Annotated in this window: 102 protein-coding genes and 2 pseudogenes (2 of these 104 cut by a window edge); 62 read left to right on the top strand and 42 right to left on the bottom strand. The window is 64.0% G+C overall.

What is annotated here, in order from left to right; genetic code table 11:
- The 16 genes from BSY238_RS05405 to BSY238_RS05330 form a co-directional block, all read left to right on the top strand.
- Window positions 1-710 carry the 3' portion of an XrtA/PEP-CTERM system-associated ATPase gene (locus BSY238_RS05405; RefSeq protein WP_069038236.1) on the top strand. The gene continues 406 nt to the left of window position 1, outside the view, so only the last 710 of its 1,116 coding nucleotides appear in the window; its start codon lies off the left edge, out of view; it ends in the stop codon at window positions 708-710.
- The gene (gene wecB / locus BSY238_RS05400; protein WP_069038235.1) at window positions 707-1,861 is read left to right on the top strand and encodes a non-hydrolyzing UDP-N-acetylglucosamine 2-epimerase; all 1,155 of its coding nucleotides are present in this window, start codon (window positions 707-709) and stop codon (window positions 1,859-1,861) included. The genes BSY238_RS05405 and wecB overlap by 4 nt, the downstream gene beginning before the upstream one ends.
- Window positions 1,830-2,717 carry an XrtA system polysaccharide deacetylase gene (locus tag BSY238_RS05395; protein WP_069038234.1) on the top strand — a complete coding sequence of 296 codons (888 nt, stop codon included), beginning with the start codon at window positions 1,830-1,832 and terminating at the stop codon, window positions 2,715-2,717. The genes wecB and BSY238_RS05395 overlap by 32 nt, the downstream gene beginning before the upstream one ends.
- A complete protein-coding gene (locus tag BSY238_RS05390; RefSeq protein WP_069038233.1) occupies window positions 2,707-3,768 on the top strand; it encodes a FemAB family XrtA/PEP-CTERM system-associated protein in 1,062 nt (353 codons plus the stop codon). The genes BSY238_RS05395 and BSY238_RS05390 overlap by 11 nt, the downstream gene beginning before the upstream one ends.
- Window positions 3,769-3,781: 13 nt before the next feature.
- The gene (locus tag BSY238_RS05385) at window positions 3,782-5,056 is read left to right on the top strand and encodes a TIGR03087 family PEP-CTERM/XrtA system glycosyltransferase (protein WP_069038232.1); all 1,275 of its coding nucleotides are present in this window, start codon (window positions 3,782-3,784) and stop codon (window positions 5,054-5,056) included.
- The gene (gene xrtA, locus BSY238_RS05380) at window positions 4,968-6,560 is read left to right on the top strand and encodes an exosortase A (protein WP_223300337.1); all 1,593 of its coding nucleotides are present in this window, start codon (window positions 4,968-4,970) and stop codon (window positions 6,558-6,560) included. Before BSY238_RS05385 ends, xrtA begins: the two co-directional genes overlap by 89 nt.
- A complete protein-coding gene (locus BSY238_RS05375; protein WP_069038230.1) occupies window positions 6,557-7,705 on the top strand; it encodes a TIGR03088 family PEP-CTERM/XrtA system glycosyltransferase in 1,149 nt (382 codons plus the stop codon). The genes xrtA and BSY238_RS05375 overlap by 4 nt, the downstream gene beginning before the upstream one ends.
- Before the next feature lie 14 nt (window positions 7,706-7,719).
- Window positions 7,720-9,633, top strand: coding sequence for an XrtA/PEP-CTERM system amidotransferase (locus BSY238_RS05370; protein ID WP_069038229.1), 1,914 nt, complete (start codon window positions 7,720-7,722; stop codon window positions 9,631-9,633).
- A 13-nt stretch (window positions 9,634-9,646) separates the two neighbouring features.
- Window positions 9,647-10,861 (top strand): TIGR04063 family PEP-CTERM/XrtA system glycosyltransferase, encoded by a 1,215-nt coding sequence (locus tag BSY238_RS05365; RefSeq protein ID WP_069038228.1) that lies wholly within the window; start codon window positions 9,647-9,649, stop codon window positions 10,859-10,861.
- Window positions 10,858-12,102, top strand: a complete 1,245-nt coding sequence (locus BSY238_RS05360) for a glycosyltransferase (RefSeq protein WP_069038227.1) — start codon at window positions 10,858-10,860, stop codon at window positions 12,100-12,102. The genes BSY238_RS05365 and BSY238_RS05360 overlap by 4 nt, the downstream gene beginning before the upstream one ends.
- The gene (locus BSY238_RS05355; RefSeq protein ID WP_069038226.1) at window positions 12,095-12,925 is read left to right on the top strand and encodes a sulfotransferase family protein; all 831 of its coding nucleotides are present in this window, start codon (window positions 12,095-12,097) and stop codon (window positions 12,923-12,925) included. The genes BSY238_RS05360 and BSY238_RS05355 overlap by 8 nt, the downstream gene beginning before the upstream one ends.
- Window positions 12,918-14,270, top strand: a complete 1,353-nt coding sequence (locus BSY238_RS05350) for a phenylacetate--CoA ligase family protein (protein ID WP_069038225.1) — start codon at window positions 12,918-12,920, stop codon at window positions 14,268-14,270. Before BSY238_RS05355 ends, BSY238_RS05350 begins: the two co-directional genes overlap by 8 nt.
- A 15-nt stretch (window positions 14,271-14,285) precedes the next feature.
- Entirely contained in the window at window positions 14,286-15,620 is a 1,335-nt protein-coding gene (locus BSY238_RS05345; RefSeq protein WP_069038224.1) for a putative O-glycosylation ligase, exosortase A system-associated, read from the top strand.
- A gap of 72 nt (window positions 15,621-15,692) precedes the next feature.
- Complete coding sequence (locus tag BSY238_RS05340) at window positions 15,693-16,670, top strand: glycosyltransferase family 2 protein (RefSeq protein ID WP_069038223.1); 978 nt, start codon at window positions 15,693-15,695, stop codon at window positions 16,668-16,670.
- A 28-nt stretch (window positions 16,671-16,698) separates the two neighbouring features.
- Window positions 16,699-17,094, top strand: coding sequence for a GtrA family protein (locus BSY238_RS05335; protein ID WP_190295056.1), 396 nt, complete (start codon window positions 16,699-16,701; stop codon window positions 17,092-17,094).
- A gap of 28 nt (window positions 17,095-17,122) precedes the next feature.
- Window positions 17,123-18,505, top strand: a complete 1,383-nt coding sequence (locus BSY238_RS05330) for a hypothetical protein (RefSeq protein WP_150123884.1) — start codon at window positions 17,123-17,125, stop codon at window positions 18,503-18,505.
- Between the two features lie 427 nt (window positions 18,506-18,932).
- Here BSY238_RS05330 and BSY238_RS18705 read toward each other — a convergent pair.
- A pseudogene (locus BSY238_RS18705) lies at window positions 18,933-19,460 on the bottom strand (transposase); the annotation flags it as partial.
- Window positions 19,461-19,854: 394 nt separating this feature from the next.
- Here BSY238_RS18705 and BSY238_RS05315 point away from each other — a divergent pair.
- The 3 genes and pseudogenes from BSY238_RS05315 to BSY238_RS17990 all read left to right on the top strand — a co-directional run.
- Window positions 19,855-21,402 carry a UbiA family prenyltransferase gene (locus BSY238_RS05315; RefSeq protein WP_069038220.1) on the top strand — a complete coding sequence of 516 codons (1,548 nt, stop codon included), beginning with the start codon at window positions 19,855-19,857 and terminating at the stop codon, window positions 21,400-21,402.
- On the top strand, window positions 21,399-23,042 hold the full coding sequence (locus BSY238_RS05310) for an ArnT family glycosyltransferase (RefSeq protein ID WP_069038219.1): 1,644 nt from the start codon (window positions 21,399-21,401) through the stop codon (window positions 23,040-23,042). Before BSY238_RS05315 ends, BSY238_RS05310 begins: the two co-directional genes overlap by 4 nt.
- 55 nt (window positions 23,043-23,097) lie before the next feature.
- A pseudogene (locus tag BSY238_RS17990) lies at window positions 23,098-24,252 on the top strand (IS3 family transposase); the annotation flags it as partial.
- Window positions 24,253-24,733: 481 nt separating this feature from the next.
- Here BSY238_RS17990 and BSY238_RS05295 read toward each other — a convergent pair.
- From BSY238_RS05295 to BSY238_RS05235, 13 genes are all read right to left on the bottom strand, one after another.
- Window positions 24,734-25,912: a glycosyltransferase family 4 protein gene (locus BSY238_RS05295; RefSeq protein WP_069038217.1), complete on the bottom strand. Its 1,179-nt coding sequence runs from the start codon at window positions 25,910-25,912 to the stop codon at window positions 24,734-24,736.
- A gap of 4 nt (window positions 25,913-25,916) precedes the next feature.
- The gene (locus BSY238_RS05290; RefSeq protein ID WP_069040472.1) at window positions 25,917-27,785 is read right to left on the bottom strand and encodes an asparagine synthase; all 1,869 of its coding nucleotides are present in this window, start codon (window positions 27,783-27,785) and stop codon (window positions 25,917-25,919) included.
- A 54-nt stretch (window positions 27,786-27,839) separates the two neighbouring features.
- Window positions 27,840-29,066 carry a glycosyltransferase family 4 protein gene (locus BSY238_RS05285; protein WP_069038216.1) on the bottom strand — a complete coding sequence of 409 codons (1,227 nt, stop codon included), beginning with the start codon at window positions 29,064-29,066 and terminating at the stop codon, window positions 27,840-27,842.
- Window positions 29,067-29,099: 33 nt separating this feature from the next.
- Window positions 29,100-30,779, bottom strand: a complete 1,680-nt coding sequence (locus tag BSY238_RS05280) for an asparagine synthetase B family protein (RefSeq protein ID WP_083223930.1) — start codon at window positions 30,777-30,779, stop codon at window positions 29,100-29,102.
- Window positions 30,776-31,633 (bottom strand): glycosyltransferase family 2 protein, encoded by an 858-nt coding sequence (locus tag BSY238_RS05275; RefSeq protein WP_223300276.1) that lies wholly within the window; start codon window positions 31,631-31,633, stop codon window positions 30,776-30,778. Before BSY238_RS05275 ends, BSY238_RS05280 begins: the two co-directional genes overlap by 4 nt.
- A gap of 7 nt (window positions 31,634-31,640) precedes the next feature.
- Complete coding sequence (locus tag BSY238_RS05270) at window positions 31,641-32,534, bottom strand: glycosyltransferase family 2 protein (protein ID WP_069038215.1); 894 nt, start codon at window positions 32,532-32,534, stop codon at window positions 31,641-31,643.
- Window positions 32,531-33,481 carry a sulfotransferase family protein gene (locus tag BSY238_RS05265; protein WP_083224126.1) on the bottom strand — a complete coding sequence of 317 codons (951 nt, stop codon included), beginning with the start codon at window positions 33,479-33,481 and terminating at the stop codon, window positions 32,531-32,533. Before BSY238_RS05265 ends, BSY238_RS05270 begins: the two co-directional genes overlap by 4 nt.
- 26 nt (window positions 33,482-33,507) lie before the next feature.
- The gene (locus BSY238_RS05260) at window positions 33,508-34,407 is read right to left on the bottom strand and encodes a glycosyltransferase family 2 protein (protein ID WP_069038213.1); all 900 of its coding nucleotides are present in this window, start codon (window positions 34,405-34,407) and stop codon (window positions 33,508-33,510) included.
- 14 nt (window positions 34,408-34,421) lie between these two features.
- Window positions 34,422-35,381, bottom strand: a complete 960-nt coding sequence (locus tag BSY238_RS05255; RefSeq protein ID WP_069038212.1) for a glycosyltransferase — start codon at window positions 35,379-35,381, stop codon at window positions 34,422-34,424.
- 9 nt (window positions 35,382-35,390) lie between these two features.
- The gene (locus BSY238_RS05250; RefSeq protein WP_083223929.1) at window positions 35,391-36,347 is read right to left on the bottom strand and encodes a glycosyltransferase family 2 protein; all 957 of its coding nucleotides are present in this window, start codon (window positions 36,345-36,347) and stop codon (window positions 35,391-35,393) included.
- 190 nt (window positions 36,348-36,537) lie between these two features.
- On the bottom strand, window positions 36,538-37,518 hold the full coding sequence (locus BSY238_RS05245; protein ID WP_069038210.1) for a glycosyltransferase family 2 protein: 981 nt from the start codon (window positions 37,516-37,518) through the stop codon (window positions 36,538-36,540).
- Window positions 37,515-38,333 carry a polysaccharide deacetylase family protein gene (locus tag BSY238_RS05240; RefSeq protein WP_069038209.1) on the bottom strand — a complete coding sequence of 273 codons (819 nt, stop codon included), beginning with the start codon at window positions 38,331-38,333 and terminating at the stop codon, window positions 37,515-37,517. The genes BSY238_RS05245 and BSY238_RS05240 overlap by 4 nt, the downstream gene beginning before the upstream one ends.
- 22 nt (window positions 38,334-38,355) lie before the next feature.
- Window positions 38,356-39,807, bottom strand: coding sequence for a lipopolysaccharide biosynthesis protein (locus tag BSY238_RS05235; protein WP_236952611.1), 1,452 nt, complete (start codon window positions 39,805-39,807; stop codon window positions 38,356-38,358).
- A gap of 48 nt (window positions 39,808-39,855) precedes the next feature.
- On the opposite strand from BSY238_RS05235, the gene BSY238_RS05230 reads away from it, so the two are divergent.
- Complete coding sequence (locus BSY238_RS05230; protein ID WP_150123883.1) at window positions 39,856-40,254, top strand: hypothetical protein; 399 nt, start codon at window positions 39,856-39,858, stop codon at window positions 40,252-40,254.
- A 146-nt stretch (window positions 40,255-40,400) separates the two neighbouring features.
- On the opposite strand, the gene BSY238_RS05225 is transcribed toward BSY238_RS05230, so the two are convergent.
- From BSY238_RS05225 to BSY238_RS05215, 3 genes are read right to left on the bottom strand one after another with little or no spacing between them, the layout of a single operon-like run.
- Entirely contained in the window at window positions 40,401-41,357 is a 957-nt protein-coding gene (locus BSY238_RS05225) for a glycosyltransferase family 2 protein (RefSeq protein ID WP_069038206.1), read from the bottom strand.
- Complete coding sequence (locus tag BSY238_RS05220; RefSeq protein WP_069038205.1) at window positions 41,354-42,211, bottom strand: glycosyltransferase; 858 nt, start codon at window positions 42,209-42,211, stop codon at window positions 41,354-41,356. The genes BSY238_RS05225 and BSY238_RS05220 overlap by 4 nt, the downstream gene beginning before the upstream one ends.
- Window positions 42,212-42,222: 11 nt before the next feature.
- Window positions 42,223-42,867: a class I SAM-dependent methyltransferase gene (locus BSY238_RS05215; RefSeq protein WP_069038204.1), complete on the bottom strand. Its 645-nt coding sequence runs from the start codon at window positions 42,865-42,867 to the stop codon at window positions 42,223-42,225.
- Between the two features lie 574 nt (window positions 42,868-43,441).
- Here BSY238_RS05215 and BSY238_RS17985 point away from each other — a divergent pair.
- The gene (locus BSY238_RS17985; RefSeq protein ID WP_083223928.1) at window positions 43,442-44,044 is read left to right on the top strand and encodes a tetratricopeptide repeat protein; all 603 of its coding nucleotides are present in this window, start codon (window positions 43,442-43,444) and stop codon (window positions 44,042-44,044) included.
- Window positions 44,045-44,093: 49 nt separating this feature from the next.
- On the opposite strand, the gene BSY238_RS05205 is transcribed toward BSY238_RS17985, so the two are convergent.
- Window positions 44,094-47,537 (bottom strand): VanZ family protein, encoded by a 3,444-nt coding sequence (locus BSY238_RS05205; protein ID WP_069038202.1) that lies wholly within the window; start codon window positions 47,535-47,537, stop codon window positions 44,094-44,096.
- A gap of 212 nt (window positions 47,538-47,749) precedes the next feature.
- Between BSY238_RS05205 and BSY238_RS05200 the strand changes: the two genes are divergently transcribed.
- Window positions 47,750-48,943 (top strand): hypothetical protein, encoded by a 1,194-nt coding sequence (locus tag BSY238_RS05200; RefSeq protein WP_069038201.1) that lies wholly within the window; start codon window positions 47,750-47,752, stop codon window positions 48,941-48,943.
- 9 nt (window positions 48,944-48,952) lie between these two features.
- On the opposite strand, the gene BSY238_RS05195 is transcribed toward BSY238_RS05200, so the two are convergent.
- A complete protein-coding gene (locus tag BSY238_RS05195; RefSeq protein WP_069038200.1) occupies window positions 48,953-49,204 on the bottom strand; it encodes an acyl carrier protein in 252 nt (83 codons plus the stop codon).
- A 122-nt stretch (window positions 49,205-49,326) separates the two neighbouring features.
- Between BSY238_RS05195 and BSY238_RS05190 the strand changes: the two genes are divergently transcribed.
- The 14 genes from BSY238_RS05190 (at window position 49,327) to grxD (ending at window position 68,015) form a co-directional block, all read left to right on the top strand.
- Complete coding sequence (locus BSY238_RS05190; RefSeq protein ID WP_069038199.1) at window positions 49,327-50,916, top strand: acyl-CoA ligase (AMP-forming), exosortase A system-associated; 1,590 nt, start codon at window positions 49,327-49,329, stop codon at window positions 50,914-50,916.
- Between the two features lie 5 nt (window positions 50,917-50,921).
- Window positions 50,922-52,157, top strand: a complete 1,236-nt coding sequence (locus tag BSY238_RS05185; protein ID WP_069038198.1) for a pyridoxal-dependent decarboxylase, exosortase A system-associated — start codon at window positions 50,922-50,924, stop codon at window positions 52,155-52,157.
- Window positions 52,158-52,469: 312 nt separating this feature from the next.
- Window positions 52,470-53,861 carry a TIGR03013 family XrtA/PEP-CTERM system glycosyltransferase gene (locus tag BSY238_RS05180; protein WP_223300275.1) on the top strand — a complete coding sequence of 464 codons (1,392 nt, stop codon included), beginning with the start codon at window positions 52,470-52,472 and terminating at the stop codon, window positions 53,859-53,861.
- Between the two features lie 788 nt (window positions 53,862-54,649).
- Entirely contained in the window at window positions 54,650-56,008 is a 1,359-nt protein-coding gene (gene prsK, locus BSY238_RS05175; RefSeq protein ID WP_236952610.1) for an XrtA/PEP-CTERM system histidine kinase PrsK, read from the top strand.
- A gap of 11 nt (window positions 56,009-56,019) precedes the next feature.
- Entirely contained in the window at window positions 56,020-57,369 is a 1,350-nt protein-coding gene (prsR, locus tag BSY238_RS05170) for a PEP-CTERM-box response regulator transcription factor (protein ID WP_069038197.1), read from the top strand.
- Window positions 57,370-57,389: 20 nt separating this feature from the next.
- A complete protein-coding gene (prsT, locus tag BSY238_RS05165; RefSeq protein ID WP_223300274.1) occupies window positions 57,390-60,185 on the top strand; it encodes an XrtA/PEP-CTERM system TPR-repeat protein PrsT in 2,796 nt (931 codons plus the stop codon).
- A 22-nt stretch (window positions 60,186-60,207) separates the two neighbouring features.
- Window positions 60,208-61,488, top strand: a complete 1,281-nt coding sequence (locus BSY238_RS05160; protein WP_069038196.1) for a nucleotide sugar dehydrogenase — start codon at window positions 60,208-60,210, stop codon at window positions 61,486-61,488.
- 7 nt (window positions 61,489-61,495) lie between these two features.
- A complete protein-coding gene (locus BSY238_RS05155) occupies window positions 61,496-62,551 on the top strand; it encodes an SDR family oxidoreductase (RefSeq protein WP_069040468.1) in 1,056 nt (351 codons plus the stop codon).
- 2 nt (window positions 62,552-62,553) lie between these two features.
- Window positions 62,554-63,450, top strand: coding sequence for a lytic transglycosylase domain-containing protein (locus BSY238_RS05150; protein ID WP_223300273.1), 897 nt, complete (start codon window positions 62,554-62,556; stop codon window positions 63,448-63,450).
- Window positions 63,443-64,204 (top strand): S1 family peptidase, encoded by a 762-nt coding sequence (locus BSY238_RS05145; RefSeq protein ID WP_069038195.1) that lies wholly within the window; start codon window positions 63,443-63,445, stop codon window positions 64,202-64,204. The genes BSY238_RS05150 and BSY238_RS05145 overlap by 8 nt, the downstream gene beginning before the upstream one ends.
- Window positions 64,205-64,321: 117 nt before the next feature.
- Complete coding sequence (hemA, locus tag BSY238_RS05140) at window positions 64,322-65,593, top strand: glutamyl-tRNA reductase (protein ID WP_069038194.1); 1,272 nt, start codon at window positions 64,322-64,324, stop codon at window positions 65,591-65,593.
- Between the two features lie 64 nt (window positions 65,594-65,657).
- Window positions 65,658-66,743, top strand: coding sequence for a peptide chain release factor 1 (gene prfA / locus BSY238_RS05135; RefSeq protein WP_069038193.1), 1,086 nt, complete (start codon window positions 65,658-65,660; stop codon window positions 66,741-66,743).
- 38 nt (window positions 66,744-66,781) lie between these two features.
- Entirely contained in the window at window positions 66,782-67,600 is an 819-nt protein-coding gene (gene prmC, locus BSY238_RS05130) for a peptide chain release factor N(5)-glutamine methyltransferase (RefSeq protein ID WP_069038192.1), read from the top strand.
- Window positions 67,601-67,703: 103 nt separating this feature from the next.
- On the top strand, window positions 67,704-68,015 hold the full coding sequence (gene grxD / locus BSY238_RS05125) for a Grx4 family monothiol glutaredoxin (RefSeq protein ID WP_069038191.1): 312 nt from the start codon (window positions 67,704-67,706) through the stop codon (window positions 68,013-68,015).
- 32 nt (window positions 68,016-68,047) lie between these two features.
- Here the strand turns inward: grxD and BSY238_RS05120 are convergent, their stop codons facing one another.
- Together BSY238_RS05120 and BSY238_RS05115 are read right to left on the bottom strand one after the other, a co-directional pair.
- Window positions 68,048-68,599, bottom strand: a complete 552-nt coding sequence (locus BSY238_RS05120) for an RBBP9/YdeN family alpha/beta hydrolase (RefSeq protein WP_069038190.1) — start codon at window positions 68,597-68,599, stop codon at window positions 68,048-68,050.
- Window positions 68,600-68,648: 49 nt separating this feature from the next.
- Window positions 68,649-70,793 (bottom strand): carboxy terminal-processing peptidase, encoded by a 2,145-nt coding sequence (locus BSY238_RS05115; protein ID WP_069038189.1) that lies wholly within the window; start codon window positions 70,791-70,793, stop codon window positions 68,649-68,651.
- 446 nt (window positions 70,794-71,239) lie between these two features.
- Between BSY238_RS05115 and BSY238_RS05110 the strand changes: the two genes are divergently transcribed.
- Window positions 71,240-73,000, top strand: a complete 1,761-nt coding sequence (locus BSY238_RS05110) for an ABC transporter ATP-binding protein (RefSeq protein WP_069040466.1) — start codon at window positions 71,240-71,242, stop codon at window positions 72,998-73,000.
- Window positions 73,001-73,088: 88 nt separating this feature from the next.
- On the opposite strand, the gene BSY238_RS05105 is transcribed toward BSY238_RS05110, so the two are convergent.
- From BSY238_RS05105 to cysT, 5 genes are all read right to left on the bottom strand, one after another.
- A complete protein-coding gene (locus tag BSY238_RS05105) occupies window positions 73,089-74,096 on the bottom strand; it encodes a sulfate ABC transporter substrate-binding protein (RefSeq protein WP_069038188.1) in 1,008 nt (335 codons plus the stop codon).
- Window positions 74,097-74,314: 218 nt separating this feature from the next.
- Entirely contained in the window at window positions 74,315-75,250 is a 936-nt protein-coding gene (locus BSY238_RS05100; protein WP_069038187.1) for a CysB family HTH-type transcriptional regulator, read from the bottom strand.
- 28 nt (window positions 75,251-75,278) lie between these two features.
- Window positions 75,279-76,343 carry a sulfate/molybdate ABC transporter ATP-binding protein gene (locus BSY238_RS05095; RefSeq protein WP_069038186.1) on the bottom strand — a complete coding sequence of 355 codons (1,065 nt, stop codon included), beginning with the start codon at window positions 76,341-76,343 and terminating at the stop codon, window positions 75,279-75,281.
- Between the two features lie 233 nt (window positions 76,344-76,576).
- On the bottom strand, window positions 76,577-77,452 hold the full coding sequence (gene cysW, locus BSY238_RS05090) for a sulfate ABC transporter permease subunit CysW (protein WP_069038185.1): 876 nt from the start codon (window positions 77,450-77,452) through the stop codon (window positions 76,577-76,579).
- Window positions 77,452-78,288: a sulfate ABC transporter permease subunit CysT gene (gene cysT / locus BSY238_RS05085; protein ID WP_069038184.1), complete on the bottom strand. Its 837-nt coding sequence runs from the start codon at window positions 78,286-78,288 to the stop codon at window positions 77,452-77,454. Before cysT ends, cysW begins: the two co-directional genes overlap by 1 nt.
- A gap of 289 nt (window positions 78,289-78,577) precedes the next feature.
- On the opposite strand from cysT, the gene flhB reads away from it, so the two are divergent.
- From flhB to BSY238_RS05070, 3 genes are all read left to right on the top strand, one after another.
- Window positions 78,578-79,714 carry a flagellar biosynthesis protein FlhB gene (gene flhB / locus BSY238_RS05080; protein ID WP_069038183.1) on the top strand — a complete coding sequence of 379 codons (1,137 nt, stop codon included), beginning with the start codon at window positions 78,578-78,580 and terminating at the stop codon, window positions 79,712-79,714.
- 189 nt (window positions 79,715-79,903) lie between these two features.
- Window positions 79,904-81,541 carry a methyl-accepting chemotaxis protein gene (locus BSY238_RS05075; RefSeq protein WP_069038182.1) on the top strand — a complete coding sequence of 546 codons (1,638 nt, stop codon included), beginning with the start codon at window positions 79,904-79,906 and terminating at the stop codon, window positions 81,539-81,541.
- A gap of 195 nt (window positions 81,542-81,736) precedes the next feature.
- Complete coding sequence (locus tag BSY238_RS05070) at window positions 81,737-83,170, top strand: mannose-1-phosphate guanylyltransferase/mannose-6-phosphate isomerase (protein ID WP_069038181.1); 1,434 nt, start codon at window positions 81,737-81,739, stop codon at window positions 83,168-83,170.
- Between the two features lie 49 nt (window positions 83,171-83,219).
- Here the strand turns inward: BSY238_RS05070 and BSY238_RS18500 are convergent, their stop codons facing one another.
- Entirely contained in the window at window positions 83,220-83,375 is a 156-nt protein-coding gene (locus BSY238_RS18500) for a LiaI-LiaF-like domain-containing protein (protein WP_190295055.1), read from the bottom strand.
- Between the two features lie 148 nt (window positions 83,376-83,523).
- Between BSY238_RS18500 and ettA the strand changes: the two genes are divergently transcribed.
- The 6 genes from ettA (at window position 83,524) to BSY238_RS05040 (ending at window position 91,390) form a co-directional block, all read left to right on the top strand.
- A complete protein-coding gene (gene ettA, locus BSY238_RS05065) occupies window positions 83,524-85,188 on the top strand; it encodes an energy-dependent translational throttle protein EttA (protein ID WP_069038180.1) in 1,665 nt (554 codons plus the stop codon).
- A 97-nt stretch (window positions 85,189-85,285) separates the two neighbouring features.
- Window positions 85,286-86,824, top strand: coding sequence for a sensor domain-containing diguanylate cyclase (locus BSY238_RS05060; RefSeq protein WP_083223927.1), 1,539 nt, complete (start codon window positions 85,286-85,288; stop codon window positions 86,822-86,824).
- A gap of 83 nt (window positions 86,825-86,907) precedes the next feature.
- Window positions 86,908-87,849 carry a PEP-CTERM sorting domain-containing protein gene (locus BSY238_RS05055; RefSeq protein ID WP_083223926.1) on the top strand — a complete coding sequence of 314 codons (942 nt, stop codon included), beginning with the start codon at window positions 86,908-86,910 and terminating at the stop codon, window positions 87,847-87,849.
- A gap of 103 nt (window positions 87,850-87,952) precedes the next feature.
- Window positions 87,953-89,893, top strand: a complete 1,941-nt coding sequence (locus BSY238_RS05050) for a peptidase U32 family protein (RefSeq protein WP_069038179.1) — start codon at window positions 87,953-87,955, stop codon at window positions 89,891-89,893.
- A 97-nt stretch (window positions 89,894-89,990) separates the two neighbouring features.
- Window positions 89,991-90,722: a zf-TFIIB domain-containing protein gene (locus tag BSY238_RS05045; RefSeq protein ID WP_069038178.1), complete on the top strand. Its 732-nt coding sequence runs from the start codon at window positions 89,991-89,993 to the stop codon at window positions 90,720-90,722.
- Window positions 90,719-91,390, top strand: a complete 672-nt coding sequence (locus BSY238_RS05040; RefSeq protein ID WP_069038177.1) for a glutathione S-transferase family protein — start codon at window positions 90,719-90,721, stop codon at window positions 91,388-91,390. Before BSY238_RS05045 ends, BSY238_RS05040 begins: the two co-directional genes overlap by 4 nt.
- On the opposite strand, the gene BSY238_RS17980 is transcribed toward BSY238_RS05040, so the two are convergent.
- On the bottom strand, window positions 91,372-91,536 hold the full coding sequence (locus tag BSY238_RS17980; RefSeq protein WP_083223925.1) for a DUF3149 domain-containing protein: 165 nt from the start codon (window positions 91,534-91,536) through the stop codon (window positions 91,372-91,374). The two genes, BSY238_RS05040 and BSY238_RS17980, sit on opposite strands and share 19 nt — an antisense overlap.
- 67 nt (window positions 91,537-91,603) lie before the next feature.
- A complete protein-coding gene (locus BSY238_RS05035) occupies window positions 91,604-92,200 on the bottom strand; it encodes a DUF4126 domain-containing protein (protein WP_069040463.1) in 597 nt (198 codons plus the stop codon).
- A gap of 148 nt (window positions 92,201-92,348) precedes the next feature.
- Between BSY238_RS05035 and BSY238_RS05030 the strand changes: the two genes are divergently transcribed.
- The 4 genes from BSY238_RS05030 to BSY238_RS05015 all read left to right on the top strand — a co-directional run bounded on the left by BSY238_RS05030 (window position 92,349) and on the right by BSY238_RS05015 (window position 94,858).
- Window positions 92,349-92,852, top strand: a complete 504-nt coding sequence (locus BSY238_RS05030) for a MarR family winged helix-turn-helix transcriptional regulator (protein ID WP_069038176.1) — start codon at window positions 92,349-92,351, stop codon at window positions 92,850-92,852.
- A 76-nt stretch (window positions 92,853-92,928) separates the two neighbouring features.
- Window positions 92,929-93,306, top strand: coding sequence for a YybH family protein (locus tag BSY238_RS05025; protein WP_069038175.1), 378 nt, complete (start codon window positions 92,929-92,931; stop codon window positions 93,304-93,306).
- 46 nt (window positions 93,307-93,352) lie between these two features.
- Window positions 93,353-94,204, top strand: coding sequence for a DMT family transporter (locus BSY238_RS05020; protein WP_069040462.1), 852 nt, complete (start codon window positions 93,353-93,355; stop codon window positions 94,202-94,204).
- A gap of 111 nt (window positions 94,205-94,315) precedes the next feature.
- On the top strand, window positions 94,316-94,858 hold the full coding sequence (locus tag BSY238_RS05015; RefSeq protein ID WP_069038174.1) for a cytochrome P460 family protein: 543 nt from the start codon (window positions 94,316-94,318) through the stop codon (window positions 94,856-94,858).
- An 8-nt stretch (window positions 94,859-94,866) separates the two neighbouring features.
- On the opposite strand, the gene BSY238_RS05010 is transcribed toward BSY238_RS05015, so the two are convergent.
- Complete coding sequence (locus BSY238_RS05010; RefSeq protein WP_069038173.1) at window positions 94,867-95,445, bottom strand: histidine phosphatase family protein; 579 nt, start codon at window positions 95,443-95,445, stop codon at window positions 94,867-94,869.
- Window positions 95,446-95,567: 122 nt separating this feature from the next.
- On the opposite strand from BSY238_RS05010, the gene BSY238_RS05005 reads away from it, so the two are divergent.
- Window positions 95,568-96,113 carry a hypothetical protein gene (locus tag BSY238_RS05005; RefSeq protein ID WP_069038172.1) on the top strand — a complete coding sequence of 182 codons (546 nt, stop codon included), beginning with the start codon at window positions 95,568-95,570 and terminating at the stop codon, window positions 96,111-96,113.
- 6 nt (window positions 96,114-96,119) lie between these two features.
- Here the strand turns inward: BSY238_RS05005 and BSY238_RS05000 are convergent, their stop codons facing one another.
- From BSY238_RS05000 to BSY238_RS04955, 10 genes are all read right to left on the bottom strand, one after another.
- Window positions 96,120-97,622 (bottom strand): CoA-acylating methylmalonate-semialdehyde dehydrogenase, encoded by a 1,503-nt coding sequence (locus BSY238_RS05000; protein ID WP_069038171.1) that lies wholly within the window; start codon window positions 97,620-97,622, stop codon window positions 96,120-96,122.
- Between the two features lie 76 nt (window positions 97,623-97,698).
- Complete coding sequence (locus BSY238_RS04995) at window positions 97,699-98,022, bottom strand: PepSY domain-containing protein (RefSeq protein ID WP_223300272.1); 324 nt, start codon at window positions 98,020-98,022, stop codon at window positions 97,699-97,701.
- Between the two features lies 1 nt (window position 98,023).
- Entirely contained in the window at window positions 98,024-99,397 is a 1,374-nt protein-coding gene (locus BSY238_RS04990) for an ATP-binding protein (protein ID WP_069038169.1), read from the bottom strand.
- Window positions 99,394-100,071: a response regulator transcription factor gene (locus tag BSY238_RS04985; protein ID WP_069038168.1), complete on the bottom strand. Its 678-nt coding sequence runs from the start codon at window positions 100,069-100,071 to the stop codon at window positions 99,394-99,396. The genes BSY238_RS04990 and BSY238_RS04985 overlap by 4 nt, the downstream gene beginning before the upstream one ends.
- 1 nt (window position 100,072) lies before the next feature.
- Window positions 100,073-100,405 (bottom strand): PepSY domain-containing protein, encoded by a 333-nt coding sequence (locus tag BSY238_RS04980; protein ID WP_069038167.1) that lies wholly within the window; start codon window positions 100,403-100,405, stop codon window positions 100,073-100,075.
- A 57-nt stretch (window positions 100,406-100,462) separates the two neighbouring features.
- Window positions 100,463-101,653, bottom strand: a complete 1,191-nt coding sequence (gene clsB, locus BSY238_RS04975; RefSeq protein WP_069038166.1) for a cardiolipin synthase ClsB — start codon at window positions 101,651-101,653, stop codon at window positions 100,463-100,465.
- Between the two features lie 29 nt (window positions 101,654-101,682).
- Window positions 101,683-102,438, bottom strand: coding sequence for an endonuclease/exonuclease/phosphatase family protein (locus BSY238_RS04970; protein ID WP_069038165.1), 756 nt, complete (start codon window positions 102,436-102,438; stop codon window positions 101,683-101,685).
- Window positions 102,435-102,920, bottom strand: a complete 486-nt coding sequence (locus BSY238_RS04965; protein ID WP_069038164.1) for a hypothetical protein — start codon at window positions 102,918-102,920, stop codon at window positions 102,435-102,437. The genes BSY238_RS04970 and BSY238_RS04965 overlap by 4 nt, the downstream gene beginning before the upstream one ends.
- A gap of 13 nt (window positions 102,921-102,933) precedes the next feature.
- Window positions 102,934-104,037: a quinolinate synthase NadA gene (nadA, locus tag BSY238_RS04960; RefSeq protein WP_069038163.1), complete on the bottom strand. Its 1,104-nt coding sequence runs from the start codon at window positions 104,035-104,037 to the stop codon at window positions 102,934-102,936.
- A gap of 10 nt (window positions 104,038-104,047) precedes the next feature.
- A complete protein-coding gene (locus BSY238_RS04955) occupies window positions 104,048-104,497 on the bottom strand; it encodes a rhodanese-like domain-containing protein (protein ID WP_069038162.1) in 450 nt (149 codons plus the stop codon).
- Window positions 104,498-104,821: 324 nt separating this feature from the next.
- On the opposite strand from BSY238_RS04955, the gene glnA reads away from it, so the two are divergent.
- The 10 genes from glnA to BSY238_RS04905 all read left to right on the top strand — a co-directional run bounded on the left by glnA (window position 104,822) and on the right by BSY238_RS04905 (window position 113,475).
- Window positions 104,822-106,234, top strand: coding sequence for a type I glutamate--ammonia ligase (glnA, locus tag BSY238_RS04950; RefSeq protein ID WP_069038161.1), 1,413 nt, complete (start codon window positions 104,822-104,824; stop codon window positions 106,232-106,234).
- A gap of 157 nt (window positions 106,235-106,391) precedes the next feature.
- Window positions 106,392-106,871, top strand: coding sequence for a DUF4124 domain-containing protein (locus BSY238_RS04945; RefSeq protein WP_069038160.1), 480 nt, complete (start codon window positions 106,392-106,394; stop codon window positions 106,869-106,871).
- 72 nt (window positions 106,872-106,943) lie between these two features.
- The gene (gene glnL, locus BSY238_RS04940) at window positions 106,944-108,047 is read left to right on the top strand and encodes a nitrogen regulation protein NR(II) (RefSeq protein WP_069038159.1); all 1,104 of its coding nucleotides are present in this window, start codon (window positions 106,944-106,946) and stop codon (window positions 108,045-108,047) included.
- Window positions 108,044-109,459, top strand: a complete 1,416-nt coding sequence (gene ntrC / locus BSY238_RS04935) for a nitrogen regulation protein NR(I) (RefSeq protein ID WP_069038158.1) — start codon at window positions 108,044-108,046, stop codon at window positions 109,457-109,459. Before glnL ends, ntrC begins: the two co-directional genes overlap by 4 nt.
- Before the next feature lie 56 nt (window positions 109,460-109,515).
- Window positions 109,516-110,319: a biotin--[acetyl-CoA-carboxylase] ligase gene (locus tag BSY238_RS04930; protein ID WP_069038157.1), complete on the top strand. Its 804-nt coding sequence runs from the start codon at window positions 109,516-109,518 to the stop codon at window positions 110,317-110,319.
- 1 nt (window position 110,320) lies between these two features.
- Window positions 110,321-111,103 carry a type III pantothenate kinase gene (locus BSY238_RS04925; RefSeq protein ID WP_069038156.1) on the top strand — a complete coding sequence of 261 codons (783 nt, stop codon included), beginning with the start codon at window positions 110,321-110,323 and terminating at the stop codon, window positions 111,101-111,103.
- A 57-nt stretch (window positions 111,104-111,160) separates the two neighbouring features.
- Entirely contained in the window at window positions 111,161-111,844 is a 684-nt protein-coding gene (locus BSY238_RS04920) for a hypothetical protein (protein ID WP_069038155.1), read from the top strand.
- Complete coding sequence (gene coaE, locus BSY238_RS04915) at window positions 111,841-112,464, top strand: dephospho-CoA kinase (RefSeq protein ID WP_069038154.1); 624 nt, start codon at window positions 111,841-111,843, stop codon at window positions 112,462-112,464. Before BSY238_RS04920 ends, coaE begins: the two co-directional genes overlap by 4 nt.
- A 61-nt stretch (window positions 112,465-112,525) precedes the next feature.
- The gene (gene zapD, locus BSY238_RS04910; RefSeq protein WP_069038153.1) at window positions 112,526-113,281 is read left to right on the top strand and encodes a cell division protein ZapD; all 756 of its coding nucleotides are present in this window, start codon (window positions 112,526-112,528) and stop codon (window positions 113,279-113,281) included.
- A 23-nt stretch (window positions 113,282-113,304) separates the two neighbouring features.
- Window positions 113,305-113,475 (top strand): DNA gyrase inhibitor YacG, encoded by a 171-nt coding sequence (locus BSY238_RS04905; RefSeq protein ID WP_069040461.1) that lies wholly within the window; start codon window positions 113,305-113,307, stop codon window positions 113,473-113,475.
- Between the two features lie 112 nt (window positions 113,476-113,587).
- On the opposite strand, the gene BSY238_RS04900 is transcribed toward BSY238_RS04905, so the two are convergent.
- Window positions 113,588-114,124 carry an energy transducer TonB gene (locus BSY238_RS04900; RefSeq protein ID WP_069038152.1) on the bottom strand — a complete coding sequence of 179 codons (537 nt, stop codon included), beginning with the start codon at window positions 114,122-114,124 and terminating at the stop codon, window positions 113,588-113,590.
- Window positions 114,125-114,198: 74 nt separating this feature from the next.
- Between BSY238_RS04900 and BSY238_RS04895 the strand changes: the two genes are divergently transcribed.
- The gene (locus BSY238_RS04895) at window positions 114,199-115,269 is read left to right on the top strand and encodes an ankyrin repeat domain-containing protein (RefSeq protein ID WP_223300271.1); all 1,071 of its coding nucleotides are present in this window, start codon (window positions 114,199-114,201) and stop codon (window positions 115,267-115,269) included.
- Here BSY238_RS04895 and BSY238_RS04890 read toward each other — a convergent pair.
- Window positions 115,235-115,343 carry the end of a SulP family inorganic anion transporter gene (locus BSY238_RS04890; RefSeq protein WP_069038151.1) on the bottom strand. The gene runs 1,658 nt beyond the window's last position, so 109 of the gene's 1,767 nt are visible here — the last part of the coding sequence; its start codon lies off the right edge, out of view; it ends in the stop codon at window positions 115,235-115,237. The genes BSY238_RS04895 and BSY238_RS04890 overlap by 35 nt on opposite strands.

The raw sequence follows: 115,343 nt of genomic DNA, 5'->3' as shown, positions 1-115,343 counted from the left end.
CGCCGCGCGCCATCGAAGAATTGCGCATGCTGTCCAACTTCCAGCTTGGCGAGCATGCGTTGTTGCAGAGTTTTCTGGTCGGTCAGCCTGAATTTCGGGAAACGATGCAGAGCCCGGACATGCAGCAGCTGCGGCAACGGGTGATCGCGTCCTACCACCTCGGGCCGATGGACCCGGCCGAAACCGAGGCCTACATCGAACACCGGCTCAAGCATGTCGGCTGGCGCGGGTCACCGGCCTTTCTGGCCGGCACGCACGAGGCGATCTTCAAAGCCACAGACGGGGTGCCGCGCCGCATCAATACGCTGTGCGACCGGCTCATGCTGGCGGGATTCCTAACCGGCGCCACCTCGTTCTCGCCGGATGAGGTTGCGGTGGTGGTCAGCGAAATCCGCGATGAAGCAGGAGATGCGGCCGCAGCGGCTGCCGTTGCCAAGCATGGCGATTCGGGTGTTCCTCTGGCATCGTCCGGCCGGGCGTCCTTTGGTGGCTCCCACATGATCGGCACGCCCGAGCTGTTCGATATGGATCTTTCCCAATTCAAGCTCGATGCGCCTTCGGCGCAGCGCGTGCGGGATTTCGTCAATGCGCAGCAGGCCGGTTACCTCGAAGATCGATTGTTGCGTATCGAGCGTTCGCTCGAACAGACCATTTCGATGCTGCGCGAGCTTGCCGACCGTTCGCTCGACAACGGGAAGGACGCAGAATGACTATTGCGCACTCGGTGTCCATCACGACGGTGCTGTGCATTGTCGGCGCCCGCCCGAACTACATGAAGATGGCGCCCATCCTGCGCGCCTTCGATGAGCACGTGCCTGCGATTCCGTGGGTGCTGGTGCATACCGGTCAGCACTACGACCATGCGATGAATGAGCGCCTGTTCAGCGGACTGCGCCTGCCGACGCCGCAGCACAACCTCGAAGTGGGTTCCGGCACGCATGCGGTGCAGACGGCCGAAATCATGAAGCGCTTCGAGCCGCTGGTCGACGACATCAAGCCGTCGTGCGTGCTGGTTGTCGGCGACGTGAATTCCACATTGGCCTGTGCGCTGGTCGCGGTGAAGAAGCACATCGCCGTGGTGCATGTCGAAGCCGGGCTGCGCAGCGGAGACCGCGCGATGCCGGAAGAAATCAACCGCATCCTGGTCGACCGCATTGCCGACCGGTTGTACACGACCGAGCGCAGCGCGCTGGCAAACCTGGTGGGTGAAGGCGTCGATGCGTCCTGGGTGCATTTCGCCGGCAATGTCATGATCGACTCGCTGCTGTCGAGCCGCTCGCTGGCGGTGCCCCCGGTGGCGACATTGAACGAGCACGGCATCGATCCGGCGCTGATTGCCGGTGGCCGTTACGGCGTCGTGACACTGCATCGCCCGAGCAATGTCGACGATCCGGAACAGCTCAAGCGCCTTGCCGGCATGCTGTCCAAGGCTGCAGAACGGCTGCCGCTGGTGTTCGCCATCCATCCGCGCACCCGCAGCAATCTCGAAAAGTTCGGGTTGGGCGCCCTGCTGGACAACCCGCGCATCGCGCTGCTGCCGCCGCTGGGTTACCTGGAAATGCTCGGCCTGATGGATGGCGCGACGGTCATGATCACCGACTCCGGTGGCCTGCAGGAGGAAACGACCGCGCTGTCGGTGCCGTGCATCACCCTGCGCGAAAACACCGAGCGGCCGATCACGGCGGAGCAGGGCACCAATACCGTTGTGGGTTCCGACGAAACACTGTTCGTGCGCTGCCTCGATGACACGCTGGCGACCGGCGGCAAACGCGGACGCGTCCCCGAATACTGGGACGGTGCAGCCGCCCCGCGCATTGCTGCCGACCTCTATGCCTGGCTGCAGGCACGCGCCGCATCGTGAGCCGGACGCCGTGACGACCATCCGCAACGCCTTTACCGTCGACGTGGAAGATTACTTCCAGGTGTCGGCGCTGGCGCCCTACATCGCGCGGGCCGATTGGGACCGCATCGAGTGCCGTGTCGAGCGCAACGTGGATCGCATCCTTGCGCTGCTCGATGAATCGGGCAACCGCGCCACCTTCTTCACGCTGGGCTGGATCGCGCAGCGCCACCCGGCCATGGTGCAACGCATTGCGCGAGCCGGGCACGAAATCGCCAGCCACGGCAGTGCACACCTGCGTGCCACCGACCAGACGCCGGCCGATTTCCTCGACGACATTTCGCGTGCCAAGAAGCTGCTTGAAGACATTACCGGCGTGGAAGTGCGTGGCTATCGTGCCCCGAGCTTTTCGATCGGCCATGCCAATCCGTGGGCGCTCGATTGCGTGGCCGAAGCGGGCTACCGCTACAGTTCCAGCATCTACCCGGTCAAGCATGATCACTATGGCATGCCGGATGCGCCGCGTTTTCCGTTCGCCTCGCGCGACGGCCTGATGGAAGTGCCGGTCACCACCGTACGTGTCGGCAGTCGCAATCTGCCGGCCGGGGGCGGCGGCTATTTCAGGCTGCTGCCCTATGCAGCGTCGCGCTGGCTGCTGCAGCAGGTGAACCGGCGCGACGGCCGACCGGCCATGTTCTATTGCCATCCGTGGGAAATCGACGCCGCGCAGCCGCGTGTCGCCGGTGTCGATGCGAAATCGCGCTTTCGTCACTACATCAACCTCGACCGCACCGAAGGCCGGCTGGCGCGTCTGATGCGCGATTTCCGCTGGGGCCGGATGGACGAGGTGTTTCCGGAGATAGCCCGTGCGACCTGAGGCGGAATTCATGACAGCTGTCAGCGTGAGCGTGCGCGCCGCCACCGATGCGGACCGCGCGAACTGGAACGCCTTCGTGGAAGCGAGTCCGGCGGCGAGCTTCTTTCACCTGTTCGAGTGGCGCGACATCATGCGCAATGTTTTCGGCCACCGCACGCACTACCTGCTGGCCGAACAGGCCGGGCGTGTCTGTGGCGTGCTGCCGTTGGCGCAGGTCAAGAGCCGGCTGTTCGGACACTCTCTGGTGTCGCTGCCGTTCGGCGTCTATGGCGGCGTGGCGGCGGACAACGAATCCGCTGCGCTGGCGCTGGAAACCGAAGCGCAACGCATTGCACAGTCGCTCGACGTCGACCATCTCGAATTCCGCAACGTCAGCGCGCGCCACACCGACTGGCCGACCGAAGACCTCTACGTCACCTTCCGCAAGGAACTGTCACCGGACGTCGAGGCGAACATGAACGCCATTCCGCGCAAGCAGCGCGCGATGGTGCGCAAGGGCATCAAGAACGGTCTGGTCGCGAAGTTCGACGCCGACAACGCCCGCTTCTTCGAGCTCTATTCGGACAACGTGCATCGTCACGGCACGCCTGCGATGTCGCGTCGCTACTTCGACACGCTGCGCGCCACCTTCGGCGAGCGCTGCTCGGTCATGACGGTCGAAGGCCCAGACGGTGCGCTGCTGAGCAGCGTCATGAGCTTCTACTTCCGCGACGAAATCCTGCCCTATTACGCAGGCGACGCGGAGGCCGCGCGCGATCTGGCCGCGAACGATTTCAAGTACTGGGAACTGATGCGTCACGCCTGCGAACGCGGCATCCGGGTATTCGACTACGGCCGCAGCAAGCAGGGCACGGGTTCGTATTCGTTCAAGAAGAACTGGGGTTTCGAGCCGGCACCGCTGCACTACGAATACTGCCTTTACAAGCGCGACAGCCTGCCTCGCAACAACCCGTCCAATCCCAAGTACAAGCTGATGATCGAAGTCTGGCGCCGCATGCCGCGCAGCTTCGCCAACGTCCTTGGGCCATTCATCGTTCGCAATCTCGGCTGAGTCGGGCGGCCTCATGGAAGCGCTGCTCTTTCTGGCTCATCGCCTGCCTTTTCCACCCAACAAGGGGGACAAGATCCGCTCGTATCACCTGCTGAAGCATCTGGCCAGGCGTTACGAAATTCATGCGGGTACTTTCGTCGATGACGCGGCAGATCTTCCGCATGTGACGACGCTCGCGACAAGCTGTGCCCAGCTTCACACGGAGCAGATCGATCCTCGCAGCCGCAAACCTGCATCGCTGCGTGCGCTGGCAACCGGGGAATCGCTGAGCGTTGCCTACTATCGATCGTCGGCCATGCAGCGCTGGGTCGACGACACGATTGCGCGACACGATATCCGCAAGGTGGTCGTCTTCTGTTCGACCATGGCGCAATACCTCGATCGTCATCCGCAATTGCGGCGCATCGTCGATCTGGTCGATGTCGACTCGGAGAAGTGGTCCGAGTACGCAGCACGTCATCGCTGGCCGATGTCCTGGCTCTACCGCCGAGAGGCGCGCACCCTTTTGCAGTACGAAACGAGGGTGGTCGATGCCTCGGACATGAGTCTGCTGGTGACGCCGGCCGAGGTAGCGTTGTTCGAGTCGCTTGCCCCGGCGATGAAAGGACGCGTGACCGCCGTGCCCAATGGCGTGGACGTCGATTTCTTCCACCCGTCGCAGGCCGGTGCCAACCCGTATCCCGCATCGGGGCAAGCGATCGTATTCACTGGCGCGATGGACTACTGGCCCAATATTGACGCCGCCAGCTGGTTCGCCACTGACGTGATGCCGCTCATTCTCGCCGTGCAGCCTTCGGCGCGTTTCTACATCGTCGGCATGAATCCGGCGGCTGAAGTGCGTGATCTCGAACGTCTTGGTCATGTCACGGTGACCGGGCGGGTGGACGACGTTCGGCCGTGGGTGGCGCACGCAGCCTGTGCCGTGGCGCCGCTGCGTGTGGCGCGTGGTATCCAGAACAAGGTGCTTGAAGCGATGGCCATGGCGCGGCCGGTCGTTGTGTCGATAACCTGCGCCGGCAGCCTTGATGCCGAAGCCGGGCGCGATTTCGCCGTCGCGTTGGATGCCCGCTCGTTCGCCGACGCAGTGCTTTCTTGTTTTGATCCGGTGAATGCCGGCACCATCGGCGTGAGTGCCCGTGCGCGTATCGAACAGGTCTATCGCTGGGACAGCGCACTGGCTGCGCTGGATACTTGCCTCGATGCGCCCGCGCGCGAAGCAGGTCCGCAGTCATTCATCAAGGAAAGTCATGTCAATGCTGAACCCGGCATCCTCCACTCGCGTGGCTGAAGTGCGCCCGGTCACCGGTGCGTGGCGCAGCGCGGGCCCGCTGTTTCTGCTGCTGCTCGCGGTTCTGCTTGCCCTGTACTGGGACACGGCCAGTTCCATGGTCGAAATCTGGCTGCGATCCGAAACCTTCGCCCACGGCCTTCTGGTGGTGCCCATCTTTGCCTGGCTGGTCTGGCGCAAACGGGGGGCGCTGTCGAACGTGTCGCCGCAGCCGTGTCTCTGGGGACTGGCTGCCCTCGCGTTGAGTCTCGCAGGCTGGCTGGCAGCGGAGGTCGCCGGCGTGCAGGTGGTGCGCCAGCTTGCTTTCGTTGCGTCCATTCCGGCTCTGGTCATCGCCGTGCTGGGCTGGCGCATCGCGTGGGTGATCGCCTATCCGCTGGCCTTCCTGTTCCTCGGCGTGCCGATGGGCGAAAATCTGATGCTGCCGCTGATGAACTTCACGGCCGACTTCACCGTGGGTGCGCTGCAGCTGCTGAACTTCCCGGTCTATCGCGAAGGCACCTTCTTTGAACTGCCTTCAGGCAGCTGGTCGGTAGTCGAGGCCTGCAGCGGGCTGCGCTATCTCATTTCGTCGGTTACCGTCGGCGCGCTGTACGCCTATGTGAGTTATCGCTCGATATGGCGACGTGCAGCCTTCATCGCTGCGTCCTTCGTTGTGCCCATCATCGCCAACGGTTTCCGGGCGCTGATGATCGTGCTGCTCGCCCACTACTCAGACATGAAGATCGCCACCGGTGTAGATCACATCATCTACGGCTGGGTATTCTTCGGCGTCATCATGTTGTTGCTGTTCTGGGTCGGATCATTCTGGCAGGAACGCGAGGCAGAGGATGTTCCGCCGGAGGCCGGTTCGGCCGCGTGGCGACCGGTGTCGGCGTTTCGGACAGCAGCGGTCGGCATCGCCGCTGCAGCACTGTTGGCGGGTCCGCTGCTCTACGTGGCTCAACTCGCGCAGCGTCAGCTGCCGCCTTTGCCCGGACTGGTTCTGCCGGTCGAACCGGGTGCCGGCTGGACGCTGGATCAGGAGGTGGCGCTGACCGACTGGCGTCCAACGTTCCAGAATCCCGACCGGGAAACCACGCTGCAGTACCGCCGCAACGACGAAGTGATCGTCGTTCACCTCGCGTGGTACGGACGGCAGCGTCAGGATGCCGAACTGATCAATTCCGGCAACTACATGATCGAGCAGGAGCATGACGTGTGGTCGAACGTCGGCGAACGCATTCTTCCGGTTACGCCACATGCGCTGCGGGAGACGGAACTGCGCTCATCGCGGTTGCGTCTGCTGATCCATGACTGGTATGTGGTGGGTGATACGCCGACCGCAAACGGCGTCATCGCGAAGCTGCTGTTCGCACGCAATCTGCTGCTGACCGGTGATGATGCGGGTTACGCGGTCGTGCTGTACACAAAGAAACTTGAGGATCGCGCGAAGTCCCAGGCGCTTCTGCGCGAATTCGCGGCCCTGCTGGAACCCGGGCTCGAGAAAGCTGTTTCGCCGTGACCCGTATTGTTCATGTCGTTCATCATTTCGGCACAGGTGGCCTCGAGAACGGCATGGTCAACCTTCTCAACAATTTCCCCGAAGGCGACTTCGAGCACCATGTGGTGTGCCTGCAGGGTCATTCCCATTTTGCGGAGCGCATCCGCCCGGGCCGCGTGATCTTCCATGACGTGAAGAAAAAGCCGGGCAAGGATCCGGCGCATTACTTCCGCCTGTGGCGCACGCTGCGTGCGCTTCGCCCCGATATCCTGCACACCCGCAACCTGTCTGCGATCGAAGCTGTGCTGGTGGGTTGGCTGGCCGGGGTGCCGATTCGTGTGCATGGCGAGCATGGCCGCGACGTGTTCGACCTCGATGGCAGCAATGCGCGCTACAACCGCCTGCGCCGCATCGCGCGTCCGTTCGTGCACCGATATCTGACGGTCAGCCGCGATCTGCAGAATTGGCTGATTGACGCCATCGGCGTCGATGCGTCGCGCGTGACGCAGATCTACAACGGAGTCGACAAGCAGCGTTTCAGTCCACCTGCCGTCCGATCGCGCGACCTGTTGCCGGAAGGCTTCGGGCAGGACTGCTTCGTGATCGGCAGTGTGGGGCGCATGGTGGGCGTCAAGGACTATCCGACGCTCGTGTCGGCCTTCATCCGTGCCTGTGCGCAGCCGGGCGGTGATGCCTTGCGCCTGGTGATCATCGGGGATGGCGTTGCTCGCCAGCCCTGCCAGCGGATGGTCGACGACGCCGGGCTGGCTGCGCAGGTGTGGTTTCCCGGCGAACGCAACGATATTGCTGCACTGATGACGTGCTTCGATCTGTTCGTGCTGCCTTCGCTGGGTGAAGGCATTTCGAACACGATACTCGAAGCCATGGCGTGCGGTCTGCCCATCGTATCGACTCGGGTCGGCGGCACGCCGGAACTGGTCGACGACGCGGTCAATGGTCGTCTGTTCGCGCCCGGCGATGTCATCGCCTTGTCGTCGATCATCGTCGATTACGCAGCCGACCCCACGCTGCTCGCCGCGCACGGCAGTGCGTCACGGCAGAAAATCGAGTCCTCCTTTAGCATTGAAGCGATGGTTGCGGCTTACCGTAATACCTATCTCACGCTGTCGGGCAGGCAAGCTCGCCCCGACGCATCCACCACCTGATCGGACCTTCCTGCATGTGCGGTTTCGTTGGCATTTTCGACACGCGCAACCGTCGTGACATCGTGCGCGACGTACTGCACCGGATGAACGAGTCGCAGCATCACCGCGGCCCCGACGAAGGTGACCTGCACATCGAGCCCGGTGTCGGGCTCGGGCATCGCCGCCTGTCCATCATCGACGTCGCGAGCGGCCAGCAGCCGCTGGCCAACGAAGACGGCTCGGTCATCGTCGTGTTCAACGGCGAAATCTACAACTTCCAGACGCTGATTCCGGAACTGACGGCGCTCGGACACACCTTCCGCACGCGCAGCGATACCGAAGTGATCGTGCATGCGTGGGAGCAATGGGGCGAAGACTGCGTGCAGCGCTTTCGCGGCATGTTCGCGTTCGCGCTGTTCGACCGGAACACCGGCACGCTTTTCCTCGCCCGAGATCGGCTCGGCGTCAAGCCGCTGTTCTATGCCTTGCTGCCGGATGGCCAGCTGATCTTCGGATCGGAGCTGAAGGCCCTGACCGCGCATGGCGGTCTGTCGCTCGCGCTCGATCCGCATGCGGTCGAGGAATACTTCGCACTCGGTTATGTCGCCGATCCGCGCACCATCTATCGCCAGGCGTTCAAGCTGGAACCGGCCCACAGCCTGTGCATCCGGCGCGGTGAAGTCGCACCGGCGCCGCGTCGCTACTGGGACGTGGATTTCGGCTCGGTCATCGCCATCGACGAGGTGGAAGCGGAGGAAGAGCTGATCCGCCGCCTGCGCGAATCGGTCGGCCTGCGCATGATTTCCGAAGTGCCGCTGGGTGCATTCCTGTCGGGTGGTGTCGATTCGAGTGCCGTGGTTGCAATGATGGCCCAGGCCTCGGACACACCCGTCAACACCTGCGCCATCGCCTTCGACGATCCGGCGTTCGACGAATCGCGCTTCGCTCAGCAGGTGGCTGACCGCTACCACACGAATCATCGCGTCGAAATGGTGGCGTCCGACGACTTCGATCTCATCGACACGCTCGCCTGGCTGTACGACGAGCCATATGCCGACAGTTCAGCGCTGCCGACCTATCGCGTGTGCCAGCTCGCGCGCAAGCACGTCACCGTTGCACTGTCAGGTGATGGCGGTGACGAGAGCTTCGGTGGCTACCGCCGCTACCGGCTGCACATGATGGAAGAACAGCTGCGCTCGCGCCTGCCGCTGGGGCTGCGGCGCCCGCTGTTCGGCACCCTTGGTCAGCTTTATCCGAAGGCGGACTGGGCGCCGCGTATGTTCCGCGCCAAAAGCACCTTCGAATCGCTGGCGCGAACGTCCGTCGAGGCGTATTTCCATTCCGTTTCCATCCTGCGCGATCCGATGCGCCGACAGCTCTTCAGTCCGCGCATGAAAGCGGAACTCGGCGGCTACAACGCGGTGGAGGTGTTTCACCGCCACGCGGCGCGGCACCGTTCGGACGAGCCGCTGTCGCTGATCCAGTACCTCGACCTGAACACCTATCTGGTGGGCGACATCAACACCAAGGTGGACCGCGCGAGCATGGCGCATTCGCTCGAAGTGCGCGAACCGCTGATGGACCATCCGCTGGTGGAATGGCTGGCCACGCTGCCCGCATCGATGAAGATACGCGGCCAGGAAGGCAAGTATCTGCTGAAGAAGTCGCTGGAGCCGCATCTGCCGCACGACATCATGTATCGCCCGAAGATGGGCTTTTCGGTGCCGCTTGCGCGCTGGTTCCGCGGTCCGCTGAAGCAGCGCGTGCGCGACGCGGTGCTCGGCAGCCGGCTGGCCGACACCGGCTGGTTCAACCGCCCGTATCTGGAACATCTGGTGGACGCACATCAATCCGGACGCAGCGACTACAGCGCATCGCTGTGGACCCTGCTGATGTTCGACGCCTTCCTGCGCAATCAGGAGCGTCAGACCCTGCGCGACGCCGCCTGAGGATTTCATCGCGATGCGCATCCTGCACGTACTCGATCATTCCATTCCGCTGCACAGCGGCTACACCTTCCGCACCGCCGCCATACTGCGAGAGCAGCGCAAGCTGGGCTGGGACACACACCATGTCACCGGGGTCAAGCACACGGCGCCCGGGCCGCTGGTGGAAGAAGTCGACGGTCTGATCTTTCATCGCACGCCGTGGTCGCCGGGCACGCTCGAACGCGTACCGGTGCTGCGTGAGCGCGCACAGATGCGCGCGCTGGAACAGCGGCTGCTCGAGGTCGCGCGCGACCTCAGGCCTGATGTGCTGCACGCGCACTCACCTGTGCTCAATGCCTTTCCGGCATTACGCGTCGGCCGGCAACTGGGCATCCCCGTGGTCTATGAAATCCGTGCCTTCTGGGAAGATGCGGCCGTCGATCACGGCACCACCACCGAAGGCAGCCTGCGCTATCGCGCCACCCGCGCAATGGAAACGCGCGCCGTGCGTGCGGTCGATGCGGTGACGACCATCTGCGAAGGCCTGCGGCTCGATCTCGCCGGGCGGGGCATACCCGCGTCGAAGATCACTGTCATTCCCAACGCCGTCGATGTCGAGAATTTCGCCTTCGGCGTCGCGGGCGACGAGGCGCTGCGCGCCGAACTTGGCCTGGTCGGCAAGCGCGTGCTCGGCTTCATCGGTTCCTTCTACGCCTACGAGGGGCTGGACCTGCTGCTGCGCGCGTTGCCCGCCATCCTGCAGAAGGCGCCCGATGTGGCGTTGCTGCTGACCGGCGGCGGCCCGCAGGAAGCCAATCTGAAGCAACTGGCCGGGGAACTCGGTCTGCAGAAACACGTGATCTTCACCGGCCGGGTACCGCACGCCGATGTGCAGCGCTATTACAACCTGGTCGATGTACTGGTCTATCCGCGCCATTCGATGCGCCTGACCGAGCTCGTCACACCGCTCAAGCCGCTCGAGGCGATGGCCCAGGGACGGCTGCTGGTGGCGTCCGATGTCGGCGGCCACCGCGAACTCATTCAGGACGGCGAGACCGGCATCCTGTTCCGCGCCGGTGACGCCGACGATCTCGCACGCAGCGTGCTGCGCCTGCTCGGCATGCATGAAAGCTGGCCGCGGCTGCGTGCAGCCGGCCGACGTTTCGTCGAGAGCGAGCGTACTTGGGCAGCATCGGTCGCGCGCTATCGCGATGTCTATGCGTCGCTCACCGGCCGGGCGGCTGCATGACGCAGGCGCGGCCGCACCTCGTCGTGTTCTCGACCCTTTTTCCGAACGCCGCGCAGCCGCAGGCCGGTGTGTTCATTCGCGAGCGCATGTTCCGGGTCGGTCGCCAGTTGCCATTGACGGTCGTGGCGCCGGTACCCTGGTTTCCGCTGCAGTCGCTGTTGCGATATCTGCGTCCGCATTTCCGGCCGGATGTACCGGCAGTCGAGGTGCAGCAGGGCGTGACCGTGCTGCATCCGCGCTTTCTGTCGGTACCCGGCCTGTTCAAGCGACTCGACGGTCTTTTTCTGGCGCTCGGCGCCTACCGTGCGCTGGGCCGCCTGCAGAAGCAGGGCCGGCTCGATGTGCTCGATGCGCATTTCGGCTATCCGGATGGCTACGCCGCCAGCCTGCTGGCACGCTGGCTCGATTGTCCTTTCACCGTCACGCTGCGTGGCACCGAAACGCGCCACGCCCGCACGCCCGGGCTGTCGTCCAGATTGCGTCAGGCGCTCGATCGCGCCGACCGCGTGTTTTCGGTCTCCGCGTCCCTGATCGAAATTGCGGCCGGGATCGGCGTCGACCGGGCGAAACTGCAGGTGGTGGGCAACGGCGTCGATACCGGAAAGTTCTATCCGATCGACAAGGCCTCAGCGCGACGCGAACTGTCGGTTCCGGACGATGCAAACGTATTGATCAGCGTCGGCGGCCTCACCGAACGCAAGGGCTTTCATCGGGTGATCGAACAGTTGCCGGCCTTGCGACGCGAGTTTCCGGGTCTGCTGTTCCTGATCGTCGGTGGTGCCAGCGCGGAAGGCGACTGGGGGCCGCGCCTCAAGGCGCAAGTGGCCGAACTGGGTCTGGCGGACTGTGTGCGCTTTCTGGGCACCCTGCCGCCGGAAGCGCTAAAGCAACCCTTGTCGGCGGCCGATGTATTCGTGCTGGCGACCCGCAACGAAGGATGGGCCAATGTGTTTCTGGAAGCCATGGCCTGCCGTCTGCCGGTCGTGGCGACCGATGTCGGAGGCAATCGCGAGGTGGTGTGCCGCGATGACCTGGGCGAAATCGTGCCCTTTGACGACGGACCGGCGCTGCAGGACGCATTGAGCCGGGCGCTGGCGCGCGACTGGGACCGTGAGCGCATTCTTGCCTACGCAAAAGACAACGAATGGGACGGACGCGTCGCGACGCTGGTTGCAGCGTTCCGCGCGCTGTTCGCCGATCGAAACGCGCGTGGCACACAGGGAGACATCGGAGTTGGCTGAAGCGTCCTACTGGAAAAATGCGTGCGAACAGATCGAGTATCGTGCGCTGCTCGCCCGGAAATGGCTGGCGCACCGCGTGCCGCGCGCGGCACAGCCACGTCGGCACGTTTTCGTGGGCGGCATGCAGCGCTCCGGTACCAACATGCTGATGGATCTGATCGAGCGCAGCATGCAGACCGATGTCTTCCACGAGCGAGATCCGCGCGCATTCGACAACTACATCATGCGTGATCCGGCTGTGATCCGTTCGCTGATCAATCAGTCGCGCGCGCCGCATTTCGTCATCAAGTGCCTGTGCGAGCTCGATCGCTTGCCTGCGCTGATGGACGAGTTCACGCCCTCGAAGGGCTTGTGGATCGTCCGCGAGTATCGCGATGCGGTGAATTCGGCACTGGTGTCCTTCAGCCGCTTCACGCAGCAGGTCGAACGGGTCGCCAAGGGTCAGGCCGACGGCGAATGGTTTGCCGGCGGCATGTCCGATGAAACGAAGCGCCTCGTGCGCGAGCTATGGCATGCCGACATGAATGAAGCGACGGCCGGCGCGTTGATCTGGTATTTCCGCAATCTGCTGTATTTCCAGATGGGGCTGGATCGCGATCCGCGAGTCAAGCTCCTGTCCTATGAGGCACTGGTGACCGAGCCCGCCAAGGAATGCGAACAGGTGTTCGATTTTCTCGGTCTGCCCTTTTCGCCTTTCATCACGAGCAAGGTGTTCGCCAGTTCGATCAGCAAGAAGAACCCACCACCCGTAGCCGACGAGGTGGCACGATTGTGTGATGAGCTGATGCAGCGCTTTTCCGCAGTCAGGAGTGCGCATGGCTGATCTTCGTACCAGCCTGGTGTCGCACGTCGTTTTTCCTTTGCAGGAAAGGCTGAAGAAGCACACGACGGTGGCCGATCGGCAGGCGCTGGAGGCCTCGCAGTGGTGGCCGCACGAGCGATTGCAGCAGCTGCGCGTGGATCGCCTCTGCTCGCTGCTCGTGCAGGCTGGCGCGCATGTCCCTTATTACCGAGCGCTGTTTGCCCGCATCGGCTTCGACCCTGCCGCGGTGACTTCGCTGGACGATCTGCAGAAACTTCCCTTCCTGGACAAACCGCTCATCCGCGCGAATACCGACGCGCTGAAGGCGGACAATGCACGTGGGTTGGCCCGGTTCAATACCGGTGGCTCAAGTGGTGCCCCGCTCATCTTCTACATCGGCCGCGAGCGTGTCAGCCGTGACGTCGCCGCGAAGTGGCGGGCGACGCGCTGGTGGGGCGTCGACATCGGCGATCCGGAGGTGGTGCTGTGGGGCAGTCCGATCGAGCTCGGCGCGCAGGATCGCGTGCGCCGGATGCGCGACGCCCTGATGCGGACCAGCCTGTTGCCGGCATTCGAAATGTCGGACGCAAAGGTCGGACAGTTCATCGACCATATCCGCAGGGCGCGCCCACGCATGCTTTTCGGCTATCCGTCAGCTTTTGCGCACATCGCTTCGTATGCGCGGCGCACCGGTCGATCGCTCGACGATGTCGGGATCAAGGTCGTCTTCGTCACCTCGGAGAGGCTGTACGACCATCAGCGCGAACTGATCGAACAGACCTTCGGTTGTCCGGTGGCCAACGGTTACGGCGGCCGCGATGCGGGCTTCATCGCACACCAGTGCCCGGCTGGCGCCATGCACATCACGGCCGAAGATATCGTGCTCGAGATCATCGATCGTGAAGGTCGCGTGCTGCCGCCCGGCGAATCCGGCGAAATCGTCGTCACGCACCTGGCGACGGGTGAATTTCCCTTCGTGCGCTATCGCACCGGCGACGTCGGCGTGCTGGGCGCGCAGCCCTGTACCTGTGGACGTACCCTGCCGGTGCTCAGCGAAGTCCAGGGGCGCAGCACCGACTTCATCGTCGCGAAGGACGGGACGGTGATGCACGGGCTGGCGCTGATCTACATCGTGCGCGACATGCCGGGCGTGGCGGGCTTTCGCATCGAACAGGAAAGTCTGGACCTGACCCGCGTGAAGGTGGTCAGCGAAGCGGATTTCCCGGCGGATGGCGATGCACGCATCCGCGATGGCATGAAGGCAAGGCTCGGAGCGTCGGTCGAGGTCGAAGTCGAACATGTAGCGCAGATCGAGGCCGAAGGATCGGGCAAATTTCGGTATGTCGTGAGCCGTGTTCAGGCATGAGCGGAGCCCGAGCGCATGCGTGACCTATTGATCAGCGCCGTCGTTTTCGGTGCCTTGCCTTTCATTTTCCGTTCTCCGTGGCTCGGCATACTCATGTTCACATGGCTTGGTTTGATGAATCCTCATCGGCTGGCCTTTGGCTTTTCGCTGAATTTCCCTTTTGCGATGATCGTTTCACTGACCACCCTGGTTGGGCTGATGGTGTCAAAAGAGCCAAAGCGGATGATGTGGACTCGCGAGACACGACTGCTCTTGGTATTCATCCTATGGATGTGTCTGACGACATCCTTTGCGATGTATCCGCAGTTTGCACAGCTGCAACTCGAGAAGGTGCTCAAGATCCAGCTCATGATCTTTGTCGCGCTGATCTTGATGCGTAGCTTCGATCGTATCGAAGCGCTCGTGTGGATATCGGCGATGTCCATCGGTTTCTATGGCTTCAAGGGCGGCATCTTTACGATACTCAACGGCGGCGCGTACCGTGTTCAAGGGCCGCAAGGCACGTTCATCGGTGGCAATAACGAAATTGGTCTGGCGATGGCGATGACTGTGCCGCTGCTTTATTTCATGCGGTCCCGCGTCGCCAACCCACTACTCAAGATTTTCATGACCACTTGGGTCGTGCTTACCGCCTTTGCCGCAATCGGAACCCAATCCCGCGGCGCGCTGCTTGGCATGGCATCGATGGCCGCATTTGTGTGGCTCAACAGTCGAAACAAGCTGTACACGACACTTGTACTCGGTATCACCGGCTATGCGATCGCCAACTTCATGCCCGAGTCGTGGTATGAGCGCATGGGTACGATCAAGACGCATGACGAAGACAAATCAGCCCAAGGGCGCGTAAACGCTTGGTGGACGGCCTACAACTTGGCAAATGACCGGCTGATGGGCGGTGGCTTCGAATGCTGGTGGCCGCCGACGTTTGCTATGTATGCGCCCAATCCCGATGATGCGCGCGAAGTGCACAGTGTGGTGTTTGAAGTGTTGGGGGAGCACGGTTACATCGGCCTCGCAATTTTCACCGCGCTCGGATTGAGCACTTGGTTCAGCGCGGGTTGGGCCGCGCGCCGAGCGCGCAAAATCCCCGATATTGCATGGATGTCAGACATGCTTCGCATGGTCCAGGTGAGCCTGGTCGCATATGCAACAGCGGGCCAGTTTCTCGGGCTGGCGTACTTTGACTATTACTACATACTTATCATTATCGTCGTAGCCTCAAGCGTGCTTGTGCAGCGTCGCGTGCAGGGAATGCCCGATGAGATGTGGCAGAAACTGAGGCCGGAAGGTCTGTTTGCCGGTGGTCGTCTACCCAACTTGAGGAAACTATTGATTGGGAAGTCGCCGTGACCAATGCACTTCTGCTCGTCGCAGCAACAGGCTAGAGTTTTTCAAGAATTTACGCTCACGAGGTGCGTCGCGATGAATCCGCTCCGAATTGCCGTGCTGATCCCCTGCTACAACGAAGCAGCCACAATCGGAAATGTAGTGCGCGATTTTCGCGCCGCCCTGCGGGGTGCAACCGTTTATGTATATGACAACAATTCCTCTGACGATACGCGGGCCATTGCATTGACAGCTGGCGCCGTTGTGCGCACCGAAAGGCACCAAGGCAAGGGCAATGTGGTGCGTCGCATGTTTTCGGACGTGGATGCCGATGTGTATGTAATGGTGGATGGTGATGACACCTATGACGCCTTAGCTGCTCCTTCGCTGATACGCCATCTGCTGGATGAAAGCTTGGACATGGTGAATGGTCGCCGCATCACCGAGGAGGTTGCGGCCTATCGTGCAGGGCACCGACTTGGCAATCGTATACTCACCGGTTTGGTGTGTTGGTTCTTCGGCGAGCGGTTCAAAGACATATTGTCCGGTTTCCGCGTATTCTCGCGGCGCTTTGTGAAGTCCTTCCCGGCGCTTTCCCAGGGCTTCGAGATCGAGACAGAGTTGACCGTGCACGCGCTCAATCTGCGCATGCCGGTCGGCGAGGTGGATACGGTCTATCGCTCGCGACCCGAAGGTTCGGTCAGCAAGCTCAACACCTATCGCGATGGCATCCGAATCCTCAAGACCATCATGATCCTGGTGAAGGAAGAGCTGCCGCTGCAGTTCTTCTCCTGCGTCGGGGCCGTACTTGCGCTGATCTCACTCGCGCTCGGTATCCCGGTGGTGGAAGAATTCGTGCAGACCGGTCTTGTGCCTCGGCTTCCCACTGCTGTTCTGTCAGTGAGCATTATGCTTCTTGGGTTCCTCAGTTTTGCTTCTGGCCTCATCCTCGATACAGTGAGCCTCGGGCGCCGGGAACTGAAGCGGCTGCAGTACTTGCAGGTCCCGCTGGTGGATGGCGAGGTACTTGGTCACGAAAGGGTGCTGGTGCCGCCGGTGGCCACGGCGGCGTGATTCGGGACAGTCCGAGGCGGAGTACGAGGTGACCGGCCAGTTCTTCCGCTTCGCCATGGTCGGTGCCGCAGGTTTCGTTGTGGACCTGCTGGTGCTGCAATTGTCTATCCACGTGCTGGGGCTGGACCCCTACGCCGGCCGCGGCATCTCCTACCTGTGCGCCGCCACGAGTACGTGGATCATGAACCGTCACTTCACTTTCGCCGCCGAGCGCACCGATGGGCTGTGGCGGGAATGGGCCCGCTTCCTGATGAGCAATGCCGCCGGCGGCGCGATCAACCTCGGCATCTACGCTGCAATGGTGGGTGGCGGACTGCCCGTTGTGTCGGAGCCTTGGCTCGCATTGGCTATAGGTTCTCTGGCCGGCCTGTTCTTCAATTTCATCGCGTCGAGAAAGTTCGTATTCATCGGACGTGCGCGCTGATGCCATTTCGATTGACTAGCATTCCCCAATGAGAACTACCCCGTCGGTCGCCTTCGTATCGATATTTCTGGTTGCAGTCGGCTTGGCCTGGGCAGCGCTTTGGAACGGCTACCCCATGGTGTTCTCAGGCGACACCGGCGCCTATATTGAGGGCGGTATCGTCTCGGTGGATAAGCGCTGGCTCAGTATTGCCTGGTCCCGGCCACCTTTCTACAACCTTTTTCTCTACCTCACGCAGTGGCGCTGGTCGCTGTGGCCAGCGGTTTTCGCGCAAGCTCTGCTGCTGTCGCATCTGCTCTGGCTGATGCACAAGACTGTACATGGCGATGTGGCGCCAGCCCGCTTTCTGGTCACCAGCGCCGCACTGGTGTGCCTGTCTACCGCACCGTGGTTTGTCGGCCTGCTGCTGCCGGATTTCTTCACTGCAGTGGTGGTGCTCGCGCTCTTCATTGTCGGGTATGGCCGTTCCAGGCTCAGCCGCGCCGAATACGGCTATGTCTGGCTGCTCGCCGTGGCGGCTATATTGACCCACTACTCACACGTGTCGCTGGCAGGCGGTTTGCTGCTCGTGATGCTGGGGCTGCGCGCAGTGCGTGAAGGCGTGCGTGGCCTGCTCCACCGCGAACACGTGGTACACGCTGCGGCGCTGGGTGCGGCGATCGTCGCCCTGTTCGCGATACAGAAGGGGTTCCAGGACGAGGAGGGCTTCGCACCCTACAAGGACTTGTTCATCCTCGCGCGGCTGATCGGTGACGGCACAGCGCTTGATACATTGCGCAGTCGCTGCCCCGAGGCTGGTTTCAAGCTTTGCGGGCAACTCGATCGCATAGAAGTGCGGCCCAACGACCCCTATACGATGTCGGACAAATTCCTCTGGGGGGCCGAAAGCCCGCTCTATGCGATAGGCGTGAAGGTGGTGCGGGACGAGGCGCCGGCGATCATCCGCGCCACCCTGCAGGATCACGCGGCACGGCAGTTCAGCCTGTCGATGCGTAACTGGAAGACGCAGTTGCTGGCGCAGGAGACGGGAACTTGGCTGGAACCCTTCGGCATGCAGCCCGGCGACGGCACGACGCGTGTCATACGTACCTACTATCCATCCGAACTTGATGAATTTCTGGCAGCACGGCAGAACACCGGCAGGCTTCATCTAGATCTGTTCGCTCCTTTGCATGTGACGGTAACGTGGCTGGCGCTGATGATCGGACTGGTGCTTGCGCTGCGCCACTGGAAGGAGCGGGAAAGCGTATTGTCACCGCTTTTCTTTTTTCTGCTCGCAGCGCTGCTGGGCAATTCGCTGACGTCGGGTGTGTTGTCAAGGCCGGATGACCGGTACATGAGCCGCCTGACTTGGGTGCTCATCCTTTATGTTGCGCTTGCATTCGATCAGAAAGTCAGGCGGCAGCGCTGAGTGCCGTTCGTCTCACCATGAATTGATGCACTTCGGAAACCGGAGGGGTCCCTCGCGAATCGCCCCGGGTTTGAACTGACCCCCAGAAGTTGGACAAACTTCGAGGGTTTCATGAAGAAGTACCAAACAGAGTTCAAGCTCAAGGTGGTCAAGAGCTTTTGGCTGGAGACGGCGGTGCGAAGGTGCTGGCGCGGCAGTGGTCAGTGCCTGAGGAGAATATCCGCGCGTGAGTGAGGCACTACCGCTTGCACGGCATTGACGGGTTGCGGCCCAAGCTCAGCACGTACAGTGCGCATTCAGGTGAGAGGTGCTACCCCACCAGGACCGCGAACAGCCATCAAGCCGCCAGATTGCCGCGATCCATGACATCCGCAATCCTAACCAAGTCGTGGTTTTGCGACACAAGCTCGATTAAGGCGGCGCGGGCGCCATGCAGCTGCATGAGCTTTCGCATCCTCTCCTTGCCCACCCGCAGCGCATCGTTGCGGAGGGGTCGCCCCCCGGCGGCTTTCGCAGATCCGGCCGGCTCGACGAGCAACGTGCGCGTGAAACCCCACCACACTGATCTGCAGCACCCGGCACTGCACCGAGATCTGCCACAGGCGCCGGTGCCGCTCGATGAAGGCGTAGTTCACTTCGCAACCTTTGCGAAGTACGCCGTCGCTTTTCCCTGGATGTCGCGATCTATCTTGACCCGCGCCAATTCCGCACGCAGCCGCGCAATCTCCATCTGCTTCGCGCTCACCGGCTTGCTGTCCGCGTCCGTGAGCCGGCCCTGCCGACGCGCCTTGACCCAGTTGAACAAGGTCTGATCGACCATGCCCAGTGTCCTGGCCGCCCCGGCAATGCTCTGCCCACCCTCGACCAGACTTACTGCCCCCTGCTTGAACTTCAACGTGTAGCGCGCCCTCGGCGCTGCCTTCGGCTTCGTCACTCCCGCGTTCCTTGCCTGCATTGTGCATCCCTCAGCAAGGGATACGTTTTTCAGTGGCAAGGTCATTGCGGTCCCGATGCGTTGCGCGAAGCTCTGGAGCGGCTCGGCCTGCTATCCGTGACTGCGCTCGCCGATATTGGCGAACGTCACGCTGGTTTTGGCCGACGGGGTGCGGTAGCCGGGCGCTGGGGGTGTCCTTTACCCCAAACTACGCCGTCAGAAATCTCTCCGCGTAGTCCGCGAAGGACAAAATGTGGGAAGTCCGACAGCGGGCGTCATGAATACTTGGCACCATACGCTTTCGGTACAGTCCCGCATTCAGCCTGCTCGTCCTATCCGGGATAGGCTGGGCCCGGATGTTCACTCTGCCGGGTCGGCATGCCAGCCCCTTTGTATAGATGGATTCCACCGACAGATGCTGCACAGACAAGCAACCCCATCCACCCACCACGCCGCCGCGTCCTCGACGGCCAGTCTGCTGCCTCTGGTTGTCGATCTCGACGGCACGCTCACGCATTCCGACTCGCTGGTCGAATCGGTGGTGCAGGTGGTCAAGCACTCGCCGCTCAACCTTCTCCGCCTGCCGTTTTGGATGCTTGGTGGGCGCGCGTCCTTCAAGCGTGCGGTGGCGACCCGCACCGATCCAGCGCAACTACATCTGCCGTATCGCCAGGCGCTGCTCGAGTACCTGCGGCAGCAAAGGGCGCTCGGCCGGAAACTGGTTCTGGCGACCGCGGCGCACGAATCGATTGCGCAGAGGGTAGCCAGCGAGCTCGATGTTTTCGACTGTGTTCTGGCGACCTGCGGCGGTGCTAACCTCAAGGGTCAGGCGAAGCTGGCTGCGATCCGTGAGCATGTTGGCGATGATTTCGTCTATGTCGGCGACAGCGCCGCAGACATACCGATATGGCAGTCGTCGCGCGGTGCCGTGTTCGCCAGCGTGTCGTCGCGCACGCGTGCCGCCGTCGGACCGGCTGTTCCGATAGAGCGCGACTTTCCCGACGATCGGAAGCGCCTGCTGCTTTGGCTGCGGGCGCTGCGAGTGCATCAATGGACCAAGAACCTGCTGCTTTTCGTTCCGTTGCTGACGGCATTCTCGTTTTCCGACACGCAGCGCCTGCTCTCGGCGGTGCTCGCCTTCTTCGCCTTCTCGCTTGTTGCGTCAGCCACCTATATGGTCAATGACATCCTAGACCTAGAAAATGATCGCGTGCATCCGCGCAAGCGGCGACGGCCCTTTGCCAGCGGCCAGCTTTCCCTACTGCATGGCCTTGCAGCAGCGGCTTTTACGCTGGCGCTAGGGCTGGTGCTGGCCGCGGTAGTGTCGGTCGGCTTCCTGCTGATGCTGCTGCTCTATCTGCTGCTCACCAGCGCCTATAGCTGGGTAATCAAGAAATATGTGTTGATGGATGTGCTGATGCTCTCGCTGCTCTACACCCTGCGCATTCTGGCCGGTTCGGTGTCGGTGGGCATTGAGGCGAGTTCCTGGCTGCTGGTGTTCTCCGTCTTCATCTTTCTGAGCCTGGCCCTGGTCAAACGCTGTGCCGAACTGACCTCCCTGCAGCAGAGTGGTGAGACTGCGGCGCGCGGGCGTGATTACCGGGTATCAGATCTGACGGTATTGTGGCCCATGGGAATAGGCGCTGCGCTTTCGTCGGTCATTGTATTTGGCCTGTTCATCAGCTCACCCGACACGCAGGCGCGCTATGCGTCGCCAGAGCTGCTGTGGCTGGTCGAGCTGGGACTGATATACTGGCTCGGTCGGTTATGGGTCAAGACCTCGCGCAACGAGATGCACGATGATCCGATGGTTTATGCGATACGCGACGGCGCGAGCCGCGTCACCGTGGCGCTGATGCTAGTCGTCGTGCTCTGCGCGCACACAATTGCGCTAGGCGATCGGGTCGCGGAACCGGCGCAGCCGGTCGGGTCTGTGGTGCCCATTGAGCGAGCAGTAGTGTGACCGCGCCTTTTTTGCCGGGTGTCCGCCCCTCACCCGCCATAGTGCTCGCATTGCTGCTGACCGTGCTAGCGGTCCTGTTCGCCCTGGCGCCGGTGCACGGCGAGTTTTACTGGAGCGACGCACCGCGCCACGCGCTGAACGGTGTCTTCCTCAAAGATTTCATCGCGAATCTGCCGCTGGATGACCCGTCCGCCTACGCCTACCGCTACTACGCGCAGTATCCGGCGCTGACAATCCTGTTCTATCCGCCGCTTTTCTATGTCATCAGCGCACCGTTCTACGCGGTGTTCGGCGTATCGCACGCGACCGCGCTAGGTGTGGTGTACCTTCACTACCTCGCCTTCGCGATAGCGAGTTGGCGGTTGTTCGGTTTCTGGCTGCCAGGCTGGCGCGCACCAGCTGCTGCGTTGATGCTGGTGTGCGCGCCGGAAATCGCATTCTGGGGCCGGCAGATCATGCTGGAGATTCCGGCATTTGCCTTCATGATGTTCAGCGCGCTGTCCTTCATGCACTACCGACGCCACGGTCGGCCGGTTGCACTGTACGTGAGCGCAGCACTGCTGGTGCTGGGACTGTATTCGAAGATCAGCATCGCCTTCATGGCGCCAGTGTTCGTGCTGGTGCTGCTATACGAACGTCGTCTGGCCCTGCTGCGCGATCGCCATGCGTGGATTGCGTTAGTGCTGGCTGCGCTATCGCTCGTTCCGCTGGTCGTGCTCACACTTAAGTTCGGCCAGGCCAATGTGCAGTCGGTGACCGGTGTTGCCGATTCGCGGGTGGCACGCGATACGCTAGCAGGCTGGATCTGGTATCTGCAGCGTATGCCTGCGCAGCTGGGCTGGCCGCTCTGCATCGCCGCGCTAGCTGGGCTTTCAGTACTTTTTCGCGAACGTGGTCAGACGCGTACATTGCAGGTGCGCGCCGATGCCCTGTTCTGGGGGAGCTGGCTGATGCTGGGCTATTTCTTCTATTCGGCCATCGATCTGAAGGAAGCGCGTCACAGTCTTTTCATATTGCCGCCGGTCGTCATGCTGGCCTGCGTTTTTGTGCGTTACGTGGAGCGTTACAGCAGGAGTGTGGTCGCGCTCGGGCTGTGGTTTCTGCTGCCAACGCTCGTACTCGCGCAGACCTTGTTCTACCGGCCGGTATTCCAGGTCCAGGGCTACCGCGAGGCGGTCGACTTCGTCGCACGCAACGCGTCCCGTGATAGCAACGTTATGTTCTCCGGCTACCGCGACGGCGCCTTCATCTTTAATCTGCGCACGCGCGAGGACCGGCGCGATCTCGGGGTCGTTCGGGCGGACAAGCTGCTGCTGAAGGTCGCCGTGAGGCGCGAACTTGGCGTGACCGAAAAGGCGCTGAGCGAGGACGAACTGCGAAGTGAGATCGATCGCCTCGGCGTGCACTATGTGGTTGCCCAGCCCGGCTTCTGGAGCGATTTGGAGGCGATGAAGCGGCTGGAGCGGGTGCTCGCCGCGGCTCCGTTCGAGTTGGTTGCGCGCATTGCGACTGAATCAAACTATCCGTCCAGCGAACAGGGGCTGTTGATTTATCGCAACACGGCAATCGAAGGTGGGACAGCGGCAAGCCGGAAAATAGATTTGCCAATGATCAATCGCTCGATCGAAATCAATCGATAGCTGAAGTTGACCCTTTTCGGTGGACACCCGACCCTTATGGGAGAAGGAGTCCGAGATGCCAAAGACAAGAGCGCCGTACCCGGCGGAATTCCGCCAACAGATCATCGAACTTGCACAGGCCGGCCGCCATCCGGCCGAGTTATCGAGTGAGTTCGGTCCGACCAGCCAGACGATCATCAACTGGGTCGCCCAGGCCGCACGAGACGCCGGCAAGCCCTTGCCCGGCAAGGGGGGGGCTGAGTAGCGCCGAACGGGACGAGCTGAGCCGGCTGCGCCGGAAGAAACGCCAGCTCAAAATGGAGCTCGACATTTTGGCAAAGGCTACGGCCTGGTTTGCCAGAAAGAGCGATGTGGGTTCTCCGACCTCTTCGAACTCGTGATGGCGAACCAGGCCGACTTTCCTGTACGCACGATGTACTGCGTCCTGCGTATCTCGGCCAGCGGCCTTTACGTTTGGAGTACTCGGGCGGCGAGTCCGCGACGCATGGCCAACGCCGTGCTGACCGAACGCATCCGGGCGATTCACAGTGCATCGGATGCGACCTACGGACGCCCACGCGTGCGCGCCGAGTTGCTCGAACAGGGTGAGCGGGTGAGCCACAAGCGCATTGCACGGCTCATGCGCCTTGAGGGTTTGCGTGGCGTAAGCAGCAGGCGCGGCTTTACGGTCACCACACAACGGCATCCGGATCGCGGCCCGGCGCCCGATCTGGTCAAGCGGCGGTTCGTGGCGGATGCGCCGAACCAGTTGTGGGTGGTCGACATGGCCTACGTGCCCACCTGGCAGGGCTTCATTTATCTGGCGACTGTTATCGATGTGTGGAGCTGGCGCGTCGTCGGCTGGTCGATCGGTGAGCACATGCGCGCCGAACTCGTACTCAGCGCGCTGGATATGGCGCTGGGCAGCCGCAAGCCCGAGAGCGTCATCCATCACAGCGATCAGGGGAGCCAGGACGCATCGCTGGCATTCGGCAAGCGCTGTCGCGAAATGGGCGTGCGCCCATCGATGGGCACGGTTGGTGACGCCTACGACAACGCAATGGCCGAGAGCTTCTTTGCCAGCCTGGAGTGCGAACTGATCGACCGCAAGACCTTCCGGACCAAGACCGAAGCGCGTCTGGCCGTCTTCACATGGATCGAGGGCTGGTACAACCCGCGCCGGCGACATTCGGCGCTGGGCTATCTCTCGCCGATGAACTACGAGGAGAAACATCGCGCGGCTCAAGCGAATCCCGACAAACCCGGGTTACCCACCGGGCCGCTCGCCCCCGGCCTGGGTGGGGCCGGCGGCGGCCCCGTGGATAGCCCTGCCATCGAGTACGATCACACGGCTTGATTCTCAAACCACAAACCGTCCACCGGATGGGGGCAACTCCACTTGACCACTTTGAGCTTGAACTTTGTTTGATACTTTTTCATGAAACCCCCTCGAAGTTTGTCCGACTTCTGGGGGTCAGTTCAAACCCGGGGCGATTCAGGCAACCCCAGTTCGGAGGGGCGTAGCTAACGTGGCCTCTATCGTCACGCTTCACTGCGCACTGCCACTTGTGCTGCCGAAGCTGGCTTAACTCCTGGCACAGCAGAATTAGCCGTTGAAGACCGAGGTGAGCACGGTGACGGACGCGAAATCCATGGAGTCTATCTCCGCCGCTTCGCGTACGTCGTCGCGATGAGTTGCGGGCGGTGCCGATTCATCTGTCTAGCTTCCGACAAAGTGCCTCTGTCCGCTGCATGACAGCCATCCATGAGAATTCGCGATGCGCGCGTTCCTGGGCGCGTGCCGCACAAGCGGCACCGAAGCCGGTGCTTTGGTTCAGCAACTGATACAAACCCGCCGTGACCGATGCGAGCGAATTGCCGTTGCAGCGCAGGCCGGTTTTGCCATCGAGCACAGCCGCACCGGTTCCGCCGGCGCTGCCGGCCAGCGAGGTTCTGCCGCAGGCGGCTGCTTCGATGTACACCATGCCGAAGCCCTCAGTGTCGGCACCGACATCTCGATTGGGCATCGCAAAGAGGTCGCAGGCGGCGTACCACAGCGGTAGATCCTCGGCGCTTGCGCCGCCGAGCAGATGAAGCCGCTCCGGCATGCCCGAGCGGGCGCGGATGTCGGCCAGGTAATCGGCATCCTCGCCCTTGCCGATCACAGCGTGATGTACATCTAGCCCGCGAGCCACGAGTTCGGGTACCGATTGCATCACGTAGTCGAAGCCCTTGCGCCGCGTCAGCCGACCGACCGACAGGATGAGCAGCGATTCCGGCTTCAGGCCGAGTGAAGCGCGTAGAGCCGAACCATCCAGGCCGGGGCGGAAGCGCTCGGTGTCGACGCCGGGATGGATGATGACTACGTTACCTGGAGTCACGCCCATATCGAGCAGCAGTCCGCGCGTGAAGTCGCTGTTCGCGATCACCATGTCAGCGCCGCAATAGGCTTCTTTCATCGCCTTGACGCGGCGCGGCTGCCGCCAGGTCGTGATTTCTTCGCCGTGTGCATAGATCACCACCGGCCGCTTCAGCAGGCGCCCGGCGCGCACGGCAACCAGTCCTTCCGGCAACACGCGGCCGGCGTGGATCTGCGTCACCGGATTGCGCCAGCCCACGGCCAGCGTTTTCAGGAAGAATTCCAGGTAAACCGGCAGCGATTCGGGGCGTATCCATGGGTACCGCTTCAACGCCAGGCGGTGAACTGTGTTCGGACTCAGGCGGTCGTGTTCGGCGGCGCCCGGCACATCGGCGGTCAGAATGTGCGTGCCGGCGCCGCCCAGGCGGCGGTAGACCTCGTCGAACCAGACTGCGGTGCCGCCCTTGGTCGGCTGGAACAGCTCGGTCAGCACCAGATAGCGGGCATCCTGCCGGATTGTGTTGGAGTTCATGGTGTCAGGTATCCAGCGAGGCGTCCGGGTGCGCTTCGAGCCATTGCTCCAGCATCATCAGCACCCATATCATCACGCCGTAGTAGGACGCATGCTCGCTGCGATGACGCTCCAGCAGATGAGCGACGAAGGTCGGCTGAACGATGCCACGCTGCGCCAGCGCGTCCAGCGACTGTGCCGCCATGCGACCCAGTTGCGGGTCCTGCTGCATCCACAGCCCGAAGGGCAGACCAAAGCCGTGCTTGGACTTCGTGATCGTGGCCTGGGGGAGGAAATCCTTCAGCGCGTCCTTGAAGAACCAGCGCAACTGTCCGTTGCGTACCTTGTAGTCCGCCGGCAGTTTGGCCGAAAACGCCATCAGGCGCTCGTCGAGCAGCGGGTACCGCACATCTATGTCGGCCAGTTCGCACATGCCGGACACCTTGCGCAAGTCGCTGTCGGCCAGCGTCTGCTTGAGGTCGAGATGCATCATGCGGTTGACCATGGCCTGCGACTGCGTCCGACCATACACCTCGCGTGCGAACTTCAGCGGTCGTGCGGTATCGATGCCGCGCAGCAGTCCGGCCGGAAGAATGGTTTCGGCCCCTTCACGCTCGACGTGGTTGAACACCTCCATGCGGTCGGGCAGCGGGATGCTCGCGCGCTTGACGTAATTGCGTGCCTTGCGCAGCACGCCCACCGCCAGCGCATCGGGAAGGTGACCGACGCTGCCGTTGAGCAGGGCGCGCAGCGGCGCCGGCACGCTGCCGTAGCGCTCGAATACCTCCTGATCGGCGTAGCGCGCGTTGCCGCCGAAGATTTCGTCGCCGCCGTCTCCGGCCAGCATCAGCGACCGTCCGTCGGCACGCGCCATCTGCGCGCAGAAATAGGTCGGCACTGCAGATGCGTTGCCGAAGGGCTCGTCGTAAAGGGCAGCGATCTTCGGAATCGCGGTGGCCACATCCGATGGCGTCACATAGTACTCGTGAGTGCGACAACCGAAATGTCCCGCCGCAATGCGCGCGAATTCCATCTCGTCGAAGCCGTCCGCATCGAAACCGATCGAATAGGTGTCCGGGCCGCGACCGGCCACGCGCGCCATCATGCCGGCCACGGTCGAACTGTCGGTGCCGCCGCTGAGGAAGGCACCGACAGGGTCGCCGGTGCCGGCATCGCGCACCGAATTTTCGAGCAGTTCGCGGAACTCCGCCGCGTAACGGGCGTAATCGTCCGGCGTGTCGTCCGCGTAGGGCATCGTCCAGTAGAAACCGGTCTTGAGCTCGCCCGCGAGCAGATGGACATACTGCGCCGGCAGCAGCTTGAACACGTCACGGTAGATGGTGGCCGGCGCCGGCACCATGTGGCTGTAAACGTAATCGTAGAGGGCCTGCGGATCGATGTCCGGCCGCACCGCCGGATGTGCGGTCACCGCGTCGGCATTAGCGCCGAAAACCAGTGTCGAACCGCGCTGTGCATAGCAAAGCGTGTGCGTGCCAACCCGGTCGATGGCGAGCAGGCCTTCTTCGCGATCGCTGTCGAGCACGGAGAGCGAGAACGAACCGTGCAGGGCGCCGAGCAGGGCCGGACCGCGTTCGCGCCAGGTGTGGAGCACCGACTGCGCCATGCCGGTGTGCGCTGCGCGCGCCTGCAGGTCGGCATCGGACCATGTCGGGCGCCCCGCCAGCGCGATCAGCAGCGCGCCGTCCTTGCACACTTCGATGGCGCCCGGATGGGCGCGCACCGCGACCGCCGCACCGGCGTTCAATCGATACTGAACGCTCGAGCTGGACAGACCGCCGAGCCGCTGCGCCATGCGTTGTACGCCGGATACCGGGTCGTCCACCTTCGCCGGTGGCGGTCGGGCACCTTCAAGCCAGCCGCATATCTTGCTCATCGTCATCCCTTTCATTGCGGACGCAGCGCCCGATCGAATCGTTGAGGTGCGTCTTCATTCTTTGGCCGCCAGCAAATCGGTATAGAGCCGGCTGTAATCATGTGCAACCGATTCCAGCGAAAAACTGTCTTCCGCGATGCGACGGCCATTGCGACCCAGATCGCGACCACCGGGTGACAGGGCGCCGATGACGGCACTGGCCAGGGCCGTCGCGTCGTCGGGCTGGTAGGTGTAGCCCGTGCGGCCGTCCTGCACGAGGTCGCGCGTGCCGCTGACATCGGCCGCGACGCAGGGCAGACCGCTGGCCATCGCCTCCAGCACGACATTCGGCAACCCTTCACGATGCGACGGCAGCACCAGCACATCGGCCGCGCGCAGGTAGTCGTCGATATCCGTCGCGTGTGCCCGCAGGCAGAAATGCCGCGGTGCCTCCGTCTGCAGGCCGCGCAGTCGCCCGATCAGTTCGCCGCTCGTATCCTCGCGGCTCTGCGGGCCGATCGCCAGCAGCAGTGCATCGGTACCGAACGCATCCTGCGCCACCCATTGCCGCGCCAGCCATTCGATGTTCTTTCGATCGTCCATGACGCCGGCGTACAGCGCGAGCGGCCGGTCCGACGGCAGATCGAGCCGCGCGCGGGCGCGCTGGCGCTCCGCCGCATCGACCGGATGAAACAGCGCCGTGTCGACCCCGTTGGGCAGATAGTGGATACGTTGCGACGGCACGCCGCAATCGCTGAACTCGCGCACCAGGTCGCGGCTGATCGCGACGCAGGCATCGACCCGGCGCAGCAGAGCGAGGTGCAGGCGGCCCGACACCGTGCGCCCGATGCTGTACAGGTCATCGTTCGCCAGACTTGCCTTGACGATGGATTTCAGACCTGCAGCGCGGGCCAGCGGACCGACGATGGAGTTGGTGTAGTAGGCGCCGTGGCTGTGCAGCAGGTCGAAGTCGCGACGACGTTTCCAGACATACGCGCACAGGTTGAACCACAGCCGCAGTTCGCGATGCTTGCGGCGTCGGCCGGCGTACAGGCGCTTGACCGGAAAACCGTCGACGACATCGTCTTCAGGCAGATCACGCCAGCGCACCGTGACGAACTCGACGTGATGTCCGAGCCGGCGCAACTGACGCGCGAGCATCAGGGCCTGCTGTGCGGCACCGCTGAACTCGGGCGGGAAATAGGTCGAGTACATCAGTATTCGCAGGCTCGGCGGCGCGTTGGCCGGAGCGGCTGTGCCGTCCTGCGGATGAAGGGTGCTGTGTGCGCGGTGCAGGCTCATGCGTGCCGGATGCGGGCAAAGGCTGAATGGGCGCTACTGTAGCCGAGGCAACGTGTCACCGGCGAGGGCAGATGCCGCACTGGCGCGCTGTGCGAGCCACGCGGAGAGATTCAGCAACGCCCACACGCGGTGTGCGGCTGCGTCGTCGCCGGCCAGAAAACGGTCGCGCCAGCGTGCGACTTCGATGACGTCCAGCGGCAGGCGTTCAATGTCCGCCGCATCGCCCAGATAGCGGCGCACGAGGCGGCATTCTCGATGGCGCAGCACGCGGATCAGATCGATGTTGAAACCGCGTTTGGGCGTGTTCCAGATGTCCTCCGGCACATGCCGCGCAAGCAAGTCGCGCAACAGGCGCTTCGGGCGCTCGGGGCGCCAGCACCAGTCCGCTGGCAATGCCCGCAGCAGGGCGGCGACCGCCGGGTCGCCGAACGGCTGTTCGACGCGCAGTCCGGTTGCCAGCGCTGCCTGCTGCAGGCGGTCGTCCGGCAGGGCCAGACCCTGCAGTACCGACTGACGCATCAGGTGCGAGGCATCGCGCAGCGCCTCGTACTGGCGATGGAAGTTCGTCACGGACAGATCGGGTGCTCGGCCGGTCAGACTTTCGATGTCGTTCGGCGTGAAGCCCTGCCAGCGGATGAACAGATCCTGCGGTGCATCGAAATCGAACATGCGCGCGTAGCCGCCGAGACCGGGCAGGGCGTGCAGCAGCGAAGCGCCTGCACGCCTGAGAGCCGGCGGCCAGGGGGCGATCCAGTCATGTGCCAAGCGGCGCCAGCGCGCCGGCATTTCGCCGGCCAGCGCTTCGGCGCCGGTGCCGTCGAGCACCCGGTCCGCGTGCTGCATGCAGGCTTCGAACGCAAGCCGGGTCGGCATGCCTGCCGGATCGCAGTACGGTTGTTCGGCCTGCGCGTGGGCGCGATGAAAGCTGCTTTCCAGCGCCTCGATGTCCGGACGCACGATGTGATGTTCGACACCGAGGTGACGGGCCACCTGCGCCGCGGTGGCCGACTCGTCGAGCGAAGGCGTGTCGAAGCCGACGGTGAAGGCCTTGACGGGAAAACCGCTGTGCCGGGCCAGCGCACACAGCAGAGCGGAGTCGATGCCGCCGCTCAGAAAGCAGCCGGGTGCCGGCGAGCCGTCGAGCCGTCGGGCGATGGCGGCGCTCAGGCTCGTCTCGACCGCATCGCAGGCGGCGCCGTAGTCGGGCGGCGCGTCGGCTGCCGTCGCCGGGGGCGGTGCGGCATGCCCTCCCTGCGCGTCGAAGCGCATCGCACAGCCCGCAGCCAGGGCGTGGATGCCCTCGTAGATCGTATTCGGCGCGGCGATGTCGAGAAAGCGCAGGTATTCGTGCAGGCCGCTGTCCGATAGCACGGGTGCTGTCTGACAGCGTGCGACAAGTAGATCGAGCCGTGTCGCGAAATGGATGCAGCCGTTGCGGTCGCGATGCCAGAACAGGCCGACCGAACCGGCCGGATCGCGTGCCAGTACGAGGCGACCTTCCCCCGCATCGCAGGCGACCATCGCATAGCGGCCGTCCGGCAGCGCTGCCACGCCCTGAAGCAGACCGTCGCCCGTGGCGTCCTGCATTCCGAACAGCGTGCCGGCGATGGCCGCCTGCCCGCGCACGCAGGCAAGCCAGGCCCAGTCGCCATGCAGTGCGAGCGCCTCGCCATCGCGGGCGTGCGGATCGAAACGTCCGCAGGCGATGGTCACGCGCGCACGCCTTGCCAGACGTGGGTCATCGCGCGCAGTGGTTGCCCGGCGAGGATGGCCTGGCGGGCGAGCGCCCGGTGCTCGCGCCGCTGCAGTGTGCGGATGCGTGGCTCGAGATGGCGCGCCTGCGGCAGGCCTTTCAGGCGCGCGAGTACCGCGATGTAGGCCTCGTGCATGGCGCGCGTGTCGCGCGACAGGTTGTCGCCATGGCGCCGGCGCCACAGCGCGGTCTGCGCATGCCAGATCAGCGGGAAGCGGGCTGCCACGCGCAGCCACAGATCAAGGTCTTCGACCCGTTGCAGCGCGCTGTCGAAGCCGCCCAGTGCATCGAATGCCTCGCGGCGCATGATGACGGTGCCGGTGGTGATGAAATCGGCATCGAGCAGTTTGTCCAGCGCATCGACCACGCGCGCCGCGTCGCCGAAGAACGCCACATCGCGCCCGCCCTTAACAAACAGCGTGTGCGCGTGGAAGTGCGGGTTGCCATCCCGGTCGTCAAACTGGCGGCAATCGCCGAACACCATGGCGGCATCGGGCGTTGCATCGAGCAGGGCGAGCCGGGCCGCGCAGCTGTCGGGCGGCCACAGGTCGTCAGCGTCGAGAAAGGCGATGTAGCGCGAGTGGCTGGCCGCCACGCCCGCATTGCGCGCAGCGGACGGGCCCGCAGTGGGGCTGTCGATGATGCGGGCACCTGTCGCGAGCGCGATGTTCGCGGTCTGGTCGCTGCAGCGGTCGGTCACGACGATGATGTCGGGTACGGTCGGCAGCGCCTGCGTGCGGACGCTGTCGATCGCCGCGGCGATCCAGCGGGCGGCGTTGTGTGCCGGAATGATGACCGACAGCACCGTGCTCATCCGCGTGTCAGACCGTGCGGCCGGTCAGCATGGCCAGGGCCAGCGACGCAACCAGCCGGCCATGCGACAGCGGTGCGAGCTTGAGCGCCTGAAACAGATCCTGCAGCGCGGCCCGGCGATCGCCGTCGCGATAGCGCCACTTCGCGTAATCGGCCAGCACGCTGGCGCGGCAGGCGCGCCAATAGGCATCCTGCTTGGCGGCAGGCAGCAGCGGTCGGTTCTTGTCCAGACAATCGAGCGCGCCACGGCGCATGGCTTCCCGGTTGCGGCTTACGCTGCCGGCGTTGCGGGTCACCACGACCTGGCGATCCGGAATGCAGGCATAGCGCGCGGCTGCAGCCAGGCGCACCCAGAGGTCGGTATCCTCGGCGCCGCGCAGCCGTGCATCGAAGCCATCGGTGCCGTCGAGCAGCGTCCTGCGCACCATGACCGACGAAGCGCCACCGGCCACCGCGGCATGGCCACCAAGGATGCGGGCAACCAGATCGTCGGTGCTGGCGGGGCAACCCCACTCGCCAACCACTGTGCCGTCCTCGGATTGCAGTTCAGTCGCAGAGGAACAGAAACCCAGATCCGGGTCGGCGTCCATCAGCGCGACCTGTTGCGCCAGCTTCGCCGGCCGCCACCAGTCATCGCTGTCGAGGAAGGCGACCAGTTCGCCCCGCGCGGCAGCTATGCCGGCATTGCGTGCGGCTGACATGCCGGCGTTCGCCTGGCGGATGACACGCAGCGTGTCGCCACGGCGCGCCAGCAAGGCCGGCGTATCGTCCGTGCTGCCGTCGTCGACGACGATGGTTTCGAAATCGATGAAGGTCTGTGCGCGCAGCGAATCCAGCGCGCGGTCAATGCACCACGCACAGTTCCAGGCAGGCATGACGACGCTGACGCGCGGAGTGCTCATGACGCGTTGTCGTAACCGAGGCGTGCCTGCATCGGTGCGATGCGATCAAGGATGCGCTCGATCAGCTCCGGGTTCTGGCTCTTCCACTTGGCCTTCGAGGGCTTGCCCTTGACGATGCTGGTGGGGCGTTGATCCAGCGTGCGGCATCGCTGTTCGATGTCTGCGGTGAAATCCAGGTCCAGCCGCGCGTAGACGTCGCGGAACATGTCGACCGGACGTTCGAACAGGTCTTCATAGCGCAGCTGTATCCAGAGTTCAGTCGGCAACTGACTGGCTGCGTCAAGTGCAAGCTGGTTGGCGCTGATCCACTGGAAAGCGCACACCTCCTCGACCGGCGAATGGTTGTACGCCTGCCAGCCGGGCGCAAGAAAGAATGCCCAGTCGTCGTATTCGCCGCCGTTGATCGCCACCGGTTCCGGAAATTCTCCGAGGAACTGCGACAGATGGAAGTCGCCGTCGGTGCGGCCCAGCCGCCAGCCATCGATCATCGAACTGATGTTGTCGCGACCGTCGCGCTGGATGAACACGAACTTGGCGTCCGGGAACAGCGCGTGCAGATAGCCGACGCGCATCACGTTGATGCAGGTCTTGTCGAGCACGCGTCCGCTGCCCAGGCGCTGATAGAAGAAGCGCAGCGCGGCGTCGCGATGTTCCGGACTGGCGTGTTCGGCAGCCGCCGCTTCTGAATGCCAACCATTGTTCAGCGGACCATACAGTTCGTTCCAGAACTGCGGAATTTCGAAACCGAGATTCACCAGCTGTTTTGACGCACCCAGCGTTTCGAAGGTGACCGTGGTGCCGGAACGCGAACAGCCGATCAGGAACACGGGCGCCGGTGACGTGGGACGCGTGGCGTCCCACCAGGCACCGCGTGCCTGACGGCCCAACTCGATCAGATTCTTGGTGACGATCTCGGGGTCACGCAGCTTGTGCAGTTTGCTGAGCATGGACATGGGCTACTGGATGGCCTCCTTCAGCGATTCTTCAGCGCGCCGTGCAACTCACCCAGCGCAGCCGCAAAACGCACCAGATAATGACGACGTCGCGCAGAGTCGAGCGACAGGGCAACCGACCCCATGCACATGATGCACTTGCGAATCATGTAGGCAGCCGGCTTGATTCGATCGACGCGCGCAGACGACGATGAACGATGGAAGGCCTTGCGCACGACATAGCTGGTCTGGAGCCTCGCACCGTCGACGTAGTGATACTGGGTCATCTGCGGTCTGTACACGAGGCGGGCACCCTGGGAGAGCCCGCGCAATATCCAGTCGATGTCTTCCGCCCCTCCGAGGTCGTGGCCCTGCGGGCCAAGCTCGATCGAGAACATGCCGATGCGTTCCAGCCATCCTGTGCGCACGGCAAGGTTGCCGCCGCCCGGAATCGCGGTGCCACGGCCCAGCGTTTTGGGTTCGTCCCCCAGGTCGAATCGAGGCACCGGCAGCGGATACACCCGGTAGCGCCCTTGTTCGTGCACCCACGCGGGCTCGCTGCCGTCCCAGTCGGGCAGGATGCGTCCGCACAGCAGATCGATATCCGGCTCGCTCTGGAAAGTCTGGCAGACGGCTTCGAGATATCCCGCATCGACGCGGTGATCGTCATCGACAAAGGCAACGACATCTCCGTCCAGCGTCGATAAGGCCCGGTTAAGCGCGTGCGACTTGCCGGGCCGCATTTCGTGTTCGAAAGTCAGCGGGCGTGCTCCCGACCGGGCAGCGAGGTAATCCAGCGTGTCATCGTTGCAGGCATTCGCGATGACACGAATGCCGATCTGCCAGCCGGATGGATGGCGCGCGGCATCGATTGAAGCCAGCACTTTTTCCAGCAAGGCGCGGCGGTTGTGCGTACAGATCAGGACGGTGAGAGCAGGCATTTTCCGGCGCCGGATCAGTTGCCAGAGGCTGGCGTTTCGGGCGCCGTGGCGGCGCTTGACGGCTTGCGGAGATAGCCCCGGAGGGAGCCGAAACAATGCGCGGCATTCATGCCCTGTCGCAGTGCCCCGCGCTGCCCTCGCATGCTCATCGAGAGCCAGCGCGCCACGTGCGCAAACAACTGTCGCAGCAGGAAGGGCGGCATGCCGAGTACTTCGCGTGCAGCGCGATCAAGGCTGAATTCGCCGAATCGAAGCCCGGCCCGGTAATGCAGGCGCAGGAAATACATGCGCTGCAATCTCCATTCCTCTATGAAATGTCGCGTCTTCATTTCGGGGCGGTAGCGCATGCGGGTTCCGCGCGACAGCAACTCGCGGAACATCACCGCATCTTCGCCGCCGCCCACATCGACTCCCACGCGGTTGTACCGGCGATCGAAGCGCAGATCGGGATTGTCCCGGAAGAGACGCATGTCGTAGGCGATGTTCGCTGTCCAGAGCAGCCGGCTGTCGTCAGTCAGCCACATCGACGTGTCGCCATGTTCGACCTCGGCGAGAAAGCCCAGCAGGTCGTCCGACAGCCAGCGTGGCCGATCGAATGGCGTGAAGTCGACCTGTACGCGTCCGCCGACGCATTGCGCGCCTTCGTTGATGATGGCGTCGCACGCGGCATCGAGCAGACCGGGGGTCGGCAGTTCATCATCATCGATGAAAACCAGTATGTCGCTGCACAGGGCTTCGGAAATCGCCCGGTTGCGTGCCGGTACGATGCCTTGCGCCGTTTCGGTCACATGACGCAGCGCGACACCTGGCAGCGCGGCTAGCCGATCGAGTACCTCGAGGGTGTTGTCCCGGCTGTTGTTGTTGACCGCCAGTATCTCGAACGGAATCGGGCATGACTGCGCGCGCATCGCGGACACCAGCGCTTCGAGGCGATCGGCGCGATTGAAGGTACAGAAAGCGAATGTGAGCATCATGGTGACCGTTCAGCCCTGGCGCGTAAAACCGCTGCGTGCGCGGCCGATGCCCTTGAGCAGCAAGCTGTGCAATCTTGCCGGGAGCAGGGCCGGCAGCATGTGGCACCAGTCCTTCGCATTGCCGTAGCCGCTCGCCATCACTGCACGGAACAGTTGTCGTGCCATCGGCAGGTCACCCTTCCAGTAATTTTCGTAGGCACGGTACAGCATGTCGCCTTCGATCTGTTCGCGCACTTTCGCCCTGCCGAGCCGTTTCGCTTCGACCGGATGCGTAGCGAGGAACTTGCGCTGAACAAGAAGCTTGTCTGCAGCGGCCCGCAGGCGGCTCTTGGTGACCTGGGCACCTGCGTGGAAATGGTAGCAGGCAAGCACTTCCGGGATACGCACGAGTGGCATCCTGCAGCCAAGACGAAGCCAGAGATCGAAATCCTCGCTGGAGCGGAGGGCTGGATCGAAGGCGCCGTACTTGCGAATCGCGGCCAGACTGACCATCGCACCATGTATCGGCCAGCGGCAACCGCAGAGCAACTCGGCGAGCTTGTCTGGCGTTTCGTAATCGGGTGGTACGAAGGGCGGCTCGCCCTCATGGCCGGCACCGATGTTGTGCCAGCCGCAGTAGGCGAGTGCATCGTCCTGTCGCCCGCCAAGCGCCGCCGACATTCGGGACAGGAAGTCAGGGTGCCAGGTGTCGTCGGCATCCAGGAATGCGACCCATCTGCCCCGTGCCGTGGAAAGCGCCTTGTTGCGTGCAGCAGCGGCACCGGAGTGCGGCTGCTGCAATGGCGTAATGCGCGGTTCGGCAGCGGCGAGTTGCTGGATTACCTGCCAAGAGTCGTCCGTCGAACCGTCATCGACGATGATCAACTCCCAGTCGGCGCGCGTCTGCATGCGCACGCTCGCCGTACTGCGTGCCAGATGGGCGGCTCCGTTGTGACATGGCATCACGACCGAAATACCGGGGGTCAAGGATGCGTGCTCCTGACCACGGCGAACCCGTTGGTACGCGAGTCTGCGTGATGGTGTGAGGGATGTTGGGTCAAGGTCGGAGCAGGCGAGCGCGTATCTGCGGATCGCGAAATCCTATCAGCCACGGTCGTTTGCGGCCCCGATATACGTCACGGACAGGACCTGCTCAGCCCTTGTCCGACACGTGCGGCTAATCTGCCTTCCCGCCGTTGCGGAGCACGCGCACGAGCATTTCATGGATCGCTTGCGGAAGCAGTGCCGGCAGCATGTACTTCATCTTGCCCGGGCTCCGGTACCCGTGCCGCAGCGCAGTGCGGAAGATGGCTCGTGTGGCCGGCAGATCGCCGCTCCAGTAGGCCGCGAAGCCCCGCCGGACCAGTTCGTCTACCGTGATGCGCCGCAGGGTCTGCTTGTCGAAATGCGCGCCGATCTCCGGGTGTCCGCTCAGAAAATCCATCTGCACCTGAAAGTGCGAAAGTGCGACCAATGCCCGGTTGCGGGTCATCTGCCCTTCATGGAAGCGGTAAAAGGCCAGCACTTCCGGAACCCGGACAAGCGGGGCGGTGGGCGCTGCGCGTATCCAGAGCGCGAAATCCTCGCAGCAGCGCAGCCCGGTATCGAACAGGCCGGCGGCGAAGAGCGCGTCCCGCCGGACAATTGCGGCATGCACCGGCCAGCGCACACCCGTGATCAGCTTCTCGATCCGGTCCGGCATGCCGGCATAGTCGGCCGGCACGAACGGTTCATTCCTTGGACCCGACACGCCGACGTTCTGCCATCCGCAATAGGCGATGGTCGCATCGTTGTCGAGGAGTGCCCGGCAAAGCTTGGATGCGAAATCCGGAGCCCAGTAGTCGTCGCAATCCAGAAATGCGAAAAGGTCTCCTGTCGCGGAGCGGATGCCGGCATTGCGGGCGGCCGAGAGACCCTGGTTGTGCTGATCGACCAGAACGATCGCATCGCCATAGGCTGACGCGACCGCTAACGAATCGTCGGTCGAACCGTCATTTACAACGATGATTTCCTTGTCCGGATAATCCTGCGCCATCGCCGAATCGATCGCAGCCGCAAGGTACTGCGCGCCGTTGTAACAGGGGATCACGATGGACAGCTTCGTGGTGGCTCCCGAAGACGGTGTGCCGGGTTGGGTGATGGAGGGTTGTTCCGTCATTCCGCTTTTCCATGTCTGGCAGACACCCTGCCTGCGAGATTTCGCCCGATCTGCTTGAGCAGGGTGGACGAAGCGATCTCATGGCTACCCAGCGAAACCTTACGGATCAGCGTGGAGGCGGTGTCGGTATTGAATACCGTGAGGCGACGCAACGTGTAGGGGTTGCCGTCACGCATGGCCCACCCGGTGCGAGTCGTGCAGGCCGAGGCGTAGCCGGCCGATCGGACCGCTTCGGTACATCGCTCGTCGTACTCGCCATAGGGGTAGGCAAAACTGCTGACTGGCTGGCCGAGCAGATCTTCCAGCATCGCACGCGAATCGCTGACTTCGGCGCGTAGTTCGTCCGTATCGAGCAAGGTCAGTCGCCGATGGCTGACCGAATGGGCGCCAATCTCGATACCCATCTGCTGCATCGCGCGCAGCTCGCCATTGTCGAGCATCCGGCCCCTGGGCTGGCCTTCCTCTGTCCACTGCGGCGTGCGTCCGATCGAACCGGATGCGATGAACCAGGTTCCCCGCATGCCCCGGCTGCGAAGGGATTCCATGGCATACAGGTTGTCCGCATAGCCGTCGTCAAAGGTGATCGCAACGCTTCGTGGCTGCAGTGCAGGGCCTCCGGCAAGCATTTCGGATTGCGTGACCGTGTGCCATCCGGCGGACAGCAAGGCGTCGAGTTGTGCGTCAAACCGGGCGGCGGAGACGGCCCATGGCCATGCTGGTACCTCACGGCCCGGAGTGATCGCGTGATACATGAGCATGACCGGACCGTGCAGACCGGATGATCGACTGATCCATTGCGACAGCGGATCGATCATGTCTGCGTCTCCAGGCAGCGGTTCATGCCTCGGGTCGCGCGCCGGGCAATGCGGCGCGCAACAGGGCCTTCCAGCGATCCCGTTCCGATGCCAGCGACTTGATGGGCAGAACAAGGAAAGCCGACGTGTACAGGAGTGCGCCGGCGGAACCGGCCATCAGCACGATGAGCAACGGATGCGTCGTCGATGCATAGGGCGCCAGCAGTGCCGTGATTGCCCACATCGCGAAAAACAGCGGGGCGTTCAGCATGGCTGCCGGTGTAATTGCCCGCGCAAGATCACGCCATCCGGTGCCGATGCAGCGCGACGCAAGCAGATACATGTGCGTCGCGCAGTAAATGCTGACCAGAACCAGCATCGCCGACATCAATTCAAGGCCTCCGGAGAGCCCGGAAATGGTGGCAATCGCCGTAAGCGCAAGCACGGCACACTGCACGAACAGTTCCCGCTGGAGCCAATTGTGAGCGGCCAGCACGGCACCTGACAGATTTTCGATGATCAGGAAGGGTCCGCACAGCGACAACATCGCAAGCGGAGCGGCTGCGTCGACCCAGCGCAGGCCGTACACGCCCTCGATCAGCGGGTGAGCAAGCCAGAAAAGCATGATGTAGAACGGCAGCGTGTATACGCAGACCAGACGGATGGCGCTCAGGAACATGCTGCGCCCCTTTGCCGGTTCATCCTGATGTTTGGCGAGCGCGCGGAACAACGCCTGATAGACCGAGCCGGTGATGAAACTGTTGGGCATGCGCATCAGGCTGTCGGACTTGTTGAACAATCCGACCGAAGTCATTCCCAGCGTGCGGCCGAGGATGAAATTGGTCGTCTGCTGACGGATGTAGATAACGATGTCGTTTGCCGACACCAAAAAGCCGTAGCGGGCGAGGTCTAACCCGTGGCGGAAGCCGAAATCCAGACCAGGGCGCCAGCGAGCGAACAGGCTGAAGAGCAGGGCGCTGACGATGGAACCTGAAAGCCCGCCCAGAACGAGACTCCAGACACCCCAGCCGATGATCGCGAGCCCGATGCTGGTCATGCTGGACACCAGCAGCGTGATGATCCGCACCGTCGTCTGCGCCTTGAAGCGCATGTTGCGATGCAGGATGCTGTTCGGCAAATTGACCAGTGGACGCGTAATGAACGTGAGTGCGGAGACGCGCAGCAGATCCGTGTAGAGCGGAAAATCGTACCAGCGGGCAAACAGCGGCGCCGAGAAGAAGAAAACGGCGTAGATGCAGCATCCGATCAGCAATTGCAGTGTGAACACGACATTGAAGTCGCGCTGCGTGACGTCCTTGGCGCGCACCAGGGCCTGGCCCATGCCGCCGCCCGACACGAAACCGGCGAGGCCAGTGAAAATCTGTATCGTCACCAGCAGCCCGAACACCTCGGGCGCCAGCAAACGTGCCAGAACGACGCCGAACGCGAATGTCAGCAACTGCGTGCCGGTATTGCCAAGGAAGAGCCAGCTCACGCTGTGCCTGAAACTTTTTTCCGTGCTCATTGACTCGATGAAGTGTCGGTGAAGCGCCTTGCCCGGGCGTTGAGTCTCGCGGAATTTTTCGCGCACGACCTGCGCGCGAAGTATCTCACCCGCAGAGCGTGGCCCTCTGCCGAGCGCGTCACGACGGATCGGTCGGCGTCAGCTCTGGCACAGGCCCGAGCGTTCAAGGCTCGGCGCAAGGTGTCCGGTGAAGCGTTGGTGAATCTGTGTCGTGGTCACATGCTGCTCCGGGAGTACGCCGAAGCGCGCGAAGCATTCGAAGAAGCCATCAAGATCAAGCGATTGGAGATGAGCGCTTGGGTTGCCTTGAGCGACATTTTCAGATTGGCTGGAAGTCCGACGCGACGCGGGCGCTTGAAGAATCGCAGCAAGCCACAGGCGAGCACAAGCGAATCACATTGCGCCTTGAAGAAATGAAAGGAGCCGGTCAGAAATCATCGGACTAACATCTCGCGGTGGGTGGCGTGCAAGAAAGCTGACTTGAGTTGCACGCGCCCCTGAACAGCTTCGTTGTGGTGCGACGCGCTGTTCGCCGTGCGTTCAGCCTCGCTGCGGCTGATTGACTACTGAATCCGGCGTCTCAACTGGCTTCGATAGAGCAAACGCAGGTGCCTTGCCCCCGGTGCTTCAATGAATGACCGGGTAAATTGGCCCCAGGGCATTGCCGAACTATCTGAAACCATGTTGTAGCAATAGTCGAAGCGAGCTTGCGCGAGCGCTTTTTTCAATGCCGGCTTGCGTTCAGGCAATTCTTGGCCGAGACGGTCAAGCAGACCCTGCTTCATTCGAATATGGCCGAGCATGGACGCGAAGTGCTGCCCGCTGACCGAGAAGTAGCTCTGCCCGTCACGACGCCAGCGATACACCGGAAGGTCAAGAAGTGCGCACCGGATCGAGCGTGCCGCAGCTTCTATGGCCCACGCTGACTCCGGCCAGTCATCCTTGTTCATGGGCTGCACCCGGTCAAGGATGCTGCGGTGAAAAATGGGTTTCTGGAAGGCGGCCGGCACGCTCTTCAGAAGCGCATCGAAAAGCGCATCACCGAAAATGATCAGTCCCTGATCGCTTGCCGACCTGGCGTTTGCCAGCGTACGGTCCAGCGCGGCTCTCTGTCGCGCGTTGACGGCAGCACCCTCGCCGCCGAAAGCTTCTACGCCGATGTAGAGGATTTCAGGGGCAAATGGGTGCTTCAACCCGCGATCTGCGAGTTCCAGGGCTGCGGGCGCGAGCTGGTCGTCATCGTCGAGCTGGGCAATGAACTCGCCTCGCGCCAGCATGTAGCCAGAATTCCGCGCCGCAGCCACGCCCTTGGGATGTGCATGCGTATGCAGCGTATAGCGCTCGCCAACGATGCTCCTGATCTCGGCTGCATCGACCGGTTGACTGGATCCGTCGTCGACCACGACCACTTCCCAGTCCGTGAAGGTTTGCGCAGCGAGCGACTCAAGCGCCTCGCGCAGAAGCTCGTGGCGATTGTGTGTCGGCAGTACGATGGAAAAACGGGGCTCCGGGCGCGTCATTGAGTACTCCACAGCGACATCACGGCCTTCAATCGATAAGACAGGGCGCGTGCAATTTCGCGCCTGCGGATACAGTGCCAGGCGGCGCTGCGCATTGCCTCGCGTTGCGCGGCGAGCGCGGCATTCATATGCCGGGTCAGCCCGGCGGCGCGGAGATGATCAACGAGCGTTCCGAGCGCGTGTGCATCGCCCAGTGCCTTCTCGTAAACATCTCCGGATGTGTTGCCGGAATGCTGTCTGTAGCTGACCAGCGTCTCTGCCTGATAGATGACCGGTCCGTGAGCGGCTATGCGCATCCACATGCTGTAATCGTCAGACCAGAAAAAGCGCTCACGCAGAAACTTGCCTGCGAGTTCGTACGCCTGGCGCCGGACCATCACCAGCGAGGCACTGCGTATGAAGTTTCCCCGCAGCAGTGCTGTCAGAATCTGTCCGCTGCCGCGCAGGCCATAGCCCGATCCACTGATTGCCGTGACGGTACCGGCACCATCGATGCCGCGATGGTCGCAATAGGTGGCCAGCGCAGCCGGGAAACGCTGCAACAGGTCGATTTGGCGCGCAAGTTTTTGAGGGTCCCACATGTCATCCTGATCGATGAAGGCGAGGAATTCGCCGCTTGCCACCTCAGTGCCCCGAAAGCGTGCGAGAGACTGGCCGCCATTGGGCTGACACAGGACGTTCAGGCGATCACTGTAACGCTCGAGAAGCTGCGCACTGCCATCGGTCGAGCCGTCATCTACCACGATGAACTCGCTGGGCGCGATGGATTGCGCCAGCACTGAGTCGATTGCTTCAGCCAGATGGCGTTCGCCGTTGAAAACCGGCATGACGACGCTGATTGACGAAACTGTCATCGCTGGTCTTTTCAGGTGTCCCGCACCGCGACGAAGGCAAATTGCTGAGGCTTGCATTCCGCCAGCCAGCGGGAAAATATACGGAAGGCAGTTCGCCTCGTCAGCGATGGAGACCACCACGATTCATTGATGCCGGCGACCGCAGTGACCGTGTAGCCGCAGTCATCGAACATGCGCAGTGCGCTCTTGCGGGTGAAGAAGCGCAGGTGGGTGCGGTCCCGGATGCCCCGACCTTCATACCGGAAGTCGCGCTCGAAAAGCATATGCTCCAGATTGTCGACATGCAGCAGATTGGGCAGCGATACGACGAGCACACCATCCGGTGCAAGCCAGCGCTTGACCAGATGCAGCATGTCCCACGGCGATTCGATATGTTCGAGTACATCGTTGAATACGATGGCATCGAAGTATGCTTCCGGCAGCTTGCTGTCTGCTCCGAGTGCTTCGGTCAGCACGTGATCGATGCGCGTTGCCGCAACGCCGGCAGGGCCGCTTGCCGGCTCGACACCCCACACCTCCATGTCATGATTCTGCTTCAGCGCGTGACCGAAAGCACCGGTATGACAGCCCACATCGAGTAGCCGGCGAGCATGTGCCGGTACGAAACGTTGCATTTCGATGCGCGGCGAATCCGGGTATTGGGTGATGTTTTCCACGGTCCTAGAAGTCGAAGTAGATGAAGCGCTGAGTGCTGCCCCCGAAAAATAGCGGAGTCAATACCATTGTTGCATAGACTGCGCCACGCAGCAGTAGATGGGTCCTTTCTCAGCGTTTGAGCCGGTCGGCGGCAAAAGTCACGACACCCGTCAGGCAAGGGCCATAATGTTAATGCGCTTGAGTCATTCTTGGTCTTGAGAATGGAAGCCGGTTGGGGGCGATACGAGCGTCTGTTCTCACAGGGCTGTCAGCCTCGCCAACTGGGAACGTGGCGTCGCTGTCAAGGACGCGGTTCATATTGACAACGACGCTGATTCGTCAGCGTTGGTCAGACTGACTGTCGCTTGATTCGATCCGAATTGATGCAGCCAAGCGATCCTTCGAACGCGACAAATGCTTCTCGAGGACGCAAACTAGGCGGCTGCAAACTCACAGGATCAATTGTATCGTTACACCGCGTAGGTTTAGACGGGTGAAAGTCGATGTGGTAGGACTCGAATTTGTAGCGGACATCTCCAGAAACAACAGATACGGCAGGGCCGAATCGATTGTTGCATCGCAAGGAAGCAAGAAATGTTAATTCAATGCCGCATGGTTGCTTTTTATGCAGTTCTGGTTTTCGGGTCGTTGATACCTAGCGTTTCATGGTCTCAGCGAAGCGATGTTTTCAGTGACGAGGATTTTGCCCTTTATCCTGGATATTGCCGCGCCAAACTGACTGATGAGCCCAAGTCTGAGGTGGAGCGCTGGAAAAGGCATCTCGGAAACGATAACTATATTCACATGCATCACTATTGCTTTGGTCTTCGAGCAATGACTTTAGCGTATTCGAACTATACTGAAAAACAATTGCGTAAGGGTTTTGCCCTGGATGTGGTTCGAAATATGAATTACATCCTCTCTCATACGAAAAAAGATTTTTTCATGCGCCCTGACGCCCTGATAAATTTGGGGCGGGGTCATCAATTGCTCAATGAGAACGAAAATGCTCGGAGAGCCTTTTCTAATGCGTTGAAGCTAAACCCTGATTCGGTCGACGCGTGGATTGCGCTCAGCGACTTGTTATATGACACGGGCCAGCGCAAAGAGGCGATGAAGGTGCTGGAGGATGCGCGTACTCAGATTGGCGACCATCGCAAGATCACCTTGCGCATGGAGCAGATGCAAAAAAAGTGATGCATTCAGCGGATGCGAGCCCGCTAATCATTTCCACATCATCGGTTTCTCATCTTGTCATCCAGATGCGCAGTTGATCGACCCAGCTGAGTGCCGGTGCACGTTCGCCCGCGCCGTCGACGGTCAGTGTCCGGGGTATGCCGTCGGCTCCGGTCAGCATCACGTCGACCGCCAGACGATCTCGCGGAAATGCCAGCCTGAGCATCCGGCCGGGCAGATGGATTTCGGCACCCATGCTCTCCGGCGTTTCCATCGGCCTTATGTCAAGTGCGGGCAATTCGCTCAGGCCCGGTCGCAGCACGACCAGGAAGCGGTCTTCGATCGCCGGCAGTTGCGGCATGATTTCCAGTCTCCAGGCACCCGGATCGAGTTCGGGTGGTCCGCGCGCAATGTTGGCTGCGAGGGTGCCGTTTTCGTCGAAATTCATGCCGTCGACGAAGTATTCGAAGCCCGGTCCGCCGATCGGCACCAAGCGTGCCTCGCGCGGAAAGATCACTTCGCCCTGCAGTTGCGGCAAGCCGGTGACCGACGCGGTGGCCGGACGCTCCAGCGTGAACTTCCGGCCGTCGATGCGCGGCTGGAAGGCGCTGTGCAGCAGCCAGCGCTTGACGAAGTCGGCATGCGTCGCTTCGACGGTATCGTGGATGATCACGATGTCCGAAACGCGGTCATAGACAAAGATGCGCCAGGCTTTCTCGACCCGTCGCGATCGGTGATGGAAGCTATGCACGCCGCTCTGCTCATTGGTGTAAGCGGCGGTGATGTCGGTCAGTGCGACCAGCAGGCCGTCCTGTTCGACCAGACGCACCAAGCGGCCGGTGTGAAAGTCACCGAACTTGCTTTGCCAGTCCTCCAGGTCGGCCGGCGCCGCGTGCAGGTTCCAGGCGGACCCGACACGCCGCTGGCCGCCATCGTTGGCGATGGTGCGCGGCGGTTTGCCCTGGCGCACCGGCATCTGCACGATGTCAGCCGGGTCGGTCACCGTGATCGTGTTGTGGGCGATCGTCTGGTAATGGTAGTTCAGGTGGTGATCGCCGCCATAGCCGCAATAGCAGCCGCTGTCTATCGCCAGCGGCGCACCCTTGAACAGGGAGAAGGCGCCCTGATCGAGATGGCTGTGTGACCAGTAATTGTTGCCGGCCTTGAAGCTGAAGTGTGTTGCGTCCGCGTTCCAGCTGCTGCGCGCGATGACCAGCCCCAGGCCGTCGGCGACATGGGTCAGCGGCAGTGCGCGCACCGCTTCCGGGTCGTACAGCGATCGATCGGTCAGCGGACCCCAGGGCCACGATGTGGGCAGCAGCTTCTCGCCGGCGCGGGTGCTCAGCGTATAGGCCGCCGCATGGCGGTATTCGAGTGCCAGCGCATCGGCGTCGAAAACCTGGCGACGACCGAACCGGCCATCGCCCCAGCGCATGGACGTGCCATCGGGAAGCATCCGGTACACCAGGAAATCCAGGAAACCGCGGATCGCCGGTTCGCTTCGGAACAGATCTTCGCCAGTGGCCGAACGCCACATGGCCGGCAACTGGTAGATGGCCTGACCGATGCCGATGCCGACGTACTCGTTGCCTTCATGCCAGCCGCCGTTCTGCCCACCCACCTGGCGCCAGACAGGCAGTACTCGATTGATCCAGAAGTCGTAGGTGAATGCCATGACCGGGGTGGCACGCTCATCGTCGCCATGGATGGCCAGTGCGCAGGCCATCAACGCCTGAAGCGGCGAGTTGTACAGATAGACGTTGTAGGGCGAAAGCGCTTCCTTGCGGATCACGTTGATCTGGAAGTTGCAGGCTTCGATCACCTTGTCCTTGAGCCTTGGCATCAGATCGGGAGGAATGCGGTCGTGCAGCCAGTCATAGGTCTGTGCGATCGGTTTCGTCTGTTGGTGGCCGCGCCAGGTGGGCCGCAGCGTGAGCACGCGTTCGACAATGGTGCGCACGTTCTGTGTTTCGGGCGCCAGGACCGCCGCCACGAGCGACGCGCTCAGATCACCCTTGCCGCCCTGGGCTCTGAGGACCAGTTGGCGCACGTATTCCGGGTTCTCCGCTTTCAGGCGTGCCACGTCGCCCGCGGACGGGTAGGGCAGGCGGGGATGCACTCGGCGAAATCCCGGCAATTCGGGTACCCGCAGCTCGTCCGGCGAAGGCAGCGTCACCTGACTGCGCGCCGACGCGAGCACGGTCGGCGGCGGAGTGCGCGCCAGCGACCAGACGGCGGTTGCGCTGCCGAGCAGCACTGCGGCGACCAGCGTGCCCGCCAGTCGTGAACCCCGCTTCGAACTGGCCGGCAGCGCCGATGCCGCCGAAGCAGGCCGGACGTGGCGGACCGCCAGCAGCGCTGTCAGCAACGCCATCGCCACCGTGGTGATGTCGGGCGTACGCCCGGGAATGTGCTGCTGCATCCATTCCAGCGCGAACGAAAGTCCGCCGCACGCCAATATGATCACCAACGCCGGAATCCGCCCCGTGTTGCTGAGTGCAACGAGCGCTGCGGCAAGTATCAGATAGGGCCATACGTTGTCGATCAGCACGCTCAGCCCGAGCATCGGATTGCTCATGTGGGCAACGAATGGCGTCCAGTTGAGGTGGCGCAGCGCACCCGGCGATGGGGTCAGTTCGCTGATCACCAGGGCCAGCGTGACGGCCAGCGCGGCCAGAACCGGCCGCATCGGCTTGAGCCGGCGTGGCCAGCCGAACCCCAGCGTGAGACCGGCCACGGTGCCGATGATCATTTCCGCCGACAGCTGGCGACTGATCACCACGACCTTCAGCATCATGACGGCAAGGGCCAGCAGCCAGAACAAGCGCGTCAGCGATACCGCGCGGTTCCGCGCATCACGCGCCAGAAGAACGAGGGCGAAAACTTCCAGTGCGCTGCCCAATGCTTGTGCCGGATTGAACGTCGCCGGGTCATTCAGGGTGGCGGCCAGCGGGGCGAGCCCGTTGCGCAGTGACCCGAGATCGAAGGCAGGAACGAAGGGCGTGAGCTGGGCAAGCACCCAGGCGATCAGCGCTGCAACCGCCAGATCTGCCTCGGGTGTGGCAGCAAAGGTGCGTGCGCGCCAGTCCATCAAAAAGGCAACCGGCTTCCACCGCGCTGTAAACATGCTGGCCAGAATCGCACCCACGAATCCGCCTGTCGTGTTCAAGGCGAAATCCGCAAGTGAAGGTACTCGCTGCGGCAAGTGCGCCTGTGCGGCTTCGACACTGAAACTCAGCGCCGCCGCGCAGGTGGTGGCGAACAGCACCGACGGCAGTACCGGCCAGCGAGACGTAATCTGCCGCAGTCCGATGCCCAGCGGAATGTAGATCAGCGCATTGACGACGAGATCGGGCATCGACAGCGCGCTGTAACGCCACATCGAAAGAAAACCGAAGGTTTCCGCTTCTGCTTGCCACCTGGTCAGCGGGTAAAGACTGCCCCACAGCAGAAGCAGTGTGTAGACAAGACATGCCGCGAAAACGCTCCGGGTCCTGTGCGAATCGTTGGGCATGGGCGGTGAAGGGGTGACGTGGACGACGTGGCGGTCTAGCGCGCTCCAGTGAGCACGCGATCGCGCCGATTATCCTGACCTGGCGGGCCTTCGGGTAGGGAGGAGGGCGCAGTTGTGATCGTCCCGAGTGCCATCAGTCACGGACGGTACAAGGACGTTTTCGGGACAGGAAGGACGGCTGTGAGAAAGTACGCACCCTGAGGAGACGGTTGATGTACGGAATGTATCTGGTCCTGTTGCTGTGGGGCGTTGCACTGTTCGCGATCAGGCGCGATCTTTCGCTGTCCTGGACCGAGCCCTGCCTGCGCCATCCGGTCATGGTGTTCGAAGGCGACGACTGGGGCTACGGGCCGCTCGAGCAGATCGATGCGCTGCGCGAAATCGCGGCTGAGCTGGGTGTGCACCGCGACCTGACCGGACGTCATCCGGTCATGACACTGGGTGTGATTCTGGCAGGACCGGGGGCGGGGGCGACAGCCGATGAAGCGCTAGGCGTGGGCCGGGTCGCGCTCGACGATGTGCGCCTCAAGCCGGTACGCGATGCAATGACACAAGGGGTGGGCGCCGGTGTGTTCGATCTGCAATTGCACGGCATGGAGCACTACCACCCGGAAGTGCTGGCACGTGTGGCGCAGGTGGATCCGCAGATACGCGCGTGGATTGCCGGTGCGCCCTTCGTGGCGACCGAACAGCTGCCATCGCCCCTGCAGAGTCGCTGGACCGATGCGTCCGCGCTGCCCTCGAGAGCATTGGACGAAGCGGACATCCGCGCCCGCGTCGCCGGCGAGGTAGCGATGTTCAGACAATGTTTCGGTACCCTTCCGGAAGTGGTCGTACCGCCGACCTTCGTCTGGAACGAATCCGTCGAGCGCGCGTGGGCGGCGCAGGGGCTGGCTGTGCTGGTGACGCCGGGCGAGCGATACGAAATGCGCGGCGCCGATGGTCTGCCGGTCGATACTGGCATCTGCCTTCACAACGGCCAGCGCTGCACATCCGGCCTGCTCGCCATGGTGCGCAACGACTACTTCGAACCGCTGCGCGGACATCGTGCCGACCACGGTCTGGAAAGTCTGGCCACGAAGTGGGCGCAGCGCCGGCCGCTGCTGCTGGAAACACATCGATCGAATTTTGTCGGCGCAAAGGCGCAGCGTACGGAGAGCGTCCGCGCCATCGGCGACCTGGTGTCGGCTGCGCTGCGGTCGCAACCGGAACTGCGTTTCCTGACCGTTGCGGAGCTCGCGCGGCACTATGCGCAGGGCGGTGACCTGATCGATCGGCGTCCGTGGACGCGTACGATGGCCCTGCTTCACCGACTCGATCGTCCAGGACGCCGGCGCAAGATATTCGGGGGGCTGGCTGTGCTGACCGCAGCCAGCGCTGTGGCTGCCTTGGTCACTGCGACGTGAGCGGACGTGTCAGCCGGCGAGATGTTCGGTAATGAACTGATGCAGCGAGCCGAAGGTGGCAAAGGTGCTGCCGTCGATGTCGGCGTCTTCCAGCGTCAGGCCGAACTGCTCTTCTAGTGCCGTGATCACTGCGATGACGGCCATCGAATCGAGTTCTGGAACGGCGCCCAGCAACGGCGTGTCGTCAGCCAGTGCGTCGGCGCGCGCACCGAGGTCCAGCTCTTGCCGCAGTAGTTCGCGCAAGGTGTGCCGCGTGTCCACTCTGCTCTCCCTGTATTCCGCCGTCTCGAGGGCGTGTGGTTTGGATCTGTCACTCCGGGGCGTCGCTCCGGGGGCACGATAGTATAGGTTTTGCCTTCTTCGCGTCCTGCCGATTGCCCGCCATGTCCGTTCCAACCCTGCTGAACCATCTGGTCGAGCACGCAGCTGCGCGTGACGGTGATGCCTGCGCACTGCGCGCCAACGGTGTTGAATTCTCCTACACAATGCTGGCGCAGCAGGTGCAGGCCTGCGCGCACGGGCTGCTCGAGTTGGGCGTGCGCCGGGGCGACCGCGTCGGCATTTTCCTCGAGAAGCGTTTTGAAGCCGTCGTTGCCAGTTTCGGGACCGCCGCCTGCGGCGCTGTGTTCGTGCCGATCAATCCGCTGCTCAAAGCAGCGCAGGTCGGTCACATCATGCGCGACAGCGGCGCACGCATACTCATTACGTCGGCGCAGCGGCTTGCTGCGCTGGGCGCCCTGCAGCAGGCGTGTCCGGCCTTGGCGCATGTCGTGCTGGTGGACGGCGATGCGCCCGGTGCCCGGTCATGGATGTCCTTCATCGATGGGCCTGCGCGTGCGCTTCACCGCGTGATCGACAGCGATGTGGCGGCCATCCTGTATACCTCCGGCAGTACCGGCCAGCCCAAAGGCGTGGTGCTGTCGCACCGGAACATGGTGTCGGGCGCGTGCAGCGTGGCCAGCTATCTGGGCAATCACGCCGGGGATACCTTGCTGGCGGCGCTTCCGCTGTCCTTCGATGCGGGCTTTTCGCAGCTGACGACCGGATTCCTGACCGGGGCCAGGGTGGTGTTGATCAACTATCTGATGGCCCGCGATGTCGTCAATGCGCTGGCTGCCGAACGGGTGACCGGACTGACCGCCGTGCCGCCGCTCTACATGCAGATCGTGCAACTGCCCTGGCCGGCGTCCATCGACGCGCACCTGCGTTACTTCGCCAGTACCGGCGGGCGCATGCCGCGTGTCACGCTGGATGCGTTGCGGACTCGGGTGCCGTCGGCCAGCCCTTTCCTGATGTACGGCCTGACCGAAGCCTTCCGTGCGACCTATCTGCCGCCCGAGCAGGTGGATGTGCGGCCCGATTCCATCGGACGCGCGATTCCGAACGCTGAAGTTCTCGTTCTGCGTGAAGACGGCAGTCCGTGCTTGCCCGGAGAGCCGGGCGAGCTTGTGCAGCGCGGCCCGCTGGTGGCGCAGGGTTACTGGAACGACGCCACGCGGACGGCGGAACGCTTCCGCCCGCTGCCGGACGCCGCCGGCGTGCGGCCCTACGGTCTCATGCAGAAGGAGATCGCCGTGTTTTCCGGGGATACGGTGCGCACGGACGAGGATGGCTTCCTTTATTTCGTCGGCCGACGTGACGACATGATCAAGACCTCCGGGTACCGTGTCAGCCCGACCGAGGTCGAAGAGTCGCTGCTGAGCACCGGTCGGGTGTCCGAATGCGTCGCGTTCGGCGTTGCGGACCCCGAACTCGGCCAGGTCATCGCCGTGGCACTGCACTTCGCTGGCTCACCGGACGTGGCAGCACTGCGTGCACTGTGCCGTGCTCAACTTCCGGCTTACCAGGTGCCAGCCCATTTCATCGTGTTCGAGGACGCCTTGCCACGCAATCCGAACGGCAAGCTGGACCGGACCGCCATCGAGGCGGAGGCTCGTTGCCGCCTGAATCTTCCAGCAGGACGAGAATCGTGACCGCTATGCCCGTGCAAGCCGCGCCCTATTCGCCGGCAGATGATTTTTCGAGCGCTGACGGCGAACTGCTGATCAATGGCCTGAAGGTGTCCCGGGTTGCCGCGATGGCGGGGCGTACCCCCTTCTACGCCTACGACCGCAGCCGGATCGAGGCGCGTGTGGGGCTGTTGCGCAGCCTGCTGCCAGCCGGCGTCCAGTTGCACTACGCCATGAAGGCCAATCCGATGCAGGCGCTGGTGGGGTTCATGGCGCAGCGCGTCGACGGGCTCGATGTGGCATCCAGTGGCGAGCTGAGGGTTGCGCTGGACGCCGGCATGGCTCCGTCGCGCATCAGTTTTGCCGGCCCCGGAAAGCGTGCGGACGAATTGCGTCAGGCACTGGCGGCAGGCGTGCTGCTCAACGTTGAGTCGGCGCGCGAAGTTGAATTGCTGGCCAGCCTTTCGGAAGAATCCGGCTGGCCGGCACGCGTGGCCGTGCGCATCAACCCGGACTTCGAAATGCGTGCTTCAGGCATGCGCATGGGCGGCGGTGCCAAGCCCTTTGGGGTCGATGCCGAAGCGGTGCCCGCGCTGCTCCGACGCATCGGCGGGCTCGGTCTCGCGTTCGAAGGCTTTCATCTGTATGCCGGATCGCAGAATCTGAATGCCGAGTCGCTGATCGACATGCAGCGACGCAGTTTCGACCTGATGCTGCGCCTGGCGGATGAAGCGCCCGCGATGCCGAAGATACTGAATCTGGGTGGCGGATTCGGCATTCCCTACTTCCGCAACGACCATCCGCTTGCCCTAGAACCCGTATGTGAAGCGCTTGCCTGCATTGTCGAAGAAGTATCGACCAAGCTTCCGGGGGCCGAACTCGTACTCGAACTCGGACGCTATCTGGTCGGAGAAGCCGGTGTTTACATATGCAGGGTGATCGACTGCAAGGTATCCCGTGGCCAGAAATTCGTCGTGGTCGATGGCGGCATGCATCATCACCTCGCGGCTGCGGGACTTTTCGGTCAGGTCGTACGCCGCAATTATCCGGTGGTCGTGGCAAACCGGATCGGTGCGCCTTCGAACGGGCAGGTGAATGTGGTCGGCCCGCTATGCACGCCGCTGGACGTCCTGGCCGATAAGGTCGATCTGACCGAAGTACACCCCGGCGACCTGATAGCCGTATTTCAATCGGGTGCCTACGGCTTCAGTTCGAGCCCAACAGCCTTCCTCGGGCACCCCGAGCCCGCTCAACTGCTTGTTTGAAGTCCGCCACCTCCACTTCAGAGGGGCCTTTCGGGCCCCTTTTTCTGTGGAGTTTTGTGTCTTGAGGCATGGAGAAGCACGCTGAAACGGCGCCGCAACGTGCTTCAGTTATCACATCCCCTTGTCGCGGCCTCGTCTTGTGATGGTATTCACGCTCAAAAGAACTCGCCGCACATATCGTTCGCGCTCCACCGCTCACGGCGTCGCCTCAAGCAACCCGTTGCATGACACGACGCGAATCAAAATGAGCAGCTCGAAAAGGGGTCTACCGTGGTCAGGTTGTTCAGTCACTATGTTCCGTCCGTAACGCTCATGAGACTTGTTGCCGAAGCCCTGGTCCTGTTGATTGCCGGCTTTGGCGCGGCGTGGATCAGCGCACCGGGCAGCCTCGAATCCCTGCTGCCCGCACTGGTTCCGGCAGCGGTCTTTGCTGCCGTGATGACCGTGCTGATGAGCACGCTCGGCCTGTACCAGAGCGAACAGCCGCGCAATCTGTCGGAACTGGTCGGGCGCGTGCTGTTTGCCTTCCTGTTGGGCCTCCCGGTTGCTTACATGGTGTTCCGCCTGCTCCCGCAGGGCAGCATGGCGATGCCGGCGCTTGATATTTCGCTGTGCCTTGGTTTTGGCGGCATCCTGCTGCTACGCGCGGCATCCTTCGTGCAGGCCGATGGAGCTGGCATGTTTACCCGCCGCATTCTTGTCGTGGGTACCGGCCCGGAAGCGGCTTCGGTCTGGGCCAGCGTGTCGACGTCAGCCAGTGCGACGCATACCATTGTCGGTTTCGTATCGGTCGGTGCGGATACCTCGGTCGACGTGCCGAGTGCCATGGTCATGCCGGAGGGCAGCTGCGTGATGCAGCTGGCTCGTGATCACCGCGCAAACGAAATCGTCGTCGCGGTGCGCGAGCGTCGGGGCGGTGTGCTGCCGCTGCGCGAACTGCTGGACTGCAAGCTGGCGGGCGTGACGGTCAATGACCTGTCGAGCTTTTTCGAGCGGATGCGCGGTCAGGTTCGCCTCGATTCGCTGCGCGCCAGCTGGCTGATCTACGGCGACGGCTTCCGTCAGGGCATTGGCCGGACGGTCGTGAAGCGGCTGTTCGACGTGCTCGCAGCATCGGTGCTGCTGGTGGTCACGGCACCGGTGATGTTGCTCGCAGCCATCGCGATCGCATTGGAATCCGGCTTCCCGGTCATTTACCGCCAGGAGCGTGTCGGCCAGGGTGGCCGCACATTCAAGGTGCTGAAGTTCCGCAGCATGCGTCTGGATGCCGAAGCCGATGGCAAGCCGCGCTGGGCGAGCAACAGCGATGATCGAGTCACGCGTGTCGGTCATTTCATCCGCAAGACGCGTATCGATGAACTGCCGCAGATCTTCAACGTTCTGCATGGCGACATGAGTTTTGTCGGCCCGCGTCCGGAACGTCCCTACTTCGTCGATCAGCTGACCGACCAGATTCCGTTCTACGCCGCGCGCCACTCGGTCAAGCCGGGCATCACCGGGTGGGCCCAGGTGCGCTACGCATACGGTGCTTCGGTCGATGATGCCGTTCAGAAGCTGCAGTACGACCTGTACTACGTCAAGAACCATACCCTGTTCCTCGATTCCTGGTTCTGCTGCAGACGGTACGTGTCGTACTTACCGGCGACGGCGCGCGCTGAACAGGTGCGAAGCTTCGCCAGGCGCGCAGTAAGGCGCCTGCGGTGACGCGCCCTCTGCCGGCGGGCACAATGCAGCGATCACTCCTTTCGCTACCGGCCCGTCGATGGAATCCTTCCCAGTAACGTTCGCGCTGTACGCCTATGGCGTGGCGGCGGTCGGTTTCGTCCTGTTCGGACTGCAGCTGATCATGGGCGCGCGTCAATCGCCGCGTGCCCGTCTGTTGTGCGTCTGCATGGTGTCGGGCGCCGCATGGTGCGCGCTGGCAGCACTGAGCGTGCTGAATGGCCATCCGGTACTGCGCACGCTGGTCTATGCGGCGGACGCGCTGCACACACTGCTTTTCCTGCTGTTCCTCGCCGCATGCGTCATCGACCCCGAAGGCCGCCGGCCATTGCCGACGCTGCTCAAGCGGCCGTCCTGGCTGATCCGTTTCGTACTGATCTCCGTGCTGCCGTGCGGCGTGGGTTACGTCGCGCTGTCCTGGCTGGTGCCGACTGGCGCCGCATCGCTGATGTGGCTGATGGCGTGCGGACTCGGGCTGAGCCTGCTCGGCGCGGTGATGATCGAACAGTTCTACCGCAACACCCCCCAGCAGTGGCGCTGGGGCATCAAGCCGATGGCGCTGGGCCTCGCGTTTTCCACCACCTTCGACCTGTATTTCTTCTCCGAGTCGCTGATGTTCCGGCAGCAGGACGCGACGCTGTGGGCGTCCCGCGGCCTGGTGCATGCGCTCGCGATTCCGTTGTTTGCGGTGTCTTCGGCCCGCGTCAGCGAGTGGTCGATCCGGCTGAATGTCTCGCGCGACGCGGTAATTCCATACCTCGGCACTGGTCATGTCTGGCGGCGCGTTGCTCATCATCGCGCTCGCCGGCTATTACGTGCGCTACTTCGGTGGCGAGTGGGGGCAGGCCTTGCAGACCGTCGTGCTGGCCGTCGGCGCGCTCGGATTCCTCGCGTCGATCGCTTCCGGCAGCGTGCGGGCGTGGCTTCGTGTATTCATCAACAAGCACTTCTTCAGCCTGCGCTACGACTACCGGGCCGAGTGGCTGAAGCTGGCCGACACCCTGTACAGCGCCTCGAGCGTCGACGCGCTCCGTCAGGCTTCGATCCGTGTCATGGCCGATCTGGTCGAAAGTCCGGGCGGCATGTTGTGGTTGCGCAGCGAAGGCGGTCATTACGCACCCGCGGCGCGGCTGAACGTACCCATGATCGATGCGCGCGAGCCGGCAGACAGCCCGCTGATCCAGCTGCTGCTGGGCAAGATGTGGGTGATCAACGTCGAAGAACATCGCTCGCGCCCCGGGGCGTACGGCAATCTGAGGTTGCCGGCGTGGGTGGCGCAGACGCCGGATGTCTGGCTCATCTGCCCCCTCGGCAACGAGGACATGCCGCTCGGCTTCGTCGTACTGTGCCGTCCGCGCGCGCTGCTGGATCTGAACTGGGAAGTGCGCGATCTGTTGAAGACGGCCGGGCGCCAGGTGGCTGGCGTGCTCAATCAGACCCAGGCCATGGAGGCGCTGATCGAGGCCAAGAAGTTCGAAGCCTTTTCCAAGATGAGCGCCTTCGTCGTGCACGACCTGAAAAATCTCATCGCCCAGCTGTCCCTGCTGCTGCGCAACGCGAAAAAGCACCACGACAACCCCGAATTCCAGCAGGACATGATGGAGACCATCGAGCACGCCGTTGGTCGCATGAACGGCATGCTGCTGCAGCTGCGTTCCGGTACCCAGCCGATCGAGCAGGCTTCACCGGTCGAACTGACGCCGTTGCTTGAGCGACTGCATCGCGCCCGGGCGCGCAGTGGCTGCGAACTCGAGCTCGATGCGGAAAGCGGCCTGATGGTGCGCGCCCATGAAGATCGTATAGAGCGGGTTGTGGGGCATCTTGTGCAGAATGCACTGGATGCCACGCCGCAAAACGGTAAAGTCAGTATCCGTGCGCGCCGCATTGAAGCGGGGGTTGTGATCGAGGTCGAAGACTCCGGTTGCGGCATGACCGAAGAGTTCATGCGCGAGCGGTTGTTCAAGCCCTTCCAGTCGACCAAGGCGAATGGAATGGGCATCGGCGCATACGAAAGTTTCCGCTACGTCCACGATCTGGGCGGGCGGATAGAAGTGACCAGCGAACCGGGTCGGGGCAGTCTGTTCCGGCTCGTTTTTCCTCTGCATGCGGCTGAAGCAGCCGTTGCTTGACCGGGAGTGACATGGCAGACAAGGGGCGGACACTGTTGATCGTCGAAGACGATCCGGCGCTGCAGAAGCAGATGCGCTGGAGTTTCGACGACTACGAAGTCGTACTGGCCAGCGACCGCGAATCCGCGCTGGCGCAGATCAGGCGCCACGAACCTTCCGTGATCACGATGGATCTCGGGTTGCCGCCGGCGCCCGACGACGTGACCGAAGGCATGGCTCTGCTCGGCGAGATCATGGCGCTGGCGCCGCAGTCCAAGGTCATCGTGCTGACCGGCCAGAACGACCGCGCCAATGCGCTGCGGGCGATCGGCATGGGTGCCTACGATTTCTACGCCAAGCCGTTCGAGCCCGACATGCTCGCGCTGCTGATCGAACGCGCGTTCAGGCTGCACGACCTGCAGTCGGAGAACATCCGGCTGGCCAATCAGCACCTGGGTGTCGAAGGGCGATTCATCACGCGTGACGCGGACATGTTGCGTGTGCTGCGGACGATCGAAAAGGTCTCGGCCACGCGCGCAACCGTGCTGCTGCTCGGCGAAAGCGGGACGGGCAAGGAAGTGCTGGCGAAGACGCTGCACGACCGCTCGGATCGCGCGAACGAGCGCTTCGTCGCGATCAACTGCGCGGCCATCCCCGATAACCTGCTCGAAAGCGAACTGTTCGGCTACGAGAAGGGTGCATTTACCGGCGCCACCAAGCAGACGCCCGGCAAGATCGAAGTCGCCAACAAGGGCACGCTCTTCCTCGACGAGATCGGTGATCTGCCCGGCGCACTGCAGGCGAAGCTGCTTCGTTTCCTGCAGGAACGCGTCATCGAGCGCCTCGGCGGTCGCGACGAGATTCCGATCGACGTGCGGGTGGTCTGCGCCACGCACCAGGATCTGCAGGCCCTGATCGGTGAAGCGCGGTTCCGTGAAGATCTGTACTACCGCCTGGCCGAAATTGTCGTCACGATTCCGCCGCTGCGAGCGCGAGAGGGCGACGCCGCGCTGCTTGCACACTCCTTTGCAAAGCGCTTTTCCGGCGAGCAGGGGCGCAGCGCATTGACGCTGTCGCGCGAGGCGGTTGCCGCGATCGAAGCGCACAAATGGCCCGGCAATGTTCGCGAGCTTGAAAATTGCATCAAGCGGGCGACCATCATGGCCGATGGTAGCCAGATCACCGCAGCCGATCTCGGACTGAAACCGGCCGATCAGGAGGACGGTTTTTTCAATCTGCGGCAGATCCGCGACGAGGCCGAGCGACGCGCAGTCGTCAGCGTGCTCGCGCGGGTGGATGGAAACATGGTCAAGGCGGCCGAAGTGCTCGGTGTGAGCCGCCCGACCCTCTATGACCTGATGAACCGTTTCGGTTTGCGCTGAAAGCGCGAGGAGTGTCTGTCTTGAATCGATTTCTACCGCGTGAACGCATTCCGGTGAGCCGCCTTGCGGCCGCCTTGTGTTGCGTTGCGCTGCTTGCTGCATGCGACCGGAACCTGCCGCCCGCGGAACTCGTTGCCGAAGCGCGTGCCGCCATTTCACGCAATGATTATCAGACGGCTTCCATCCAGCTCAAGAACGCCTTGCAGCAGGACGCCAGCAACGCCGCGGCGCGCTACGAGCTCGGGCGCGTCAATTTCAAACTCGGCGACATGCCTTCGGCGATCAAGGAACTGCAGCGCGCCCGCGACCTGAATCACGACGAGGGCGAGGTCGTTCCCTTGCTGGCGCGTGCCATGGTGGAAAGCGGAAGCTTCGTCGATGTCATTTCGAATTTTGCTTCGACGAAAATGCCCACGCCGCAGTCTGAAGCCGATCTGAAGGCGGCGCTCGGCTATGCGTACATGGCAACCCGAAACAATGAGGCGGCGGCGGCAAGTTTCGATCAGGCGATCGCCATCGACAATCAGCATCTCTACGCCAGTCTGGGCAAGGCGAGGCTGGCTGCCGTGACCAAGGACGTCGACGGCGCACGTCGGTTGCTCGATAACGTGATGACAGCCGATTCGGCAAACGAGAATGCCTGGTTTCTCGACGCCGAGCTGAAGAACGCAAAGGGACAGTTCGAAGAGGCGTTGGCGTCCTATCGAAAAGTCTATGAAATCAAACCTAACAATGTTCGTGCGCGCTACATCGTTGTGCACACGCTTTCCATTCAGGACAAGTTCGCCGAAGCCCGGGTCGAGCTCGCAGCGTTGAAGAAGGCGGTTCCCCAAGCGCCTGAAGTGCTCTATCTGGAAAGTTTTCTGCTCGTCAAGGAACGCAAGTTCTCCGAGGCGCGGCAGACGCTGAACAAGCTGCTGTCGCTTGCGCCGGACTATATTCCGGCACTTGGTCTGGCGGCCCTGACCGAATTCGAGTTGAAGTCGCACGCACAGGCCGAACGGCACGGTGAAAAGGTGTTGGCCGCGGGCGGCGATTCGCTGTTCATCCGCAAGATCTTGATCGGTTCATATCTGCAGACCGGGCGTGTTGCCAAAGCGCAGCAGACCCTCGACCCGCTGTTGCAGAAACTCCCCGAAAACGCCGAGGTACAGGCCCTGGCTGGTCAGGTATTCCTGATGGCAGGGGATACCGAACGAGCCGCAAAGGCCTTCGCAGTGTCAGCCCGACTAAAGCCGGATGACTCGGTGTCCCAATCCAGACTGGGCCTGAGCCGCCTGGCTGCAGGAGATCGCACGGGCGGCATCGCTGCACTGGAAAATGCAGTACGCCTAGAGGGGGATGACACGCGCCCCGATGTTCTCTTGATTGTTGCACATCTGCGTAATCGCGATGCGGACAAGGCGCTCGTCGCAATCGATGCACTGGAAAAGAAGAAACCGGGCGACCCCATGACGCCGAATCTGAGGGGTACGGCTTATCTGCTGAAGAAGGACTCCGACAAGGCCCGCGCGAGCTTCGAAAAGGCGCTTGAAATAGAACCTTCATTCTTCCCGGCCGCATCGAACCTCGCCCGAATCGATCTGCTGGACAAAGATACGGCTGCTGCCGAGTCCCGCTTTCGCGGCATATTGACGAAGTCGCCACAGCATCCGGATGCGCTGCTTGCGCTGGCGGGTTTGAAAGCACGTACGCGGGAAGGCGCGCCGGAGGCCCTCGCGCTGCTCGAGCAGGCGGTGAAGGCAAACGCCAAGTTGACTGCGCCCCGCACGGCGCTCGTCGAGCTGCTGTCTGTAATGGGAGAACGGAAGAAAGCGCTGGTGGCTGCAAGCGACGCGGCCGCAGCCATGCCGGACGACACGCAAATGCTCGAATTGCTTGCATCGACCCAGGCGCTTGCCGGAGAGACTGACGCGGCGATCCTGACGCGGGAAAAACTGGTTGCGCGATCACCTGCAACTGCGCAGCCGCTGCTGCGCCTTGCCGCAACACAGCAGGTGGCAAAGCGCGAATCGGAAGCGCTGCAGAACGTACGCAAGGCGCTGACGCTGGAGCCCGGGTCGCTGGACGCGCAAAGTATGCTGATTGCGATCCACCTCGAACGAGGTGCGCTCGACGATGCGCTGAAGGTTACGCGGGACATTCAGCGCCAGAATCCCGATCTGGCGCTGGGCTATGCAATGGAAGGTGAAGTGCTTTCCAGGACGGGCAAAGCTGACGCGGCCGTAAAGCCGTACCGTGATGCGCTCGCCCGTGAGCGCAACGCCGGCAACGTCATCAGGCTGCACAGCGCGCTGCTCCGTTCGAGTAACGGCGCTGCGGATGCCAAGGCTGTCGTGGATGGCTGGTTGAAGGACAAGCCGGAAGACAATGCTGTGCCGGCTTACCTTGCGGAGTACGCGTTGTCCCAGAAGCGTTATGACGAGGCCAGCCAGCGTTATGAAGCGCTGCTCAAGCGAGTGCCGAACGATCCGGTCGTGCTGAACAACCTCGCTTGGCTGGCGGCACAGCGTAACGACGGCAAAGCGAAGGGCTACGCCGAGCGGGCATATGCGGTAGCGCCCAACAACCCTTCCGTACTTGACACCTACGGCACCATCCTGTTCGACAGCGGTGAGACAGAACGAGGCCTGACGATGCTGAAACAGGCCGTCGCCGCGGCGCCGGGCGCGCACGATCTGCGACTGAATCTCGCGCAGCGGCTGGCCAAGGCAGGCATGAAGTCGGAAGCGCGCAAGGAGCTTGAACCCCTGGTGGCACTGGGTGACAAGTTTGCGCGGTCGGCGGAAGTGTCCGAACTGATGAAGAACCTTTGATCGCGGATTGGGGAACGGAGCGATGACCAAAGTTGCCGTGATTGGCCTGGGCTATGTGGGGCTGCCGCTGGCGGTCGAGTTCGGGAAGAAGATGCCGACCATCGGCGTGGACATGTCGGCCGCCAAGATTGCGGCCTATCGGGAGTTCTATGATCCGACCGGCGAGGTCAGCACGGAGGATCTGCGCGCTGCGACGCAGCTGACGGTCAGTACGGACGGGGCTGCACTCAAGGATGCGGACTTCATCATCGTTGCCGTGCCGACGCCGGTCGACGATGCGCACCAGCCTGACTTCTCGCCGCTGGTGGGCGCCTCGGAAACCTGCGGTCGCCACATGAAGCGTGGCGCCACAGTGGTGTTCGAGTCGACCGTGTATCCGGGTGCGACAGAGGAAATGTGCATTCCGGTCATCGAGAAGTTTTCCGGCTTCAAGTGGCCGCACGATTTCAACGTCGGCTATTCGCCCGAACGCATCAACCCGGGCGACAAGGAACGTACGGTCACCAAGATCGTCAAGGTGGTGTCGGGTGACAGCCCTGAAACGCTGCGCAAGGTGTCGGATCTCTACAAGAGCGTCATCACCGCCGGTGTCTATGAAGCGTCGAGCATCAAGGTGGCTGAAGCGGCCAAGGTGATCGAGAACACGCAGCGCGACCTCAACATCGCCTTCGTGAACGAGCTGGCCATCATTTTCGGCAAGATGGGCATCGATACCGAAGAGGTGCTGCGTGCTGCCGGCACCAAGTGGAATTTCCTGCCGTTCCGGCCAGGTCTGGTCGGCGGTCACTGCATCGGCGTCGATCCGTATTACCTCACGCACAAGGCCGACATGCTGGGCTACCACCCGCAGGTCATCCTGGCCGGTCGCCGCATCAATGACGGCATGGGCAAGTATGTTGCCGAACAGACGGTCAAGCAGCTGATCCGCAGCGGTGCGTCGGTCAAGGGCGCCAGGGCGATCGTGCTCGGTCTGACCTTCAAGGAAAATTGTCCCGATCTGCGCAATTCGCGCGTGATCGACGTGATCCGCGAACTCGAAACCTATGGCATCGAAGTGCTGGTGCATGACCCGGTCGCCGAAACGAAGGAAGCCGAACACGAGTACGGCGTGTCGTTGAAGTCGTGGGACGAGCTGCCGAAGGTCGAAGCCATCGTGGCCGCCGTGTCGCACAAGGAATTTGCGGCCCGCCCGCTGGGTGATTTCGTGTCCAAGCTGAAGCCGGGCGGCATCGTTGCCGACATCAAGTGCCAGTTCGATGCCGAAGCGCTGCGTGCGCAGGGTGTCGCGGTATGGCGTCTGTGAGTCCGGCATGACGCAGTTGTCCGCACTCCCGGCAGGCGTCGTCGCAACGCTGACGGCGCAACCGCGACGCTGGCTGGTGACCGGTGCCGCCGGCTTCATCGGCTCGCATCTGGTCGAAGTGCTGCTGCAGGCGGATCAGAAGGTGGTGGCGCTCGACAACTTCTCGACCGGTCACCAGCGCAACCTCGACGAGGTGGTGGCTGGCGTAACGGCTGCGCAGCGTGGCCGGCTCGAGTTCGTGCGCGGCGACATCCGTGATCTGGCCACCTGTGCGGCGGTCTGTACCGGCATTGATGTCGTGCTGCATCAGGCCGCTCTGGGTTCGGTGCCGCGTTCGCTGGCCGATCCGCTGGCGACCCACGATTCGAACGTGAACGGCTTCCTGAACATGCTGGTGGCGGCGCGCGATGCCGGCGTGGCGCGCTTCGTCTATGCGGCGTCCAGTTCCACCTACGGCGATTCGCCGACGCTGCCCAAGGTGGAAGACGTCATCGGCCGTCCGCTGTCGCCGTATGCCGTCACCAAATACGTCAACGAGCTGTACGCAGACGTGTTCGGCCGCTGCTACGGCCTGCAGTGTGTCGGCCTGCGCTATTTCAACGTGTTCGGTGCGCGCCAGGATCCGGAAGGCGCCTACGCGGCGGTGATTCCGAAATGGGCGCGTGCGCTGCTGCTGGGTGACACCGTGCACATCAATGGCGACGGCGAAACCAGTCGCGACTTCTGTTACATCGACAACACGGTTCAGGCCAACCTGCTCGCGGCGTTGACGACGCGCGCCGACGCGGTCAACACCGTCTATAACGTGGCTGCACACCGCCAGACCACGCTGAACCAATTGTTCGAGGCCATGCGCGCCGAACTTGTCCTGCGTTTCCCCGACATCGCGAAGGCGCGGGCGCAGCATCAGGACTTCCGCGCCGGCGACGTGCGTCATTCGCTGGCGGACATCGGCCGCGCGCAGACGCTGCTGGGCTATGTGCCCAGTCACGACGTGACACGCGGTCTGGCCGAGGCGATGGACTGGTACATCGCGCGCTTTGCGCCCGTTGCGACGGCCTGATCGTGAGCGCCTGGCTGCGTCGCAATTTTTCATTTGCCATCGCACTGTGTGCGGCGGCACCTGCGTTCGCACTCGAACCTGAGGCCGCCGCGCGCTCGCTTCTTGCGGAGGCACGCCTGTTCGAACACGGCGAAGGCGTCAGCCGCGACCCGGCGCGCGCGGCAGCCCTGTACTGCCAGGCGTCCAAGCTTGGCGAAGCGGAAGCGCAGTTCAATCTGGCGTGGATGTACGCCAACGGTCGCGGGGTCGAGCGCGACGATGCGCTGGCCGCAACCTTCTTCGACCTTGCCGCGCGGCAGGGTCACGAGCACGCGCAGCGCATGCTGCGTTTCACCGGTGAGCCGACGCGCGAGCTGCCCGACTGCATGCGCGACCCGCCGGAACCCGAGCCGGTTGCAGTCGCCGGCATCGCCCCCGATCTCGAAGCCGCCTTCGGCACCACGCCGGACCGGCGCAAGGTGATCGAAATCGTGCGCGAACTGGCACCGACCTTCGACATAGACCCGCATCTGGTGCTGGCGGTCATCGGTACCGAATCGAATTTCAACCCGAAGGCGAGATCGCCGAAGAACGCCCAGGGCCTGATGCAGCTGATCCCGGAAACCGCGCAGCGCTTCAATGTGCGCGACGCCTACGATCCGGTGCAGAACATCCGTGGCGGTCTGGCCTATCTGCGCTGGCTGCTGGCCTACTTCGAAGGTGATGTCGAACTGGCGACCGCCGGCTACAACGCCGGAGAAGGTGCGGTCGACCGCTACAAGGGCGTGCCGCCGTACCGCGAAACCCGCGAATACGTGAAGCGCATCCGCAGCCTGTTCAACAAGCCGGACCATCCCTACGATCATCGGGTCACCACGCCTTCACCGGTGTTGCCGAAGATCGTGTCACGCCGTGGCTGACGCCCGGCGCCGTCTCGCCTGCGCGGCGCTGCTGTCGTCGCCGCTGCTGGTGCATGCTGCACTGCGCGAGGCGATTGTCCGCATCAAGCCTTCCATCGTCGTCGTCGGCACGCTGATGCGTTCACGGGCACCGGCCTTCGAGTTGAAGGGCACGGGTTTCGTCGTCGGCAACGGCACGCTGATCGCGACCAATGCGCATGTGGCGAGCGTGAAGCTCGACGACGAAAAATTCGAAATCCTGTCGGTGCTGGCGCAGGTCGATGGCAAGCCGCAGATACGCGAGGCGCGCATCGTGGCGTCCAGCCCCGAGCATGACCTCGCGCTGCTGCAGATCCAGGGTGCACCGCTGCCAGCGCTTGCGCTGGGTGATTCGTCGCGAGTGGCCGAAGGCCAGTCGATCGCCTTCACCGGTTTCCCCATTGGCAGCGTGCTGGGCTTCACCCCGGTCACCCATCGCGGCATCGTGTCGGCCATCACCCCCATCGTGATTCCGGTCGACAACGTGAGCCAGCTGAATGCGCCCAACCGCAACCGGCTGGCGCGCGGCAGTTTTCCCGTGTTTCAGCTCGATGCCACCGCCTATCCGGGCAACAGCGGCAGCCCGGTGTTCGACCCGGACACCGGCGAGGTGATCGGCATCATCAACATGGTGCTGGTCAAGGCCGGCAAGGAAAGCGTGCTGGCGCAGCCGAGCGGAATCACCTACGCCATCCCGGCATCGCACCTTGCCGCCATGATTGCCGCGCAACGCTAGGGTCTGCTGACATCAAACGGTGGCCGGTCTGGTGCGACGACGGCCGCTGTTATAATCTGCGCGCCTGAAGGTGTCGTCCTGACCCATCGGCAATCACGCAGGCGTCGCTCCCCGTACATGTCCCTGTTCGCGCTTGGTCTCAATCACCACACCGCTCCACTTGCGGTGCGCGAGCGCATGACCTTCCTGCCGGAAGCGCTGCCGGACGCACTGGGCGAACTGACCCGTGGGCGGCCGGTGCAGGAAGCGGCCATCCTGTCGACCTGCAATCGCACCGAGCTGTACTGCGCGACCAACGATCCGGACAGCGCGCTCGACTGGATGGCGGAGTACCACCGCATCGCGCCGTCCGACATCGCACCCTATGTATACAGGCTGGAGCAGCCCCAGGCGGTGCGCCATGCGTTCCGCGTGGCGAGCGGTCTCGACTCCATGGTGCTCGGCGAGCCGCAGATACTCGGCCAGATGAAACAGGCGGTGCGCGTCGCCGAAGACGCGGGCACGCTGGGGGCGCTGCTGCACAAGCTGTTCCAGCGCAGCTTTGCGGTGGCCAAGGAAGTGCGCTCGACGACCGCGATCGGCGCCAACATCGTGTCGATGGCCGCGGCCGCCGTGCATCTGTCGGAACGCATTTTCGGCAGCCTGTCGTCGCAGCGCGTGCTGTGCATCGGCGCCGGCGAAATGATGGAACTGTGCGCCGCCCACTTCGCGGGCTGTACGCCGCGCAGCATGGTGATCGCCAATCGCACCCTCGAACGCGCGCAGACACTGGCGCAGCGCTTCACCCGGGCCGACCTGAAGGTGGCGGCGGTGAAGCTCGACGAGATCGGTGAGCGGCTGTCCGAATTCGACATCGTGCTGTCCTGTACGGCCAGTCCGCTGCCCATCATCGGTCTCGGGCTGGTGGAACGCGCGCTGAAGGCGCGCAAGTACCGCCCCATCGTCATGGTCGACCTGGCCGTGCCGCGCGACATCGAAGGCGAGGTTGGCAAGCTCAACGACGTTTTCCTCTACACCGTCGATGATCTCGCGCAGATCGTCGATTCCGGTCTGGAATCGCGGCAGGCGGCAGTGGTCGAGGCGCAGGGCATCATCGATGCGCGGGTCGCCAACTTCCTGCAGTGGGTGCAGGCACGCGAAGCGGTGCCGGCCATCCGTGCGCTGCGTGGTCACGCCGAAGACATGCGCATGCTGGAACTGGAGCGCGCACTGCGTGCCCTGACCCGCGGCGAAGCGCCTGACCGCGTGCTCGACACGCTGTCGCGCAACCTCACCAACAAGCTGATGCACGGCCCGACCCGCTTGCTCAACGAAGCCCCCTCGGAAGCACGCGGCCAGATCGAGGATCTGGTGCAACGCCTGTACCCGCTGCACGACCGCGAAGGCTAGCGCCGCCCGTCCGTCTTGCCCCCGGGGTCTCTCCGGCGTCTCCTTCCTTCTCCGAACGTCCCGCATGAAACCGCGCATCGCCGCCAAGCTCGAACACCTGTCGCAACGTCTGGCCGACCTCGACGCCGCGCTGTCCGATCCCGACGTGACGTCGGACATCGACCGCTACCGTCGCTTCACCTGCGAGCATGCCGAACTGACGCCGGTGATCGCGCTGTACCAGGCCTGGTGCAAGGCGCGTGACGACGGCGAAGCGGCGCGCTCCCTGCTGACCGACCCCGACATGAAGGAACTGGCCCAGTCGGAGATCGATCAGTCGGCCGGTGACATGGCACGGCTCGAAGCCGATCTGCAGCGCGCCCTGCTGCCGAAGGATCCGGACGATGGCCGCAACGTGTTCCTGGAAATCCGCGCCGGCACCGGCGGCGACGAATCGGCGCTGTTCGCGGCCGACCTGTTCCGCATGTACTCGCGCCACGCCGAACGCTGTCGCTGGAAGGTGGAGATCGTGTCGGCAAGCGAATCCGATCTCGGCGGTTACCGAGAAATCATCGCGCGCGTGTCCGGCGATGGAGTCTATTCGCGGCTCAAGTTCGAATCCGGCGGCCACCGCGTGCAGCGCGTGCCGGTCACCGAAACGCAGGGGCGCATCCACACTTCGGCCTGCACGGTCGCCGTCATGGCAGAGGTGGATCAAGTGGCGGAAATCGACATCAATCCGGCCGACCTGCGCATCGACACCTTCCGCGCGTCGGGCGCTGGCGGTCAGCACATCAACAAGACCGATTCGGCGGTCCGCATCACCCATGTGCCGACCGGCATCGTCGTCGAATGTCAGGACGACCGCAGCCAGCACCGCAACAAGGCGCAGGCGATGGCGGTGCTCGCCGCGCGCATCCGCGACGCGCAGGTGCGCGCGCGCGACAGCCAGATCGCGTCGACGCGCAAGAGCCTGGTTGGCAGCGGCGACCGCTCGGAGCGCATCCGCACCTACAATTTCCCGCAGGGCCGCATCACTGACCACCGTATCAACCTGACGCTGTACAAGATCGACGCCATCATGGACGGCGACCTGACCGAACTGCTCGACGCCCTGGCGCACGAGCACCAGGCCGAACAGCTTGCGCAGCTGGCGGAAGAGGGCGCGTGACGGTTCTGTTGCCGCGTCGTGCAGGGTGAAGGGCTCAGATGACGCTCGATGACTGGTTGCGCAACGCCCGCACCCGCATCGACAGCCGGGATGCGCAGGTGCTCGCCGCGCACGTTCTCGGCTGCGACCGCGCCCGGCTGATCGCGCGCGGCCGCGAGAGGCTGGCGGAACCGTCGGCCGTCGCGCTCGATGCGCTGCTGGAGCGGCGCGCATCGGGTGAGCCGGTGGCCTATCTGGTCGGCCGGCGCGAGTTCTTCGGGCTCGACCTCGCGGTTGCACCCGGCGTACTGATTCCGCGGCCGGACACCGAATTGCTGGTTGAACTGGCGCTGGCGCGCATCCGCACCCTGGATGCGCCCCGCGTGCTCGACGCCGGCACCGGCTCCGGCGCGATCGCGCTGGCCATCAAGGCGAACTGCCCGCAGGCGCAGGTGACGGCGCTCGACCGGTCGGACATCGCGCTGCAGATTGCGCGTGGCAACGCGCAGCGACTGGGCCTTGAAATCGGCTTCATCGCCTCGAACTGGCTCGAAGGCGTGACCGGGCACGAATTCGACTGCATCGTGTCAAATCCGCCGTACATTCGGGCGGGCGATGAACATCTGGCGCAGGGCGATCTGCGCTTCGAACCTGAAGCGGCGCTCATCGGCGGCGCCGACGGGTTGGATGACCTGCGCCGCCTGTGCGGCAGCGCGCCGGAAAGTATCGCGCCCGGGGGCTGGTTGCTGTGCGAGCATGGTCATGATCAGGCGCCGGCCGTGCGCGCGCTGATGCGCTGCGCAGGGCTGACAGATGTAAGCTCCTGGCGTGACCTCGCCGGTATCGAACGTGTCACCGGCGGAGTGGTGGGCCGATGATCCACGCAGGCGGATGAATGCGTCGCGTCATCCGGATCGATTTTGCCCTGTCTGCATCATGCGCAGCAGGGCCGTTGACTTGAACCATTGAAAGGGAAATACCATGAGCATCCAGGAACAGATCAAGGAAACCGTCACCAGCCACCCGGTGGTGCTGTTCATGAAGGGTACGCCGCAGTTTCCGCAGTGCGGCTTTTCGGCCACGGTGATCCAGATACTGAAGCACGTTGGCGTACAGAACCTGCACACGGTCAACGTGCTGGAAGATGCAGACATCCGTCAGGGCATCAAGGAATACGCCAACTGGCCGACCATTCCGCAGCTCTATGTGCGCGGCGAATTCCTCGGCGGCTGCGACATCGTCAAGGAAATGTTCCAGTCCGGCGAACTGCAGAAAGAGCTGGAAGGGACCTGAGGAAGGTACCTCGGGCGAACTGGCTGCAGGCGTCAGGCCTGCAGCGATCCGGTCATGACCGGCGCGCTCGCCTGAAGCTGGCGGAACAGCTCGAGTCCGGCCGGCCACGGGCCGTGGCCGGATTCGGTATTGACGTGCCCCGCCTCGCCGAGATCAACGAGGCGGGCGTCCCATCGTTCGGCCCAGTGCGCGGCCGACATGAACTTCATCCACGGGTCGTTCCGGCTCGCGGCCAACACGGCCGGGAACGGCAGGGGCGTGTCCGGGATGCGCGCCGTGATGCCGAACTTGTCAGGACTTGCCGGTGCAACCAGCAGGGCGCCGGCAATCCGGCCCGCCTGCCGGCTGGCGGCGACCACCGACGCCAGGCAACCGAAACTGTGCGCAACGAGCCACACCGCCCGCGTCTGCGCGAGGATGGCCTGTTCGACCCGCGCTGACCAGAGGTCTATGTCAGGTCGGGTCCAGTCATCCTGCTCGACGCGCTGCGCACCGATCAGCGCTTCGATCCAGCTCTGCCAGTGCGTCGGCCCGCTGCCGTTGAGCCCCGGTACGACAAGCACCGGGTCTGCCAGTCCGTTCATTTCCAACGTCCTCGCTGTGACAGGCGGACCGCGAACCGGTCCGGCCCTGTCATTGCCCGGGCGCGACGCCCGCGGTGGTCTTGCCGTTGCGCGCCAGTTCCGTGCCCGACTTCGTCAGGCTCACCAGGTCGCCCATGATGTGTGCCGCCTCGTCGAGCAGCACGTCGCGCGCCGCCTTGCGTGACTTTTCGGCGGCCAGTTCTGCGCTCAGGCTGCGCTCGCCGGCCTGCAGTCCGTCATCGCGCGGCAGCGCGGGACCGTCGGTGTCGCCATCGCCGACGCCCTTGGTCTGCGAACGCGCCTTCAGCCGGGCTTCCTGCGCTTCGCGTTCCTTGCGCCGTTCCTTCTCATTGAGCGAAATTTCGGTGCGCTTGCGAATGGCTTCGACTTCGGCGATGTCTTCCAGCAGCTCGCGGTAGCCGGCGTCGTTCGCCACCCGGGCGCTGTGCCGCGTGGTCAGTGCCGGCAGCAGTTCGCGCGTGCTGCCCACCGGCTTGAAGTCAGCCGGTTCGATCTGCGTCCAGGGCAGCGCGTTGTCGTAGCTCGATTCGCCGAAGCGTTCGCGATCGGCAAACGACGCGAGCGGGATGTCAGGCGTCACGCCGCGCAGCTGCGTCGTGCCGCCCGATACGCGGAAGAACTGGGCGACGGTCAGCTTCAGTTCGCCATAGGTCGGCTTTTCGCTTTTCGCCATTTCGTCCATGTCGAGCAGGGTCTGCACCGTGCCCTTGCCGAAGCTCTGTTCGCCGATGACGATGCCGCGACCGTAGTCCTGGATTGCCGAGGCGAAGATTTCCGACGCCGACGCCGACGCGCGGTTGATCAGCACGCCGACCGGGCCGTCCCAGGCAACGCCCGGGTCGCGGTCCTGCTCGATGCGCACCTGCCCCTTCGGATTGCGCTGTTGCACGACCGGGCCGCGATCGATGAACAGACCGGTCAGCCGCACCGACTCGTCGAGCGAGCCGCCGCCGTTGTTGCGCAGGTCGATCAGCACTGCGCCGACATTTTCCGCTTTCAGTTCGGCGAGCAGCTTCGCCACGTCGCGGCTGGCGCTGCGGAAGTTCTCGTCATTCTTGTGGCGGGCGTCAACGTCCTGATAGAACGTGGGCAGCGTGATCACGCCGACCTTCTGCTTCACGTCACCGCCGACTTCGATCACCGATTTGGCAGCTGCCTGCTTTTCCAGCTTGATGGTGTCGCGCACCAGCGTGATGCGCTTGTGCTTGCCGTCGGGGCCGGCATCCGCCGGCAGCACATCCAGAATGACCTTGGTGTCCTTGGTGCCGCGGATCAACTGCACGACGTCATCCACCCGCCAGCCGAGCACATCGGCCATCGGTGCGTTCTCGTCCTTGGCCACGCCGGCGATGCGGTCGCCGATCGCGAGCTGCTCGGAGCGCGCGGCCGGGCCGCCGGGCACCAGTTCGCGGATGGTCACGTATTCGTCGCGCTCCTGCAGCACGGCGCCGATGCCGACCAGCGACAGCTTCATCGTGATGGCGAAGTCTGCCGATGCGCGCGGGCCGAGGTAGCTGGTGTGCGGTTCGATCGATTCGGCGTATGCATTCATGAACAGCTGGAACACATCGTCGCTCTTCGAGCGCGCCGTGTGCGCCATGGCCTGCTCATAGCGCTTGGTCAGCGTTTCGCGGATCGCCGCGTCGTCCTTGCCGGCCAGCTTCAGGCGCAGCCAGTCGTTCTTGACCCGCTTGCGCCAGATTTCCTTCAGTTCCGCCTCCGAGCTGGCCCAGGGCACGTCGGTGCGCACATAGCGGTAGCTGTCCGGCTTGTTGAAATCGAAGCCGGCGGCCAGCAGTTCGCGCGCACCCGACATGCGTTCGCGCACCCGCTGCGTGTAGCGCGTGAAGATCGCAAAGGGCGCATCCAGCTTCTGCTGCAGGATGGCGTCGTCGAGCAGGGTGCGCACCGCACCGAAGGTGTCGATGTCGGACTGCAGGAAGTAGATGCGCTCCGGGTCGAGCGTCTTCAGGTAGCGGTCGAAAATCCGGATCGACATCGCGTCATCGAGCGGCACGTTCTGATAATGAAAACGCGACAGCAACTCTGCACTGGCCTGCGCCGCCAGCGCATGCGCTTCGACCGGCCGCAGCGGCGGCGCCATGGTCGCGGTGGTGGCAGCCTGCACCGAGGTGGCCAGTAAGAATGCGATCCAGAAGGCTTTCAGTTTCATCAGGGGTACTCCGGGGCGATGATCGAACAATGTCTGCAGACGTCTTCCACAGACCGCTGTTCAGGGCAAATCGTTCGGAAACTCTGGTAAAGACCCGCTTCCGAATCCTGCATTGCCCATGTTACCCACCGCTAAGGCCGCACGGGGCGGGCAGATGCCTCATCTGCCCCTTTGCGAAGTGAAAGCGCTGCGTCTGGCGTACGTCGGGCTGCCCGGCTCGTCAATCCGATCATTGCCCTGCGCAGGCTATTCGCGTACTTCATTCGCGGCAAGCAACAAGAATTCATGTCCTTTGCAGAAAAGCGAACAGGTCGCTCTGCACCGACCATGCTGACCGGTCTGCCTGCGGCGCTCTTCACGTCGAATGGCATCATCCGGGCACGGCCTCAGGCCAACAGGACCTCATCCACCGCCCGTCTGCCGCCTTCTTGTGCGAAGAATCTGCCATGCATCCGCTTTCCCGCCTGTTTTCGCACGCCCGCCAGTACCGCCGCGATGTGCGCATCGCCTCGCTCTATTCGGTGCTGAACAAGTTCTTCGACGTGCTGCCGGAAATCCTGATCGGCGTGGCGGTCGATGTCGTGGTGAACCAGAAGGCGTCCTTTCTGGCCGGGCTAGGCGTCGTCGATCCGAAGGACCAGCTGGTGCTGCTGGCCATCCTGACGGTTCTGATCTGGGTCGGTGAATCGGCCTTCCAGTATCTGTATGACGTACGCTGGCGCTCGCTCGCGCAAAACCTGCAGCACGATCTGCGGATGGAAGCCTACCGCCATGTGCAGCAGCTGGACATGGCCTACTTCGAGCGCAATCGCAGCGGCAACCTGCTGTCCATCCTGAATGAAGACATCAACCAGATGGAGCGCTTCCTCAATGGCGGCGCGAACGAGCTGATCCAGGTGTTCGTCGGTTCCCTGATGGTCGGCGGCGTGTTCTTCGTGCTGACGCACGAACTGGCCTTTCTCGCGCTGATTCCGGTACCGCTCATCCTGTATGGCGCCTTCTGGTTCCAGCGCCGGCTGGCGCCACGCTACACGGCGGTGCGCGAATCGGCCGGTGCGCTGGCCACGCGACTGAACAACAACCTGCAGGGCATCGCCACCGTCAAGGCCTATGCGGCCGAAGAGTTCGAAGCCGGGCACATCCGCGATGGCTCGAACGATTACCGCCGCCGCAACGGCGAGGCGATCCGGCTGTCGGCGGCCATCACGCCGGTCATCCGCATGGCCATCCTTGCCGGCTTCACGGTGACGCTGCTTTACGGCGGTTTCCTTGCGCTCGAGGGCGACATCGGCGTCGGCAGCTATTCGGTGCTGGTCTATCTGACGCAGCGCCTGCTGTGGCCGCTGACCGGGCTGGCCGAACTGACCGATCTCTACCAACGCTCGATGTCGTCCATCCAGCGTGTGATGGACCTGATCGACACGCCGGTGAGCATCGGTTACGAAGGCCAGGCGTTGCCGCGAGAGGCGGTGCGCGGCGATCTGGCGTTCGAACGGGTGAGCTTTGCCTACGACGGCAGCGCTCGGCCGGCGCTCGACGGCATCGATCTGCGCATCGGCGCCGGTCAGACCGTGGCCTTCGTCGGCAGCACCGGTGGCGGCAAGAGCACGTTGATCAAGCTGCTGCTGCGCTTCTACGAACCGCAGCACGGCCGGGTGCTGCTCGACGGCCAGCCGATTTCGGCGCTGCGCCTGCAGGACGTGCGGCGCGCCATCGGCTATGTCGCGCAGGACACCTTCCTCGCCGATGCGTCGGTCGCCGACAACATCGCCTACGGCATGACCGACGTGCCGTGTGACGCCATCGTGCGCGCGGCGCAGTCGGCCGAGGCGCACGATTTCATCCATGCGCTGCCGCAGGGCTATGACACCCAGGTCGGCGAGCGCGGCATGAAGCTGTCCGGCGGCCAGCGCCAGCGGCTGGCGCTGGCGCGCGCCATTCTGAAAGACCCGCCCATCCTGCTGCTCGACGAAGCGACGTCGGCGGTGGACAACGAAACCGAAGCGGCCATCCAGCGCTCGCTCGACCGCCTGGTCGTCGGCCGCACGACGCTGATCGTGGCGCACCGCTTGTCCACCGTGCGCCAGGCCGACGTCATTCACGTCATCGATGGTGGCCGCATCGTCGAATCCGGCACCCACGACGCGCTGGTAGCGCTGGGCGGCATCTATGCGTCGCTGTGGCGGCTGCAGACCGGGGAGCGTTGATACCGCTGCCTGTCCGGATGCAAGGCAGGTGGCCGGGCAACTCAATTCGACCGATGTCTTCCCGCTGCCCATCGATACGCGGTACGACTTACCTGACGGTGATCTGGTCGAACACGCCGCCGTCGGAGAAGTGCTCCTTCTGCGCCTTGTCCCAGCCGCCGAACACGTCGTCGATGCTGAACAGCGACACCTTGGCGTACTGGCCTGAATACTTTGCTGCAACGGTCGGGTCGATCGGCCGGTAGTAGTGCTTGCCGGCAAGGTCCTGGCCTTCCGGGCTGTACAGGTATTCCAGGTAGGCGGTTGCCACGGCACGGGTGCCGCGCTTGTCGACCACCTTGTCGACCACGCTGACAGGCGGTTCGGCGAGGATGGAAATCGACGGCGTGACCAGATCGAACTTCTCCGGGCCCAGTTCCTTCACGGCCAGATAGGCTTCGTTCTCCCACGAAATGAACACGTCGCCGATGCCGCGCTCGGCAAAGGTGGTCAGCGAACCACGGGCACCGGAGTCGAGCACTTTCACGTTAGCGAACAGCTTCCTGACGAATTCCTTTGCGGTGGCATCCGAACCGCCCGGCTGCTTCAGTGCGTAACCCCACGCAGCGAGATAGTTCCAGCGCGCGCCGCCCGAGGTCTTGGGGTTCGGCGTGACGACCTCGACACCCGGCTTCGTCAGGTCGTTCCAGTCCTTGATGCCCTTGGGATTGCCCTTGCGCACGAGGAACACGATGGTCGAGGTATAGGGCGAGGCGTTGTGCTTGAGGCGCTTCTGCCAGTCGGCCGGAATCAGCTTGCCCTTCTCGTGCAGCGCACCCACGTCATAGGCGAGGGCGAGCGTGACCACATCGGCTTCCAGACCGTCGATGACGGCGCGGGCCTGCTTGCCCGATCCGCCGTGCGACTGCCTGACGGTGACGGTGTCGCCGGTCTTCGCCTTCCAGTGCTTCGCGAAGGCGGCGTTGTAGTCCTGATACAGCTCGCGCGTTGGATCGTAGGACACGTTGAGCAGCGTGATGTCGGCCGCGATGGCCGAGGTGGCGAGCGTACTTCCGAGCAGCAGGCTGGCGGCGATGTTTCTCAGGGTGTGGCGCATTTTTCTGAACTCCGTGGGGTAGTGACGGAGCGCACTGTAGGCGGCACTGCGAGCGGTGCGAACCAATTAGATCTGCATTGCTTTGCGCACATTCGATGCAAAGCTTATGCGCAGTACAACGACCGATCCGCGCGCCGAACGGGGCGCCTGCGCAATGGAAAAGCGCCCTGCAGCATCCGCTGCAGGGCGCTCGTTTCGTCCTGTCACGCAACTTGAGTTCAGTCTTCCGCGGCGCCGGGTTTGAGCGCGGCCTTGACCGTCACCTCGTTCAGCGACGGCTCGCACAGCTCGATGAAGCGATAGGCGTAGCCACGCAGGTAGTGCTTGCGGCGCAGGGCGATCAGACTGGTGTTGGCGGCGAACAGATGGTCGCTGTCGAGCAGGCGCAGGCCGGTATCACGCACCGGATCGAAGGCGACCGATGCGACGATGCCGACGCCCAGCCCAAGTTCGACATAGGTCTTGATCACGTCGGCGTCGAGCGCCGACATGACGATGTCGGGCAGCAGGCCGGCGCGCGCAAAGGTGGCGTCGATGCTCGATCTGCCGGTGAAGCCTTCGTGATAGGTCACCACCGGATGTTCGGCGATGGCCTCCAGCGTCAGCGGCGACACGCTTTCGAGCGGATGGCCGGCCGGCACGATGGCGGCGTGATGCCATGAATAGAACGGGAAGGCCACCAGTTCGGGCGCGCCGGCCAGCGTTTCGGTGGCAATGCCGATGTCCGCTTCACCGTCATTGAGCAGTTCGACGATTTCGCCCGGGCTGGCCTGCAGCAGCACCAGGTGCACCTTGGGGAACAGCCGCTTGAATTCGGTTACCACGCGCGGCAGCGCATAGCGCGCCTGGGTATGCGTGGTGGCAATGCGCAACTGGCCTTCGTCGCGGCGGGCGAACTGTTCCGCCAGCCGCTTGATGTTGCCGGCGTCGAGCAGCATGCGTTCGACGATCTCGACCAGTTCGCTGCCCGGGTCGGTCAGGCCAAGCAGGCGCTTGCCCTTGCGCACGAACAGTTCGATGCCCAGTTCGTCTTCGAGGTCCTTGATGTGCTTGCTCACGCCCGATTGCGAGGTGAACAGCGCATTGGCGACTTCGGTCAGATTGAATTGCCGCCTGACCGTTTCTCGGATGATGCGAAGTTGCTGAAAATTCATGATGCCGTGTCTTTCCGGAAGCCCTGTATCAGCGCGCGAAAACGCGCAGTTGCGACGGCAGCAGCCGCACCGGCTGGCCCTCCTGCAGGCCGAGTTCTTCGACCCGGCTGCGTGTCATTTCGACTTCGAAATGCTGGCCCGACAGGCCATTCAGCCCGTCAAGTTCGACCCGCGCCGTCACGCCGAACGACAGCACGCGGGCGATGCGCGCCGACACACCGGCGGTCGTGGCCGGGTCGATGACGATGTCCAGCTCGTGCGGCCGGGCAAAGGCCACGACTTCGTCGCCCTGGCTGAAGTCATTGACCCGGTGCGGCAGGATGTCGTCGCCGATGCGTACCGTGCTGCCGTCGATGCGCCCATGGAAAGGGTTCACCGCACCGAGAAAGCCATAGACGAAAGGTGTGGCCGGGTGCCGGTACACCTCTTCCGGCGTGCCGATCTGCTCGACCTTGCCGTGGTCCATCAGCACGACGCGGTCGGCCACCTCAAGCGCCTCTTCCTGGTCATGCGTGACGAAGATCGACGTGATGTGCAATTCGTCGTGCAACCGGCGCAGCCAGCGGCGCAATTCCTTGCGCACCTTGGCGTCGAGTGCGCCGAAGGGCTCGTCGAGCAGCAGCACGCGCGGCTCGACCGCCAGGGCGCGGGCGAGTGCGATGCGCTGACGCTGGCCGCCGGACAGTTGCGACGGAAAGCGGTCGGCCAGCCAGTCGAGCTGCACCAGCTTGAGCAGGTCGTGCACCTTGGTGCGGATGAGCTTTTCACTCGGTCGCTCGGCGCGCGGCTTCATGCGCAGGCCGAAGGCGACGTTGTCGAACACATTCATGTGGCGGAACAGCGCGTAATGCTGGAACACGAAGCCGACATGGCGCTCGCGTACGTGGGTGTCCGAGGCGTCTTCGCCGTCGAGCAGCACGCGGCCGCTGTCGGCGAACTCCAGCCCGGCGATGATGCGCAGCAGCGTGGTCTTGCCGCAGCCGGACGGGCCGAGCAGCGCGACCAGTTCGCCGGTCGGAAAGTCGAGCGACACGTCGCCCAGCGCCACGAAATCGCCGAAGCCCTTGTGGATGTTATGTACCTGGATGCTCATGATTCTTCCTTGAAGAGGGACTCGTGATGCGGATTCGATACCGGCGCGTCGTGCCCCGGGCGTTTCGGACAAGGCGGGCCGACGCAGCCTGATGGGTGGTCAGGCAAGGAGGTCCAACGCAGGCCGGAATGCTCGCGGTGCGTCGCCCGAAGGGTTGTTGGCGCGCAGGCTCTTGCGCAAAGCGGGACGTTCGCCCGTTGCAGCGCGCCGGCAACGCGGGTAGCGAATCCGCGTCATGAGTCCCTCTCCGCCTGATGCTCGATCCACGTCTTGATGCACAGTGTGACCAGCGCCAGCAGGGCCAGTACGGAGGCCACGGCAAAGGCGGCGGCGAACTGGTACTCGTTGTAGAGAATCTCGACATGCAGCGGCATGGTGTTGGTCAGCCCGCGTATGTGGCCTGACACCACCGACACGGCGCCGAACTCGCCCATCGCACGCGCATTGCACAGGATGACGCCGTACAGCAGGCCCCATTTGATATTGGGCAGGGTGACATGCCAGAAGGTCTGCCATCCGTTCGCCCCCAGCACTACCGCGGCTTCTTCCTCTTCCTTGCCCTGCGCCTGCATCAGCGGGATAAGTTCACGCGCCACGAAGGGAAAGGTGACGAAAACCGTCGCCAGTACGATGCCCGGCACCGCGAAAATGATCTTGATGTCGTTGTCGGCCAGCGAAGAACCAAACCAGCCCTGGGCACCGAACACCAGCACATAGATCAGGCCGGCCACCACCGGCGATACCGAGAACGGCAGGTCGATCAGCGTGATCAGCACCTGCTTGCCCGGGAATTCGAACTTGGTGATGGCCCACGCGGCGGCCACGCCGAAGCTCAGATTCAGCGGCACTGCAATCGCGGCCGCGATCAGCGTGAGCTTGATGGCCGACAGCGCATCCGGCTCGATCAGCGCGGCAAGATACGTGTCCCAACCCTTGCGGAAGGCCTCGACGAACACCGCGATCAGCGGCATCAGCAGGAACAGCGTGAAGAAGGTCAGCGAAAAGCCGACGATGGTCCATTTGATCCAGGTCGGCTCGCGGGTGGCCGAGCGCGTCTCGAATCTGGCGGCATGATCGACCGCGGCGTGCAGCGAAGTGACGGCAGCCATCAGCGGTCCCTCCCGGTCACCTTGTTGGTCCAGGCCTGCAGACCGTTGATGGTCAGCAGCAGGATGAAGGACAGCACCAGCATCACCACCGCGATCGCGGTCGCACCGGCGTAGTCGTACTGTTCCAGCTTGGTGATGATGATCAGCGGGGTGATTTCGGACACCATGGGAATGTTGCCGGCAATGAAGATGACCGAGCCGTACTCGCCGACCGCGCGGGCAAAGGCCAGCGCGAAACCGGTCAGCAGCGCAGGGAGCAGGATGGGCAGCGTCACGTAGCGGAAGGTTTGCCAGCGGCGCGCGCCCAGACTGGCGGCGGCTTCTTCCAGTTCGGTATCGAGGTCCTCGAGGATGGGCTGCACCGTGCGCACGACGAAGGGCAGGCCGATGAAGATCAGCGCGACCAGCACACCGAGCGGGCCGAACGCGACCTTGATGCCCCATTCCCCCTCGATCCACTGCCCCAGCCAGCCGTTCCTGGCATACAGCGCAGTCAGCGAAATGCCGGCCACCGCGGTCGGCAACGCGAACGGAAGGTCGATCAAGGCATCGACCAGTTTCTTGCCCGGAAAGCTGTAGCGCACCAGCGACCAGGCGAGCATCAGTCCGAACAGCGCATTGATGGCGGCGGCCAGCAGCGACGCACCGAAAGTGAGCTTGTAGGTGGCGACCACGCGCGGTGCGGTCACGACGGCCCAGAATTCCGCCAGTCCGAGTTCGGTCGTCTTGATGAATACGGCAGACAGCGGGATCAGAACGATCACCGACAGATAGAACAGCGTGTAGCCGAGCGTGAGATTGAAGCCGGGCAGCACGCGCCGGGTGCTCCGGCTCATGGTCGTCGCCCCGACAGGTGGGAAGTGATGCGCATGGTGGTGTCGGAAATGAATGTCGGTCCGGCAGCCTACAAAGGGGTGTTCATATCTGGAAATAATAAGAAGTGAATTGCTTAGTAGGATTTTGAATTAACTTCGAAGGCGCAATGCGCGACCGGACGCGCAACGCAGGCAAGCTGCCTTCGGCGGTTGCGCCTCGCCGGCCTTTTTCCCGCCTTTTCCGCGGATTGCCCGGTACGGGCCGGTTGCACAATCGGTGCCCTGTTCATCTCCCGGCTGATCTGCGAACGTGGCAGAAGAAAGCGATCTCGAAAAAACCGAACCAGCGTCACCACGCAAGCTTGAGAAAGCGCGCGAGGAGGGGCAGGTACCGAGTTCGCGCGAGCTGGCGACCTTTCTGGTCACCATGACCGGTGTGGCGGGCATGTATGGTCTGGCCGGCTGGATGTGGCCGCGCAGTGCGCAACTGCTGCGCGACGGACTCACCGTGGACCGGCGCGCGATCTTCGATCCCTCGGCGATGTTCGCCATCCTGATCGACCGCATCATTGACGGCCTGATGGTGCTGGCGCCGCTGATGTTCGCGCTGATGGTCGCCGCGCTGGTCGCCCCCTTCCTGATGGGCGGCGTGGTGTTCGCGCCAAAGGCGCTCGGCCCGAAGTTCTCCAAGCTCAATCCGCTGGCGGGCCTCAAGCGCATGGTGTCGAAAACCGCGCTGGTCGAGCTCGGCAAGGGTGTCGGCAAGGCCACATTGGTCGGCAGCGTCGCCGCCTGGGTCGTGCTGCGTGACCAGGACATGCTGTTCGCCATGTTCAGCGCCCCGGTCGATGTCGCGCTGGCAGCCACCGGCGACCTGATCATGACCGCCACGCTGATCCTGGTGGCCGGCATGGCGCTTATCGTCGCCATCGACGTGCCGTTCCAGCTCTGGCATTACCAGTCGGAGCTGAAGATGACGAAGGAGGAGGCGCGGCAGGAATTCAAGGAGCAGGAGGGCGACCCGCAGGTGAAGGGCCGCATCCGCCAGCAGCAGCGCGAAATGGCGCGCAACCGCATGATGGCCAATGTGCCCAAGGCCGACGTCGTGGTGACCAACCCGACCCACTTTTCGGTCGCGCTGAAGTACGACGTGGCCAAGGGCGGCGCACCGCGTGTCGTCGCCAAGGGCGCCGGCGAGGTGGCGCTGCGCATCCGCACGCTGGCCGCCGAAGCCGGCGTGCCGCTGGTCGAGGCGCCGCCGCTGGCGCGCGCCTTGCACAAGCACGTGGAGCTGGAGCAGGAAGTGCCGGCGCGGTTGTTCCGCGCCGTGGCCGAAGTGCTCGCCTATGTGTATCAGCTGAACGACGCCTTCGCCAAGGGCGTCGAAAAGCCCCGTCCGCCCGACGACCTGCCGGTGCCGGCCGATCTCGACCCGGGTAGTGCTTAGCGCACGAGCTGTCCCGGTTTCTACCTCGTCGGAAAGTTTTCGCGCGATCCTGCGCATTGTTTTCGCTCAAGGTATTTACGCCGAAGGTCGTAAAAACCCCCACGGCGATCGGGGATATCTGATGGAGCAGCTGTCCTGTCCAGACGCGGGAATGACCTGCGTGGATGCCCGAAAAAAGAGGAAACAGTCATGAAGAACTTGTCTATCGCCGCACGCCTGGCCCTCGGTTTCGGCTTGATTGTGCTGATCTTTGCCGCCGTCGTCGTGTTCATCGAAATCCAGTCGATGCACATCGCCGATGTGTCGCACGAGGTCAGCGAACGCACGCAGCCCAAGGTTGATGCCATTGCCGACCTGAACGACGCGATACAGCGTGTGCGGGTCTATTCGCGTTCGGCCATCATCGAAACCGAGAACACGCAGCTGGCCGCGGTGCGCGCCAAGCTCGACAAGTACGAAGCTGCAGCCGAACACGCGGCGGGTCGGCTCTCGGGACTGATGGCGCAGCCGGACACACCGGCCGACGAGCAGGCCGCAGCGGCCGCCATCGCTGCACGACTTGCCGCGTTCAAAACGATTTCCGATGACGTCACTGCGCTGGCCTTTGCCAACCGCAACGCCGAAGCCAATGAATTGCTGCATTCGGCGCATGGCCCCGCTGCCATTGCACTGAACGAGGCCACCGGTACCCTGCGCGAGGCGGTACGCGGGCGCAACGCGCAATCGATTGCTTCGCTGGAGTCCGGAGCCGACGCGCTCAAGCTGGCGGTGCTCGTTGCCGCCGGGATGGTCATTGTGGCGAGCATCGCCATCTCCTTCGCGATCACGCGCAGCATCACGTCCCAGCTTGCCGAAACACTGGCCGCCGTGAAGCGCATCGCCGAAGGCGACCTGAGGAATGATCTGAAGCCGGAAGGGCGCAGCGAACTGGCAAGCGTGCAGGTCGAGGTGCAGGCCATGCAGCAGTCGCTGCGCCAGATGGTGAGCACCATCGGCAGTGCCAACAGCAGGTTGAGCGATTCCGCCCACCAGCTGTCGGGTGCGACCGATCAGGTCAGAAGTTCGTCCGAATCGCAGGCTGAACTGGCGGCGGCCATGGCCGCGTCGCTGGAAGAAATGTCGACCTCGATCACCCATGTCAGCGAACTCAGCCAGGAAGCAAGGGGTACGTCGGTTGAAGCGGGTCATCGCGCATCCGAAGGCGCGGCTGACATCCGTGCCATGGTGTCGCAGATCAAGCAGGTCACCGAAGGAATAGAAGCCAGTTCGCAGCGTGCCAACGACCTGGGTGACGAAGTGTCGCGCATCACCACCATCGTGCATGTCATTCGTGATGTGGCCGATCAGACCAATCTGCTGGCGCTGAATGCCGCCATCGAAGCGGTGCGGGCCGGTGAGATGGGCCGCGGTTTCGCTGTGGTGGCCGATGAAGTGCGCAAGCTGGCCGAACAGTCGGCGCGCTCAGCCAGCGAGATCACCCAGATGGTGCAACGCATTCAGTCCGGCGCGGCGGATGTATCGGAACACATGCAGAACACCGTGGTGCGGGTGCGTGAAGGTCTGCAGATGGCTGAAACTGCCGGCGCAAAGGTGCTTGCCATCGACGGCCACGCGCAGCAGGTGGTGGGCACCATTTCCGAGGTGTCCGGTGGTCTGACGGAGCAGGCCATCGCCAGTCAGGACCTGGCACAGCGCGTCGAACGTATCGTGCAGATGGTGGAAGAGAACGCCAGTGCCGCCGGTTCGGTGGCAGGTTCGGCACGCGATCTGTCAGAACTGTCCGCTGAACTTGACGGCACGGTACGTCGTTTCCGCCTCGCCAGCTGATTACGGCTCGGCGCAACAACCGACAGAGGCCGGGTTCGCAGGAACCCGGCCTCTTTTCCTTCTGCTTTCCCTCGCACCGTGGCATGCGCCGACACCGGTGCGCGCCGAACGCATTGCGCTGTAACGGATTTATCGCGAAGCGCCACAGGGCATGACGTAGACTTCAAGGCTCCGATCTTCACTCAGGTTTCCGTCATGACCCTGCAACCCGTCATCCTGTGCGGCGGCTCCGGCACCCGCCTCTGGCCGCTGTCGCGCGAACGCTATCCGAAGCAGCTGCTGCCGCTGGACGGCGAGCGCACGCTGCTGCAGGACACCGCGTTGCGTGCCGGTGCGCCAGGACTGACGATTGCCGCACCGCTCATCGTATGCAACGAGGAATACCGTTTCCTGACAGCAGAACAGCTGCGCCAGATCGACGTCCAGCCGGCGTCGCTGCTGCTCGAACCGATGGGGCGCAACACCGCGCCGGCGCTGGCGCTGGCTGCGCTCGCCGCCGGCGCGGCCGATCCGGTGCTGCTGGTCATGCCGTCCGATCATGTGATCCGCGACACCGCCGCTTTCCGCGACGCGGTGGCGCTGGGCGCCGCCCATGCTGACGCCGGGGCAGTGGTCACCTTCGGCATCACGCCGGACAAGCCGGAAACCGGCTACGGCTACATCCGGACCGGGGCACAGCTTGCCGGTGGCCCGGCGCGCGCGCTCGACCGTTTTGTCGAGAAGCCCGACGCGGCAACGGCCGAGGCCTATCTGGCCAGCGGCGACTATCTGTGGAACGCCGGCATCTTCATGATGAAGGCCAGCGTTGCGCTGGCCCTGCTGAAGCGTTTCCGGCCGGACATCGAAGCGGCCAGCCGCACCGCCTATGAGCGCGGCGCCGCCGACCACGATTTCTACCGCATCGACAAGACTGCGTTCGCAGCCTGCCCGTCGGATTCGATCGACTACGCCATCATGGAACCGCTGGCCGCGGGCGAGCCGCGCGTGGCGCCGGCCGTCGTCGTGCCGCTTGATGCCGGCTGGTCGGATGTCGGCGCCTGGGACGCGCTGTGGCAGGTGGCCGCCAAGGACGCCGACGGCAATGTGTCGCGCGGCGACGTGCTGCTGCAGGACACGCAGGACAGTCTTGTTTTCGCCGAAACCCGCATGGTGAGCTGCCTCGGCATGAAGGATGTGGTGGTGGTCGAAACCTGCGATGCCGTGATGGTGGTCGCGAAGGACCGCACGCAGGATGTCAAGCGCATCGTCGCCCATCTGAAGGCGAACAAGCGGCCGGAGGCCGAGAACCATCGCAAGGTTTATCGGCCGTGGGGCTATTACGATTCGATCGACGCCGGCCCGCGCTTCCAGGTGAAGCGCATCGTCGTCAATCCGGGCGCGTCGCTGTCGCTGCAGATGCACCACCACCGCGCCGAACACTGGATCGTCGTCAGCGGTACCGCGCGCGTCACCTGCGGCGAAAACATCCTGTTGCTGTCGGAAAACCAGTCCACCTACATTCCGCTGGGTACGACGCACCGGCTTGAAAACCCCGGCAAGCTGCCCCTGGAAATGATCGAGGTGCAGTCGGGCAGCTATCTCGGCGAAGACGACATCGTTCGCTTCGAGGACACCTACGGCCGAAAGTGAGCGGGGCGGACCGGGGGGCGCAACCCCCGCCTGCCGGGTGACTGGCGGGCTACTTGCGCTTGATCAGCCCGGCGGCGCCGATGGCGATCAGCACGGCCGGCCACCAGGTGCCGAGAATTTCACCCAGGTCACGCAGCGAAAAGAGCTCCAGATTCGACGCCAGCAGCAGTGCGCCGATGAGAATGAGGCCGATCGAACCGATCATGGGGTGTCCTGTGTGCGGTCTGGGAAGGTGCGAACCGGAAGTCCGGATCGCGATGGTAGTGCGAGCCGGCGCGTTTGAGGCGACTGCGGCTGCAGTCGTGCGGCTTGCGGCATACTTCCGGCTTCTTCAGTCATCCCCGCAGCACACCATGGCCCAATACGTGATGTCGATGCTCCGCGTGAGCAAGGTCGTTCCGCCGAAGCGCACGATCATCAAGGACATATCGCTTTCCTTCTTCCCCGGCGCAAAGATCGGTCTGCTCGGCCTGAATGGTTCGGGCAAATCGACGGTGCTGCGCATCATGGCCGGCGCCGACAAGGAATTCGAGGGTGAAGTGCAGCACCTGCCGGGCATCCGCATCGGCTATCTGCCGCAGGAACCCGAGCTTGATCCGGCCAAGACGGTGAAGGAAGAAGTGGAATCCGGCCTCGGCGACATCATGGAAGCGCGCACCAAGCTGGACGCGATCTATGCTGCCTACGCCGAGCCCGACGCCGATTTCGACAAGCTGGCCGAAGAACAGGCGAAGTACGAAAACGTGCTCGCAACCGCCGGTGCCGACATCGAAACCCAGATGGAAATCGCCGCCGATGCGCTGCGCCTGCCACCGTGGGACGCGAAGATCGCGCCGCTGTCCGGCGGCGAGAAGCGCCGCGTGGCGCTGTGCAAGCTGCTGCTGTCCAAGCCGGACATGCTGCTGCTGGACGAGCCGACCAACCACCTCGATGCCGAATCGGTCGAGTGGCTGGAGCAGTTTCTGGTGCGTTTTCCCGGCACCGTGGTGGCGGTGACGCACGATCGCTACTTCCTCGACAACGCGGCCGAGTGGATCCTCGAACTCGATCGCGGCCATGGCATCCCATGGAAGGGCAACTATTCGAGCTGGCTGGACCAGAAGGGTGCGCGCCTGAAGCAGGAAGAGAACACCGAATCGGCGCGCCAGAAGGCGCTCGCCACCGAACTCGAGTGGGTGCGCGGCAACCCCAAGGCGCGTCAGGCCAAATCGAAGGCGCGTCTGGCGCGCTACGAGGAAATGAGCAGCGTCGAGTACCAGAAGCGCAACGAAACGCACGAAATCTTCATTCCGCCGGGCGAGCGACTGGGCGACAAGGTGATCGAATTCAATGGCGTGTCGAAAGGCTTCGGCGACCGTCTGCTGATCGACAACCTGAGTTTCAGCGTTCCGCCGGGTGCCATCGTCGGCGTGATCGGTCCGAATGGTGCCGGCAAGTCGACGCTGTTCCGCATGATCCAGGGACTGGACAAACCGGATTCCGGCGAAATCGTGGTCGGGCCGACGGTCAAGATCGCCGCCGTGAATCAGACACGCGAAGGGCTGGACGCGTCGAAAACCGTGTTCGAGGCGGTCGCCGACGGCGCCGACATCCTGACCGTGGGCCGCTTTGAAATGCCCAGCCGCGCCTACATCGGACGCTTCAACTTCAAGGGCGGCGACCAGCAGAAGATCGTCGGCAATCTGTCGGGCGGCGAGCGTGGCCGGCTGCATCTGGCCAAGACGCTGATCGCCGGCGGCAACGTGCTGCTGCTCGACGAGCCGTCGAACGACCTCGACGTGGAAACGCTGCGAGCGCTGGAAGATGCTCTGCTCGAATTTTCCGGCTGCGTGCTCGTCACGTCGCACGACCGCTGGTTCCTCGACCGCATCGCCACGCACATCCTCGCTGCCGAGGGTGACTCGCAGTGGACCTTCTTCAACGGCAACTATCAGGAATACGAAGCCGACAAGAAGAAGCGCCTGGGCGAAGACGGCGCCAGACCGCACCGCATCCGCTACAAGCCGATCGCCCGCTGAGCGGTTCCCTGCCGGTACCCGTACCGGCAGGTACTCCTGTTGCAGTCATCCGGCGAACTGCCGTTAATGCTGCAGCGTTCTCTTTCCCTTTTATCCCATGACTTCCCGGCAGACTCCACTGCAGCGCAACGATGCCGATGCCTCGGCTGCCGCGACGCCGTTGCCCGCTCAGGCAGTGAGCCGCCACACGCGCGGTCGCGTGACCGGCAAGCACCGGCTTCTGCTGCTGCTCGGCCTGCTGCTTTCGCTCGGGTTTGTCATGACGACACTGGTCAGTTACTACGTGTCGAAAAACGGGATCCACCGCTCCATCGTCGACAGTGAACTGCCGCTGACGTCGGACAACATCTATTCGGAAATCCAGAAGGACCTGATCCGCCCGGTGTTCATCGCCTCGATGATGGCCGGCGACACCTTTCTGCGCGACTGGGTGCTGCGCAGCGAGAGGGATGTGCCGGCGCTGACCAAGTTCCTCGGCGAGGTACGCAGCCGTTACGGCACCTTCACCAGCTTTTTCGTATCTGAGCGCACGCGGAACTACTATCACCCGGACGGTTTGCTGCGCAAGGTGAGCGAAGACAACCCGCAGGACAGCTGGTACTTCCGGGTGCGCCGGTTGGATGAACCCTACGAGATCAATGTAGATACCGATACGCGCAGCCGCGACACCCTCACCGTGTTCATCAACTACCGCGTTTATGACTACGACGGCGGCCTGATGGGCGTGACCGGTGTCGGGCTGACGGTCGATACCGTGCGCAAGCTGCTGGCCGGCTACCAGCAGCGCTATCAGCGCAGCGTCTATTTCGTCGATCAGCAGGGGAAGGTCGTGCTGTTCGGCGAAGCCCCCTGGCATGGCGCAGACCATCTGGGCGAGGTCGAAGGTCTGCGCGACATCGCGCCCGCCATGCTGGCAGCGCAGTCAGGTTCCTTCCAGTACCGCAGCGCAGGGCGCGACTATCTGCTCAATGTGCGCTATGTGCCGGAAATGAAGTGGTTCCTGGTGGTCGAGAAGGTCGAGGACGACGCCCTGGTCGATATCCGGCGCACCCTCTACATCAACCTTGGCCTGTGCGTGCTGATCACGCTGGCGACGGTGTATCTGGCAAGCCTGACGCTGGATCGCTACCAGCTCCGCCTGGAAAAGATGGCCACCACGGATCGCCTGACCGGTCTGCTGAACCGGCACGCGCTGGAAATCATGATGGTTCAGATGCTGGCGGATGCCCGGCGCGCGCGTCAGCCGCTGTCAGCGATCCTGTTCGACATCGACCATTTCAAGGCGCTGAACGACCGTCATGGTCATCTTGCCGGGGATCGCATGATCGAGCATGTCAGTGGCCTGATCCGCGCCAGCCTGCGCGAATCGGACCTCGCGTGCCGTTGGGGCGGTGAGGAATTCCTGCTGGTGCTGCGCGACTGCCGCGAAGCGGACGCGGTGGTGCTGGCGGACACCATCCGGCAACGGATTGCCGACACTTCGCTGCCGACGATCGGGGAAGCGCTGGCCGTGACAGTGAGCGCCGGCATCACCACCTGGCGGGCCGAAGATACGCCGGAGTCGCTGATGGAGCGTGCCGACCAGGCGCTGTATGCCGCCAAGCACGCCGGGCGGAACTGCGCGAGGGCTGCCTGAAACGGGCGATCAGGGCCGTGCACAATTGCACGCGGCGTTGCCGCCGGACTGCGATACCCTGCTGCTACCTTGAGGAGATCGCGTTGAAAAAGCCCCTGTTTGCAGCGAGTGCCGTGGTGTTTGCCACGTTTTCCATACCGGCTCAAGCTATCGATGTGGTGTTCGATTACACCTACGACACCGCTGGATTCTTCACCAGCGACAAGCGGGTGGTGCTGGATCAGGTGGCACAGGTGTTCAGCCTGAACCTGCTCGACACACTGACCGCGATCACGCCCTCAGGCGGCAACACCTTCGCGGCGCGCCTCTACAATCCGCAGGATCCGTTCGGCACGCCGCTGTTGATCAACAACTTCAGCATCCCCGAGAACGAAATCCGCATTTTTGTCGGATCCCATGCCTTCGGCGGCCAGACGCTGGGTGTTGGCGGCCCGGGTTTCCAGAGTGTCAGTGGCAGCACGGCGTTCATCAACAACGCACTGTCGCGCGGCGAGCCGGGTGCGTTGACTACGGTCGAAACCGATTTCGGGCCGTGGGGCGGCTCGATCAGCTTCGGTACCAACATCAACTGGTATTTCGACAGCGACGTGTCGACCGTCGAAGGCTTCTCCGGCTTTGACTTCTACACCGTGGCGATGCATGAAACCGCGCACGTATTCGGTTTCGGCACGGCCGACAGCTGGTTCGACGCGGTGGTCGGCGACACCTTCACCGGCGCGGTCACCACCGCGACGAACGGCGGTGCAGCGGTTGCGCTGCAGGGCGACGGCTCCGATGCTCACTTTGCGACCACGCTGCGCGGCGTCGCCAACGGCAGCCAGCAGATTCCGCTGCTTTCGCCCTTCATCCCTTCAGGCCAGCGGCGGTACATGACCGACCTCGACTGGGCAGCCCTGGACGACATCGGCTGGGAAGTGGCGAGCCTGCAGGCCACGGTGCCGGCGCCGATACCCGAGCCGCGCACCTGGGCAATGATGCTCGGCGGTGTGCTGCTGATCGGCATGATGGCGCGGCGTCGCGCCTGACGGCGCCTGACCTGCGACGAAAACCGGCTTCGGCCGGTTTTTCATTTGCAGCGCGCTCGCGGATAATCGCGCCTTTACGGCTCACGCCCTGTCGCGCTTCCCGATGACCTCAGACCGCCGCATCCTCGAACTGCTCGCGCCCGCAAAAAATGCCGATTTCGGCATCGAGGCGATCAACCACGGCGCCGATGCGGTGTATATCGGCGGGCCGTCCTTCGGCGCGCGCAAGGGCGCCGACAATGACGTCGCCGACATCGCGCGCCTGACGGCACATGCGCATCGCTTCCATGCGAAGGTGTTCGTCGCGTTCAACACCATCCTGCGCGACGACGAACTGGAGCCGGCGCGGCACACCATCCGCCAGTTGTACGACGCCGGAGTCGATGCGCTGATCGTGCAGGACATGGGCCTGCTGGAAATGGATCTGCCGCCAATCCAGCTGCACGCCAGCACGCAGACCGACATCCGGGACGCAGCCAAGGCGCGCTTCCTGCAGGACGTCGGCTTTTCGCAGATCGTGCTGGCACGAGAACTGACGCTGGAGCAGATCCGCGACATCGCGTCGAACACGTCGTGTTCGCTTGAGTTCTTCGTGCACGGTGCGCTGTGCGTGGCATTCAGCGGCCAGTGCTTCATCAGCCATGCGCACACCGCGCGCAGCGCCAACCGCGGCGAATGTTCGCAGGCCTGCCGCCTGCCCTACACGCTGACCGACGCCAGCGGCGCCGTCGTGGCGCACGACAAGCACCTGCTGTCGATGAAGGACAACGACCAGAGCGCCAATCTGCGCGCGCTGATCGACGCCGGGATCAGTTCGTTCAAGATCGAGGGACGGCTGAAGGATCTGGCCTATGTGAAGAACATCACCGCCCATTACCGCACGCTGATCGATGACATCCTGGACGACCTGCCGGCGCACCGGCGCGCGTCCAGCGGCCGCTGCACCTTCTTCTTCACACCGCTGCCGGAAAAGTCGTTCAACCGCGGCGCGACCGACTACTTCGTCAATGGCCGTCAGCACGGCATCGAAGCGTTCGAAGCGCCCGGCTTCGTCGGCGAGGAAGCGGCGACCGTGACCCGGATCGCGGCCGATCACATCGAAGTCGCGGCTCTGGTCGACATCCACAACGGCGACGGTCTGAGCTATTTCGACAGCCATCGCGAACTGCAGGGCCTGCGCATCAACACCGTGCAGGGGAGGCAATTGTTCCCCAACCTCATGCCGGATGACCTGAAAGCCGGCATGACGCTTTACCGCAATAGGGACCAGGCTTTCGAGCGGGCGCTGGAGAAGAAGTCGAGCGAACGACGGGTCGCGGTGGATCTGCGGTTTGCCGACACGCCGGAAGGTTTTGCGCTGACGCTGACCGACGAGGACGGCTGTACCGTACGGTCTGAAATCACCCATGACAAGCAGCCGGCGCGCGACGCGGAACGCGCGCGGGTCGGCATCCGCGAAGCCATCGCCAAGCTCGGCAACACGATGTTCGAAGCGCGCTCGGTCACGCTGGATACGCAGCAGGCGTGGTTTCTTCCGGCTTCGGTGCTGAACGGCCTGCGCCGCGATGCCTGCGAAAAGCTGGAAACGGCCCGCGTGAAGGCGCATGCGCGACCGCAGCCGCTGGCGCCGGTCGAACCGCCGGTGCCATTCACCGACACCGAGTTGAGCTATCTCGCCAACGTGTACAACGAAAAGGCGCGCACCTTCTATCGCCGACATGGCGTGCAGCTGATCGCCGACGCCTACGAGCTCAACCACGAGCCGGGCGAGGTTTCGCTGATGATCACCAAGCACTGCCTGCGCTACAGCCACAACCTGTGTCCGAAGGAATTGAAGGACTACGACCTGCGCGGCATGGTGAAAGCGGAACCGATGACGCTGATGAACGGCAACGACCGGCTCACCTTGCGCTTCGACTGCAAGAAGTGCGAAATGCACGTGGTCGGGAGTTTGCGAAAATCGGTCCCGCAGGCGCCTGCGATACCGGTCACTTTTCATCGCAGTGCGCCCGCCGGCGTCAAGGTGACGCGCAGCGCGCGCTGAAGTTTCAGCCGCGGATGCCGCTGAAGACGATGGATGCCGTGCGGCTCGCCGCGCGCAGGCATGCCGACCGTTCAACCGCCCGCCTGTCGATTCGAACATGAGCCCGAAACCGAACTGCCCTTCCTGCCGCGTCCCGATGGACGTGCATACCTTTACGCACCACGGCGGCGGGCCGCTCGAACTCGACATCTGCTACGCCTGCCAGGGCATCTGGTTCGATACGCACGAAAACCAGCAGCTGTCGCCGGCTTCGGTCAATGACCTGTTCAAGCAGCTGCACGAGCACCGCGACGTGCAGCGCAATCCGGTGGCGCCGGTGATGGCCTGTCCGCGCTGCAGCAGCAAGCTCGAACATGGCTATGACATCGTGCGCAGTGGCCGCTACGCCACCAGTCGCTGCCCGCATCGACACGGCCGCTTCAGCACCTTTGCATCGTTCATGATCGAAAAGGGCTTCGTCCGTCAGCTCACCAAGCCGGAAATCCACGATCTGAGCAAGCGGGTCGGTGCCATCTACTGCACCGGCTGCGGCGCACCGGTCGACATCCGCAAGGACCACGCCTGCCCGCATTGTCGGTCTGCGTTTTCGCTGATCGATCCCGATGCGGTGAAAAGCGCGCTCAACGGCTATCGTGTCGCTGAAGAAAAGCGTGCGAATCGGGATCCGGATGCGATCGCCGACGCGCTGATCGAAACCGAAAGGCGAGAACAGCAGGCGCGCCGCTCAGCCCGTTCGTCGCGCGCCAATCCGGCGCTGGACGCCACGTCGCTTGATGTCGGCGATCTGGTGATGGCAGGCGTTTCACTGGTCTGGAAAATACTCACATGATCACCGTCCACCATCTGGCGCACTCCCGTTCGCAGCGCGTGCTGTGGCTGCTCGAAGAGCTCGGGCTCGACTATGAGGTGAAACGTTACGAGCGCGATCCGGAAACGTCCTACGCGCCGCCGGAGCTGCGTGCCGTGCACCCTCTCGGCAAGTCGCCGGTCATCACCGACGGCGATCAGGTCATCGCCGAATCGGGTGCCATCATCGAATATCTGGTTGAGGTGTATGGCGCAGGCCGGTTCAGGCCCGCGCCCGGCAGTGCGGATGCGCGCCGTTATACGTACTGGCTGCATTTTGCGGAAGGCTCCGCCATGCCGTACCAGCTGATGCATCTGGTGTTCCAGAAGGTGCGCAATGCGCCGGTGCCGTTTTTCATCAAGCCGGTGGCGCGCGGTCTGGCAGACCACGTGCTGAAAACCTTCGTGCAGCCGAACATCGACGACCAGCTGCGCTTCATGGAATCCGAACTGGCGACGCGGCCATGGTTTGCCGGCGACGCGTTCACCGCAGCCGACATCCAGATGAGCTTTCCGGTCGAGGCGGCAGCCAAGGGCGCCGGCCTCGGTGCGACGCATCCGCGACTGACGGACTTCCTGTCCCGCATCCACAGCCGCCCGGCCTGGCAGCGGGCACGCGAGCGCGGTGGCCCCTACAGCTTCGCCGACTGATCGGCTTGCTTGGCGCGCGCTTCGTCCTCATCCATGTGCCGCTTGAAGAAGCGGGCGAACCAGAAGCTCATGAAGAGGGTGAATGCGATGACCAGCAGGCTCATCAGTCCGTAGTCGGTGGATAGCAGATCAGTCAGGGCTTTCATGATGCAAACCTCGGTGAAGGGTTGACATCATTGGACTGCCGGGCCGACCGGGGCGGACTGATTCAGGTCAACCGGGCGCCTGTTTGCCGGCTACCCAGGACAACAGGTCGCTCAGGAAGCGCCAGACGCGTGGCAGCAGCCACAGCATGCACAGCAGGAACACGCCGAGGAAGCCGAGAAACACGATCGGATAGGTGAACGCCAGCCACAGGCCGCCGACTGCGGCGCCGTCTTCGCTGGTCGACGCGATCAGATTGCTGACCGGTTCCGGCGAGGTGTTGATGGCGATGCGGCTGCCCGCCTTGGTCAGATGCGTGCCTGCAGTGAGTGAGCCGCCGAGCAGGGCGCCTGCCAGCACGACTGGTGTGCTCTGGTCGGCGAGGGCCCACGCGGCGAGCAAGGCGCCGGCAGGAATGCGGATGAAGGTATGCACGCCGTCCCACAGGCTGTCGAGCGCCGGAATTTTGTCGGCGAAAAACTCGATGCACAGCATCAGGCCGGCGGCAGCAAGCACAAGCGGATGTTCCAGCGTGTCGAGGTCGCCCGGCAGATCGACCCAGCCCAGGCGACCGGCGAGACCGGCGAGAAAGATCACCGCATACAGGCGCAGCCCGCTGGCCCACGCAAGCCCGGCGGCGGCGGCAATCGTGTCGATGGTGTCCATGCGTTCACTTTCCAGGTCGCAGTGCGGCTGCGCGCAAAAGATGATCAACGTGCGCAGCATGTCTTTCCTTCAATCCTAGCCCAACATCGGGGCCGTGCTCCAGCTTGCCGTTGACAAAGTACGGAGCCTAACTATAATCCGGCTAATCATGCTTCAGCTCCGCGACCTCCCGACTTCCGATGTACTGCGCAAGTTTGCCGCCCGCTATCCCGAAGCGGACGTCAGCGCAGTCGCATCATTCCTGACACTGTTGCGCGTGGCGACCGAACTGTCGCAGGCGCTCGACGGTTTTCTCGCCCGCCACGGGCTGCTGCAGGGGCGCTGGTGGGTGCTCATCCTGCTGATGCGGGAGGACGCGCTCGAATCGTCACCCTCGGCGCTGGCACAGAAAGCCGGTGTCACGCGGGCCACGATGACCGGCCTGCTGGACGGGCTGGAGCGCGAAGGTCTGGTGCAACGCGTGTTCGACACCGCAGACCGGCGCCGGCTGACCGTGCGCCTGCTGCCGGCCGGGCAGGCCGTGCTCGATGCCGTCATGCCCGATTACTACCGCCGCGTGCGCACACTGATGGCCGGGCTCGACGAGGACCAGCGTGCTGCGCTGCAGGCCATGCTCGGCGTCGTGCGGTCCGGCACGGATGCCTTTTCCTGAACTTTATTTGCCGATCAAGTTAGTCAGCTAATTATTTTAGACGATCAAGTTTCAACCTTTACCCGAGGAGATCCACATGACCCTGCAAGCCCTTCAAGCCGCCGTTGCCGACCTCAACCTGCGTTGGGATGCCGCCTTCAACCGTGGCGACGCCGCCGCGCTGGCCGCGCTGTACGACGAGCAGGGTGCCGTGCTGCCGGCCGGCGGCAATGCCGCGCTGGGTTCGGCGCAGATCGAGGCGCTGTTCGCCGGTGCCATCGATCAGGGACTGCACAACCACCGCATCGAACAGCATGCGGTGATCGGTGACAGCGAAGTCGCCACGCAGCGTGGCCGCTGGAGCGCACAGGCCAACGGCGAAGGCGGTCTGCAGACTTTCAGCGGCCATCTGACCATGGTCTATCGTCGCCAGCCGGATCGCAGCTGGCGCCTCATCACGCACATCTGGAACTGAGGCGTCCGTGCCGCACAGCCCGTCCGCACGCGCGCTGGCAGCCCTGATGCTGCTGGCCGTGATCTGGGGCTACAACTGGGTGGTCATGAAGATCGCCCTGGTCGACATCGGCCCCTTCCAGTTCGGCGCGCTGCGCACGCTGTTCGGTGCGCTGGTGCTGTTCGGACTGGTCGTCGCGCTGCGCCGTCCGGTGCGCATCATCGAAATGCGCGCGGTGGCGCTGATGGGTCTGCTGCAGACCACCGGCTTCACCGGGTTGATCATTCTCGCGCTGGTCAGCGGTGGTGCCGGCAAGACCGCCGTACTGGCCTACACGATGCCGTTCTGGGTGATGCTGCTGGCCTGGCCGCTGCTCGGCGATCGCCTGCACGGCTGGCAGTGGCCGTCGGCTGTCGCCACGCTGGTCGGCCTGCTGTGCATTCTTGATCCACTGCATCTGGCCGGTGACCTGCTGAGCAGCGTGCTGGCGACGCTGGCCGGCGTGTGCTGGGCGCTGGCGGTGATCGTCGCGAAAAGGCTGCAGGCGCGAGCGCCCGACCTCGATGTGCTGGCCATCGCCGCCTGGCAGTCGCTGATCGGTGCCGTACCGCTGGTTGTCGTCGCGCTGTGGTGGCCGGCCGAACCGATCAACTGGACGCCTTCACTGATTGGCGCGCTGCTCTACAACATCGTGCCGGGCACCGTGATCGCGTGGCTGCTGTGGCTGTACGCACTTCGCCGGCTGTCTGCCGGCACCACCAGCATGGTGTCGCTGGTGACGCCGGTCATCGGTGTGCTGTCGGCTGCCTGGCAGCTCGGCGAGCGTCCGGGCACCGGCGAACTGGTCGGCATGCTGCTGATCGGCATCGGCCTGCTGCTGCTGTCGGTCGAGGCGTGGCGCCGCGGCCGGACACCCTGATTTCAGCGCCGGCTGCATCCGGATCAGGGATGCGCGGGTAGTGGATGCATGCGGGGCGCCAGACCGGGCCTCGTGCAGATGTTGTGCCCACTGCTTATCAGGAGTCCATCCATGCAAAAGAAGATACTTGGCGCCGTTGTCGCCGGACTGATCATCGCCGGTTGCAGTCAGATGAATGCACCGCCGCCCGTGGCAGCGCTGGCCGACGGTCAGTTGCCGCTGCCAGCCGACTACAGAACCTGGCCGACCTTCCTCAGCGCGGTACAACGCGAGGACATCAAACAGATCCGCGACATCTACATGAATGCGCAGGCGAAGAAGGCCGTGCCGGGCAACGATTTCCCGCAGGGCTCGACCTTCGTCATGGAAAACTGGTCGGTCAGGCTCGATGACGCCGGCAAGCCGATCAAGGGTGCCGACGGCAAGCTGGTGAAGGACAAGCTGGCGGCCGTCTTCGTCATGGGCAAGAATCCGGGCTGGGGTGCTGGCGTACCCGAAGCGCAGAAGAACGGCGACTGGATCTACAGCGCGTTCAAGGGCACCGGTGAGCTGAACGGCGAAGCGAAGTACGACACCTGTCGCACCTGCCACACGCCGTTTAAGGACAAGGACTACGTGTTCCGCTACGACGAGCACTTTGCTGCCGTGAAGTAGGCAGGTGCTCAGCCGCCCAGGTCGATCCGGCCGACGCTGCGCACGCCGCCGCGCCGGTCGGGTTGTGCCACCACCGCCCCGCCCATGGAGAGATTGTCGCCGGTCAGCGCCAGTATGTTGACCTGATGCGTCACCAGCGCCACCCGACGCGATCCTTCCAGTGTTCCGAGCCAGCTGCGCAGCGCAGCGGTCTGGCGTTCGCGCGCGCTGCCGTCGTCGAAGAATGAATTCAGCGCTTCCAGCACCTCGACCGGCTGACCGGGAAACATCAGCGACGCCGTATCGACGCAGCGGCACCAGCGGCTGCTGAACACCGCATCGAACACGACGCCCTGCTGCGCCAGCCATGCGCCGGCGCGTCGCGCCTGTTCGCGTCCGGCCGGTGACAGGTTGCGTTGCGAACTGCAGGCATCGAGCCGGTAGCCGGGCGGATCGCCGATGCCGGGCTCGGTCGTCGCGTGGCGCATCAGCAGGGCGCAGCCGCCAGTTCGCAGCGCGACAAGTGCGGAGCCCGGCGTCTCCGGGCGAGCCAGCCCGGGCGCCAGCAGCGCCGTGCCGGCAGCGACGGTGAAATGACGGCGGTTCATGGCAGTATCGATTCCGGTTGCGGCGTAAGGTATGCAGACTTCGACCGGTCAGATCACGCAGGTTCCATGAGTACAGCACACGCACAACAACAGGCATCGGGGGGGGCAGCATGAAACGATGGATGAACGCAGCCTTGTGCAGCCTGCTGGTCAGCACCGCGGCGCACGCTGATGTGCTGACCGGCACACGCACGATCACGCTGGGCAATGCGCAGGGCGAGCGGATCGTGATCGGTCAGGTCACCTTCACGCCGGAAGCGGACGGCACTTCGCGCTTCAAGGTGGTGCTCGACGCCAAGCTCGAAGAATACTTTCTCGCCATGCGTCCGTTCCGCTGTCTGACCGGGCCGACGCAGCGACTGTGCAATTTTCCGGTCGAGCGCGAAGTGCCGCGGGTCAGCGAAACCGATCTGGTCCCGCTCGAAATGGCGCTGATGTTCATGCGCACCGAACCGGCGGCGCTGCACATCAATCCGTTCAACGGCGTGTATTACCGGATGAAGGTCGCGGGCGGGCGCATCGAGGGGGTGGCGCACGATGTCGACATGGACCCCTTCATCGTGCCCGACAGCGTGCCTGTCGAGCGACGTACGCGCCCGCTGCGCGATGAAGACCTGAGCGTCGGCGACCCGCGTTCCCACTGGCTGCCGCAGATCCTCATCGAGTAACTGCAATCATTGATTCACCGGCATCCCGAATTCCGGCCCTTTCGAGCTGCTGTCCGGCCAGCGCTGCATGACGCTCTTGTAGCGCGTGTAGAAACGCACGCCCTCTTCGCCATAGGCGTGCAGGTCGCCGAACAGGCTCTGTTTCCAGCCGCCGAACGAGTGCCACGCCATCGGCACGGGAATCGGTACGTTGATACCCACCATGCCGGCTTCGATGCGCTGCGCGAATTCCTGCGCGGTGCGTCCGTCCCGCGTGTAGAGCGACACGCCATTGCCGTATTCGTGGCTGTTCACCAGCTCGACGGCTTCGCCGAAGCTTGCCGCACGCACCACGCACAGCACCGGGCCGAAGATTTCTTCCCGCCAGATGCGCATGTCGGGCGTTACATGGTCGAACAGCGTCGCGCCGAGGAAGTAGCCGTTCTCCCGCCCGGCCACCGTGTGTCGCCGCCCGTCGAGCACCAGCGTCGCACCTTCCGCGATGCCGCTGTCGATCAGCGACACGATGCGGTCGCGGTGCGCGGCTGTCACGACCGGGCCCATGTCGGCGCCCGGGCTTTCGCCGTCGCCGATCGTGAGTTTCTGCGCGCGGACCTTGACTGCATCGACCAGCGCATCGGCGATGTCGCCCACCACCACCGCGACCGAAATCGCCATGCAGCGTTCGCCGGCCGAGCCGTAGGCGGCGCCTATCAACGCGTCGGCCGCCTGCGCGATGTCGGCGTCCGGCATCACCACCATGTGGTTCTTCGCCCCACCCAGCGCCTGAGCACGCTTGCCGTGGCGTGCCGCGGTTTCATAGATGTGGCGCGCGATCGGCGTCGAGCCGACGAAGCTCACGGCGCGCACGTCCGGATGCACCAGCAGCGCATCGACCGCCTCGCGGTCACCCTGCACGACGTTGAACACGCCGTCCGGCAGGCCGGCGTCCCGGAACAGTTCGGCAGTCAGCAGCGACGGTGACGGATCGCGTTCCGACGGCTTCAGGATGAAACTGTTGCCGCAGGCGATGGCCACCGGGGCCATCCACATCGGCACCATGAATGGGAAGTTGAACGGCGTGATGCCCGCCGTGACACCCAGCGGCATGCGCTGGCTCCAGTTGGCGATGCCGCCGCCGACGTTGTCCGAATACTGGCCCTTGAGCAGTTGCGGAATGCCGCACGCGAATTCGATCACCTCCAGCCCGCGCTGCACCTCGCCCTGCGCGTCCGGCAGCGTCTTGCCATGCTCGCGCGTGATCAGGCGCGCGAGGTCGGTGCTGTACTTCGTCACCAGCTCCTGCATGCGGAACAGCACGCGCGCACGGCGCAGCGGCGGCAGTGCGCCCCACGCGGGTTGTGCCGCTGAGGCGCTGGCGACCGCTGCCGACACGTCGCTGTCGGAGGCCAGCAGCACGCGCCGCGCAACCCGGCCATGGGCCGGATCGAATACGTCGGCCTGACGTTCGCTGTGCAGCACGTCGCGTGCGTTGTTGATCCAGTGGGGCAGGGCGTGTTCAAAGCTCATGGTCAGTCCGGTACGGGAAGGTCAGGCCTGATTGTGCAGCAGACGTGCTGCAACGGTGCAGGCTGCGTGCGTCGCCTCACTCGAACCAGTCCTGACGCACCGATCGCACGGAGCCATCGCGGGCGTTGATGTAGACCTCCCACTCCTTGCCCTCGGCGTCGATCACTTCGAACTCATAGTCGTAGTTTCGCCCCAGGAAGCGGCGTTCGAGGTCGACGTCCACGATGGTGCCGGGTTTGGCGGCGAGCGCCTTGGCCTGGGCGTCCTCGAGTGATATCAGCTTGGCGCCGGCAGCGATGGCGCGCATCTTCGGCAGGTCGTCGTCGTCGGCCAATGCAGGCAGGGTGGCGCACGCGGTCAGCACGGCAACCAGGGCAGTGCGCATTGCAGATGTCTTCATGTCAGTCTCCTCGGACGTTCGGGGCGGTGTGCCCCAGATGGACAGGCAGGTGCGCGGTGACGCGCAGTCCGCCCAGTGCGGTCGAATGACCGAATTCCAGTGTGCCGCCGTAGCTGTCGACCAGATCGCGCACGATGGCCAGACCCAGACCGTGGCCGGGGCGTGATTCGTCGGCGCGAAAGCCGCGTTCGGTCAGCGCTTCAAGCTGTGTGGCCGGGCATCCCGGGCCGTCGTCTTCAAGTGTGATGCTGATGTCGTCGGCGTACCGGATGGAGACGCCGACCACGCCGGTGCACCACGCGCAGGCGTTGTCCATCAGGTTGCCGAGCAGTTCGAGCAGGTCTTCCGGGTCCATGGCCAGCGCCAGACCCGACGGCACGTCGATGCGGATATCGGGCTTCTTTTCCGCGTAGAGGATGCCCAGCGTGCGCCCGAGCTGATCGATCACCGCAGCGACGCTGCTGCGCTGGGCCGGATGCGCACCGCCCATCAGCCGGGCCCGACGCAGCTCTCGTTCGATGGCGTGGCGCATCAGCGTGTTGCTGTCGACGAGGCGCTGCCTGAGCGCCGGGTGCGCGGCGAGTTCGGGCGACTCGGTCGCCTGCACCAGCACCGCCAGCCTTGTCTTGAGCGCATGGGCAAGGTTGCCCAGCGCCTCGCGCGAACGTTGCGAGCGGCGTGCGAGCATGCCCAGCATGCTGTTGAGCTGCGCCACCAGCGGCCCGATTTCATCCGGCACCGGGGCATCGAGTTCGCTACGTTCGCCCCGTCCGAGTGCCTGCAACTGCCGCTGCAGCTCGGCCAGCGGGCGCAGCGAGCGCCGCACGACCCAGCGTTGAACAGCCAGCACCAGCAGCAGCACCGCCAGCGACAGCAGGCCGTACAGCAGATGCCACTGTCGCAGTCCGGACTGCAGCGGCGCAAGGTCTTCGGCCACGGCGATCGTGACGCGCTGGGTGCGCTTCTCGTACTGCACCGACACCACCCACAGCGACTGCCCCTGCGGACCGCGCGCCGCTGTCTCACGTCGGCGCGCATCGGCCGCCGGCGGCAGCGCAAGTCCGCCGTCCCACAGCGAGCGCGATGTGATGTCGTGCGTCTGACCGTCGTGCGTGATCTCGAGCCGGTAGTAATGGCCCGAGAACGGGCGCTGGTATTCGCCGCCGACGCGCGTCGCGTCGAGTGCCAGTCGGCCGTCGGCGTCGATGTGCAGCGCGGCCAGAAGGTTCTCCGCATCACGCTCCAGACGCTGGGCAAGCTGCGCCTTCAGCAGCCGCTCGATGGCGATGCCGGACAGCAGCCATTGCAGGCCGGCCAGCAGCACAAGGCTGATCGTCAGACCGATGGCAAGGCGCCGGTGCAGCGAACCGTTCATGGTTCGGCAGGCGGGTCGAACACATAACCCTGACCGCGCCGCGTCTGTATCCAGTCACGGCCGATCTTGCGGCGCAGCCGGGTGAGGTGTGCCTCGATCACATTGCTTTCGTGTTCGGTGGCGTGGTCATAGAGGTGTTCGTTCAGGCGCTGCTGCGACAGCACGCGCCCGGGATGCAGCATGAAGCAGCGCAGCAGACGGAATTCGATCTGGCTAAGCCCGACGCGCTCACCGTTGCCCAATGTGACGCTCTGCTCGTGCTCATCGAGCGACAGGCCGGCGACCGACAGCGGCCCCGGTGCAAGTCTGGCGGACGTGCTGCGCTTGAGCACGGCCGCCAGACGGGCCAGCAGCTCTTCGGTGTGGAAGGGTTTGCACACATAGTCGTCGGCGCCGGCGGTCAGCACCGCCACCTTTTCCTGCCAGGTGTCACGCGCCGTCAGCACCACCACCGGCATCGACCTGCTTGAACTGCGCCAGTGCTGCAGCACCTCGACGCCGCTGCGCCGCGGCAGACCCAGGTCGAGCAGTACGAGGTCGTAGTCGATCGCGTCTGCGCACAGCTGCGCAAGCACGCCGTCGGTCGCCAGATCGACCGCGTAGCCGGCCTGTTCCAGCGCCGGCTTGAGCCCGGCAACGAGCGCTTCGTCGTCTTCAGCGAGCAGCAGTCGCACGTCAGTCGTCCTGTTCCAGCTTCAGCAGTTCGCCATTGCGTGCGTCGAACTTCATTTCCCACACGCGGCCCCGATCGTCGAGCAGCTCGACTTCATAGATCCACAGCTCGCGCTTGCGCTCCAGATCGATGTCTATCAGCTTGCCCGGGTGCACCGCCTTCGCGAGATCGGAAATCCTTTCCAGCGACAGGATTTCGCCACGCTGGCTCAATTCCCGCGCCCGGATGTGATCGTCGTCGGCGAGGCCCATGGGCATGTAGAACAGGCCGGCGGCGAGCACACCGATGGCGAGCAGCGGAACGGCCATGAAGAGCAGGAGGCGTCGGGTTCTCATGGCTGCAGTGTAGGTGCCGAAGCTGAAACCAGCCTGAAAGCACGGCGCCACCTGGGCTCAGAGGTTGTGCCGTGTGTCGCGTCCGGCGCGGCGCCGCGCCAGCAGGTCGCCGGCCAGACCGATCATCACGCGCACCATGCCGTAGGCCATCCAGCGCAGCACGCGTTCGGTCATCGGGCGGTTCTTCCACTGTCGATGCCGCAGCTCGCGGCCGCCATGGCTGGCCGCCTGCAGCAACTTCTGCCGCAGCTCCCGGGTGAAGCCGGCGTCGCTCACCACCACATTGGCTTCGCGCGCCAGCATCAGGCTGAACGGATCGATATTGCTGGAGCCGACCGTGGCCCAGTCGTCGTCCACGACGGCCGCCTTGGCGTGCATGAAACTGCGGCGGTACTCGACGATGCGCACGCCCTTCGACAGCAGCGCACCGTAGAGCGCCTGCGAGGCGTAGTGCATCAGCAGGTATTCGACCCGCCCCTGCAGGATGAGCGTCACCGTCACGCCGCGTTCCGCCGCCCGCACGAGCGCCTGGCGGAAGCGCCGGCCCGGCAGGAAGTAGGCATTGGCGATGATGATGTCGCTGCGCGCCCCGTTGATCGCCTCGAGATAGGCGTCCTCGATATCGCGCCGGTGTCGCAGGTTGTCGCGCACCAGCAGCGTGGCGCGGATCTGTCCGGCCTGCCGGTTGGCATACTCCCGCAGGCGCGGCAGACGTGGCCTGAACTGCAGCGTCGCCCAGGCCACGCGTTCCCAAAGCTTCTGGCATTCGGCATGCATGCGCGCCACCAGCGGCCCGCGCACCTGAACCGCAAAATCGAAGCGCGGCGGTGTGTGACCGGGGGTGTGCATGTCATCAATGATGTTGATGCCGCCGGCAAAGCCGGTGCTTGCGTCGATGACGGCGAGCTTGCGGTGCATGCGGCGCAGCCGGTTGCGGCGCAGCGTGACCCAGCTGATGTCGGGGCGGAAGATCAGCGTATGCGCGCCGGCGGTCTCCAGCGCCACCCGGTGCGTGGTTTCGAATTCGCGCGCGCCGAAGCCGTCGACCAAAATGCGCACGCGCACGCCGCGTCGTGCGGCCCGCGCAAGGGCGGCGGCGATGCGCTCGCCGATGCTGTCGTCGGCAAAGATGTAGGTTTCCAGAAAGATTTCATGGCGCGCGAGATCGATCGCCGCTTCCAGCGCAGGAAAGTACTGTTCGCCGCACACCAGCAGGCGGATGTCGTTGCCAGGCAGGAATCGACTCATCCCAGGCTCACTGCGGTCTCACGACGTCGTCACGATGCAGTCAGCGACAGTCGCGCGGTCAGCGCCGCATGATCGGAAATGCGCGACCAGGGTCGGCCTGCATGCAGCTTCACTTCGCCCACGTCGAGTCCGCGCACATAGATGCGGTCCAGCCGCAGCAGCGGAAAGGCCGCCGGATAGCTGCGCGCGGGGCGGCCGTGGAACAGGCTGTGCGCCTCCTGCAGGCCAAGTGCATCGGCCCACTGGCCTTCGGCACGGTTGTGCCAGTCATTGAAATCGCCGGCCACGATCAAGGCTTCGGCGGCGGGTATGGTCGAATTCACGTGCTCGGCCAGCATGGCGTATTGCTGGGCCCGGCCGCGTGCGGTCAGGCCCAGATGCACGCACAGCGCGTGCACGCGCCGGCCGGGCACCGGTTCGATCACGCAATGCAGCAGACCGCGCTGTTCGAAGCGGTGTGCCGACATGTCGTGGTTGTCGGTCTGCGAGATCGGGTGGCGCGACAGGATGGCGTTGCCATGGTGGCCGTGGTCATACACCGCATTGCGGCCGTAGGCGGTCGCCGGCCACATTTCATCGGCCAGGAATTCGTACTGCGGCTCGATCGGCCAGTCGGCGTGGCGCAGCGCATGCCCGTGGTGCTGACCCTGCACCTCCTGCAGGAACACCAGATCCGACGACAGGTAGCGCAGGCGGTCGCGCAGTTCGTGGATCACCATGCGGCGGTTGAACTGCGAAAAGCCCTTGTGGATGTTCCAGGTGCAGATGCGAAGGTCTGTCGTCATGGATCGAGCGGGTGGCCGCGACCGGCTTCGGCAAGTCTCATCATGTGGCGCGCAAACGCCGGGTCTTCCCCGCGCAGCAGGGTCATGAGCTGGTTGCGGAAGGCGTCGCAGGCCAGCCATTCGCGCATGTAGTCGTCCCATGACGCCCAGCGGCGTGCGGCCAGCCCTTCGGTTTCGTCAGTCCAGGCGACCAGATAGGCGCGCTCGAACAGCGAAATGAGCATCTGGTAGATGATGTGCATGCGCCGTTCCTGCTCGTCGCTGAGGTGCTGCGGCGCAGCCGTTTCGCGCAGCGGCAGGTCCGGATTGGCGAGCACGATCTTCAGGAAGTCGATGTAGGCGTCCGACAGCATCTGGTACGCCTCTTCGTCTTCGTTGTCGCGCTCGCGCCGCTGCTGGTAGATGAAGGTGATGACCGCCAGGGGCAGGCCCAGCGCGGTCACGACATAACTGGCCAGTTCCCAGCGCTGCATCCAGTCCATGTGGAAGCCGTCCTCAGGGCGAGGCGGCGAGCATGCGGTCGAGCGCGAGTTTGGCTGGAACGGCTTCGTGTTCCGGCACGCTGATCCGGTTCACCACCTGACCTTCGGCGAGGTTCTCCAGACACCAGGCCAGATGCTGCGGATCAATGCGTTGCATGGTCGAGCACATGCACACGGTGGGTGCCATGAACTGAACGGTCTTGCCCTCGTGCTTCACTTCCTCGGCCAGGCGATTCACGAGGTTGAGTTCGGTGCCGACCAGCCACTTCGTGCCGGGCGCGCCCGCCTTGACCGTCTTCAGGATGTATTCGGTCGAACCGACGTAATCCGACTGGCGACACACTTCGAGGGCACTTTCCGGATGCGAGATGACGAGGCCGTCCGGATGCTGGTTGCGCCAGCGCAGGATGTGCGCCGGCTGGAACATCTGGTGCACCGAACAGTGGCCCTTCCACAGCAGGATTTTCGCCTTCGCCACCTGCTCGCGCGTCAGGCCGCCATTCTCCAGATCCGGGTCCCACACCACCATGTCGTCGAGCGGAATGCCCATCTTGTAGCCTGTCCAGCGCCCGAGGTGCTGGTCGGGGAAGAACAGCACCTTTTCGCGCCGCGCGAGCGACCATTCGAGAATGCTGGCAGCGTTCGACGAGGTGCACACGATGCCGCCGTGCTCGCCGCAGAAGGCCTTCAGGTCGGCCGCCGAATTGATGTAGGTCACCGGTGTGATGAGCGCATCCGGGTCGCCGGTCATGTCGCGCAGCTCGCGCCAGCAGCGTTCCACCTTGGCCAGGCTGGCCATGTCGGCCATCGAACAGCCTGCCGCCAGGTCGGGCAGGATGGCGATCTGTTCCGGGCGCGACATGATGTCCGCAACTTCGGCCATGAAGTGCACGCCGCAGAACACGATGAATTCCGCATCGGTCTGACTGGCCAGCCGCGCCAGCTTAAGCGAATCGCCGGTCAGGTCGGCGTGGCGATAGACATCGGCACGTTGATAGTGGTGACCGAGGATGACTGCGCGCTGGCCGAGCTTTTCGCGCGCCGCGAGAATGCGCGACTGCGCCTGATCGTCGGCCAGCGCATTGAATCGGTCAAAGGTGATGTTGGCGACTTGCATCGGGTGTCCTTCAGGTCTGGCTCCACGGCAGGCCGGCCTTGCGCCAGCCACCCACGGTGTTGCGATGGCCGTTGGCGTCCATGTCTCCCTCGAATCCTTCGAGGATGTTGTAGGCATTGCTGTAGCCCGCTTCCGCTGCGGCCGCGGCGGCGCCGTGCGAGCGCCCGCCGCTGCGGCACAGGAACATCACCAGCGCTTCGGGATCGACCTGGTGCTTGAGCTGGGTGAGGAAATCGGGGTTGCGCTGGCCGGATGAATGATTCCATTCGATCTGCACCGAATCCGGTACCTCGCCGACCCACTGCCACTCGGCCGACGTGCGCACATCGACAATGCGCGCGCCCGGCGCAAGTCTGAGCAATTCGTGGGCTTCGGCCGGCGTCACGGCACCGGCGTAAGGCAGTTGGAGCTGCTGCGCACGTTCCCGCGCGAGACCGAGTATCTGTCCGAGTGTAGCCATGGCTGATGTTCAGGCGAATAAAAGTGATCGAAGTATATCGTCCGCTGCAGCCGACGCCTGTATGCACCAAAATAGTGCTGTCAAAAACAGGCCTGCATCAAATCGGTGCAGTTTTCGGGCCTGCTGCCCGCATCGCCGACGTCAATGCGGCCTGTGGCACAATCCCGGGGCGGAATCCGGTGCGTGGCACGCGATCTGCTTTAGTCAGCGCTGCGACAGCCGCCGCGACTGAACGGTTGCGACGTGCCCCAGACTCGCCCAAAACAGGAATTACCCCGTTCAAGCCGACCGAGCAACATCCATACATCCATCGTAGGAGAAATCATGACGACCGCGAAGCAGGTACTCGACATCATCAAGGAGAAGGAGGTCAAGTTCGTTGATTTCCGTTTCACCGACACCCGTGGCAAGGAACAGCACGTGGGTGTGCCGGTCAGCGCCTTCGACGCCGACAAGTTCACCGAAGGCCACGCTTTTGATGGTTCGTCGATTGCCGGCTGGAAGGGTATCCAGGCTTCGGACATGCTGCTGATGCCGGATCCGGAAACCGCCTTCATCGACCCGTTCTTCGACGAAACCACGATGGTCATCACCTGCGACGTGGTCGAGCCGTCCGACGGCAAGGGCTACGACCGCGATCCGCGCTCCATCGCCAAGCGCGCCGAAGCCTTCCTGAAGTCGTCCGGCCTGGGCGACACCGCCTTCTTCGGCCCGGAACCCGAATTCTTCATCTTCGACAGCGTCGAGTGGAACATCGACATGTCGGGCTGCCGCGTGCAGATCTTCTCGGAAGAGGCCGCGTGGTCGTCGGGCGAGAAGTTCGAAAGCGGCAACACCGGTCACCGTCCGGGCGTCAAGGGCGGCTACTTCCCGGTTCCGCCGGTCGATTCGCACAATGACATCCGCGCCGCCATGGTGCTGGCACTGGAAGCCGTCGGCATCCCGGTCGAAGTGCATCACCACGAAGTCGCGACCGCCGGCCAGAACGAGATCGGCACCCGCTTCAACACGCTGGTGCGCCGCGCTGACTGGACGCAGACGCTGAAGTACATCGTGCACAACGTCGCCCACAGCTACGGCAAGACCGCGACCTTCATGCCCAAGCCCATCGTCGGCGACAACGGCTCCGGCATGCACGTTCACCAGTCGATCTGGAAGGACGGCAAGAACCTGTTCGCAGGCAACGGCTACGCCGGCCTGTCCGAATTCGCCCTGTACTACATCGGCGGCATCATCAAGCACGCCAAGGCGCTGAATGCGATCACCAACCCGGGTACGAATTCGTACAAGCGTCTGGTGCCGCATTACGAAGCACCGGTCAAGCTGGCCTACTCGGCCCGCAATCGCTCGGCATCGATCCGCATTCCGCACGTGGCATCCGACAAGGCACGCCGCATCGAAACACGCTTCCCGGATCCGCTTGCCAACCCGTACCTGTGCTTCGCCGCGCTGATGATGGCGGGCCTGGACGGCGTGCAGAACAAGATCCATCCGGGCGAACCGGCCGACAAGAACCTGTACGACCTGCCGCCGGAAGAGGACAAGCTGATCCCGACCGTGTGCGCCAGCCTCGACGAAGCCCTCGATGCGCTCGCCGCAGACCATGCCTTCCTGACCAAGGGCGGCGTGTTCTCGGAAGACTTCATCGCAGCCTATATCGAGCTGAAGATGACCGAAGTGAATCGCACCCGCATGACGACCCACCCGGTCGAGTTCGAGATGTACTACAGCCTCTGATCGCCATCGATCAGCACATGCCGGCGTGGCGTCAGCCCGCGCGGCATGTGAAGCGTTGAGGAAAAGGACGGCAATTAGCCGTCCTTTTTCATTGTCACTGCGCAAGTGCGCGCCCTACACTCGCGCTGCTTTGACCCGAAACGCCCAGGTGATCCACATGCTACAAGGTCTGAACCGTATCCTGATTGCAGCGGCAAGCCTGCTTGCCGCTGCGCCCGCCACGGCAGAAATCTACAAGTGCGTCGACGCCGAAGGCCACACCACCTACACGAACGAAAAATCGCGCGCCAGCGGATGCAAGGTGCTGGCCAGCGACGTGCCGGTCAGTTCGGTGCCGGGCCCGGCGGCTGCCACGCCCAAGCCGGCCGCCAATCCCGGTGGTTTTCCGAGCGTCAGCAACGACCAGCAGAAGGCGCGCGATACCGAACGCAGGCGCATCCTCGAAGCCGAACTGGCGACCGAAACCGGCAGTCTCGAAGAGGCGCGCAAGGCGCTGACCGAGGGTGAAGCGGTCCGTCTGGGCAACGAGCGCAACTATCAGAAGTATCTCGACCGGATACAGGGGCTCAAGGACAATGTGGCTCTGCATGAACGCAATGTCGATGCGCTGCGCAAGGAGCTGTCCAAGCTGCCCTGACCGCAGGGCACTCGCCGGCCTGCCGATGGATCGGCAGGCAATGCTGGCGCGCTTCTTGCGTGGATCGCGGTCATGACTGCATCCAAGCCCGGCAGGTCGTCCCGCCACCCCTCCCGCGAATGGTCCGAACGCTTCAGCGGACTGGAGCTGCTCGCGAGCGCGGTGGCGCTGCTCGATGCCGAGCGGCACATCGTCTACCTGAATCCGGCGGCTGAAAACCTGTTCGCCGCCAGTCTGGCGAAACTGCACGGCAAGCACTGCGACCGGCTGATCGGCCCGATGCACGGTCTTGATACCGCGCTCGACAACGCGCTCGCCAACAACTGGAGCTACACCGGTCACAATCTGTCGGTGGATAGGCAGATCGGCGGATCGCTGCAGCTCGACTGCACGGTGTCGCCGGTGCATGCGGAAGACGCACGCATCCTGCTGGAATTCCGCCCGATCGACCAGCAGCTGCGCATCGCGCGCGAAGAGCAGGTGCTGCAGCAGCAACAGGCCAACCGCGAGCTGATCCGCAATCTCGCGCACGAAATCAAGAATCCGCTCGGCGGTATCCGTGGCGCCGCACAACTGCTGGAGCGCGAACTCGACCGGCCCGAACTGCGTGAATACACGCAGGTCATCATCAATGAATCCGACCGGCTGCAGGACCTGATGAACCGTCTGCTGCATTCGCATCGCGCGATGCAGGTGACCACGGTCAGCATCCACGAAGTACTGGAACGCGTGCGCCTGCTGATCGCATCCGAGTTTCCCGAGGTTGCCGTCGAACGCGACTACGACACCAGCCTGCCCGACCTGACGGCCGATCGCGAACAGCTGATCCAGGTCGTGCTGAACATCGCGCGCAATGCCGCGCAGGCGATGAAGGGCCACGGCAGCATCCGTCTGCGCACCCGTGCCCACCGTCAGGCGACGCTGGTGAAGCGCCGGCACAAGCTGGCACTCGAATTGCAAGTGATCGACAACGGCCCGGGCATTCCGGAAGACCTGGTCGACCGCATCTTCTATCCGCTCGTGTCCGGCCGCGACGACGGCACCGGACTCGGGCTCACGCTGGCGCAGAGCTTCGTGCATCAGCACCACGGCACTATCGAGGTGCAGAGCCGGCCGGGCTATACCGTTTTCACAATACTGCTGCCGTTCAAGCAAGGCACTTCGGAGAAACCATGAATCCGGTCTGGATAGTCGATGATGACCGCTCGATACGCTGGGTGCTCGAAAAGGCGCTGGCGCGCGAGTCGATCCCGTATTCCGCCTTTTCCACCGCACAGGAAGCGCTCGATGCGCTCGATGCCGGCGGCCAGCCGCAGGTGCTGGTGTCCGACATCCGCATGCCGGGCGAATCCGGTCTGTCGCTGCTGGAAAAGGTCAAGGCGCGCCACCCCAGTCTGCCGGTCATCATCATGACCGCCTATTCGGATCTGGACAGCGCGGTCGCCGCCTTCCAGGGTGGCGCCTTCGAGTACCTGCCCAAACCGTTCGATGTCGATCACGCGATCGAACTGGTGCGCCGGGCCATCGAAGAGAGCATGCACCAGGCCAGTGCGCCGGCCGAAGCCGACATGGCGCCGGAAATCCTCGGCAAGGCGGCGTCGATGCAGGACGTGTTCCGCGCCATCGGCCGTCTGGCGCAGAGCCACGCCACGGTGCTGATCAACGGCGAGTCCGGCACCGGCAAGGAGCTGGTGGCGCGTGCGCTGCACCGCCACAGCCCGCGTCGCGACGCACCCTTCATCGCGATCAACACGGCGGCCATCCCGCGTGACCTGCTGGAGTCCGAACTGTTCGGCCACGAGCGCGGCGCCTTCACCGGCGCCACCGCGATGCGCCGCGGCCGCTTCGAGCAGGCCGACGGCGGTACGCTGTTCCTCGATGAAATCGGCGACATGCCGTCCGAGCTGCAGACGCGCCTGCTGCGCGTGCTGTCCGACGGCCATTTCTACCGGGTCGGCGGCCATTCGCCGATCAAGTCGAACGTGCGCGTGATCGCCGCCACCCACCAGAACCTGGAAGACCGCGTGAAGCAGGGCCTGTTCCGCGAAGACCTGTTCCACCGGCTGAACGTGATCCGGCTGCGCATTCCGCCGCTGCGCGAGCGGCGCGAGGACATCGTGCTGCTGGCCCAGCACTTCATGACCAAGAGCGCGCAGGAACTGGGCGTCGATGCCAAGCGCCTGTCCGAGCCGGCAACCCGCTATCTGCAGGGGCTGGAGTTTCCGGGCAATGTGCGTCAGCTGGAAAATCTCTGCCACTGGCTCACCGTGATGGCACCGGGGCAGGTGGTCGACGTGAAGGATCTGCCGGCCGAACTGCGCAGCCAGCCGGCGCGCGAAGCGGCGGGGGACTGGGGCGCAGCGCTGGCGTCCGAGGTCGACCGCCTGATCGCGCTCAAGCAGCCGGCGCTGTTCGATCATCTGGTGCAGGAATTCGAACGCACGCTGATCCGGCGCGCTCTGGCCAGCACCGGCGGGCGGCGCATCGAATCCGCGCAACTGCTCGGCATCGGCCGCAACACGATCACGCGCAAGATCCAGGAATTGAACATCGAAGGCGGACGCGAAGTCGAGACCGACCTCGAGTAGTCCGCGTGACGCGATGCCGGGTGGCTGCATGCAGCCACCCGGCTACAATCCGCCGCATGACCGTCCTCGCCGAAACCGCCGTTGCGGACACCGCCCTTGCCGACGCGCTGCGCCAGCGCGCCCGCGCCGTTCCCGACAATTGGACGGTCGAGGTGTGCGCCGCCTGCACCAGCACCAACAGCCTGCTGCTCGATCAGACCGGGCGCGACACGCGCTTGCTGTTCGCGCTCGAACAGACCGCCGGCCGCGGGCGGCGCGGTCGCGCATGGACGGCCCGCCCGGGCGACAGCCTCACCTTTTCGCTGCGCCACACCTTTGCGCTGCGTGCCGATGCGCTGTCCGGATTGAGTCTGGCGGTCGGCGTCGCACTCGCCGATGCGCTGCGCGCGCGCGGCATCACCGACATCGCACTCAAGTGGCCGAACGACCTGATGCGGGCCGACCGGAAGCTGGGTGGCGTGCTGATCGAGTTGTCATCGCCGCCAACCGGCGATACGACCGCCGTCATCGGTGTCGGGCTCAACCTCGCGCTGCCACCGGCCGGCGACTACGCCCATGCACCGGCGGCGCTCTGCCCGGATGCGCCCGGCCGCGAGGTCTGGCTGGACGTCGGCGCCGCCCTGGCCGACGCGCTGGCCGGCATGCTGCCGCAGTTCGCGGCGCAGGGTTTCGCGCCCTTCGCTGATCGCTGGAACCACTACAACCTGCATGCCGGCCAGGCGGTCACCGTGTCCGGCGATGGCGCGCAGTTGTGCGGACGCTGCCTGGGTGCCGATCAGGACGGCGCATTGCGGCTCGACTGCGACGGCCGGATCGAGCGCGTGCTCGCCGGCGACGTGTCGCTGCGTACGGCGCCCTGACGTGCAACTGCTGATCGACGCCGGCAACAGCCGCATCAAGTGGGCGTGGTGCGAACGTGGTCACCCCGGCGAGGTGTCGGCGTTCGACACCGCGGCGCTCGATGTGGCAGCGCTGGCGCACGCGTGGCAGGCGGCCACGACCGCGCACTACACCTGCGTGGCGGGCGACGTCGTCGATGCCGCCATCCGGCGTGCGCTGCCGCCGGACTGCGCGGCGCACCGCGTGTTCGCCCGGGCAACGGCCTGCGGCATTGCAAATCTGTACGAGCAGCCGGCACAGCTGGGCGCCGACCGCTGGGCCGCGCTGATCGGCGCTCGCGCGCTGCAGTCCGGGCCACTCGTCGTCGCCACGGCAGGCACTGCGACCACCATCGATGCGCTCGACGCCGACGATCGCTTCATCGGTGGCTACATCCTGCCCGGCCTGCGCCTCATGCTCGAATCGCTGGCGCGCCACACCGCGGACCTGCCGCACGCGGCCGGTCACGCCGCCGACTGGCCGCGCAACACCGACGATGCCATCCACAACGCGTGCACCGATGCACAGGCGGCGCTGATCGAACGCGTGCGCGAACAGCTTGGCCCGCAGGCGACCGTGCTGCTGTCCGGTGGCGCGGCGGCAGCGATCGGGCCGCGACTGCGCTGTGCGCACCGGCGGGTGGACGATCTGGTGCTGCACGGGCTGGCCCGGCTGGCGGCTGCGGACAATTGCCCGGATGTGATGAAATGCGTGCCGGAACAGGACGCCGCACGTGAAGCCCTGCGACCGAAGTTTCCCGAATGACATTTTTCGAATGAAAACACCTTTCGACGGCATTGCGCCGCGCCACGGACATTGACGATGCGTCTCGCGTTCTTCCTGCTGCTGCTGGTCAATGTTGCGCTCTACCCCTTCGTGTCCGGCCTGATAGCCGGCAAGGGGGACGGCAGCGAGCCGCTGCGCATGGCCAGCCAGATGAAGCCGGACAGCATCCGCATCCTGGCGTCCGATGGCCAGGCTCCCGTCACTCAGACCGCAGCCGCGCCGGATGTCGCCGCTGCCGTCGCGGCCGACACCGACGCGCCGGCGCTCTGCCGGGCGTTCGACGGCCTGTCGCGAGAGCAGGTCGATGCGCTGACCGCGCGCATCGCCTCGCAGCAGCTTGCGCTGCAGCTGTCGGAAGCCGAACAGACCGAAACCACCGCCTGGTGGGTGCACATCCCCGACATGCAGACGCGCCAGCTGGCCGAACGCAAGCAGGCCGAACTGCGCGCGCTGGGCGTGCGCGAAATGATCGTCATGGCCGATCCGGCCGATTCGCAGAAGCTGGCCGTGTCGCTCGGCCTGTTCAAGACCGAGGCGGCCGCGAAGGAACTGCTGGCCACGCTGAACGGGCAAGGCGTGCGCAGCGCGCGCATCGCGCCGCGCGAGGGCCGCGCCGGACGCTACCGGGTCGAGGTACGCGGCACCGGGCCGGAACTGGCTGCCTTGTTCGACAGCGCCCCTGTGCTCGACGAGACGGCCCAGCGGACCGACTGCCAATGACCTTCGTGGTCGGGCTGACCGGCGGCATCGGCAGCGGCAAGTCGGCCGTGGCCGAGCTGTTCGTGCAGCGCGGAGCTGCGCTGGTCGACACCGACGCCATCGCACACCAGCTCACCGGAGCGCACGGCGCTGCCATCGCGCCGCTGCGCGAGGCGTTCGGCGATGCCTTCATCACGGCCGACGGCGCGCTGGACCGCGCCCGCATGCGCGCCCGCGTGTTCGCCGACCCGGCGGCGCGGACCCGGCTCGAAGCGCTGCTGCACCCGCTGATCCGCACCCGGGCGCGCGAAGAGGTCGCCGCCAGCGTCGCACCCTACGTCGTTCTGGCGGTGCCGTTGCTGATCGAATCCGGCGCCTGGAACACCCGCTGCGACCGCGTGCTGGTGGTCGATTGCCCGGTCGAACTGCAGCGCGAACGGGTTCATGCGCGCAGCGCCCTTCCGGAAGGCGAGATCGACCGCATCATCGCCGCGCAGGCGTCGCGCGAAGCCCGCCTCGCGGTGGCCGACGATGTCATCGACAACGCAGGCGAGCGCGCTGCGCTGGTGCCACAGGTCGATGTGCTCCATGCGCGCTACATGGCGCTCGCGGAACGTGAAAAACCCGCGTCGGCGTTGTGACTCAAGGGGTTTTCCGTCAGAATCATGAGAATTTGCTTGAACAAGTCCCGGACAAGCCCCTGTGATTACATACGAATATCCTCTGAACGAGCGCATCCGCACGCTGCTGCGCCTGGAGGACCTGTTCGAACGCACGCAGCATTTCATGCGCGCCGACGGCGCGCATGAACATCACGTTGCACTGGTCGGCCTGTTCGAGATTCTCGAAGTTGCATCGCGTGCCGATCTGAAGGTCGATCTGGTGCAGGAACTGGAGCGGCAGCGCCAGACGCTGATGTCCTTCCGCAACAATCCCGATATTTCCGAAGAAGCCCTGTCCGGCGCGCTGTACGAGATCGAGCAGGCGAGCGCGGCGCTGCTGTCGATGGCCGGCAAGATCGGCCAGTACCTGCGCGAGAACGACTGGCTCATGAGCATCAAGAGCCGCACTGCGATCCCGGGCGGTCTGTGCGAATTCGACCTGCCGTCGTACCACTACTGGTGCCACCGCGATCCGTCGCTGCGCCAGGCCGATCTGGTTGGCTGGCTGACGCCGATGCTGCCGATCCGCGACGGCCTGACCATTGTGCTGCGTCTGCTGCGCGCCAGCGGCCGGCCGGAGCGCCACATCGCCGGCAGTGGTGCGTTCCAGCAGATGATGGGCGGCAAATCGGCGCAGATGCTGCGCCTGCGCGTGTCGATGGACGAAGCCGTCACGCCTGAAATCAGTGCCAACAAGTACGCGCTCAACATCCGTTTCGTTGCGCCCGGCGGCCACGCCCGTCCGCGCGTGACCGAAACCGACGTCGGCTTCGAACTGACGTTCTGCAACCTGTGAGCACGCCGGGCACCGGCGGGCGCATCGTCACCTGTCCGCGCTGCGGCCAACCGGCCGTCTATGCGCCGTCGAATCCGGCGCGGCCGTTCTGCAGCCCGCGCTGCAAGAATTCCGATTTCGTCGCCTGGGCGAACGAGGAGTACCGCGTGCCGGATGCGTCGCCCGAACTGCCGCCGGACGAAGACATTTCGTAGGGCGGTCTGGCGGAACGAGGCCGCCGCTCCCACAGGGGGCCGGTGCCGATCACCGCTCCCACAAGGACGTCGTTTCTATTGTTGTCCACGGCCGGCGGGTGTCTTCGCCGCGTCAATCCAGCCGGAACACCACCGGCAGCAGCAATTCGCGTGCGCCGCCGGCGTCGATGCGGCCGATCTGCCTGGCGGCGTTGAGCGCTGCCCGGTCCAGAATCGCGTGACCGCTGCCAGCCAGCACGGCGGCGTCGCTGACCCGGCCCGACGCGTCGAGCAGCAGGCGCAGTGTCACTTCCCCTTCCAGTTCCCGCTCGATCGCCTCCGGCGGGTAGAACACATGACGGTTCAGCTTCTGCTGCGCCTGCTCGCGTGCTTTGGCGGTGGCGGTCGTGCCGCGCGGGGCCTGGACGACCGGTGGCGGGCGGGGTGTCGGCGCAGCCTGTTCGCTGCGCGTGTCCTTCAGCAGCGGCTCATCCGGCGCGAGCTCAGGCGCGGTCGGGACCGGGGCCGCAGGCGCATTCTGCAGCCGGGCCTGCAGTGCCGGCGCCGGCTCGGGGCGCGGCGCTTCGGCCGCGCGTTCGGGCCACAGCAGGAACAGGGCGTGCGTCAGCGCGGACAGTGCAAGTGCGAAATGAAGTTTCAGGCGGGACAAACCGGCGGACGGGATCGTTAGACTGTCGGCCTCTATTGTGCCCGACCCACCGGGCCGCCTTCACGGGGACGCACTTGATTCGAACCATCCGATGCCTTGCCGCGCTGCTGCTGGCGCTCTGCCTGATCCCGCCCGCACTGGCGCAACTGCCTGATCCGGCGCGTTTCGGCCGCGCGATGGAAATGGGCGACATCCGCTCGGCGACCCGCTGGCTGGACGAAGGTCTGCCGCCGGATTTCGAGGCCGACACCGTGGGCAGCGGCATGATGATCGCCGCCTGGGACGGCAATATCGAACTGATGCAGCTGTTTCTCGAACGCGGTGCCAACATCGATTACATCAGCCGCATCGGCGAACAGGCGATTGCGCTCGCGGCTTGGCGAGGCCATCAGAAGGCGGTCGAATGGCTGATCGAGCGCGGTGCGTCGCTCGATCCACCGGACAAGACCTGGGGCGCGCTGCATTACGCCGCGTTCGCCGGTCACCGGCGCATCGCCGACCTGCTCATCGCGCGCGGCGCGAAGCTCGATGCGCGCGCGCCCAACCTGTCGACGCCGTTGATGATGGCGGTGCGCGAAGGCCACGAAACCATCGTCCGCGCGCTGGTCGAAGCCGGGGCCAGCACGAATGCCGTGTCCGATCGCGGCGAGAATGCGCTGGCCTGGGCGCTGCGCTACAACCGGCTGCGCATTGCCGGGCTGGTCGCGCCCTCGGAAGAGGTGGTCGCTGCCGTCAAGGCGCAACCGGCGCCGCCTGCTCCGCCGCCGCAGGCATCTGTGCCGGCGCCGCCCGATGTGGCCGCCCTGCTGAAGAAGTTGCGCGAAGCCGAAGCGCGTGGACAGCCGACGGCTGCGCTGCGCAAGCAGTTCCTCGCCGCGGTGGAGAGCCATCGCAGCACTGCAACCCGGCAGACGGTCAAGGCGGCGCCATCGGCGCTGGTCATTTCCGCCAAACGAGGCAAGCCGGGCGCCGAGCGCGCCGAGCTGGTATCCGGCGCGGCGACGCCGGCGGCGCAGACGCTGGCGGCCGACGCCGGTGCTCTGGACATCCTGCGCGCCATCGAGGCGGCGCAGGCGGCCGGTCAGCCGACCGAAGAACTTCGCAAGCGCTTCAGGGCGGCGGTGGAGAAGATCCGGGCGCCGTGAGGGCCGTGACCGCTTCGTGATGTGACAGGAACACCCGGCCGCCGAGCTGCGCCAGCAGGTCGGTGCGTTCCAGC

This window comes from Methyloversatilis sp. RAC08, assembly GCF_001713355.1.
In the GTDB taxonomy this organism is placed as follows: Bacteria; Pseudomonadota; Gammaproteobacteria; order Burkholderiales; family Rhodocyclaceae; genus Methyloversatilis.
The sequence above is the reverse complement of the archived record's forward strand: the minus strand, read 5'-3'. Positions and strand labels throughout refer to the sequence as shown.

Bases quoted from the DNA above. Each gene is read 5' to 3' on its own strand.
- BSY238_RS05255 (WP_069038212.1), bottom strand. From the start codon at position 35,381: ATGATGCTCACATTCGCTTTCTGTACCTTCAATCGCGCCGATCGCCTC.
- BSY238_RS05200 (WP_069038201.1), top strand. From the start codon at position 47,750: ATGTACGGAATGTATCTGGTCCTGTTGCTGTGGGGCGTTGCACTGTTC.
- BSY238_RS05265 (WP_083224126.1), bottom strand. From the start codon at position 33,481: ATGCTCAGCAAACTGCACAAGCTGCGTGACCCCGAGATCGTCACCAAG.
- BSY238_RS05005 (WP_069038172.1), top strand. From the start codon at position 95,568: ATGAACGCAGCCTTGTGCAGCCTGCTGGTCAGCACCGCGGCGCACGCT.
- BSY238_RS04990 (WP_069038169.1), bottom strand. From the start codon at position 99,397: ATGAACGGTTCGCTGCACCGGCGCCTTGCCATCGGTCTGACGATCAGC.
- BSY238_RS05225 (WP_069038206.1), bottom strand. From the start codon at position 41,357: ATGACGCGCCCGGAGCCCCGTTTTTCCATCGTACTGCCGACACACAAT.
- BSY238_RS04995 (WP_223300272.1), bottom strand. From the start codon at position 98,022: ATGAAGACATCTGCAATGCGCACTGCCCTGGTTGCCGTGCTGACCGCG.
- BSY238_RS05350 (WP_069038225.1), top strand. From the start codon at position 12,918: ATGGCTGATCTTCGTACCAGCCTGGTGTCGCACGTCGTTTTTCCTTTG.
- BSY238_RS04980 (WP_069038167.1), bottom strand. From the start codon at position 100,405: ATGAGAACCCGACGCCTCCTGCTCTTCATGGCCGTTCCGCTGCTCGCC.
- BSY238_RS05035 (WP_069040463.1), bottom strand. From the start codon at position 92,200: ATGGACACCATCGACACGATTGCCGCCGCCGCCGGGCTTGCGTGGGCC.
- BSY238_RS05015 (WP_069038174.1), top strand. From the start codon at position 94,316: ATGCAAAAGAAGATACTTGGCGCCGTTGTCGCCGGACTGATCATCGCC.
- BSY238_RS05185 (WP_069038198.1), top strand. From the start codon at position 50,922: ATGCCCGTGCAAGCCGCGCCCTATTCGCCGGCAGATGATTTTTCGAGC.
- BSY238_RS05105 (WP_069038188.1), bottom strand. From the start codon at position 74,096: ATGCGCCACACCCTGAGAAACATCGCCGCCAGCCTGCTGCTCGGAAGT.
- BSY238_RS05025 (WP_069038175.1), top strand. From the start codon at position 92,929: ATGACCCTGCAAGCCCTTCAAGCCGCCGTTGCCGACCTCAACCTGCGT.
- BSY238_RS05345 (WP_069038224.1), top strand. From the start codon at position 14,286: ATGCGTGACCTATTGATCAGCGCCGTCGTTTTCGGTGCCTTGCCTTTC.
- grxD (WP_069038191.1), top strand. From the start codon at position 67,704: ATGAGCATCCAGGAACAGATCAAGGAAACCGTCACCAGCCACCCGGTG.
- BSY238_RS04945 (WP_069038160.1), top strand. From the start codon at position 106,392: ATGCTACAAGGTCTGAACCGTATCCTGATTGCAGCGGCAAGCCTGCTT.
- BSY238_RS04955 (WP_069038162.1), bottom strand. From the start codon at position 104,497: ATGGCTACACTCGGACAGATACTCGGTCTCGCGCGGGAACGTGCGCAG.
- prsR (WP_069038197.1), top strand. From the start codon at position 56,020: ATGGCAGACAAGGGGCGGACACTGTTGATCGTCGAAGACGATCCGGCG.
- BSY238_RS05295 (WP_069038217.1), bottom strand. From the start codon at position 25,912: ATGAACTCCAACACAATCCGGCAGGATGCCCGCTATCTGGTGCTGACC.
- prsK (WP_236952610.1), top strand. From the start codon at position 54,650: ATGTCTGGCGGCGCGTTGCTCATCATCGCGCTCGCCGGCTATTACGTG.
- BSY238_RS05160 (WP_069038196.1), top strand. From the start codon at position 60,208: ATGACCAAAGTTGCCGTGATTGGCCTGGGCTATGTGGGGCTGCCGCTG.
- BSY238_RS05395 (WP_069038234.1), top strand. From the start codon at position 1,830: ATGCCTGGCTGCAGGCACGCGCCGCATCGTGAGCCGGACGCCGTGACG.
- BSY238_RS05340 (WP_069038223.1), top strand. From the start codon at position 15,693: ATGAATCCGCTCCGAATTGCCGTGCTGATCCCCTGCTACAACGAAGCA.
- BSY238_RS05330 (WP_150123884.1), top strand. From the start codon at position 17,123: ATGAGAACTACCCCGTCGGTCGCCTTCGTATCGATATTTCTGGTTGCA.
- BSY238_RS05365 (WP_069038228.1), top strand. From the start codon at position 9,647: ATGCGCATCCTGCACGTACTCGATCATTCCATTCCGCTGCACAGCGGC.
- BSY238_RS05205 (WP_069038202.1), bottom strand. From the start codon at position 47,537: ATGCCCAACGATTCGCACAGGACCCGGAGCGTTTTCGCGGCATGTCTT.
- BSY238_RS05180 (WP_223300275.1), top strand. From the start codon at position 52,470: ATGAGACTTGTTGCCGAAGCCCTGGTCCTGTTGATTGCCGGCTTTGGC.
- glnA (WP_069038161.1), top strand. From the start codon at position 104,822: ATGACGACCGCGAAGCAGGTACTCGACATCATCAAGGAGAAGGAGGTC.
- BSY238_RS05245 (WP_069038210.1), bottom strand. From the start codon at position 37,518: ATGACGGAACAACCCTCCATCACCCAACCCGGCACACCGTCTTCGGGA.
- cysW (WP_069038185.1), bottom strand. From the start codon at position 77,452: ATGGCTGCCGTCACTTCGCTGCACGCCGCGGTCGATCATGCCGCCAGA.
- xrtA (WP_223300337.1), top strand. From the start codon at position 4,968: ATGCGCCCGCGCGCGAAGCAGGTCCGCAGTCATTCATCAAGGAAAGTC.
- BSY238_RS17980 (WP_083223925.1), bottom strand. From the start codon at position 91,536: ATGAAAGCCCTGACTGATCTGCTATCCACCGACTACGGACTGATGAGC.
- BSY238_RS05260 (WP_069038213.1), bottom strand. From the start codon at position 34,407: ATGCCTGCTCTCACCGTCCTGATCTGTACGCACAACCGCCGCGCCTTG.
- BSY238_RS04930 (WP_069038157.1), top strand. From the start codon at position 109,516: ATGACCGTCCTCGCCGAAACCGCCGTTGCGGACACCGCCCTTGCCGAC.
- BSY238_RS05020 (WP_069040462.1), top strand. From the start codon at position 93,353: ATGCTGCTGGCCGTGATCTGGGGCTACAACTGGGTGGTCATGAAGATC.
- BSY238_RS05360 (WP_069038227.1), top strand. From the start codon at position 10,858: ATGACGCAGGCGCGGCCGCACCTCGTCGTGTTCTCGACCCTTTTTCCG.
- BSY238_RS05190 (WP_069038199.1), top strand. From the start codon at position 49,327: ATGTCCGTTCCAACCCTGCTGAACCATCTGGTCGAGCACGCAGCTGCG.
- ntrC (WP_069038158.1), top strand. From the start codon at position 108,044: ATGAATCCGGTCTGGATAGTCGATGATGACCGCTCGATACGCTGGGTG.
- nadA (WP_069038163.1), bottom strand. From the start codon at position 104,037: ATGCAAGTCGCCAACATCACCTTTGACCGATTCAATGCGCTGGCCGAC.
- BSY238_RS05315 (WP_069038220.1), top strand. From the start codon at position 19,855: ATGCTGCACAGACAAGCAACCCCATCCACCCACCACGCCGCCGCGTCC.
- BSY238_RS05040 (WP_069038177.1), top strand. From the start codon at position 90,719: ATGATCACCGTCCACCATCTGGCGCACTCCCGTTCGCAGCGCGTGCTG.
- BSY238_RS05240 (WP_069038209.1), bottom strand. From the start codon at position 38,333: ATGATCGATCCGCTGTCGCAATGGATCAGTCGATCATCCGGTCTGCAC.
- BSY238_RS05275 (WP_223300276.1), bottom strand. From the start codon at position 31,633: ATGAGCACGGTGCTGTCGGTCATCATTCCGGCACACAACGCCGCCCGC.
- BSY238_RS05120 (WP_069038190.1), bottom strand. From the start codon at position 68,599: ATGAACGGACTGGCAGACCCGGTGCTTGTCGTACCGGGGCTCAACGGC.
- clsB (WP_069038166.1), bottom strand. From the start codon at position 101,653: ATGAGTCGATTCCTGCCTGGCAACGACATCCGCCTGCTGGTGTGCGGC.
- BSY238_RS05270 (WP_069038215.1), bottom strand. From the start codon at position 32,534: ATGAGCACTCCGCGCGTCAGCGTCGTCATGCCTGCCTGGAACTGTGCG.
- BSY238_RS04920 (WP_069038155.1), top strand. From the start codon at position 111,161: ATGCGTCTCGCGTTCTTCCTGCTGCTGCTGGTCAATGTTGCGCTCTAC.
- BSY238_RS05285 (WP_069038216.1), bottom strand. From the start codon at position 29,066: ATGAGCCTGCACCGCGCACACAGCACCCTTCATCCGCAGGACGGCACA.
- BSY238_RS05385 (WP_069038232.1), top strand. From the start codon at position 3,782: ATGGAAGCGCTGCTCTTTCTGGCTCATCGCCTGCCTTTTCCACCCAAC.
- ettA (WP_069038180.1), top strand. From the start codon at position 83,524: ATGGCCCAATACGTGATGTCGATGCTCCGCGTGAGCAAGGTCGTTCCG.
- BSY238_RS05370 (WP_069038229.1), top strand. From the start codon at position 7,720: ATGTGCGGTTTCGTTGGCATTTTCGACACGCGCAACCGTCGTGACATC.
- BSY238_RS05095 (WP_069038186.1), bottom strand. From the start codon at position 76,343: ATGAGCATCCAGGTACATAACATCCACAAGGGCTTCGGCGATTTCGTG.
- BSY238_RS05290 (WP_069040472.1), bottom strand. From the start codon at position 27,785: ATGAGCAAGATATGCGGCTGGCTTGAAGGTGCCCGACCGCCACCGGCG.
- BSY238_RS04965 (WP_069038164.1), bottom strand. From the start codon at position 102,920: ATGGACTGGATGCAGCGCTGGGAACTGGCCAGTTATGTCGTGACCGCG.
- cysT (WP_069038184.1), bottom strand. From the start codon at position 78,288: ATGAGCCGGAGCACCCGGCGCGTGCTGCCCGGCTTCAATCTCACGCTC.
- prfA (WP_069038193.1), top strand. From the start codon at position 65,658: ATGAAACCGCGCATCGCCGCCAAGCTCGAACACCTGTCGCAACGTCTG.
- BSY238_RS05070 (WP_069038181.1), top strand. From the start codon at position 81,737: ATGACCCTGCAACCCGTCATCCTGTGCGGCGGCTCCGGCACCCGCCTC.
- coaE (WP_069038154.1), top strand. From the start codon at position 111,841: ATGACCTTCGTGGTCGGGCTGACCGGCGGCATCGGCAGCGGCAAGTCG.
- hemA (WP_069038194.1), top strand. From the start codon at position 64,322: ATGTCCCTGTTCGCGCTTGGTCTCAATCACCACACCGCTCCACTTGCG.
- prmC (WP_069038192.1), top strand. From the start codon at position 66,782: ATGACGCTCGATGACTGGTTGCGCAACGCCCGCACCCGCATCGACAGC.
- BSY238_RS05010 (WP_069038173.1), bottom strand. From the start codon at position 95,445: ATGAACCGCCGTCATTTCACCGTCGCTGCCGGCACGGCGCTGCTGGCG.
- BSY238_RS05220 (WP_069038205.1), bottom strand. From the start codon at position 42,211: ATGACAGTTTCGTCAATCAGCGTCGTCATGCCGGTTTTCAACGGCGAA.
- BSY238_RS05115 (WP_069038189.1), bottom strand. From the start codon at position 70,793: ATGAAACTGAAAGCCTTCTGGATCGCATTCTTACTGGCCACCTCGGTG.
- wecB (WP_069038235.1), top strand. From the start codon at position 707: ATGACTATTGCGCACTCGGTGTCCATCACGACGGTGCTGTGCATTGTC.
- BSY238_RS05075 (WP_069038182.1), top strand. From the start codon at position 79,904: ATGAAGAACTTGTCTATCGCCGCACGCCTGGCCCTCGGTTTCGGCTTG.
- BSY238_RS05000 (WP_069038171.1), bottom strand. From the start codon at position 97,622: ATGAGCTTTGAACACGCCCTGCCCCACTGGATCAACAACGCACGCGAC.
- BSY238_RS05155 (WP_069040468.1), top strand. From the start codon at position 61,496: ATGACGCAGTTGTCCGCACTCCCGGCAGGCGTCGTCGCAACGCTGACG.
- glnL (WP_069038159.1), top strand. From the start codon at position 106,944: ATGACTGCATCCAAGCCCGGCAGGTCGTCCCGCCACCCCTCCCGCGAA.
- BSY238_RS05045 (WP_069038178.1), top strand. From the start codon at position 89,991: ATGAGCCCGAAACCGAACTGCCCTTCCTGCCGCGTCCCGATGGACGTG.
- BSY238_RS05110 (WP_069040466.1), top strand. From the start codon at position 71,240: ATGCATCCGCTTTCCCGCCTGTTTTCGCACGCCCGCCAGTACCGCCGC.
- BSY238_RS17985 (WP_083223928.1), top strand. From the start codon at position 43,442: ATGTTAATTCAATGCCGCATGGTTGCTTTTTATGCAGTTCTGGTTTTC.
- BSY238_RS05030 (WP_069038176.1), top strand. From the start codon at position 92,349: ATGCTTCAGCTCCGCGACCTCCCGACTTCCGATGTACTGCGCAAGTTT.
- BSY238_RS05050 (WP_069038179.1), top strand. From the start codon at position 87,953: ATGACCTCAGACCGCCGCATCCTCGAACTGCTCGCGCCCGCAAAAAAT.
- BSY238_RS05060 (WP_083223927.1), top strand. From the start codon at position 85,286: ATGACTTCCCGGCAGACTCCACTGCAGCGCAACGATGCCGATGCCTCG.
- BSY238_RS05100 (WP_069038187.1), bottom strand. From the start codon at position 75,250: ATGAATTTTCAGCAACTTCGCATCATCCGAGAAACGGTCAGGCGGCAA.
- BSY238_RS04970 (WP_069038165.1), bottom strand. From the start codon at position 102,438: ATGACGACAGACCTTCGCATCTGCACCTGGAACATCCACAAGGGCTTT.
- BSY238_RS18500 (WP_190295055.1), bottom strand. From the start codon at position 83,375: ATGATCGGTTCGATCGGCCTCATTCTCATCGGCGCACTGCTGCTGGCG.